The following is a 115,343-nucleotide window of genomic DNA, read 5'->3' on the forward strand; positions in this document are numbered from 1 at the left end:
TCTAATATCGCTAACGCTGAAACTCCAGGATACAAAGCAAAGAAACTTGATTTCGAAGAAGCTTTGGCCCGTGCTCTTGATACAGATGAACAATTACAAATGAGAACTACCGACTCTAAACATTTCAATGTTGGAGGCGGTGGTTTTAACAATTTACAACCAGAGATTTACGAAGACTCAAATGGAATCGTAGATCCAACTGGGAACACTGTTGACCGCGACCAGGAAATGGCCGAAATGGCAGAGAACAAAGTTATGTATGATGCCACAGTTCAGCTGATTAACAAAAAACTTGGCCTATTAAAATATGCCATTGGTTCTGGGCAGTAGTTTAGGGGGATGAATGGATTTATTAACTAGTTTAAAAATTAGCTCATCAGGATTGGCTGCCAATAAAAAAAGAATGGGAGCAATCACTTCGAACATTGCCAACGCTCAAACAACAAGAACTGCTGAAGGTGGACCTTACCAGCCAAAAGAAGTTGTTTTTGGATCAGAGCCGGCAAGAGAGAATTTTGCTGAGATTTTAGAAGGCGAGCTGGAAGAAAAAGCGCAGGCCGTTCATGCAACGGAAATCGCTAACAGCAAAAAAGCGCCAATTATGAAGTATGAACCAAACCACCCGGACGCAAACGCTGAAGGGTATGTGGCCTACCCAAACATCAACACGATGGAAGAAATGGCCAATATGATTGAAGCTTCTAGAGCATATGAAGCGAACATCAACGCTATGAACACTGCAAAGAGTATGGCGTTAAAAGACCTTGAAATCGGAAGAAACTAATTTTTTAAAATATTGAGTATTAGGAGACATGTATGTCGATTGAAAACGTAGGAAACATGAACAAGATGCTGTCAAAATACAGCACTCAGGATTGGACGAAAAGTGCGTCGATTGATCAGGCGAGCCTTCCGAACTTCAATGAATTAACGGCCGGGCAAGCTCAAGGCGCAGCAGCTCCTCAAAGCTTTTCTGAAATCATGGCCTCTTCACTTGCTGAAGTAAACAACATGCAGGTAGAAGCTAACAAGGCGATTCAGAAACTAGCTTCAGGACAAACTAAAAATATCAGCGAGACAATGCTGGCGGTAGAAAACGCGGAAATCGCTTTCAAGACAATGAACCAGGTTCGTATGAAAGTAATTGAAGCTTATAAAGAGATTATGAGAATGCAAATGTGATTTTAAATCACGGCTTCTTTGGTTACTCGGTTACAGGTTACTAGGACGATATAAGATTTCATAGGATGTGAAATTGGATTATCAGGAGGATTCCCTTGCAAGATATTTTGGAAAAGATTGTTAGAAACTTCAAAGAATTTTTTAGTGGATTAGATGCCACTAAAAAACTTGGTTTCATCATTGTTGCCTGTATGATTGCAGCTGCGATGGTGGGGATTGTTGTTTGGGCCTCTAAGACAAGATATGACACTCTTTACACTGATCTAAACAAAGAAGATGCAAGAAAGATAGCAATCATTCTTGAAGAGAAGAAAATCCCATACCAAACATCAGATGACGGTAAAACAATTTCGATCCCAGAGGATCTGGTTGGAGTATGGCGTCTGGAAATCGCGAAGCTTGGAACAAGCTTCTCTGGAACTGTAGGGTATGAAGTTTTTGATAAACAATCATTCGGAACAACAAGTTTCGTTCAGAAAGTTAATAAGCAAAGAGCTCTTGAAGGGGAGCTTGTTAAGTCAATCATGTACATCCAGGGTGTAAAGCGCGCACGCGTTCACATTTCAATCCCTGAGTCTTCTCCATTTGTAGCTGAAAAGAAAGCTCCTTCAGCTTCAGTTGTTCTTGAACTTAATAACGGTGTTTCATTAACTCCGGCAGAAATTAAAGGGATCGCATCTCTAGTAGCTTCATCTGTAGAAGAGATGAGATCTGAAAACGTAGTTATCTTAGATGACCGCGGTAAGAAACTTTCTGAAAACATCGGTGACCCGATGACGGCCACAACGGCAAATAGACTTGCTCTTGAAGCTCAACTAAACCAAAAATACGAAAGACAAATCGAAGACATCCTAAGCAAGGTTGTTGGAGACGGAAAAGTTGTAGCAAAAGTAACAGTTGACCTGGACTTTACAGAAGCAGTTTCAACAGAGACGTCCTACGATAACGAAAACGCAGCAGTTGTTTCTGAAGTAAAGAACTCTCAGAACCTAGCAGGATCACGCCCATCACCTCAAGGTGTAGTAGGAGCTCGCTCGAATCTTCCAGGTGAAGAACCACAAGCGGGTGTAGCAGAAACAAAGAACAACGTAACAAAAGAACTTACGACGAGAAACTTCAATGTTCCAACAAAAGTCACTCAGTCTAAGAAGCCAGCAGCAAACGTAAAAGCAATCTCTGCTGCGGTTATGATCGACGGTAAGAGAGTTCCAGTATTGGATGAAAACGGAGCAGCTCAACTTGATAAGCAGGGGAACCCTGTTATGAAGTATGAAAAGTGGTCTGCAGCTGATCTTGAGAACTTCCAGCAAATCGTTGCCAGCACACTTGGGACAAGTGACAAGCGCGGTGACAAGCTGATCATCAAGAATATGGAATTTGCTAGAGAAGACATGACGGTAGCTGATGCAATCTTAAAAGAGCAAGCGAACCGTGAACTTATCAGAAACATCGTAAAGTACCTGGCGGTAGGGTTAACAATCTCGTTATTCTTCTTCCTGGTAGTTCGTCCTTTCATCCAATGGGTTACGGACAACACGATCGAAACAGTGGAAGATTTCTTACCTCGTACACTTGAAGAACTTGAAAAAGTACAGGCCAACCAACGCCTACCAGGTCTTGAGGACGCTCTTCCGCAGATTGAAGAAAAACTGAACCCTGAGAAGATTGAAGGGAACATGCTTCGTGAAAAAATCATTGCTCTGGTTGAAAACAACCCAGGTAAAGCAGCTCAGATTATCCACGAGATGATTCACTCTTCTGAATCAGATAAACAAATTGCGTAATTAATCCTTATTGAGGAATAAACGATGGCAGCACTTAACGACAACCAATTAGATCCCGACACAGAGTATGGCCTTTTAAATGGCCAGGACAGAGCGGGACTTCTTTTGAGCTCACTGGGAATGAACATTACCCAGCTTATCTTTCAAAATATGAAAGATAACGATGTTAAGAGAATGATTAACGCTATGTCGAACGTTAAGCGTGCTCCAATTTGGATGGTAAAGAGAGTTCTTGAAGATTTTTACAAGCAACTAAACGAAGAGAACGATCTTCTATTCGCGGAAAACCGCGGTCGCGATTTCATCATCAACACTCTTGGTGAAGATAGAGCGAAGCAACTTCTTGGTCAGATCGTAGAAGTTGGACAATCAAATACACTTGAATCTCTTGAACTGGTAGATACAAGAACACTTTCAAACTTCCTAATCAACGAGCACCCGCAGACAATCGCGCTTATCGTTGCTCACCTTGCACCAGAAAGAAAAGTAGACGTTCTAAGACGCCTACCAGAAGGTCTGCAAGCTGAAGTTGTTCTTCGTGTGGCTAATCTTGACTACGTTTCTCCTGAGCTTATCTCTCAGCTTGACGACGTACTTAAAACTGAACTTTCGACTCTGGGTTCTATCGACACTAACCAGCTTGGTGGTGTTGAACCGATCGCTGATATGCTTAACCTTATGGATAAAAACACTGAGAAGAACATCATGTCTCGTGTTGAAGAAAAAGATCCAGAGCTTGCAGAAGAAATCAGAAAACTTATGTTTACTTTCGAAGATCTACTTTACGTGGACGACAAAGGTATCCAGAACCTTCTTCGCGAAGTGGACAACGGAAAGCTTGTTATTGCAATGAAGACGGCACCAGACGAAATCAAGCAAAAGCTTTTCAAGAACATGTCAAACCGTGCGGCTACGCTGCTTAGGGAAGACCTTGAGGCCCTTGGACCTACTAAACTTTCAGACGTTGAAAAAGCTCAAGCTGAAATGGTTGCTAAAGTTAAAGAACTTGAGGGACAAGGTAAAGCCTTTATCGCTCGCGGTTCAGACGGCGACTCTCTGGTATAGTTTTTGGTTTAATAGTTTAAATAAGGAATTTATAAAATGGTTAAAGCGACCGGCGAAATTACAGAATATAAGTTTCAGAATTTCACAGAAGTGGAAGAAGGGAATGAGTCTGTTAAATTATTCGAGTTCAAGCCACTGCTTACTGCGGCTCAGACCATTGAGAAAAGTGAGTTCCAAAGAGTTATTAAAACTGAAAGAGAGTTTGCAAAGAACTCTCAGTTTAAAGTTAACCCTATCGTTGAACAGTTCCGCGGTCTAAAAGACCAGGAAGACCGTGAATATGAACACCGTGTAGAAGAAGAAGTTAAAAGAAGAGTTGCTGAAATCCAGGACGAAGCTTTTAAGGCCGGATTTGATGAAGGTGTAAACCAAGGGCGCGAAGAGATCTTTGACCAGATGAGAAGCGCTGTTGATGAAAAGCTTGAAGATTTCTCACAAATGGTAACAGCTGTTTTAAAGACTCAGGAAGAAATTCTATTTAACCAAAAAACAGAAATGTATCAGTTACTGAGAAACCTTTCAAAGTGGATCGTCCTAAGAGAGCTTCGGGACGATGGAAAATACATCGAAAGACTGCTAGAAAGACTGCTTTTAGAAATGCAAGCAAGACATAATCTTTTAATCCAGGTGAATGCAGATGATTTTGCTTCAATGCCGGATGTCCTGAATCATGTTCAAGGTCGTTTAGGAGAAATGAAGAACGTGAGAGTGGAGATCGATTCATCGGTTACGACAAGAGGAATTGTAGTAGAGTCAGAAAACGGAATTATCAACGCGACAATGGAAGAGCAATTCAAGTCACTTGATAAACTGTTTGAAGACGTACTGGCAAAAGTCTAAAGGGGGAGTAAATGGACAAGAATCTTGATCTCTCTTCAATCCATAAAAATTACGAATACGCTTCTCCTTTCCAGAAAATCGGAAAGGTGTTTGCTAATAAAGGAATGGTTTTTGAAATTAACCTTCCAAGAGCTCCTATTGGTGCGAACGTTGAGTTCGTTACTGAATACGGGGATAAGTCTTTAGGTGAGGTCGTAGGGATTAATGGAAACCGTTGTATGGCGATGCCATACGATGAACTTTCAGGAATTAACTCAGAGACTCGCGTTTACTTAAAAGACCTGACAACAACGATTAAAATCTCACAAGGATTCCTTGGACGTGTTATCGATTTCCAGGGAAATCCTATCGATGGTAAAGGCCCGATTGAACAAACAGGTGTAGAAGCGAGAAGCATCTACGGTGTGGCCTTAAACCCACTTCAAAGACCACCAATCAGTGAGGCCCTGGATACAGGTATCCATGCTATTAACTGCTTTATGACAGCAGGAAAAGGACAGCGTTTTGCCATCATGGCCGGTTCGGGAGTTGGTAAGTCGGTAACCATGGGGATGATCGCTCAGAACTCAAGTGCAGACATCAACGTTATCGCGCTTATCGGAGAGCGTGGTCGTGAGGTTTTAGAATTCATTGAACACGACCTTGGACCTGAAGGTTTAAAGAAGTCGGTCGTTATTGTTGCAACTTCAGATTCATCAGCGTTAACGAGAATGAAAGCGGCCTACGTAGCGACAACTGTTGCTGAGTATTTCCGCGATCAAAACGCTGACGTTCTTTTGATGATGGACTCAATCACGCGTTTTGCGATGGCAAACCGTGAGATCTCTCTTTCAGCTGGTGAGCCACCTGGACAGAAAGGGTATACGCCTTCAGTATTTGCGAAACTTCCAAAACTGATGGAGCGTGCAGGAACAAAGACTGGAGCTGGGTCAATCACTGGAGTTTATACCGTTCTCGTTGAAGGGGGCGATATGGATGAGCCGATTGCCGATGCGGTAAGAGCGATTGCCGACGGACACATTGTTTTATCAAGAGAGCTTGCTTCACGAAACCAATTCCCGGCCATCGACGTTCTGGCTTCTCTATCCAGAGTTATGTCGAAGGTTGCTTCGAAGGAACATAGAATTGTTTCATCTCACTTAAGAGATTTAATGGCGTCTTATAAGGCCAATGAGGACCTGATTAACGTAGGTGCTTATGCCAAGGGATCAAACCCTAAGGTAGATAAGGCGATGCTGATTTATGACGATTTAATGACTCTTCTGAAGCAGACTCAGGGGATGACAGAGTTCTTAACAATTGATGCGCTTTTTGACCGCATGGTTGAGATCGCAAGAAAAGCTGAAAACATTAATAAGTAAAAAATAAATGCAAAAGTTTAAATTCAAACTCGATGGTCTTCTAAAGGTTCGCGAGTTTAAAGAAAAGAAAATTAAGATCGAGCTGGGAGAAATCCTGAGAGAAATCACTGCGGTTGAAGACAAGATTGCGGAAGCAAATAAAGCAATCGAAGAGACTTATGAAGCGCAGGAAACGTTCATGAAGGACCCTTCTGCAGGACAGATGCTTCAATTTTTCCCGCTGTTCATTCAAGGGAAAAAGGAAGACATCAAAAACAAAGAGAACCTATTGTGGTCTCTAAGAAAAAAATACGATAAAAAAATCGCCGAACTGGCACAGGCCCGTGGTGAGGTAAAGGTCATGGAAAACTTCAAAGAAAAAAAGAAGGACGAGTGGTCTAAAGAAAGAAATAAAAAAGAACAAGAGGCCATCGAAGAAATTCTGATGATGAGATCAAACGGATCTAAGGGCTTACTCTAGGAAATATTATGAGAACGAGAAAAATTTTATACACAACTTCAATTGTAGCGATGCTGACAGTGGCAAGCTTAGTCTATGCAGCGACAGCTAAAAAAGCTCCAGCAGCGCCTGCTGCTCCTGCAAAACGCGAATACACTGAAGAAGAATTTAAAGCAGCAGTGCTTGAAGAAGCGACAAAGTTAATGAAAAAAGCAGGAAGCGCTAACCTCGTGGATTTTTCTAAAGAGCTTTTAGAAAAAGAAGAAGCGATCAAGGTAAAAGAGCTTGCAGTTAAAAAAGAATCAGAAGAACTAGAAATGAACAAGGCCGACTTTAAGAAGAAGCTGGTGGAGTTTCAGGATTCACAAAAGAAGTTCTTAGGATGTGTTGACGAAAAAAGCGCACAGGCCGATAAAAGAGTGTCTCAGATGGTAGATGTTATTTCTGGTATGAAGCCACAAAACGCAGCCGATGTACTGACGGTTCAAGATCCCGACCTTTCAGTTAGGATATTAAGCCAACTGGATTCAGCGAAGGCTTCAAAGATCTTCAATTTGATGGATAAGGAAGTTTCTGCCCGACTTCAAAAGCAGTTTCTTCAAATGAAAAAGTAAGATAATATAACAAGAAGCGTTGAAACTTTAATTAGGATGATTAAAAGGAACGTATGCAAGGATTGCCAGTAAATTTATTAGCACAAAATGTAGCTCCAGCTACAGGGAAAACGGATGCAGCAGCATCTGTGAATGCTAATGGCAAAGTTGCTGGTATTCTTGGTCAAAATAAAGAAGGAGAGCAAAATGCATTTGCTTCTTTATTTGGAAACCTTCTTGGCAACACAGAAACTAAATCAGCAGAAGGATCAGCTCAATCACAAACTTTAAAAGGTGAAGTGGCCACAGAAACAAAAGCTTCAAACTCTGAAGCAAAAGTAGATGCTCTTCTAAAAAATAAATCACAAGAACAAGATAAGAGAGTAGAGCAGACGGCTCTTTCAACTGAACAGGCATTATCTCCTGAAATCTTAAAAAACATCGACGGACTTCTGGCAAAGAATCAAATTCCGGCAGAAGGACAAAAAGGCGCACCTGTAAAAGGTGAAGCTATCGATGGAAAAATCGCTTCGGCTTCAACAAACCTTGACCAGCTTTTAAAAACATTAAAAGGTGAAGAAGGAAACGTTCAGGAAGTAGAAGGCGAGACTCTTCCAAATACAAATTCTAAAGAAGTAAAAAACACTAAAGGAAGCGCTCTTGATTTCTTAATTAAGGAATCGAAGTCTAAGGACGTAGGAAGCTCAACAGTTGCTACTGAAAAAGTTCTGGCAACAAATCCTGAATCTGTTTCAAAACTTGGACTCTCAAGTGAAGACTTCATTAAGAATTTGACTGAAGCAAAAGCTGAAAAAGCTCCAGCTCAATTGACAGGCGACGTTGCCCAGGACTTCGATCCAAAGGCATTGATGCAAAAACAATTAAACCAGTCGATGAAAGCTTACGGTCAAAAACAAAATCTTCTAAGTGACAATGTCATCAGAAATACAAAAGACCTGGCCTTCAAAGAAACAAAGCCAAAGTCAGCAATCGATGAATTAAAAAATCCAGACTTAAAAATCGGAGCAGAAACTGCGATGGTAAAAGAGCAGTTCGTCCCTTTAATGCAGCAGAAGCAGGAAATGGGGCAGAATATGCAAGCGCAGAATTCTGGAAAGGTTTTAGACCTTTCTAAGATGAATACATCTAACACTGAAGAAATCATTAAACGCATCAGCGATTACGTTCAGCAAAACCAGGTGGCCAACCAGGATAGTATCGACTTAACTGTTAAGCATGATACTCTAGGGCAGTTTAAGATTCAGGTGACGAAACCAACGACGCCGGGAACGAACCAAATGGATATGCAGATCACGACATCAACAGCAGAAGGACATGAGTTCTTTATGAAGAACGAAACAGGTCTTCTGAAAAATCTTTCCCAAGCAGGAATCCAGCTTTCTGACTTAAGAATTGTTTCTGGTGGTGAGTCATCTAGCTTCGCTCAAAACGATTCAAGACAATCAGGAAACTCTCAATATAATCAAGCTCCAAAAGAATTTATGAGCTTTGATTCAGGTGACTCATCAAATGGTTCTCAAAGAAGAAGAGAGCTATGGCAAGAGGCCCGCGATAATCAACAAAGATACGGAGCTTAAGGTATGCCAGAAATTGGAAGACCAGTAGAGCAAAACGCATTCTCAGATATTAAAATCAATAGACAACCGTCGACTGGAAATGGCGCTGTTACAAACAGAGCAGTCGGTGATTCACTAAACCAGATCGCTGGAAATAAACCAGAGACGCGTTTTGTCGATAGAAGAAAAAAAGAAGAACTTGGTCAAGATGGTTTTATGAAACTTCTTGCTCACCAGTTAAAAAATCAAGATCCAATGAAGCCCATGGATCAAAAAGATTTCTCTGCCAACCTTGCTCAGTTCTCGCAGTTAGAGCAGTTAACAGCAATGAATAAAAAAATGGATGCTGTTAACCAAAATGCAGTTGATGATAAACGTGTTCAGGGCGCAGCCTTCTTAGGAAGAAAAGTTGTGACATCTGGAACGAGCATTGACTACAAAGGTGACGGGAAAGATGTAAGAGTTCCTTTTTTCCTTGATCAGCCAGCAAAGGCCGCAGTTATCAACATTCTTGATAACAAGAACCAGCTTGTTGCCAGAATTGAAAGAGAAAATTTACAAAAAGGAATGCAAGACGTAACGTGGGATGGAATTGGATTCGACGGACAAATTGCAGCGAAAGAAACTTATCACTTTGAAGTGATTGGTTTCGATGAAAACAACAATAAGTTTAACGGTTCGACTCGCTCAGAAGGTTTAGTACAAGGTGTACACTTCGAAGACGGTGAGACTGTATTAGATCTTGCGAATGGAAAAAAAGTTTTCCTAAAAGACGTTCAAAGTTTTTCTGTAGCGGAAAATAATGATCAGGGAAAAAATATTCCTGCATTGCAAAAGCAAGCGGCGCAAGCTTATAATCAAGTAGAGAAACAATAATTTTTTCATAAGAAAAAATATAAGGTAAAAAGAAACTAAAATGGCGAATCCTAAAATTAACAACATTCTTATTCCGAACGTCACGCAGTTGCCGTCGCAGAAGAAGACTGATGACGTTAACAAGTTAAAGCAAGGGGAGACGTCAGAGTTTAAGGGACTCTTAGACTCACAGGTAGCAGAACAGGAGCAGCAGTCTGCTTTAGCTCCTAAAAAAGGCATTCAGCTTTCGACTCACGCGATGAGAAGGCTTCAAGAAAGAAACATTTCAATTGATAAAGAAGAATACACAAAATTACAAACAGCAATGGATCGCCTGAAATTAAAAGGAGGGCAGGATTCGTTAGTTATTACGGGTAAAGCGGCGTACATAGTAGATGTTCCGAAAAACACGATTGTAACTGCGATTGATAAAGAAAGTATTGGAGAAAACGTTTTTACGAAAATTGATTCTACGATTTTAATGAATTAACAAATTAATAATAAAAGTCTTAAAGAAAACGGTTGGTCCTTTCCGGAAACCTGAGTTTAAAGCCTGTAGTGCTATAAACATCTTTAAGCGATTAGGTCTAGGAGGGACATAATGGGTATTCTACGTTCATTCACAATTGGTGTTTCTGGTTTAAATGCTTCTGGTCAAGGTATGGGTGTAATCGGTGATAACATCGCTAACGCCGGAACAAACGGATTTAAATCTTCTAGAGCTGAATTTCAAGACGTATTAGCAGTATCACTTAAAGGAATCGAAGGGGGAGACCAATTTGGTGCCGGTACAAAATTAGGTCACATTAAGCCTCTAATGACTCAAGGGGATATCTCAAGAACAGATTCAGTAACAGATCTTGCACTTTCTGGTGACGGTATGTTCACAATTGAAGCTCCAGCAGGAAGAACGTTTACTCGTGATGGATCTTTCCACTTCGATAAAGAAGGTCAGCTTACAACTATGGACGGATACAAAGTTCTTGGTTTCCAAGCTGATGAACACGGAAAAATGGTTAACAAAATCGACGCTATTAAGCTAGGGAACACAACAATCCCAGCAAAAGCAACAAAAGAAGTTATCATGTCGATGAACCTTGACTCTCGTATGAACAAGATGGAATTCAACATCGAAAACCCAGAGAAAACTTCTAACTTCTCTAACTCAATGACAATTTACGATAACATCGGTACAGCTAGAACTGTAACTGCTTACTACAACAAAGTAGATAACAACACATGGGAATACCACGTTGCTGTTGATGGAAAAGATGTAGAAGGTGGAAAGCCGGATACTATGTATGAACAAGCTTCTGGTACTCTTATATTTAATGACAAGGGACAACTTGAAGAAGAGAAAGTTGGAAAGAACTCTTTCAATTTCAACAAAGGTGCTGCTAAAGACCAAAAAATCACTCTTAACTTCGGTCAGTCGATTAAAGAAGGTGGTAACGGTCTTGATGCTTCTACTCAGTACGGATCTGATTCAGCAATGGCACGTCACACTCAAGACGGAGCTTCAGCTGCAACATTAACTTCTCTTTCATTCAACGATAAAGGGATTTTAACAGCTTCTTACGACAACGGTGAAACAAGAGATGTAGCTCAAATCGCTGTAGCAAAGTTTGAAAACAACGAAGGTCTATTCAAAATTGGTAAGAACCTTTTCAAAGAATCTAAGGCATCTGGACAAGCTGCTCTTGGAAAACCAGGTGAGTCTGGACGTGGAGAAGTTCTTTCTAAGTCAATCGAGCTTTCAAACGTTGATATCGCTAACGAATTCGTAAACCTGATGACAGCTCAAAGAAACTTCCAGGCTAACGCGAAGACGTTAACAACAGCGGACGAAATGCTACAACAAGTTCTTCAGATTAAGAGATAATTTTAGCTAGCTAAATAATAAAGGGGCCTAGGAAGGGCCCCTTTTTTTTGGGAAAAATACCGGAACAAATAATGAAGAGAAATACTTGTTTAATTATTTTAATCGCTTTTGTCCTCTCATCTTGCGCCTATTGGTCGAAGAGTTGGAGAGGGCCTTCAAGCGTAGAAACATCACTGGACCTCCTGGAAAAATCCCAGGTGATCATTGATCGAGTTGCAACAAGAGATTTTAATGTTCAAAGCTGTAGCCGTGATTTAGACCTTTTGATTGAACAATATAGTAAAGCGCCAGAGACTTTGAATATCGAAGTCATTAAAAACCAGGGACAGGAAATCCTGGACCAAAGTTTTGATGCCAGAATGGCCATTCATTCTATGTTGGATGTTCTACCGGTTAAATGTAAGGCGAAAGTTAAAGACCTTTACCTGAAAATGCGCATGGTAGAGGATTATGTTGGAGTTCATTACTACAGTGACGCCCAGATCTCTGCTGATTCAATTAAGTATCAGAAAGAACCTGTGCCGGTTTATGAAGCCGATAAATACCGTCCTTACCATGTAGGAGCGGGGATTGATCCAAAGGCTAAGTTCGAGTTTAAAAACGGCGATATCATGATCACTAAAGGGATCAGCTTTGTTTCGAGCACTATTTCGGAGCTGGCAGCACCTAAATCAGTTTTCAGCCATATTGTTTTTGTTCATGTTGATGAAAAAACAAAAGAAGTGACTACGATTGAATCTTATGTCGGAAAAGGCGTGAGCATTTTCCCGATTGAAGAGGCGCTTAAAAACGAAAACGCCCGCATCCTGGTACTAAGAGCAAAAGATCAGGCCTTGGCCTCGAAAGCGGCCAACTATATGTACAACAAGGTTCAAAAGCTTAAATCTGAAAAGAAGTACATTCCGTATGACTATGAGTTAGATTTTTCCGACAACAGCAAGATGTCATGCGAAGAAGTGGCCTACGATGCATATAAAACGGTTTCTAACGGAGCGATGATTATTCCGGAAATGGAGTCTCAGATTCTTTTAGATGACCCGAAATTCTTAAAGCGCGTCGGTGTTAAAAAGGGGCCGATGATGGTTCCGACGGATATGGAGACAGACTCACGTTTTGATGTGGTCTTAGACTGGACAGATTACCGCGTGATGCGCGATTCGTGGAGAAAGGACGCTCTATTAGGTGAGATGTTCAGATGGATTCAGGATTACGATTACCGTATTTATGAAAACATGACGAGCGTTGCTGCAAAGGTGATCTGGTCGACACGATACATCCCGGGACTTTGGGGGATGATGTCGAAAATTTCTGGAATCCCAAAAGATTTTACGAAAGATGTTCCAAGTTTAACGATTACGACGATGGCGAGCTTAAAGTCTATTGGCGGTAACTTACTTCCAGTTGTCACTAAGGCCGACCAGGAACATTTTGAGAAAACTGGCAGATGGATGACGACAGAGGAGCTGCGCTCAACACTGGATCAATATCGTCAGACAAATCCAAAAGACCTAAGAAAAGTATTCAGAGAAAAATAACCCAATTGTTCATCAGGTTTGTGCCAACACAGACTTGATGATTTCCTGACATCCACGCATCTTGTTTTCTTTTTAAATCTAAGCGAAACTCTTAAGTAATAAATAAAAATCAAGGATGATTTCAATGATGAACTTAAGACTAGGGCTTCTTGCCTTATGTATCGTCGGCCCTTCGCTGGCCTTTTCGGGCGATTTGTTTAAGGTGGCCCCTTACACGCTCAAGCACACTAATGGACAGCTTCTTTTAAATTTTCAGTTAAATGTAGATAAGAAATTAGTGATTGAGGACGGACAGAAGATTAAACGTTCTTTTGACTACAAAAAAGGAATTCATTACCAAACGGAATTGGGAAAAGAAGAGTGCGGAGTCAGCAAAGACCTGCGCATCCGCGATACCGGGACCAATGAAGTTATTTTCACAAAAAACTATGAAGGTCTCTCTTGTTCAGAAGGATCGAGTGCTCCGGATTACACATTTGGTTTTATCAGCGATACTCAGCAATATAAAGACCGCCACGAAGCTGTTGCTAAGGTTATCGCTTATCACCATTCAATTGACCCGCTTCAGTTTTTAATTAACGGCGGAGACGTGGTTCAAAATGGACAAAAAGACGAACAAGAATGGATTGAGTACTTTCTTGGTGGGAAAGCTTATTTAATGGATGTTCCGCAAATTGCGGCGATTGGAAACCACGATTACCGTGGACACAAAGTTGATTACGCTCTTCCAAAGTTTTTCCAGAAATACATGAGATGGGAAGGAAGCCCGACAAACGGAAACCTTTTCTTTGAAATGCCAGGCTTTCAATTAGTCATCTGGAACAGCAACATTGGTGATTTAAAAAGCGATGAAGAAACTCAGATGTGGAAATGGTTAGAGCAGAAAATGCAGGCTGCTCAAAAGAGCAACACTCCACTAATTTTCGCGACTCACTTTCCGGTTTATTCATCTTCATTAAACAGGTTCACAAGTTTCGCGGTCATGAAGTTAAGAAGAAAGCTCGTTCCGTTAGTTGAAAAGTACGGTGTTAAGCTGGTCTTGAGCGGACACACTCATATGTATGAACGCTCATTCAAAGACGGTGTCCATTATCTAGTCGCCGGCCCTGCTGGTGGGCGCGCTAATAAGCCAACTTTTAATAATCCATACGTACAAAAATTCGATTCAGAATCCTTAACTTTTACTAAAGTAAAATATTCTAATAGAACATTAAAGATTGAGACGTTCAACCAAGATAATACATTGATTGATCAATTATTTTTGAATCTTTAGATATCACTTCTAACAGGGCCTGTTTTCATGCAGGTCCTGTCTTTTGTACCGGTCAGTAAATCTTTTTTCAAATCTTAAGTTTAGAAAAATCCTCTCTGTCTCGATAGGAGTTCGTTGCCGAATCTTTGAGGTCTATTCTGATGTCAAAACTACTTAATTACCACAATATTTCCAGAATCAATATGATTCTACTTGCTCTTCTTTTGGGCTCGATTGGCGCCTCATTGTGGACTTCTTTTGAAATAAATCAGTTAAACGAATTCAGGCACACTTCAATGGAGGGGATCCAGGAGTTACAAAAAAGTTCTGATGATCTGGCCCGTCTTGCGCGTTTATATGTTGTGACCGGTGAAGTGAAATGGGCACAAGAGTACGATGCTATAAAATCATCTAAAAAAGAATGGTCAAAAAAGCAGGGATTCACTCGCAATGAATTAAATAAAGTAGAGCATGCAACGAAGCTTTCAAATGATTTAATGAATGCTGAAGCTGAGGCCATTCACGCTGTTCAAGGTTTTTATCACGATGTAAATGGTGGCTACAAAAATAAAGGTGTGCCGAATTTAGACCTGGCAAAGAGACTGTTGCATAATCAGATTTATCTTAATTTTTCGGCAGATTTTAGTAAGACGATAATGGATTTCAAAGAGACTCTAAGGGCCCGTCTGGATCAAGAAACAAAAAAAAATAAAGAGAGAATTTTTATTTTTCAATGTATGACGACGGCGATGGGGTTCTTGATGTTTTTATCATCAATGCTCTTAAACAAGTATTTGAGAAAGTCTCCGGTTCAAGAGGAGACTGGGTTGCATTTTAGTGAAATGATCGAGACCATGCACGCGATTAAGGAAGAAAACAGAACAATTAACGAAAGTATGTTTCAGGCCAAGCAGCTCTTTTTCAATGCCTCGGTTGAAGCCGTTAAATCCGGTGAGAATGGGAAGGATCTTTTACTGGTCATCAATGAGTTTGAAAAACTTGCCGAAGTCAGCGCCAAATCGGCGACGGAGATTTCTGGAATCCTGGATAAAACTCTGGTTAGTGCGGTTGAATTATCAGAAGGGAAAAAGGTGGCCTAAGCTTCACCGTCGTTGCCGATAGCTTCGACAGGGCAGGCTTCCATGGCGCTCAGGCATTCTTCAAGTTCTACTTGAGTTTTTGGCTGCAATTTAACAAAAGCATGGCCGTCATCATCATTCATGGTAAAAAAATTCGGGGCTTCCATAACACAAGCATCGCAAGCGATGCATTGGTCATCAACGTAGAATTTCCCCGGTACATTTAGATCCCATTTTGAGTTTTTGTCGGCCATTACTTTCTTATCTCTTAAATTACATCTGTAAAACGTTATGGTTGATTTTAACCTTTGTGTTTGCTTCAAGCTCTTTTAGGATGTTATCCATCATTTTACGAGCCAGGGCGTTTTTAAGGCCGGCTTCATCACTTGCAGTCTTCGCTTGGGCGTTTAGATCTGTAGCTTTTGCAGCCGCCGTGCTTCTTACCATAATCAGGTTTGCACCGTCATCAAAAGAATTGAACTTCGGCTTAGATAGGTCTCCAGCGAATAGTTCCTTCATGTTATCAGCAGAAACGTAAGCTCCAGTTGAAATCCCATCAATACGGTTAGCAGTTCCTTTGTTGTATTGAAGCTTGTATTTTGCAGCTAAGGCCTTAACTTCTGATTCGTTTCCAGCTTCAAGCGCTTTTCTCATACTGTTGGCGATATCTACAGTGAGTTTCTTTAGATCTTCAACTTTATCTTTTTGGATAATTTCACGAGCAAATTTTTCGCGGAAGTCAGCAAGCTTAGCTGTCATACCTTCGTTTTTCTTTTCAACAAAGATTAAGTGGTAACCGAATTGTGTTTTAACTGGAGCAGAGATTGTTCCTGGTTTTTGAGTGAAAGCGACTTGATCGAATTCAGGAACCATTCTTCCTCTCTGGAAGCTTCCAAGTTCTCCGCCTTTACCTTTTCCAGATGGGTCTTCAGTGTATTGATTAGCTTTTGCAGCGAAGTTCCCAGGAGTCACTTCTTTAGCGATTTTTTCAATTTGAGCTTTTACTGCTGCTTCATCTTTTCCTTCTGTTAAAAGCAGGATGTGACGAGCAGTGACTTCTTCTGGTTTGTTTAAGCTGTCTTTTCTTTCGTTGAACATTGATTCAACTCTTTTTTGGTTTGTTTCAACAGCAAGGAACTTTGCCAGTTCGTCTTGAGACACATCAATGAATTGAGAAAGAGAGTGTTTTGAAATCTGAACAACTTCAACATTCAGTTGATCTTCACGGAATTTTGCCATGTCGGCCATGTAGCCTTTTGACAGCGGGAAGTTTCCAGCTAGTTCTTGAACTTTTTTCATTCTGATCTGGTCGACAACATCTTGTTCGAATTCAAGTGGAGTCAGACGGTTTGCAGAGAGAATTCCTTTGTAGCGGTTAACGTCAAATTGACCGTTAGTTTGGAAGTATGGAAGCGCCTTAATTTCGGCTTTAACTTCTTCATCTGATGGAAAAGTTCCGAGATCTTTCGCGAATTTCACCATCAACTTTCTTTGGACGATGTTTTTAATCGTACTTTCTTTGATTTTCAGGCCTTCAAGTTGCTTTGCAGTCAGCTCTCCACCCATAATTTGTTTATAAAACTCAATCTGGCGATTGTATTCTTGCTGGTACTCTTCAGGCTTGATTGGCATTCCACCAACTGATCCAACTTGAGAGACAGATCCGCCGCCTTCAAATTGTTGGTAACCAGTAAACATGAAAGCAAGAATGATGAGACCGATTAAAACAGTAGCAAAAACGCCGGCTGTTTTGTTCTTTGTGAATTCAGACATAACTTTTTCCCTTTGGTTCGCGCTTTAAAAAATTTCTAACTATTGTAACGATTAAAAGTAAAGTTCGTAAAGTTTATTGGCTTTTTAAAAAAGATTACTTAAGCTTAATTATTAATTGTTTTTCCCATCAATATTTACGGAGTGAATCACTTGAGATTGTCTGATTCAGAAGAGCGCAAAACCAAGATTGTGATTAACAGCATAATCTTAGCGATTTCCCTGTATGGGATGTCGCAGCGAGACTACGTTTTCCAAAAAACATCTATTGCTGAAAGAGTCATTATCGACCTGATGGCCCCTGTCCAAAGTTTTGTGACCGGAATTCAAGAAGGGATGTCTTCGTATGTTGAACACTACGTCGCCAACCTTAATGCCAGCAAAGAAAATAAAGTTCTAAAAAATAAGATCTCTGACCTGCAAAACGAAGTTTTCAGCTACCAGGAAGCGGTTAAAGAAAGTGACCGCCTTCGCGAGCTGATTAACTACGGCGAGCAGTTAGAAAGAAAGAAAATCGTTGCCCGCGTTGTTTCGTGGGATTCAGCGGATGATTACAAGGTTATTCGTATCAACAAAGGTGTTAAGCACGGAGTGAAACTGCACTCAGTTGTCGTGAGTGCTGAAGGTCTGGTTGGGTACGTTTATCGTCTGACAGCTCACTTTGCTGACGTTATCACAATCCTTGATGCCAACAACCGCGTTGACGGGGTGGTTGAGCGCCTAAGATCTCACGGGGTGGTTGAAGGATACAGCCGTGGTCGCTGTATTATGAAATATGTTAACCGTACTGAGCCGATTATCCTGAATGACATCGTTTTAACAGCGGGCCTAGGGAATGTTTACCCAAAAGGACTTAAGATCGGATACATCTCGCGTATTGAGCGCGAAAGTTACGGGATCACTCAGCACGTAGAAATCACGCCAATCGTAAATTTCTCAAAACTTGAAGAAGTTCTGGTTCTGGTTCAAGAGCAAGAAGAAGATAAACAACTCGAGTGGAAGGCCTTAGACCAAGAGCCGGAAGCAGGCGAGATTAAACGATGAAAACAAATTTAAAAGATATTATTGTTCCACTGATTAAAACGCTCATCCTTCTTTTCTTTTTAGAAGTTATGACGACAGCAGTATTCCCGAATATTGGTCTTCTACACTATAGAATTCCGTTCAATATTCTACTGGTTTTATTCCTTGGTCTAAGACTTGAAACTCCATACCTGGCCATCATTATTATGATCGTTCAATACTTTCACGGATTTTTCTCCGTTGAAGGTTGGGAGATGGGAACAGTTACCGGAATCGTGATCTGTGTTGTCGTTTCTTACGTAAGAGAAATGATTCACTTCTCGTCTTGGACGATGACGATCTTAATTACCCAGGTCTTCCAATTGTTATGGTTTTTTGTACAATCAATTCTCATCTATATTCAGCTTGGAAGTTTGAATTATATTTTTGAAAAAGGCTGGCGCTTCCTTCCTCAGTCCGTCATTATCGCCCTTTTATCGCCGATCTTTTTCTATATCTTAAATAGAATCTGGAACGTTGATGATCGCGGTATGCTAGGAGATAAGGTCTAATGTTCGGTGAAGACGATCTGGTCAAATCCCACCAGGAAAGAGCAGATTTATTATTTAATATTATTGTTATAGCTTTTGCGATTTTGCTTGCCCGTTTGTGGTACCTGCAGATTTATCGTGGAAAGCAGTTCTTTAACTACTCTCTGGAAAACAGACTTCGTAAAGACGTTGTCCGTGCTCCACGCGGGATGATTTTCTCGCGCAATAACGTTCTTCTTACTCACAACGTTCCACGCTTTGATGCGATCGTGACGCCTCAGTATTTAGAAAGTTCAGACGAGACAATTGCTTACCTTGGTCAAATCCTGGAGATGACTCCAGATGCGATCAAAAAAATCCTAAAACGCTATCAGGGACAAGCAAAATACATCCCGGTTGTTATTAAGAAAAACATTTCAAGAAAAGAAGTAGCGATCATTGAAACTGAATCGGCAAGATTGCCGGGGGTTTCGGTTGAAACATTCATTTCCCGCGAGTACACCGACCGCGATGCCGGTGCCCACTTATTGGGATATATTTCAGAAATTTCTCAGGAAAAACTACCAAAACTGCGCGAGCGCGATAAGTACGATTACAAACAAGGTGACTTCATCGGGCAAGCGGGGATCGAACAGCAGTTTGACTTAGAAATCAGAGGACAAGACGGCTACCAGTTCATGGAAGTTGATGCCAGAGGACGCGCCAGAAGACACGTCAGCTCTGATGATCTTTACTCTGGAATTGAAAACAAAATGGCAGAGCCTGGGAAAAACGTTCGTTTAACAATCGACCGCGATGTTCAGTTAGCTGCATATCACGCGCTTGATGGAAAAGATGGAGCAGCCGTTGCTCTTGATGTTGAAACAGGTGAAGTTATCGCCATGGTTTCTCGCCCAGCTTACGACCCAGGAAACTTCTCGACAGGTCTTACTTCAAACTATTGGGGTGGACTGGTTATGGATGAGAAGAGACCTCTTCGCGACAGAACAATCCAGGAGCACTATTCTCCGGGATCAACATTTAAAACTTTAACTCACATTGCAGCTTTAGAAGAAGGAATCATCAACGAAAACACGAAAGTTGTTTGTACTGGTGGTTACAGAATGGGGGGAAGGGTTTTCCACTGTTGGAAAAAAGAAGGTCACGGTGTTGTTGACGTTATTAAGGCGCTACAAACTTCATGTGACGTTTTCTATTACACAATTGGTAACAAGATCGACATCGACGTTATTTATAAATACGCGACGATGTTTGGTATGGGACAGAGATCAGGAATCATTCTTCCTCGCGAAACTTCAGGTTTAATTCCAAATAAAGAATGGAAAAAGAAACGCACAGGGATCGAGTGGCAGAAAGGGGAGACTCTTTCATGTGTTATCGGTCAGTCATTCGTTAACGTCACTCCACTTCAGCTGGCGATGTTCTATTCAACTTTAGCAAACGAAGGGAAGTTATACCGTCCACACGTTGTTAAGGAAGTATTCTCAAACACTGGACAGGTATTAAAGAGATACGAACCAGAACTCATCAATGAGTTTAAGATTTCAAAGAAGACACTTGATCTGACAAAACGTGCACTATTTGACGTAGTAAACGTGCCAGGTGGTACAGCTTACTCACAAAAAGGAGTGGGGATTCAGATGTCTGGTAAAACCGGGACGGCCCAGGTTATCAGCTTCTCGGCAGATAAAATTTTCAGTAAGTGTGAAAACCAAGAATACAGATTCCGTCACCACGGTCTATTTACAGCTTATGCACCAAGTGTGAATCCAAAAATTGCTGTTGCGGTTGTTGTAGAGCACGGTTGTCACGGTGGTTCTGCCGCAGGTCCGGTTGCCCGTGCCATGGTTTCAGCATACATGAATAAGTATTATCCAAAATATCAGGAAAAGCTGATTGCTGAAGATAAGATGACTTTTGAAGAAGCAATCGAGGATAACAGAGTTAATCCATTCCCGATGGTTCCAGAAACTAACCCAATTGACTTCTATGATGAGCAAGGGGTTCTGGTGCGCAATTATGTATTAAATAAAGATGGCAAACGCGTGCCTCTTGCTCCTCAAGCTGAAGGAGCGGGGACGGATGGTGAATAATGATTAATTTTAGAGAAGAACTCAAGCGCTACGATTATTCGTTCTTCGGAATTTGTACTGCAATTTTCGTGATCGGTATCTTAAACCTGTACTCAGCGACTCACTCACACGGTGTTGGTCCAGAGCAAGGGATTTATAAAACTCAAATCATGTGGTTCTGCCTTTCCTGGATGGTGGGAATCGGTGTGAGTTTTATTCAACCAAAGAACTTTTATCGTTTAGCTTATCCTTCCTATCTATTATGTATCATGCTGTTGATTATGGTTCTCTTTGTCGGTCACTCGGCCCTGGGTGGGCAGCGCTGGATCGGTATCGGTGGGATTAAATTCCAGCCTTCGGAGATCGTTAAGATGTCCGTGGTTCTCGTACTGGCAAGATGGTACTCAAAGGCTTCTCCAGAGCAAGAAACTGGTTTTAGAGAGCTCATCATTCCATTTCTTATTACTTTCGTTCCAGCAATCATGGTTATTATTCAGCCCGATCTTGGGACGGGAATGTTAACGCTGCTTATTTTCTTCATGATCACTTTCTATAGAAAGTTAAAGTGGAAAACGATTGTTGTTATTGGGATGATCGGAGTTGTTTCAGCGACGGTTATGTATAACTTTGGTCTTCGCGAGTACCAAAAGAAAAGGATTATCACTTTCCTTGATCCGGAATTCGATGCGAAGGGATCAGGATACAACGCGATTCAGTCTAAAATTGCTATCGGTTCGGGACAATTTTTTGGAAAAGGATTCCGCCAGTCTTCTCAGGGGGCGCTGAACTATCTTCCAGAAAACCACACTGACTTTATTTTCGCGATCTTCAATGAAGAGCACGGGTTTGTGGGATCAGTTTTCCTGATCGCTTTATACCTGGCACTGTTCTATCGATTGTTATGGCTCGCTTCCAACGTCAATAAGATGTTCGATTCCATCGTTGTTGTCGGAGTGCTCGGGATTTTCTTTTGGCACACCATCGTCAACATGAGCATGGTTTCCGGATTGATGCCTATCGTTGGTATTCCGCTCCCACTTATGTCTTACGGGGGGTCAAACCTTCTGACATTCGGTGTGTGTTGCGGCGTCGTGACATCTATCAGCAACGCGAGAAATTTATTCTAAAGTCTGTCATTTGGAATTAGTACCGTTGTAAGACTTGACTCTCTTGGAATCTTCGTGGGAAACTATTTTAGTCTCAGTAGGGGACTATATAACCAATAACCACGGACGTTTCATGAAGAAAGTTTCGAGTATCGGAAGTTTAGTAAAAAAAATTTACAGAACTTACTCAGCAGAACTACTAGTGTCATTACAATCAAGAGGATTCACCGACCTAAGACCATCGTTCTTAGAAGTTCTTCTATTTATCTGCGAGCACGACGGACCGTCTATTAAAGAGATTGGTGCTGGTTGTGGCCTTAAGAAGCAAACAATGACTTCTCACCTTAATGAGCTTGAAAGCCGTGGCTATATCGAGCGCAGACTTAACTCTCACGACAAACGCGAACAAAATATCTTCCTTACGGAGTATGGCCTGAAATTTAAACTGAACTTGTTTGAATGCATTGGCGATATTGAGAAAAAGTACACCGACTTAATTGGTGACCTTGAACTTAACCGTGTGGAACTCATTTTAAAGAACTTTCATTCTAAGTTGTTAGTTCAACCAGGGCTCTTCGAGCACTTTTCGGACCACTGAGTTATATCAGCAAACTTCCTATTGATTATCCTCCGTACTAATAATAGTATGCGGTAAGTTAGTCTATTCAAATTTTTATTCCCGGGCTGGAATTACTGTTACCTTGTTAGGACGGTTTATGAGTTTAACTCTTGCAGATGTTCCTGTTGGAACTAAAGTCGAAGTTGTTGGTTATGAAGGCGAGAGCCTTTATGAATTCAAATTTATTTCTCTGGGGATTCTTCCCGGAGATCATGTCGAAATCAAATCTAAAAGTCTTTTCGGTGGCCCGATTGCTCTTAAGCATGGTGAGTGGAATTTTCTGGCACTAAGAAAAGATTACGCTAATAAAATTATTGTAAAGAAGTTGGGAGAATAAAATGGAAAACGTATTGCTCGTTGGTTTTCCGAACTCTGGTAAATCAACCATTTTTAATATGCTGACAGGCCAGTTGAGAAAAGTTTCCAACTACTCGGGCGTCACTGTCGATTCAGCAAACGCAGAATTAATTTCAAATTCAATCAATGATAAAAAAATAAGTGTGGTTGATCTTCCGGGTGTATACAACCTTGTTCCCACAAGTCTTGATGAGGGAGTCACAACAACTTCATTAATTAAAGACATGTCAAAGTACAAAGCGATCGCCATGATTCTGGATCTTGACCGCTTTGAAGCCTCTCTGTCGCTGCTTTTAGCGGTAAAAGAAATCCTTCCAAAGAAAAATATCATTGTTATCGTGAACAAAAATGATCACCTGCTCTTTACAGCAGAGCATGCTAAAAAACTTGAAATCAAAATTGGTTATCCAGTATTAAGTATCTCGGCGATCAATGACGATGAAAAAGAGCTGGATAATTTCATCCGCAAATTCGTGACAGATAAAAAAGAAGCAGACTCTGCTTTTGAAAAAATCAAAGTTTACCCTGAGTCGACTCAGTATATTCCTGAGTTGAAATCACAGGAGCATTTTGTAGAAGTGGCCGTAGGTGACGTTGTTAAGACAATTAAATCTCACCAGGCAGAGGCCAGAGAGATCATCAATGGAATTTATTCTCACTCTTCTTCTAAAACTAAGTTCACTGAAAAGTTAGATGCAATTATGCTTCACAAGTTTTGGGGAAGTTTAATTTTCATCGCCATCTTCTATATCATTTTCCACGCTATTTATTCTTGGGCAGGCCCAATCATGGATCTGACTGAAGCTGCTGTAGGCGCTCTAGGTGATTTCGTTGGACCACACCTTCCGGAAGGACTTATCAGAAGTGTCGTCATTGATGGTGTATTTGCCGGAGTGGGGGGAGTTATTGTTTTCCTTCCTCAGATTATGATTCTCTTTTTCTTGTTAAGTTTATTAGAGCAATCGGGCTACATTTCAAGGGCCGCTGTTTTAACTGATAAAGTCATGGGAACATTCGGACTTAATGGAAAAGCTTTCCTTCCTTATATGTCTGGTTTTGCCTGTGCCATTCCAGCGATCATGGCCGCAAGAAGTATTCCGGATCACAAAGAGAGGGCCTGCACGATCATGACGATTCCAATGATCACTTGTAGCGCCAGACTTCCGGTTTATGTTCTTTTAATCGGGACATTTATTCCAAGTGTAACTTACCTGGGCTTTTTAAATTCTCAAGCACTGGCCTTCTTCTTCCTTTATTTCCTTGGAAGCTTTATGGCCTTAATCATCGCTAAGATTTTCAGGCTGACGATTTATAAAGGTGAAACAAGTAACTTCATTATCGATCTTCCTCATTATGAAAAACCTTCTTTTAGATTTGCTGTAAGACAAGCTCTGAGAAAAGGAAAAGTTTTTCTTAAGAAGGCCGGAACAATCATTCTGGGGCTTTCGATTTTAATCTGGATTCTTTCTACTTTCCCTGGATTAAGTGAAGAGCAAACTATCAATAAAACTCCTGAAGAAGTTTCAGCATTAACTCTTGAGAACTCTTACCTTGGTCAAGCAGGGAAGCTCATGGAGCCGGTGCTTAAACCGATGGGTATGAACTGGAAAATGGGAGTTGGGGTTCTTGTAGCTTTTGGAGCACGTGAACTTTTCGTTTCGACTCTGGGAACTGTTTACGCTCTTGGTGATGTTGATGAAGAATCAAGCTCTCTTCGCGATAGACTAAAATCTGAAGTTGATCCGGTTACAGGGAAACCTGTTTTCAATACGGCAGTCGCATGGAGTCTTCTGATCTTCTTCGTCTTTGCTCTTCAGTGTATCAGTACATTGGCGATTCTAAGAAGAGAAATGGGCTCGTGGAAATACCCGGCATTCATGTTCACTTACATGGGGCTCTTGGGCTATGCCGGCGCAACGATTGCTTATCAATTACTGAAGTAAATTCTTTTAAACGGGTGCATCTTTATCAGGTGCACTCTTCTCTGATGATTTCCCAGGCCAGAATTCATAGCCCCCCGAAATATTATTGATATTAAAAAATCCTTTTTTTACCAATAACTCACAGGCCGAAATAGAACGCAGTCCGTTTTCTGAGATAACTAAGATAGGAACAGTTTTACTTGGGATTTCAGAAAAACGCACATGTAGTTCTTCAATAGGAATGTGAACCGCTTCTTCTAGTCTCGTTCCCTTAAATGACTTTGACGTTACATCTAAAACAAAAAAATCAATGTTTGGATTATTGTAGATACTCCATGCTCTTTGCGGAGAGATGTCGTTATAAGGTCTTCCCATCAGGATCATGTGGTCGTCGATTTCTTCGCCGTTTTTAACACGCACTAAATGGTTTCTTTGAAGAGTGATGGAGAAATCAAGCTTTTCATCAATTCGAGAAATGTTCTTTTCAATGTTGTTCAATCTTGAATTGATAAACTCTAGCATCTGGAAGCTTTTTAAATCCACAGTCGACTCCTTCTAGTGTGTGATCTTCCTTCCATTCTACAGGGGAAGACCACCACTGGGGGAGTCGGGCAAAAGCTTCTATGCGGGCCTTTTAACGGGCGTGAATGAGTTCCAGGATTCTCTTCTGCTGAACAGGAGAAAGGGTCTCAAAATCGCAGTGAAGGCGGTTAACCGCGTGAGATTTAGCAAATTTAGTGAAGAGGTCAGTGGCTTCATTGATATCGAAAGTGATTTTTTGGTCGCTTCCAAAAAGCTTTCTGACAACTTTCATCGGGTACTTCGAAATGCTCGTTTCATCGACATAGTACTTTGATAAACGTCCACTTGAAGAGCTTCTGATGAATTCGATATTTTCCTGTGCCAGGTAATTCAGGATTTCAGTGAGCTTCTTTTCCTGGTTATCGTTGAAAGACTCGAAGATCTTTTGTGGAACTTGATTCTTAACAACCGCTTCAGCGTATTTGTTTTTCGATTTTCTTAAAACCTTCATCAGGAATTGGTCATCGTGTTCGATATACTCTTCAATGCTCGCCGGGATGACGTACTCAGAAGGTGAAGTCCTGAAGTACTTAAAGAGCAATTGCTCTAGGCACACGGCACGGTAGTGGAAATACACCATGATGAACATGTGGTAGCGAGACAGAAGGAAATCATCGAAAGTCACCACAGCTCTTTCGTTAATCCCTAAGTAGGCCATGTCGTTTTCTACGCACACTTCAAGGTTATCCAGCATCCAATCCAGGTCGTATGAGCCGTAGCTTACCCCACAGAAATAACTATCGCGAAGCAGGTAGTCCATGCGGTCACAGTCTAGTTCACTTGAAACCAGCTGAGACAGGACAGGGAAGTAATTAATTCCATCGACTTTAAAATAATCCGGGTCACTTGTATGTCCAGTGATTAAGTCAGCAATGTGCTTTCTCTCTAGTCCGAATTTTTTTTCTACAAGTGAGAATGAACCGGCAAATGAACTGTCGACGATAGACTTGATTGTGTAGTCTTCGTGAGTCGCCTGGCGGTCATTTTTTTGATCTTTCAGCGAAAGGAAGTCTTTCGGAATGTTTAGTTCTGAAAGTTTCGGCATCACCGTTTCTGTCGAGTGAGACAGGGGAGCGTGACCGACATCGTGAAGAAGACAGGCCAGCTTAAAAGTTTCTTTTAAACGTTGGATGTTCTTGTCTTGTAAACGATGTTTGAAAAGTCTGTCGAAAGCGCTGTTGGCAATATTCATAACACCAATAGAGTGAATGAATCTGGTGTGAGTCGCTCCAGGAAATACGTATTCAGAAAAACCAAGTTGTTTGATGTTTCTTAAGCGTTGAAAAAAATCATCACGGATAATGGGAATTTCTTCATCGAGGATGTGGATAGAGCCATGAACGGGATCGCGAATTTCCATTTTTTTCCTTAAGTTGTCTTTGTCAGACGGTCAACGTTTGCTTCTAACCATGCCATGATATCTGATGACTCATGCATAGGATCTCCATCGATAAACAGGCAAGGGACCGTTTTTCTTCCCGTGATCTGGATAAGCTTTTGGAGCGCATTTAGATCTTCATAGATGTCGATCCAGTTAACTTTAATTTTGTGCTTATTAATGACATTTATAACTCTTTGGCAATAAGGACAAGAGTCGAAGTAATAAAAATCTAATTCAGGGGCTTTCATTTTTTAAGGCCTTATATAGCAAAAAGGGCTTCCGAAGAAGCCCTCTATAGTTTTAGTTTCTAGTAATCGTCATCGAACGAATCTTCATCGTCACCTGATTTCTTTCCAAGAGCGTATTGCTCATCTTCATCAAGCTCGCGGTCTAAGTCGTCATCTTCCGGCTTATCGAAAGCGTCGTTATAGCCCCATCCGTATGAATAGTTTCCTTCTGTCTGGCTATTGCCTTCATCGTCTTCAGGATCGAATTCTTCTTCAAACTTAGCTCCGCCGCCTTCGCCTTCTTCTTCATCGTCGAAGTCTTCGTCGCCCATAGCTTCGTCTACAGTCTCAGTGTCTTCATCGTCACCAAGATCAGAGTCCAGATCGAAGTCATCTTCCAATTCGTCATCGAAGTATTCATTCTGCTTGCCTTTTGTGCTAACAGGAGTAGCGATGGCGCTTTTATATTTCTTGATAGCTTCTTCTCTTGAAAGAACAGCGTCTTTTTTAGTGGCCACTGCTTTAGCAGCTGTTTTTGGTGCTGCCTTTGTAGCTGCTGCTTTTTTTGGAGCAGGAGCGGCCTTTTTAGCTACTGCTTTTTTAGCTACTGCTTTTTTCGCAGGAGCGGCCTTTTTGGTTACTGCTTTTTTAGGAGCAGGGGCTGCTTTTTTAGCTACTGCTTTTTTCGCAGGAGCGGCTTTTTTAGCTACTGCTTTTTTTGCAGGAGCGGCCTTTTTAGCTACTGCTTTTTTTGCAGGAGCGGCTTTTTTAGTAACTGCTTTTTTTGCTTTTGGGGCTGCTTTTTTGGCCATTCTGATATCCTCGTATTAGGAAGGGTTTTTTCTTCAAAACTGGAGAAGAGTATATATGGAAATTTGAACTTTTTTCAAGAATTAAAAATCAAGAAAAAAGGGGCTGTTAAGATTAGTTGTGGCATCAGATTTGACCGGGTTTTGCATTGGCAAAACAGGCAGGTCCGAGACGGGCTTTGTGTCTGATTCAAGGTACACATTGTCCTTATAGCCGCTAATAAGCTTATTTAGAGCAACAAACTTAGTTGAATAGAAGTTTCTGCGCAATGAGTAGGTCCCCGTGTCAGTAGCAACCCCAATAGGGTTTTGAGCAGTCGCATCGGCCCCGGCACCTTGGCGCATCCCTGGGTAATATGCAGTCATAGTCGTATTATTCGGCAGTGGGTTGTAGTAGCTGGTCGTATAGAATAGGTCGCCGTTAGGTTGGTTGACCTTCTTGTCAATGTACTCAATCATCAGCGATTCAAGCGGAACGATCCCGCATTGAATCTGAGATTTCGTAAAAAAATGATAAAACTTCGAGGCCATATCGCCGTGGTTACAACCTGCAGGACTAGTTGGGTCAGGGCTGGAAATTTCAGGTGGAATTGCGCTACCACCGGCCGCATTGGCATGGATACTTTGACCGGCCTGGGCACTGAGGTTAGTTGAGTTTCCTTTCCCTTGGTCAAGGCTATAAATCTTTCTGGCCACTTCAAGTAAAGCGGCCGTGTAGGCTTCAATCGCGCCTTGGTTGGCACTCATGTAAGTCATAACGATTGTTCCAACTTCAGACGATGTTTTGTAGAGAAGTTCTGGCCCAAGCAAAGGAGCAAAAAGCTGGTATTGAAATGAGTTGGGCATTCCAGTATTCGGGTCCAGCGTTTTTTTCACTCTTGGAGCAGCATTACTCTTAGCTTCACCATCGTGAGAAAAATCGGGGATCATGTAGTTGGCTGCATCGTATTTTGTCACTCTTCTGGCCGAGACAAGAGCGCGGATCAAATCAGAAGACGTCATGTTTTTACCAGTGAAATCTCCACCCAGTGCCTGTTTTAACTTTCTTACCTGGTAAGAGTTATAAAGGCCTTGTGATTCTTGAGTGCTCATAAAAGCAGAAATTCTTGGAGTGATAGTCTGAATGCGAGTGACCCCACCAGTGTTTTGAGCTGCAAGGTCGCTGTCTGTGTCGAAATCGTAAATCATATTAGGGATACCGTATGAAATCGGTGAACCCGAACCTGGAACTCCACCAACCAGAGAGTTGAGGTCATTGGCCCAGAAAGTTTCGCTTGAAGGAATTGGCATACCCGGAGCATACCCAGTCGATACCTGGATTCTAATCCCTCCGATATATGAACTACTTCTCGCGTTTTCGTCTTCTCTTGGGACAACTGATCTGTCACCATCCGTGAAGTTAAAAAGTCTTGGACCAATTCTTCCACCGTATGGTTTAGCAGCAGCATAGGCAGTCAGTTTAAATGACCCTGATTGATCGCCTTGTAAGCGAGGGAAGAAAAGCCCGGTGAACTCAGCTTCGCCTTTTACTGCATAGTAAGTCACGACGGCAGGATTTTTAACGAACCCTAAAAGGTAACCAGGAACAGGCATTGCTGATTTAGAAACAAAGCAGCTCGATTCCATTGCTACGTTTGATTCAAACTCATTTCGAGTCGTCGCAAAAGTAGAGAACATCGTAGCGTAGTTAACTGGCACGGCCTGTAGATCGAGATAGTGTTTAGTCAAAGCACTCATACTTGATTCACCTGGGTAGGTGAATGTCGTAGGGATTAAGAATCCTGAGACTGATTTCTCCGGTGCTTGAAAAGGTTGTGGAGAAATTTCTGTGAGCTTAAAAGTCGCTGCTAATTCATCTTGAGCACCACCACCAGAAGAGATGTTGTCTTTGTATTTTCCTCCACCCAGGTTCCTAAAGGCGGACATGAAGGCCTTGGTTGGTCTTTCGTTAAGTCCAATATTTTGTCCGACGGAGGCAAAGTTATTCATGTTGTTTGCAGTGATCTCAGCTACCGGAGGACGATTAACAATCATTTCCAGGTTTCTCATTCTCATTGCCAGCTCAAGAGCTTCTGGCCATGCCCCAGTCCTGTTTGTTGCAATCAGAGGTGCACCAGGAATTTCTTTTAATCCTGAACTATAGGCCCATGAAAGAGCTGCAAGGAAGTTAATCTGTGTTCTTGCCGAACAGTTGGCCCCTTTTTCTTCTACCAGTTTGTTGACGAATGCTTCGTGAATTTCTGAAATTCCTGCTACACCAATTGCTGGGAAACGAGGGATCCCCGGTAGGTTATAAAGTGTACAGATGTCGTTAGAAGAGTTGTTGTGAATACAGATCGTAGGAACGTTGTATTTATCGTAAGCGTTTCCACCTGAACCTAAGTTTGATCCTGAGACGTCGGCGTTAGGTGTTTTTAAAATATAATTTACACGAGTGTTCGATGATAGAACGTTGTCTGAAAGATTGTTGTTTACTCCCTTAACCAGACCCATCTGCCCTAGGATGTAGTATTTAAACATCCATTCTTTGTAAGTGTTTCTCATCTCCCAGTTTACGTAGGCGATGTTAGAGAGTTGGCGTGCCTGAGTTGCGGCCCCTGAGAAGGCGGCGGCGTCCACAGCATTTTGCAGGTTGATTTTGGCCTTTACGAAAAGTCCTACGTTTACGATAAACGCAAGCATCCCCATCACCAGTAATAAGGTGACTCCCATGAAGATACTGAGCTGTCCGCGGTTACTTTTAATCACTCTATAAAACTCACTATAGTGTCTTAATGCTACCGAAGGCGAAATTCATGGTCAAACAATACATTGAAATCAGGTACCCGTAGGACCAGAATGGTGGTCCTATGACTTGGCCCGATTATTGAAGTTGATAAAAACAGTTCTAGAGACCGAGTCTAGATAAAGCGGAACGTTGGTTGTATCTCGGAAATCCCTTCACTACCTTCTTCATACCGTGCACGGTGCACTCCACACAATTTCAAACACCAGAACCCGCGGGGGTTCTGGCTCGCCTTATTTTATTGCCCGACTTTCCTGGTATGGGAAAAAATGTGCCCTCTAAAAATGGCCGTCTTCATTGGGTAGAATAGGAGATGGAGGATCATGTGAGAAATCAACCAAAACCCTTAGTAGAGCGCGTATACAAATATAAAAACAAAGACCGCAATTTTTTCTGTCCGCTTTGCCGTACAGAAAGAAACGTCACTGTATCGCCTAAACTCACTAAGAAAAACCTCCTGCAAATCACCCTGACAACTATCGTTTTAGGGGCCGCTCTATACCCATTTTTTGGGGTAGAGAGCTTCGTGATCTTTTTTGCGATCTGGGGAGCTTTTGAGCTTGCCGTTCGTTCGGATTATAAAAAACAAGTCCCGTGCCCTCACTGTGGGTTTGATGCGACTTGGTATAAACGTGACGTAAAAGTCGCGCGTCAAAAAGTTGCTGAATTCTGGGCGCAAAAACAGCCGGTTAACCCGTCAGTTTCTAACAACCCAGCAAAGCCTTCTTAAGCTTTTCGCTCAATTACAAATTGTAAGACATTTCCTCTTTTGCTCCTGTAAAATTTAAAGTTTAATGGCGGTTCATTAAACACACACAATGTAGCGGTCAGTTTCATACGTTAGTATTGACCGTGAATAAAACAGGAGAGATCTCATGAGTGTTAACAAAGTAATTATCCTTGGTCGTCTAGGACAAGACCCAGAGTTGAAATACACTCCAGGCGGAATGGCAGTTTGTAACTTCACACTAGCTACAAGCGAATCATGGGCAGACAAAGCAGGACAAAAACAAGAAAGAACTGAATGGCATAGAATTGTTGTTTGGGGAAAACTTGCTGAGCTTTGCAACCAATACCTAACAAAGGGAAGACAAGCTTACGTTGAAGGATCACTTCAAACTCGTTCATGGGACGATAAGAGCGGTCAAAAACGTTATACAACTGAAATCAACGCTAAGACGATTCAGTTCATCGGTGGAGCAACTGCTGGTGCTGGTGCAAACGCTGGAGCAGGTAAAGATATGAACCAAAGCGGTCCATCTTACGACTCAAGCATGGTTAACCAAGACTACGACATTTCGACAGACACAAACTTCACGTCTGACGACATTCCGTTTTAGTCTTTAGTTTTTTTAATGAATCTAAAAAGAAGAAGGGCCTCGATTGAGGCCCTTTTTTATTTCTTGTGACTATTTAAGTAATACGACATCGTCCACTGAGTCCAGTTCGGATTGTGATCCATTTTCTCCACTGTTTGAAGAATGTAGGCAAGCATATCAGTTGTTGTCACGATACCTGTAATATCGTGTTCATCATTTTCAACAATCAGCGAAGAGATTTTTTCTCTGATCATTATTTTAGCAACGGCCTTCAAGTCTGTTTTTTCATTCACCATATAAACAGGTGAGTTCATAAAACTTGAAACTTTGCTATCCAACGGAGTCTCAATGTAGTATTCATCAAGTTTCTTAGCGACCATTGCTTTTTGAACATCACGGTCACTTAAGATTCCGATAATTCTTTTGTTTTGATCAACAACTGGAAGATGGCGAATATCTTTTTCCTTCATCAATCTATAAGCATCGATGATGGGGACGTCGTTGTGAATAGTGATCAGATCTTTGGACATAATACTTTGAGCATTCATAGTGTCTCTCCTTAATAGTGATAATCTCACTTAGGAAGATGAGCCTCTATGATCTAGCTTAGCTATTAAAATAATTTGAAACATCCTTGAAGTCGGTAAGTGACGGATATTTGACTCCCCGGCAATTTTTTCTCATTTTTTCTATTATTTTGCTCAACTTTTTATTTCAAAGCCCGACTTGTTCATTAAACAAGTGAGGTTTTTTATGAAAAAGATGATCGTTTTGATCGGCCTTTTAATGTCAATGACTGCAATGGCAGACGATATTATCAAAATGCCAGTGCAAGACTTCAATCCAACACCAGACATGGATTACATCTATGAAATAAAGACCACGAAGTTTGATAAAGTCTTACTCGATTGCCAGAGCCTTGTCACGGGAATGACTTTTTCTGATAAGGGCCAGTTAAAGAGCAATGTTTATCTGGATATGTTCATGTGTGATGAACTTGTCACTTACTTGATTGAATCCAAGAAAGAAAATCTTCCGGTGTGTATTGGGCTTGATGCTGAGTATAGTGAGCTTTATATTACGCGTGAGACTGGGGAAGAGTGTAATTAATCCGCTTTAAAGATTAAAACCGCCCCCGATTTCCCAATAGAATCATCATTCTTTTTCCCGGCCATGACATAAAGTCTCTCGGCGCTAATTCCTTTTTTAGCGAGAAGGTTTTGAACGAGCTGAGCTCTTTTAAGTCCAATTTCTTTGTATTGGGCTTCTTCAATAACCGGTTGCTCTTTAGCACCTTCAACTACAAATTCTTTTTCAGAGCAAGTTCCTAAGATTTCCAAACGAAGCTCCGGCCTTTCTTCCAAAATCCTGGTGACACTGTCAATCTTGGTTTCATCCCCGGCCTTAAAAGTAATTAGCTGATTTTCAAATTCAATCAGCTGGACTTCTTTTCCAATTCCAAAAGCATCTGCCAGAAAATCAAAAGGGGACAACGCGATATTAACAATCATATTAAAAAGCACAGTCCTGATGGCACTGCCGTAAGAGAACTTGGGAGAGTTCGTTTCCCCTTCAAGAGGAAGAATGAATTTGATCTGACCTTTGCGGTCTTTTAAAAGAGCGACGGCAAGCTTTAGAGGAAGATTGGTTGAGTTCTTACTTTCAACTTTTTCTCCTAACGTAAACTGATCTAGGCGAACTTTGTTTTTCCCTACAATCCGGTTTTTCTTTAGAGTGTAATTGACGTCAAGGAAGAGCTTGCCTTTTTTGATCTCATAACCCATGAAGTGGCCCGAGTAGGGAGTGAATGTGGTCATCTCAATATTGGCAAACTTCACATCGAGGTTTAAGTCGAGAGGTTTGATACTTTGGAAGTAATAACCTTTTGAGGTGAATTTTCCTTGGTCTTCCACCATTCCGTTAAGGGCGATATCAATTTTATTTTCTGGATTATTAGAAAGAGGGCCAATATCACCATTGAGAGTGTGAATGTGGGCGATAAACTTCGGTTTTATTTGCCAGTCGTTGTAGTCGAGCTGGCCGTTAATGAGTTTAATCTTGTTAATTTTGTAATTTAAACCAGGCTTCTTAGTTTCGGCAGTTGCAATTTCAGAAGTTGTCGGCGCAACTTGAGAGACTCGAGTTGGCTTCATCAGTTCTTTATAATTTAAAGTTCCATCTGGCTTTAGAAGAACATAACTTTTAAGTTCATCAAAGACCATCGCTTCAAGGGTAAACTTCGCTGGCGCTGTCGAATAGAAAAGCGATTGGAAATCGGCCTTCTTAATCTTTAAGATATTAGTTTGATCTTTTGTTGAAATAAGAGAGAAGTTATTAACTTGCGCATCACCTTTAATGCTAAAGACGGCTTTTTCGTAATCAATGCTTCCATTAAAATCGAGGCTGCCGTGGTTGAGGCTTAAGTAAGTCGTATTCGACATATAAGCCGTTAGGAAATTAAGTGGGAACTTCTTTGCCGTTAAGTGAATATCGGCCGAAGGAGGAGAGAGACTCACTTTTCCTTTGAGAAGTAGGCTTCCCTGGTCTCCAAGATTGATAAAAAGACTTTCTAGTGCGGATTGATTTCCAATCGTCGTGCTAACATTCGAAGCCTTTAAACTCAAAGGTCCAAGAGGAAGATTAACAGGAGTAGGATAATTAAAGTCTCTGAATTGGAAATAGTCTTTATCGAAAGAAAGCTTCTTTAAAACCAAAGTCCAGGGAGCTCCTGAGGATTCTTTTTTCTCCTCAGCTTTTTTAGGTGCATAAGATGTCCAATTGTTTTTTTGTTGTTTGTAAAAACTTAGGTAAACGTGAGCGCCCTCGAAGCTTGCTTCTTTGAAAGTGATCTCTTTAATGAAGAGAGGGAAGATTTCAAGGTTGAGATAAAGGCGATCAAAGGTCAGACGGTTTTTATCGACTCCACCAGATGTCGTGTCAGGGATAGCGAATTTTTTAACTTCTAATTCAAAAGTGTAAGGATTAAAAGAGATCTTTTCGATGTGGACTTTTTCCTTATAGCTCTCGTTGATGAATTTCTCAACTTGAGATTCCATAATGAGTGGAACGATGAAAAAACCAAAAAGGGTGTAGAGGACAATGATCCCAATAATGATATTGCGTGGAAGTTTATAAGTTAAAAACGTCAGAGCATTAAATAGTGTTTTCATTGGGAAAAAGTTTAAACTGTTTAAACCTTAAAGACTATTTTTAATCGCATCCAAAACATCTTTAATCTGACTAGTTTCGCTAATCTCGATAAAGATATCTTCCTGTCCTGCATTACCCAGAACCTCATTGATTTTCTGGAAAATTTCAAACTGAACTTCCGGGCTATCATCCATCTTGGAATGCATGTCAGAGCGTAACTCATTAGTGACTTCAGTGTATTTTGTGTTGCGGGCAACCGTCGGGTCGCCATGAACGAAAGGAAGAATTCCTTCGCCAAAGAAGTTTAGATTACTTTTAACGTTAATAGGAATGATGGTTTTATTCATCCCAACGGCATCGATTGAAACCAGGAGGTCAATAGGGCGGAAACCGTTTTTTGCTGAGTTTAATTCATTGGCCACTTCAATGGCCGTGTCTCCACCAAAGCTGTGTCCTACGAGAACGACAGGTTGATCAGGAGCGTGCTTTTTGATTTCGCCGACGATCTGGTCGTGTTCAGTCCAGTCAAAGCGTTTAGCGCCTGGAAAGTTATCAGACATTTCTTTAATGCCATCGCCATTAGAAATTCCAAATGCTGAAAAGCCCTCGATGAAAATAACAGCTGGCTTTTTAATGAAGTGAGGTGGGGCATCTGGTTTTTTATCAGAGATTTTATTTTCAATAGACTTCGTGTTTTTTGGTACAATCACTGGCATAACAGGAGCTTTCGCAATCGCTTTAGCCACTGATGCCGCTTTATCCATTGCCGATGAAGAAGGAGTTGATGGTGATGACGATGGCTGCTCTGGTGCTGTTTCAGGCGCGGGTTCTGCTGGATTTGTTGGAGTTGTCGTCTCCTGAGCTTTCAGCATTTTTGCCTGGTCAGTGATTTCTGCTTTAGGCAGACCTTCAGCAGTCTTAGCAGCTTCGGCCGGAAGCTTTCCATTTCCACGGAACGGTTTTAAATTTTGGAGATTGGAATTTTTTACGGGAGCTTTGTCTGCTACTTTCGTCATAGCCTTATTATAAAGTCCCTCTAAGTTTTAATCCTACATAGGTAAATACTCACTGGCCTTAAAAACAGACTATGATACTCAAGTAACGTTTAATCTTCCACAGTTAGAAGCCCTGAGCTTCGGCCCACCCAATAAAGCATCAGGTAGTCCGATGAAAAAGACTTCGTCGATTTATCAGAGTTGATCTGAACTGGGAAAGGGATGTCCTTCCTGTAATAAGTTGTATTCCACGTGCTTCCTTCCAAGGCTGGCGATCCCAAGGTTAAAACTGCGCTCTTCAATAGCGGTCGCATTTGGAAATATTTTAACGGCCTTTTTAATTCTCTCAATAGTCCTCGAAGGAGCATAGCTTTTGTTAAAGTGATAAAAGCAGACAACCGCAGGGACTGCCAGAACACAAAAAAAAGAAGAGTGAATGTTTAGTCCTCGACTTTAAAGTCCTTAAGTAGGTTTCCAAGTGATGATTTTAACTCTTTATTATTGCTACCTGAGGCCTTTGGGGCCGGTGGAGCTTGATGAGTTGGAGCAGGAGATGGTTTCTTGTCCTCATCTATATAATGAGTGAAACTTGGAAGCTCGCTCTTATAAACGATGCGGTCCATGTGTTTAACAAATCCACTCCAGTGACCTGTGCTTGAATCGTGTTTTTTGATTTGTTCAAGTGAGCCCATCTTTGAGTCCATTAAATCAATTAAGTGAACGAGATAAGCTTCTGATGTATTCGGGATTTTTGGAGACCCGTATTCGTATTCACCATGATGAGCAAGCAGGATGTGCTTGATGTGCATCTTCATGTTGTATGGGAAATTTTTAATTTTAGCAGCAAAGTGATCGACGATCTCAAGGCCTTTTACTAAGTGACCAACGAGCTTACCTTCCTCTGTATAATCGACAACCGGGCCTTCAGTCAGTTCATAAATTTTACAAAGATCGTGAAGGATACAACCAGCAACAACATATGAGCGGTTTACTTTATAATGAGGTGAAAGAATCACTGCGAGTTTTGTACAAGAAAGAATGTGTTCTAGAAGACCTGATTGGTAAGCGTGGTGAATGCTCTTTCCCGCTTGCCAGACCTTTAGTCGGCGAGCGATTTCCTGGTCGTGAAGAATCGAGTTTAGCAGGTCTTTTATGTAAACTTCATCGAGCGAGTCGACGATGTCTAAAAGTTCCTGGAACATTTTCTCCGGAGCACTTCCGGCCTTCTGAATATAGTCCTCGCGATTGAATTGCTCTTCCCCGAGTTTAGAAAGTTCGTTTACGATGAGCTGTAGACGCCCCTGGAATTGATTGATCTTGCCGTTGACGATGACCACATCACCTGAGCGGATTTGTCCGATAATCGTTTCGGCCCCATGCCACTTGCGGGCCTCTATTTCCCCAGACTTATCGGCCAAAATGATATTGAGATAGCTTTTTCCGTCCTTTCCTTCGGCACTATTGATGTATTTAACTAGAAAGGGAGAGAGAACTTCGTCTTTTGAACCGAGCTGGTTAATGAATTGGGTCTTATTCAAGCGGAAACTCCTAAAGGTCTGTGACATTTAAACCGAAAACCTTTAAGGAGATTTTCATGTCAAAACTAATGTATTTAATCACATTTTTATCGGTTGTTCTTTTTAATTCTGAATCTTCTTTTGGGCAAGAGCTAAAGAAAGAATTAGGTATATGTGGAAAGAGCATGAGCGCTATTTTTAAGATCGCACAAAAAGCACCACCAGTGCTCGATGGCGCTTTTATGAAGGAAGATGAATTCTGTGACAAAGGTCGCTATGAAGAGAATGCTAACTTCATCATTAGGCTTTACAACGCTGAAGATAAACTTGTTTACGACAAGCGCGTCTTCTTAAATCCAATGGTTTTTCATGAAGGCTTCACTGATAAAAAAGACCCTGGGGCAATTACGAAAACAAAGATCACTCAAGATGCAAACTCACGCATCGTAAAATTCCCGGTCTCTAAAGAAATGGGAACAATCACAAAATATAAAATTGAATCGCTTGAAGATAAAAAAACTTACGAAATACAAAAAATAAAGTGGTAGTTATGAGAAAGAATGTAAAACAAATCGTACTGACAGCTTTCGTCATGGGAATGACTCAGTCAGCTCATGCTTACAAGTATGTCATTTACACAGATGAAACAGTAACAAAAAAATCAGAAGAAGTCGCAGAGATGATTAAATCAACTTACCCTTTCAACAAGTTTGATATTGAAGTTGAAATTGTTCACGTTTCTCCTGATGAGTTGGATTGTGGAAGCACGCATGGAATTGATCGTCTTGTCTCTTGTAAAAATTCAAACAAGATACAGGCTCTTGCTGCCAAGCGCGGTGGGGATCAGGCCATGATTGTAAAGAATATAAGCAAGTGGGGTGGTTCGAGCTCTGTTGGTGGCGGTGTCCCTGTTATTACGACGGGAACAAGCTCAAAGGCGATGTTACACGAGTATATGCATACACTTGGTCTTTGCGACGAGTATGAATATAGCCCTTCTGAAGCCGAGATTTATTGTGAAAAAGAAAGAATAAGGCCTAATCTCGTCTTCATCACTCCGCTGCCTTCTTATGGTAGTGATCCTGAAGCTAAAGGATTGCACGGAGGGAGTATTCCTTGGAATAGTGACATTTTACCAACAACTCCGATCACCACTGCAGGGCAGTTGGGGACAGGGGTTGTGGATTTTAAAAAGCAAGCTCCATTAAACAACTCGACAATGGCGATGGTTCTTAGTGAACCAACAGGCCTTTATCGTGGACAAGTCTGCAACCAGGCCAAGCCACCAAGATATTCATGGCAGCCGGGGGGAAGTTCAACGGTTATGAATAATGTCTACGCTGGGCTTGGTGCTCCGCTTGAAAGAATTGTTGAAAGATTACTTATTTCCAAAGGGGTCGACAAAAAACTTCAGTTTGCTGAGAACGAACCTAACGTTTCAGATGAAAAGAAAAATGATGAAAGGGGAGGAGATATCGTTGTAGATTCGAAGCCTCAAACATCAATTAATGACACGGGCAGAGGCCTCTTCAAGTCGTTCTTCTCGTGGATCAAGGAGCTCTTTGAGTCGATTGGGCGCTCACTGTCTCGCTAAGCAAAGTAATTCAGTCAATTTCCGGGGCGAAAGCCCCGCATTATTTAAACAAATCATGCTTAATCGCCGGGAGTTGCCCGGCGCGTTTTTTAGGTCTAATTTTCCTCTCAAAAACTTCTGTCAAAACTTCCATTGACCTTTTACACTACACTCTCTACAAGTATAAAAAATTGACGAATTTTCGCTTTATACGCCTACATATTTCATGGAGTTTTTATGACTAAAATTAAAGTTGGTATTAACGGAATGGGACGCATCGGAAGAACTGTTTTACGCGAGTTCTTCAACCGTAATGAATCTGAATTCGAAATCGTTGCAGTTAACAACCCAGGTAAAGCAGAACAATACGTTCACCTTCTAAAATATGATTCTGTTCACGGGCCGTTTCAAGGTGACGTTCACCTTGAAGGTGATAGCCTAAGCATCAACGGTAAACTTCTGAAGTTTTACTCGCAAAAAGACCCATCAGAAATTCCATGGGGAGAACTTGGTGTTCAAGTTGTTATCGATTCAACTGGTGTATTCAAAGACAAAGAAGGTCTTTCAAAACACATGCACGGAACTGTTAAAAAAGTTATCATGTGTGCTCCTGGAAAAGGACTTGATGCAACTTTCGTAATGGGAGTTAACCACAACATTTACGATGCTTCTAAACACCACGTGATCTCAAACGCATCTTGTACAACAAACTGTCTTGCTCCAATCGTAAAAGTTCTTAACGAAAAATTTGGAATTGAAACTGGATTCATGACAACAGTTCACTCATACACATCAGACCAAATGCTTCTTGATGGATCACACTCTGACCCAAGAAGAGCACGTGCCGCTGCTATGTCGATTATCCCAACAACTACAGGTGCAGCTAAGACTGTAGGGGAAATCATTCCTGAACTAAAAGGGAAACTAGATGGATACTCTTTCCGCGTTCCAACTCCAAACGTTTCTTTAACTGACTTCGTAGCAACTCTTAAGAAGCCTGCTAGTGCTTCTGAAATCAATGCTGCTTTAAAAGAAGCTTCAGAAACTTCTCTTAAGGGAATTCTACGTTACGAAACAGAAGAACTAGTTTCAGTAGACTTTATGGGAATGAGACACTCTTCATGTTTAGATGCTTCTTTAACTAACGTAATTGGAAACACTGTAAAAGTTGTTTCTTGGTACGATAACGAAGCTGGATTCTCAAACCGTGTTCTTGACCTTGTTAAGTTCATCGGCTCAAAAGGACTATAATCCATGGCCTTAAAATTTATTACTGAAGAAAGTTTTAAAACACTCGCTAAGGACAAAAGAGTCCTGGCGAGATTTGATTTCAACGTCCCAATGGATAAAAAAGATCCAACGGTTATTGCTGACACGACAAGAATCGATGAAGCGATCCCGACGATCAAGGCGATCCTTGAGGCTGGAGCAAAAAAAGTTATCCTGATGAGTCACTTCGGTAGACCAAAAGGAAAGATTGATCCAACTTACTCTCTTGAACCAGTAGCAAAATGCCTGGCAGAGAAGTTAGGAATGGAAGTGACATTGACTGAAACGGCACTTGACCGTGGAATCAAAACGCTTCTTGGATTGAATGAATCAAAAATCATTCTACTTCAAAACTTACGTTTTCACCCGGAAGAAGAAAGCAATGACCGCGAATTCGCTCGTCAGCTTTCAACTTACGGAGACGTTTTTGTGTTCGACGCTTTTGGTGCCGCTCACAGAAAGCACGCTTCAACTTACGAGATCAATGCATTCTTCAAGAATAAAGCTTACGGCGGACTTCTTCTGAAGCGTGAAGTTGAATCACTTGATCGCATCGTAAAAGATCCAAAGAAACCATTCGTGGCAGTTGTTGGTGGAGCAAAAGTAAGCGACAAGATCAAAATTATCGAAGCGCTTCTTATCTCTGTTGATAAACTTCTTATTGGTGGGGCAATGGCCTACCCGTTCTTAAAAGCTCAAGGTCACACGATTGGAAAATCACTTTGTTCAGACGAAGATGTGGCACTGGCAAAAAGAATTCTTGGTATGCCATCTAAAAACAAAATCGTTCTTCCAAGTGATCACCTGTGCTCTCTAACTTTTGGTGGAGACCCGGTTGAAGTAGGACAGACAAACATTGGTGAAGACTTAATCGGTCTGGATATCGGTCCATCGACAATCGTTAACTACAATGATTACTTAAGAAACGCTAAGACTGTTCTATGGAATGGTCCAATGGGTCTTTTTGAAAACAAAGCATACGCAAAAGGAACACTAGGGATTGCAAAAACATTATCAGAACTAGATGCCTTCACTCTTGTAGGTGGTGGTGATTCAGTTAATGCTGTAAACCAGTCAGGTCTTGCGAGCAAAATGTCTCACATCTCTACAGGTGGTGGGGCCTCTCTTGAGTATATTGAAAACGGGACTCTTCCTGGCATTCAAGCTCTTAAATTCGGTATTGATTAGTCTTATTATTGCCTTTTAGCAGAATTAGTTGTTTCATATTTAGAACACAACGACATTCTGGTAAAAGGCAATGCATAGGTCCACTCCTAAAATTCTTTCACTCGGTTTATCACATCCCCAAAATAAGTTCTCTCAGAATGAAATCGCTGCTCTTATGAATGTGACGAGCGAGAAATCCAAACGCTTTTTCAAACACGAGCATATTGAAAACCGCTACCTGACATTGTCTAAAAATGATTTTGCTGAAGAGTCTGTCTTTAACCTTCGTGAGAAGTTTAAACAGAATGCCATTGAACTTATCGGTGTTGCCGTTGAAGAGGCTCTAAAACAAAAAGGTCTAAAACCTTCAGACATTGATTACATTTGTTGCGTGACTTCAACCGGCTTTCTTGTCCCAGGGCTCTCTGCGCTTATATTAGAGCCGTTAAAATTCAGAAACAATACACAGAGACTCGACATTGTCGGCATGGGCTGCAATGCCGGATTAAACGGTTTAAATGCAGTGGCAAGCTGGGCGAATAATAACCCAGAGAAAAAGGCCTTACTCGTTTGTTGCGAGCTTTGTTCGTCGATTTATACACTAGATGAAAGCGAGAGCACGGCATTGGTCAATAGCCTTTTTGGAGACGGTGTGGCCGTTGCTTTGGTTGAACAAAAAGAAGAGAGTGGAAAGGCTTCGATCTTAGGATTTGAAAGTTACTTAATCCCTGGTTCACTTTCGATGCTGCGTTTTGATTGGGATGAAGAGAAAAACCGCTACCGCTTTTTTATCGACAAAGAGACTCCAAAGTTTCTGGCCCGAGAAGTAGAAAAACCACTGAGTGCTCTTTTAGAGCGTTTTAAATTAAAAAAAGAAGACATCTCTCATTGGATTGTTCACTCAGGGGGCGCGAGTATCCTTGATGGCATCGAAGAGAAACTAGGATTTAAAAAAACAGATCTTCGTCATACGCGCACGATTCTAAAAAACTACGGCAATATTTCCAGTGGCAGTTTTCTTTTTACCTATCAGGAATTTCTGAATGAAGGGAGTGTTAAAAAAGGTGATTACGGCATCATGATCACCATGGGACCTGGGCTTACAATTGAAATGGCCCTCGTAACCTGGTGATTATGAAACACGTTTTAACTCGCCAAGAAAAAGATATTTACTTCATTACTTTAAACAATCCTGAAAAAGGGAATTGTTACGATGCTAATATGACGGAGGAAATTGCGAGTGCCTTTTCTCATGTCACATCATCGGCTAAAGCTATTCTTCTGCGCGCAGAAGGGAAAAACTTTTGCACTGGTGCCGACTTGAACTGGATGAAGCGCGCCTGTGAATTAAGTGCAGAAGAAAATTTGCAAGACATGGCCAAAGTTAAAAGCATGTATCAGCAGATTTTAAAATGCCGTGTCCCAGTTATCTGCCAGGTTCAAGGACAGGTTTCTGGTGGAGGAATGGGGCTTGTCGCCGCGAGTGACATAGTGGTATGCGATCAATTTTCTCAGTTTTCTTTGCCGGAGAAAAAATGGGGGCTTATCCCGGGAATCATCACACCTATTTTAAAAAGCAAAATAGGAGAGAGGGAATTTGAACATCTTTCAACAAACGGTGATAAAATTGATGTGGTCGAAGCTCAAAAAATAAAATTAATTCATTATTTTAGCGATGTGAAAAACATCGAAAAATATATTGGAGAGTGTTTCACTCTGGCCAGAGAAGAAAAAATTCAAAGACCAGTTTTGAGCCATGAAATGAATAAGGAGCTGGAGAAGTATTTAATACTATCAGCACAAAAAAGGCAAAGCGGAGAGTTTTGTGAAAAAGTTAAAAGACATTTTTCATAATTACTGGCTCACAGGAATTCTGTGTGTGTTTCTTGCTGCCTGGGCATGGACGAAGTCGCTGCATATCTCACAGACCTACATGGTTAACAATCCCTATTGGTATAACCTAAAAAGCCAAATGATTACGTCGAACATGATGGGCTCTACCGGCTCAGCACTTTCGCGCTCGAACATTGCGGGCAATCAATTGAATTTGAGAGCTGGTTATGGCGCTAATGAAATTAATTCAGTTCAGGCCGTTCAACTTTCTTCTTTGAGCTTTGATGCTTCAATCCCGCTGAATTCTTACCTTGATGTGATCTTTAACGTCACTGATCAGAATCTGACAGCTTTTCGTTTAAGCCGCAGTTCGCTTTTTTCTTCAATGTCTTATCACAGTAAGCGCGAAGGAGATTTTTTAACTGTTCAGGCATTTCATATTGATCTCCCTTCATCGGGAAAAATTCAAGTTAAAGTGCAAGAGAGTGAAGAAGGCATCACTCTTTTTGTCGATGGGCAAAAAGCAACAGTCATTCTCAATGACCATTTCCAGTGGGCCCAGTTTGGTTTTAAAACCGGAATGCGCGGGGCCTTTGTCTCGAATATTGAAGCATTGGATGTTTCGGGAATTAAGATTGGGACCTCCCTTGAAAACAACCGCGATTATGAAAAACATTTCATTGGTCACTTCTTCATTATTTTAGCAGGAGCTCTGATCATTGCTTTCGTTATAAAAAAGCTGAGAGACATTCAATATTCAAAGTCATTTGCTCTTTGCACGTCCTTTATGTTTCTTCTGGGTGGTCTATGGCTCGCCTTTGACTACCTTTATTTCTCAAGGCTTGAAAGTGACTGGAGTGACAAGAAGCTCGCGACTCGAAGGATTAGAGGAATATCTTTGGCTGAAGAAGATTACGATTTTGAGGTTGGACGCTACAGGGTTTTTAAGGCCTGGTATGAGGCCTGGGGGGGAAGAGTTCTGATATTCATTCCTTTGTTGCGAGGTTTGGTGAATCAAAGTTTGAGTCAAGCTACTTTTACTGTTTTAATGAAAAGTGCGGGTCAATCAAAGAACGTGGAGCGATTAAGGCCCTTGATAATGGCAAGCCCACGGTAAAAATTGGTTTAGTTGGGGCGAGTTTTAGCTATAGCAGTGGAGTCACTCATCCAGGTGATGGTTTTATGAATGTGGCTCATAAAAGAATTTATGAGTCAGTTAAGGATCGCTATAATCTTGAAAGCATCAATTTTTCAATCGATCAGTTTTCATATAGAGCAGATCGCAAGCGCATTTTAAAGAAAGTGCAGGAAGAAAAAATTAATTATCTACTTCTAACAAAAAATACAGATTTTTCAGTTATTCCAGAGCAGGACCGCGAGTTTAATAAACTTTTGAAAGAAGTCACTCCAATGGGAGTCACTCCCATTTATCTTTCACTTCAAAAGAATCCCGAGAGCTTTATGAGAACTAATAGTGAGGTAAAGCTCGATCTGCTGTTTTTTAGCAAGGCAATGGAAGAGCAGACTTCTTTAAAAGAAAAGGGAATGACTGATCGCTGGACGCGAGAGTTTGGATTAATTGTCTTAAATCCCAATCCATACCTCAATCGCGACGATCATATCAAAAATGGGAATATGTGGTGGGATAAGGCCCATTTAACATCTTATGGCTACAGGCTTTATGGCGAATGGCTCGGTGATGAAATGACGAAGATCCTAGCTCAACATAATTAGGTAAATGCATGACAAAAACTTTTTTTATTAATGTCGCCCCATCAAATGACCGTCGTGATGAAAAAGGATTTCATTCACAGTTTGATCATTATGTCGGTAAAACGAAAAAAGAATTTTTTAAGTACACTCTTATTACATTAGGTGATAAGCGTCTTGATCCATGGGTTGTGGCCCAAAGGGCAATGGAAAAAAACCCTGAATTTCATCCATTGATTGCAGTGAATCCACTTCACCAGCATCCTTTTCACATTGTGAAGAAACTTGCATCACTACAGGATTTTTATGCAAGGCCAATGGCCCTCAATATGATACCGGGGTCATTCCCGAATGAAATGAGTGCTCTTCATGATGAACTAAGTTTTACTGAACGCTTTTCTCGTCTAAAAGATTTTTCAAATGTTCTTAAAGACTTCTTTAAAGAGAAAACAACAGGCAGTTTTCAAGGCCAATATTACCAAGTTACAGATGCAAAGTTATTTCCTCCTTTAAAGGGGGATGTTGAATTGTTTTATTCTGGTGTGGCCACAACGCCAGAACTGTCCGGCAATTACGTAAAAGGTATTAAGCCCCTAAGTGAAATGAAAAAAAGTGAAGGAGAGGCTCAAGGGCTCTTGCTGGGGATTTGTGCCAAGGCAACTAATGAAGAAGCACAGGCCAGCATGCTGAAGCTTTACCCACAAGATAGAAAGGGGCAGATGCTTTTTGATATGGTCTTAGGAGGACACGAGACTTCCTGGAGCCAGTGGATGAAAGATTATCTGCAGAATAACCCGGAAGAAAGAGATGATTTTAATTTAACAGCGATGAAAAACTTCTGGACCTCGGCACCTTTTATAGTGGGAAGCTACGATGAGTGCGCAGGGCTTTTAAAGAAGTATAGCGATTACGGATACGAATTTTTTATTACAGATTTTCACCACGAAGATTTTTTGCACGTTGAAGAATGCATCAAGCGATATAAAAAACTTTAAATCCTGAAATAGACAGGTGGCAGATCATAAGTCTGAATAAGAGAGTTGTCGTCGAGCTTCCATCCGAAATAAAAGAGAACAAGGACAGCAAGGGCCACTTTGATCCACAGAGACCAGCTGGTAAAAAAATCACTTTTATTTTTCTTTTCCTGAATGAATTCAAAAACAAATAACAGACCCACGGCCGCTAAAAATAAGGACAAGTTGATGTCGTAGGCTCTCAGTTCAGGAATAAGTTCAAAAGAGCGAGTCATTCTGTGCCAGAAGTCTTTGTGTTGAAAAAGACCATTCCCAACCCATATAGAAACAGATAAGATGACTCCGATCCCAGGCAGAGACCATTTTCTCTGAGAAACGTTAAAGGCATAAATGGCCAGTCCGTTTAAGAGACCAAAGCATAACCAATTTAATCCAATCCCGTGCCACAATCCCATTAAGAGAAAAGAAAAAAGGATGATGAAATCAGGATTGATTTTTCGCCCCCATTTAAACATCGCCGGAAAAGTGACGTAGTCTCGCATCCATGTTCCCAGCGTAATGTTCCAGCGCTGCCAGAATTCATTGGGGTTTTTAGCGTAATAAAATGGTCTAAAGCTGATGGCCAGGTCAATTCCCATCGCCTTGGCACAACCTCTTCCCATTTCACTGTAGCTGCAAAATAAAACGTAAGTGATAAATGTATCGAGCAATCCCTGGTAAATAAAATTATCTATTCCACTGCTACTTAAAACTGATCTGCTATACGGATCAACAATCAGAAATTTCTTTAAGTACCCAATGCTGAAAATAAGAATACCATCGACCAGGTTATTTAATGAAAAAGGTGGGATTGTTTTTAACTGAGAAAAAAAATGCTTCCTGCGTTCAATAGGGCCGGCCATTAATACAGGGAAAAATAAAGGCATGACCATCGCAGGAAGAATATCTTCTTTTTGAATTGGTGTTTCTTCTCTCCAGTAATCAATAATCATCCCTAAAAGAATCAGCATAAAAAAGCTGGTGCCGTAAGGAGTCCTGAAACGTATGAACTCGGGAAGGACTTTCAAAAGGACAAAGATAAAAATATTTAGTCCGACTATATAAGGGAAGAATTTTTTATCAGAACGCTTTTTAATCACAAATAGTATTCCAATATTAAAAATGATAATCCCTGCAAAGATATTAAACCATAGAGCGCCCCAGTTTAAATACCAGATTATGCTCGCTAGAAAAACGCACCATAGTTTAAATCTCTTCGGAGTGTAGTAGAGGGCCAGGAGAACAAAGGCCGTATAAAAAATAAATCGGACAGTCGAATACATCATATCTTTTTGTCCTTTTTAAAACGAGAAGTGATAAAAGGCTCGCGTGTGACAAAAATCTTATGCGGGCACATAAAACTTGGCAGTTGTGTTTCACAAAATACTTTAAGTCTTTCTCTAAAATCTTGTTCATCGTAATCCGCGGCAAGTAAAAACTTGGCGACAATCACACTTCCAATAAGTGCATTTTTCTCTGCCGTCACACTGATATCTTCTGCTCCTTCAATACGTATGAGCAGGTCTTCTACTTCATAAGGGTAAAACTTCCTTCCGGCCAGATTGATCAGATCATCTGTCCGGCCAAGGATCTTGATATACCCATCGCCATCGAGCTCGGCTGCGTCGCCAGTTTTAAACCAACCCGGCGCTTGATTGACGTAATTGAGATAACCCAGCATTCTGGTTTCTGTTTTAATAAAGAGAGCATCTTCTTCAATCTTAAAGTCATTAATGTCTTGATTGAATTTAAAGCGTGCAGGATCGCTTTGATCAGTCGTAGTTGAGAGGATTCCAATCTCGCTCATTCCATAAGTATGTTTGAATTCAATATGAGGAAGAGCTTCTTTTATTGCGAGCAAATAAGATGAAAGTGCGGGCTCAGAACCATAAGCAATCTTCTTTAGCATTTTCATCTTTTCTTGACTAAAGGCCTTGGAGATCAGCATTAAGTTAAGAAAACTAGGTGTCGTTTGAAAATAATCAATCTGCTCTTTATCAATCAACTCTGAAACCTTTAACGGAGTCATTTTTTCTCTATCGCTCACCAGAATATTTTGATGAGTAATCGCTTCCATTAACGTTTCAATCCCTGCGATTGTATCAGCAGGAGAAAAGGCCATGGTTGTTTGAAAATGATTTTGAACCTGGAGATACTTTCTAACGAAAGCTTCAGCACTATGGCAGATAAATTTAAATTTATTTCCAGACGTCCCGGATGTTCTGACTAAAAAAGGAGAGAGCTTATCTTGGATAGCTTGGAGTATAATAGGATTTTTAGTCGCACTGGCATTTGAAATGTCATTAAAGCTTTCCTCTGCAGCGATATAGATAAAACTCGATTGAGTTTCATTTTCTAAAAGTATCCGGAATTCTGGATCGACAAACTGATAAGTTGCCGACATAAACACGCAGTGCTTTTCCAGCAGGCACGAAACAAACTTAACGTAGGTTTGGTAATCGTTCGAAGCTTCTAAAACAAAAAGTTGTGTATGGGCGAAGATCTTTTTCAGGTGCTCACGGCTTTTTTCCAGATCGTTGAAAAAGTCGGCGTAAGTCTTTTTCCCACTCTCGGAAATATTGAAGATTTTAGATGAATGCTTCCAGCTGTTGTATAGCTCTTCCATTTACTTTAATTTTTCCGCGAGAAACTCGCTCAGGGCCAGAGAGTTGGCAAAGGGCGGTCTGTCTCCGTTGAGAACATCGGCCGTAGTGATTTCAATTTTTTTCTTGAACTGACCTTCAATGAAGTTTTCCAGCAGGAAAACAAAACTTACTAAATTGAGCGAATCCAGCACTGCGCCGGGTGGCCCATACAGTGGAGTCGTGTCGTTGAAGCTTTTGAAGTTGAGATTGGGAATTTCGCGCTCAGCTTTTGCAATCGCGGGCAAAACAATCTGCTTGTGGATTTCTTCTGCTGTCATGGCTAAAATTATCCGATTAATAAATTTGCTTTGTCTAGTTTTTTGGTACTATTTGGGTTATCACTTAGAATTACATTATTACTTAGGAATTATCTATGAAGAAGCGCGAAATTCACATTGTCGGCAACTGGAAAAGTTGACCGAAAAAACAGTCCTGTGGACTGTTTTTATTTCGTCTGTAATGAGTAAACATATAACTTAGTATTTAAGAGTTTGGACAACAAGGAAACTATTTATGAAATCAAGACCCATTCACATCGTCGGTAACTGGAAAATGAACCAAACTCTGCACGAGATCAGCGAGTTTTTTATTCAGATGACTGCAATGAAAATGGAGCTTAAGTGCAAGGCGTGGATTGCTCCTCAGTCTCTGCATATTCCTATTTTAAAAGAAATCGCTTTTACAACTGGTGCGATTCAAGTTGGAGCACAAAACTGCTCACATGCTGATTCAGGCGCATTCACAGGTGAGATTTCTCCGGCCGCTCTAGCTGATATGGGTGTGGAGTTTGTAATCATTGGTCACTCTGAAAGACGCACTATTTTTAAAGAAGACAATGAAATCTTAAATCAAAAAGTATTGGCTGCTTTGAAACACAACTTAAAAGTTATTTACTGTGTTGGTGAAACACTGGAAGAGCGCGAATCAAATACAACGTTCAAAGTGATCGAAGAGCAACTTGCTGTTGGATTAAAAAATGTCCCGGCAGATAAAGCGCACTTACTCTTAATTGCTTATGAGCCAGTGTGGGCCATCGGTACTGGAAAAGTAGCGACAGCTGAACAGGCCGAAGAAGTTCACGCTTTCATCAGAGGAAAACTCACTCAAAACTCTGAGCAGACCATAATCCTTTACGGGGGGTCAGTGAAGCCAGATAATATTGACTCGTTGCTAAGGAATGAGAATATTGATGGTGCGCTTGTTGGCGGGGCGAGTCTAAAGGCGAAGGATTTCAAGCAACTGTGTACAAGTGCTAGCGTAATCTAGCCAAAACTCTTAAAATAATTGGAAAAACACGGCAATTTTGTTATCTATTTAGGACATTTATTTTTTTAAGGACAAAAGTTCATGACTACAGCATTAATGGTACTTCAAGCAATTATCTCAGTTCTACTTATCATCACTGTTTTACTTCAATTCGGTAAAGGTGCTGAAGCTGGATTAATGACTGCTGCTGGTTCTGAATCAATCATGTCGAGTTCAACTCGCGGAAACATCATGACAAAAATCACTGGTGTTCTAGCTTTCTTATTCCTTGCTAACTCAATCTACCTCGCTCGTCTTCAGGATTCAAAATTCCAAAAATCAATCCTGGATTCTGAGGCTCCAGTTTCTCGTCCATTAAACTCTGATGCTACAACAGCTCCAGCGCCAACAACAACGGCACCAGCAGCACCAGAAACAACGGCGCCAGCAACTACGCCTGCGACGAAGTAAGAAAGGGCGGCATCATGGACGCGGCCACCAGAAACTTAATCGATCAAGAGTACGCACATTTAAAGACACTTTATTTTAACTCGGCCTATTTCGGGCCTAGTCCTATTCGTGCGAAAGAAACCATCACGAAAGCGATGAACCGCGAATTAGATCCGTCGTTCTATGCTTACGATGATTGGATGAGTATTTCAGAAAAACTTCGCGTGAAGTTTGCTGAACTTATTCAAGTCTCTCCGGACATGATCACTCACTCAACATCTTCGTCTGATGTTATCAATATTATCGCGAATGGATTTATCTTCGAAAATGGAGACAGAGTCGCAGCGATTAATAAGGATTATCCTTCTAACATCCTTCCGTGGATGCTGGCCCAAAGGCATAATAAATTCACTTTCGATATGATTGACCTGGGAAGCGAAGTGGTTCCCACTCCTGATTGGCTGGAGAGAAACCTTAAGCCTCAGACGAGAATCTTCAACATGTCATACGTGACGTTTGATACCGGTAAAAAAATGGACCTGGTATCAATTGGAAAATTCCTAAAATCAAAAGACATTCTTTTTGTTGTTGATGCCACTCAGGCCCTTGGGGGAATGGAAATTACGGCAGAAGAACTCTCATACATTGATGTCCTGACAGTCTCTTCATATAAGTGGATGCTTGGGCCTTACGGGCATGCGTTTGCTTATTTCAGCCAGAGAGCACAGGATTCAATTTACCATCTAAATGCTAACTGGATTCTAAGCCCGAACTCAAAACAAGTTTACAACCTGCTGGACTATACAACTGAAACACTTCCGGGTGCTCGTCAGTACGATAGAGGACAGGCGGCCAATCTTCTTTGTTCTGGGTGCCTGGAAGGAAGTCTAAGTTTCCTTCAGGAAATTGGCCTTTCGAACATCAGAAAGTACAATGCTGAAATCAGAGATTACTTTTTAGCGAACTACCCGAAGAAGAAATACAACCTAGTTACTCCTCTTGATCACATGGGAAATATTGTGTGTATGAAGTCGGTGAGTGGAGACAGTATTGCGCTTGAAAAAGAATTCAAAGAACGCAATATCGACGTGTCTGTTCGTCAGGGGAACATTCGTCTATCGTTCCACGTTTTCAATACAAAATTACAAGTTGAAGAGTTGATTAAGGGAATGGATATTTAGGGAATGCTTGTGCATTCTATCCGACTTTCTTTTTGATTTTTCCAAACGACTGGGGCTTATCTCCAGCACCGAATCCTTCTACCTTATATCCTCTTGGGTTTCTAAAAGGTAAGACGTTTTGCGGCTGACATGGATCGAAGTCTTCAGGAAGCTCTTTATTTAATTTTCCATTGAACACTAACTGCTTCACACTTTTTGTGAATACTTCAAAAAGTTGTGGGTCAAGTTTTTTCCCAACAGTTTTGGCCATAACCGTGATGGCGTCTTCTGTGGAAAGCACTTCGTGGTAAGTTCTCTTCGTCGTAATGGCATCGAAGAAGTCAGCAATCGCTGTTACGCGGGCAAGCAGGTGAATGTCTGCTCCAGAGAGTTTTCTCGGATAACCACTGCCGTTGAAATTTTCGTGGTGTTCGTACACAACACGCTTAATGATGTTGAAGTCGACACCTTCGCAGTCACATGGATTTTCTGCCAGAAGCTCAAACCCGAAGGCCGGGTGAGTTTTTATGATATTAAATTCTTCGTCTGAAAGTTTCTCTGGTTTATTAATGATGTCGGTAGAAATTTTAATTTTACCAATGTCATGAAGAAGACCGCCAAGACCGGCCATAACAATTTCATCTTTTGTCGCATTTGGTTTTGCCGCTCTATAAAGAGAGATGCAATACATCGAGACGTTAATCGAGTGATCGTAAGTATAAAAGTCGTGGAAGCTTAAAGAAGCAATCAGCCCTTGAAGCTTTGAGACGTCGTAGTCTTTAATCACGTCAACCATTGATTCAACCGCCACTTTACACTCAGAAATAGTTTCTGAAAGAAGCTCTGTAGTAAACTCTTTATCTTTATCAAAGAGTTTATCGAGATAATGAATCGCTGATGATTTAATAACTTCAGTTTTAGTCGTATCAGCGACACCGCTGATTTGAATTAAACTCTTTAAATAGTCTTCGCGCTGGAATTCATGCACGTAGAGCTGAAAGTACTTTTTCTTAAATAGCTTCAGGTCCTCTAAACTTAATAAGTCGTTTTTTGGATAGATGCGAACGAAGCGTTCACGTTCTGAAGAGGCCGAAGAGTTGACGTAAAGGTCATAGGGAATCGATTTATCCAATAAAATCAGATCAAAAGAAACTGAAAAAAAGTTATTCCCCATTTTACTCATGCTAGTCGTATCGGCGTAAGGGTGGCTTATGTTAAAAATTGTACTGGATCAAAAGCCTTGGCTAATATACAGTATAGCAAATTCTCATGGAGCCTGCTAAGTAGGCGGAAATACTCATATGAATACCCCGATTCTAACCAAAAAAGACCCATACGCGGCACTCAGATACCCCGATTACCGATTCTACATATTAACCAGGATCTTCCTGGCGATAGCCCTTCAGATTGAGGTGGTTAGTATTGGCTGGCACGTTTATGAGATCACCAAGGACCCGATGTCTCTGGGGATGATTGGCCTGGTGGAAATCCTGCCAAACTTTGCGGTGACTTTGTTTGCCGGCCACTATGCCGACATTTACGACCGAAAGAAAATTGTTATCTCATGTCTCTTTGTCGTGATGTTAAGTGGTATTGGCCTTTACACCATCACTCACATGGTACCTGATAACAATCAACAGCTCTCACTCTTTTATGTAGTGATTGCGATAACCGGCCTTGCCCGCGGAACACTTTCTCCTTCCATGTTCTCTATTCTAACTGAATGTGTACCGAGAGAAATTTATGTCAACTCAACTTCATGGAGTTCAACTATCTGGCAAATTGCTTATATGCTAGGAGCAGGAGTGAGTGGATTTTTATTCGCTTATATTCGTTACGACGCTTACCTGGTAGTGAGTGCATTGGTTCTTTGTGGAATCATTTCATTTAGTTTTATTTCGCCGAAACCGCATTTAATGACAAAAGAAAAACGCGCACCAATGCTTGATTCAATTAAAGAGGGGATCTCTTACGTCTTTAAGAATCAGGTTTTTTTAGGTGCTCTTTCTTTGGATCTCTTTGCTGTTTTATTTGGTGGAGCTGTCGCTCTTCTTCCAATCTTTGCTAACGACATTTTAAAAGTGGGTCCTCAAGGTCTGGGCTTTTTAAAAGCAGCACCAAGTGCGGGGTCGTTTATTATGGCCGCCATTAATATCTACTGGCCTCCCGTGAAAAATACTGGAAAGAAACTGCTGCTTGCTGTGTTTGGTTTTGGTGTGTGCATGATTATTTTTGCACTCTCAAAGAACTTCTACCTTTCAGTCTTCATTCTCGCTTTGAGTGGTGCTTGCGATAACATCTCTGTCGTTGTCCGTGGAACGATTATGCAGACTCTTGTGCCTCCTGATATGAAAGGAAAAGTCTCTGCTGTTAACTCTGTGTTTATTGGTTCTTCTAATGAGATTGGTGCATTTGAGTCAGGGACCGCTGCGAAGATTATGGGGGTCGTACCTTCGGTGATTTTCGGTGGCACAATGACACTCCTTGTGGTGATTTTTACAACATTTAGGGCCCCAAAACTTAAAAATCTAAACTTTGAGTAAATATCAGCGACATTTTTTTGACATCAATTTTTTATAAGATATAGTCGCCTTCGCTTATTTAAGAGCAAGGGGAACTTATGAAATATTCAGCATCATTACTTCTGTCTTTGGCGCTACTTGCATCATGTGCACCGAAGAATTCTAATCAATCATCACTGGATTTAATCGCCAGCAAATATTTCAGCATGAGACAACAGACTCCAACACAATATGTGGGGATCGTTCAATTATCTCATCCTGCACTTTTAGCTGAAGCGCAAACAGTTGATGGTAAACCTGTTATCGATGAAGAGCTAAAAAAAGCAATTCTTGATGAACAAGAAGAAGTTATCTCAAAACTAAAAGATATTTCACCAGATATTAAAATCGTGGCGACATATAAGATGGTTCTAAACGCGGTAGCTTTCGTAGCTCCTAGTGAAGTGGCCGGCCAAATTGAAGGGATCGAAGGCGTTAATAAACTTATCCAAAACACAAACTTCGCTAGACCACAAACTGTAGGTCTTGAAAAGAAAGTAACGGCTGCAATTGAAAGCCTGAAAGATAAAAACTCTGTATCGTTCATCGGTGCTGATAAAGCTCATAAGATGGGGATCTCTGGTCAGAAGATGAGAGTAGGGGTTATCGATACAGGTATCGACTACACTCACGCTATGCTTGGTGGGACTGGTAAAAAAGAAACTTACGATTCAATCGATCCTTCAGCACCAAATGATTTTTTCCCGAACGCGAAAGTTGTTGGTGGAGCTGACTTCGTAGGATCAAAATATTCTGCAGGTGGAGCTTCTCTTGAACAACAAGTTCCAGTTCGCGATGAAAACCCAATTGATGAAAGTGGACACGGTTCACACGTTGCCGGCTCAGTTGCTGGTATCGGTGACAACATTGTTTCATACTCAGGTGTAGCTCCAGAAGCTGCTCTGTACGCTCTAAAAGTTTTCGGTAAAGAAGGAAGCACGTCTGATATCGCCGTTATCCAGGCCTTAGAATACGCAGCTGACCCAAGCGAGAAAATCGAACCAACAAACCGTCTTGATGTCGTTAACCTTTCTCTTGGTGGTGGATTCGGTAAACCAAAAATCCTTTATACTGAAGCAATCAAGAACCTGACAAAAGCAGGAACTATCGTAGTAGCTTCAGCTGGTAACTCAGGAGACAACCCATATATCACAGGTGCTCCGGCAACTTCTGATGAGGCAATCTCTGTTGCAGCTTCTATCGATTACATGCCACAAAACATCGCTGTTCCAGCTGTTGAAGTGTCAATCGAAGGATCATCAAAACTAGTTGAGAAAGTAGAAGGAAACGGAACGATCCCAGCTGATTCAAGCAAAGTAAGTGGTGCTCTTATTCACATCGGAACAGGTGTTGAAGCGATTTCTGAAGAAGTTAAAACTCAGGTTAAAGGGCGCATCGCTCTTATGGACCGTGGAGCAATTTCATTCGAACAAAAATTCCAGGTAGCTAAAGCTCTTGGTGCTTCTGGTGTTGTTATGGTTAACAACGTTGATGGGGCTCCAATCGCGATGGGATCTGAAGGGAAATACGATTTCCCAGCTGTCATGGTTACAAAATCTCTAGGGGACGCGATTAAAGCTGCTCTAGCTAAAAAATCAGAAGTAGTATTTAACTTCTCTCCAGGACAAATCATTAACCGTGACGACCTGATCGATACGATGACTAACTTCTCGTCTCGCGGTCCTCGTTCAATCGACTCTTTAATTAAACCAGAAATTTCTGGTCCAGGGGCAAACGTTATCTCGGCCGCTTTTGGTACAGGTACTGAATCAGTTCAGTTCTCAGGAACATCTATGTCAGGACCACACCTTGCTGGTGTTATGGCCCTTATGAGACAAGCTTTCCCGAAAGCTTCAGTTCAAGAACTTAAAGCAAGAATCTTAAACACAGCTAAAATCATGATGGCAAACGGTGCTCACGTAGCTGTTTCTCGTCAAGGTGCTGGACGTGTTCAAGTTGAAGAAGCTCTTAAAGCGAAGGTTTTAGCAATGCCAGCAACTCTTTCTCTTGGAGAAGTTCCAGTAGCTTCTACAAAGACAGTGGCGAAAAAAGTAACGTTAACAAACTCATCTGATAAAGATGTTCTATTCTCAACAAGAGCGATCAACAGTAAGAACATTAAAGTGTCTCTGCAAAGCGCTCTGAAAGTTAAGGCAAAGACTTCTCTTACTTTCACTGTAAGCTTCACTCTTGCTCGTGAAAACGCTGCTCAAAACAACATTGAAGCAGACGGATTCGTGATCTTAACAAACGCAGATGATGGATCAAAAGTTTCTCTTCCATTCCTTGCGGTTCTTAACAAAGTAAGTGACATCAAAGCTTCAGACCTTGTGACTCAAACTGACTCGAAAGTAGATAAAAACGGATCAGAAGTAAAAGTAACGCTGACAAATTCAGCTAAGTCTTCTGGTGATGCTCTTATCTTCAACCTTCTGGGAACAGATGAGAGAAAAACAGTATTAAATCCAAACAACATGTCAGCTTCAACTCTATGTGACCTTGAAGCAGCAGGGATTCGTATCATCGAAAAAACTGACAAAGGACAAACAACTAAGGTTCTTCAAGTTGGGGTGAAGTTATACGATGCTATGACATTCTGGCAGCCATGTGACATCTCTCTTCAGATCGACGCTAACAACGATGGAATTGCTGACCAGGAACTTCTGGCGATCAAAGCTAACTATGTAAGTGGGATCACAGCTGATATCTTCGCTTCTCTTCTTCTAGATGCAGAGATGGCAAGAAACCTTCGTATGGCGTTTGAAATGGACCCAGCGAACACTCAAGAAAACTACCTTCCGGCCATCCTTGATGCCCGTGAAATGAAATTCTACAACCACTCAAACGTTGCTGTTGTAGAAGCAGATCTTTCGAAGATCGCTAAAGGTAAAAATGGAAAAGTAGGAATCAAGCTTTCAGTCACTCACTTAGAAGCTGATTCAAAAGGTGATGACTTCTTAGCTAACCATGGTGAAAAGTGGCAATCTCTAAACCTTTCTGAAAATTCTCTGGCCTTCTACGATATGCCAGAAGTGGTAACAGTAGGTGCAAACGATCTTGAGCACGTGTCGATGAGAAGAGGTCTAGGGAACATGAGAGCTCTAATCCTTTACCCGCACAACTCGCCAGCGGCGCTTAAAGACCAACAGTCACAGATTCTAGTAGAAAAACTTCTTAAATAAAAAAAGGGCCCTCGAAAGAGGGCCTTTTTATTGCCCACACCTACATAGATTCAACATCTTTACTCACTGCGAACACGGGCAAAAGCAAATACAAATTCTTGACGGTTTTTGTCGCTTAGGGTAATTCTAACTATTCGAATTTTATTACTTATTTCAAACATGGGGTACAGCAATGTTCAGTAGCACACTGATCAATTCTCCGATCTACGTTGGGGTTTTTGGTTTATTAATCGCCGCGTTTTTTTACTTCCGAGTAAAATCACAGCCAGGTGGAAACGAAACAATGGAAAGAATCGCTTCTTACGTACGTGAAGGATCAATGGCCTTCCTAGTTCGTGAGTACAAAGTTCTAGCAATCTACTGTGTGGTAGTTGCAGCGGCTCTTTATTTTGGTCTTGGAGCAGTTTCATCTGTTTCATTCATCGTTGGAGCTTTCCTTTCTCTTCTAGCAGGTTTTGCTGGGATGAAAGCAGCGACATACGCTAACGTTCGTACAACTCAGGCAGCTTCAACTGGATCAAAAGCAGCAGCACTTCTAGTTGCTCTTGATGGTGGTGCGGTTATGGGTCTTGCTGTAGCTTCTCTTGGACTTGTTGGTCTAGGAGTTATCTACGTTGTATTCAAAGACTCTGCTGATCTTTCAACAATCCTTCACGCTTTCGCAGTAGGGGCTTCATCGATCGCGCTATTTGCTCGTATCGGTGGTGGTATCTATACAAAAGCTGCTGACGTTGGTGCTGATATCGCAGGTAAAGTAGTAGAAAACATTCCTGAAGATGATCCACGTAACCCAGGTGTAATCGCTGATAACGTTGGTGACAACGTTGGTGACGTAGCAGGTATGGGAGCTGATATTTATGAATCTATGGTTGCAGCAATCGTTGCAGCAATGGCAATCGCTCTTACAATCCCGGCTGCAAGTTTAACAAATCTTGTATCAACTGCTGATGAAGTAGCCGCTCGCATGGCGGGTGTTGCTCTTCCTCTTCTTCTTTCAGCTCTAGGAATGGTTATCTCTATCGCGGTAATCTTCCTTGCGCGTATGTTTAAAAACTCAAAGCCAGCAACGGTTTTAAGAAACGCTCTAATTGTCCCACCAATCATTTTAACAATTGCTTCATACGTACTTGTTCCAATGTTTGGAATTTCTCAAGGTGTAACTGTAGCTCTAGCGGCTGGTGCATTCTCGGGTATGTTCATCGGTCTGATCACTGAGTACTACACTGCTGGTAAACCAATTCGTCTTACAGCTGAAGCTGCTAAAACTGGAGCTGGTACAGGTGTTATCCGTGGTCTTGCTGTTGGTATGGAATCAACTGCTATCCCAATGCTTCTTGTCGTAGCTGCTGCGTACATCGCTGACAGATACTTAGGTCTATACGGTATTGCTCTTTCTGCTGTTGGTATGCTTGCAGGTACAGCTGTTGTAATGACAGTTGATGCTTACGGGCCAATCGCTGACAACGCTGGTGGTATTTCTGAAATGTCAGGTCTTGGAAAAGCAACTCGTGATATTACAGACGAACTAGATGCTGTAGGTAACACTACTGCTGCTATCGGAAAAGGATTCGCTATCGGATCTGCTATCCTAACAGTTCTTGCACTTTTCTCTGCTTTCACAATGGAAGTAAACCACGTAAGAGAAACTGCTGGTCTTGCTAAGATGTCACTAGAGTTAACTTCTTCTGGAGTTCTTCTTGGTATCCTTATCGGATCAATCCTTCCATTCCTAGTTGGTTCAACAACTATGACTGCTGTAGGTAAGGCTGCTCAGGCGATCGTAGTAGAAATCGCTCGTCAGTTCAAAGAAATCCCAGGTCTTCGTGAAGGTAAAGCTGAACCTCAACCAGCAAAAATCGTAGATATCGCAACTCTTGCAGCTCTAAAAGAAATGATTCTTCCAGGTATCATCGCTGTTCTAGCTCCAGTTGTTGTTGGTTTCGCAATGGGACCGCAAGCTCTAACTGGTATGCTTGCAGGATCTCTAGCTGTAGGTGCTACAATGTCTCTATTCATGGCAAACGCTGGTGGAGCATGGGATAACGCTAAGAAGTTCATCGAAAAAGGTGGAATTCCAGGTCACCCAAAAGGATCTGACACGCACAAAGCTGCTGTTGTTGGTGATACAGTTGGTGACCCATTCAAAGATACATCTGGACCAGGTGTAGCGATCCTAATTAAAGTTATGTCAGTAGTATCTCTTCTAATCGCTTCTTTAATTGCAACGATTGGATAGTCTTTCTACGAAAACTAGTTTTTAATAAAAGGGCCCTCGTAAGAGGGCCTTTTTTTTGGAGGCTTGATGAAGGTCATTTCCATTACAGCATTTGTCGCTTTTATGGCATTCGCCATTTATCTTCTTCTGCATGAAAAAGAATTCATGGGAGAGAGTAAGCCCCGCAAACTTCAGCCCGTTTCAAAATCTAAAATTATCGGTCAAAGACAAGAGCGAGAGCTTCAACCTTTTGAGCTTCAGCGACAACGTATTAACAATGAGGCCATCTTTAAGTTTGAAAACTCTGACACTAAAGAGACGTATGAGTTTCGCGAAGATGATATGGCCGAGTTTGACAGTGCTTTAAAAACCTTGAAAGAAGTTAAGCGAGAGATCAAAGGGGATACGACTGATCCCAATGTCATTAACAACACCAAGGTGATTAAAGAGTACTACGAAGTCGACTAGTCTTTCTTTTAATCTTTTTTCGCGGCCATCTTTAAAGGCATGATAAATTTGTTTCCAAATTTGGCCTTTAAAGAACGGTAGTCGTAGGACTGAAGTTTTTTCACTAGGCAGTTCTTTACATTTTCATCCAGCTTGTTGACTTCATCGGCTACATCGACAAAATCCAGTTTTGACTTTGAATTGATTCCTACTGCCAGACAGGCATAGTTGTCTTTAAGTCCTTGCGAGCAACTTAGAAGATCTTTTTCTTTTTCCAGGAAGAAATCGACGGTGTGAGTTTGTAATTGATTATGTTCATAAAGAGTGATTTTCTTTTCGCGAGCTTCATCTCTTTTGTTGATATATTCGTAGGCCTTAGGAGAACAGTTCTTCTTATCATGAAAGGTCATTGGTTTTGCAGTTGGTTCAGGTGTTGGAGTAAAGAGAGAGCAACCAGCAAACAGGGTCAACGCCATTAGCATAAGTGATGTTTTAATAAGAACTCCTTGGATATGAATCTAGAAGTGAAACAGATCGACAGAATTTGTATAAGCTTTAGTTAAAACGTCATCCAGAGCGATGCCTTTTACTTCGGCAATCTTCTCTGCAATAAAAGGCAGGTAATAAGGGGCATTTTCTACTCCACGGTAAGGATCGGGAGTCAGGAAAGGGGAGTCTGTTTCCAGGAGCACTCTTTCAATGGGAGTGATTCTTAGAGCGTCTCTGACATTTTCAGCATTCTTAAAAGTGATGATGCCGTTAAAGCCGATATAAAAGCCTTCATCCAGGCAGAACTGTGCCAGTCCCAGGCCGGAAGTAAAACTATGAATAACGCCTTTTCTTTTGAGTGTTGTGGAGAAATTTTTTAAGACAGCAATCGTGTCTTCATCAGCGTCTCTGGTATGGATAACAACTGGAAGGTTGAAATCGACAGCAATCTGCATTTGCTCTTCAAAGGCCTTGATCTGTTCATCACGAGGAGATTTTGAATAGTAGTAATCAAGACCAATCTCACCGACCGCAACGATTTTTTTATTCTCAGGATTTTTTAGATTGGCGATAACGTGAGCTTTGACTTCATCATTCCATTCTTTTCCTTCGTGTGGGTGAAGGCCTTGCGTGCAGTAAATTTGCGGGAACGTTTTAGAGATGGCGATCACTTCGTCCAGGTTGTTGGGAGAAGTGGAGATGGTGATCATCTTTTCAATTTTATGAGCTTCGGTTTTAAGGACAATATCTTCGCGCGAAGCTGTTTTTAACATATCCAAATGGAAATGGGTTTCGATGATAGGGTATGCTGGAATAGGAATTTCGCGACGACTTTTACTCATGGAAGTTATAGTAGCACAGTTGATATAGGCTTTAAACCCCTAGGGTTCGACCGATTTTATCGAGGAATATATTGTAGGTAAAAGGTTTGACAATAATATTGCTAATTCCCATTGAGATAGCGGACTTCACATTATCAGCGTCAATAGTTCCCGAGATAATCAAAATAGGAATGTCTTTATACTTCTTTCGTGCCTTGAGTTCTTTAATGAGCTGCAGACCGCTCATCCTGGGCATCACGATATCGACAATAATAAGACCAAAATCCTGGTTCTGAATTTTAGATAGAGCTTCCTTACCGTCAGAGGCGGTGACAATGCGGTCTTCTTCAATTCGCGATTTAATAAGATAATTAGACATTAACTGCTTAATCTCTTCTTCATCATCGATTAAAAGAATCGCTTTATTATTTAAGAACTTTTCAACAAGTTCATATATAAGGTTAGCTTTACTATCTATTCTATCCATATCCATACTCATTCCATCTTTAGGTTTTATTATAACTCTATGTTCAAGATCCGCTAAATTGGAGAAAGTTAAGTGCAAAAAACTGTGTGATATCCTAAGCAAATGGTGGAGATTATAAGAGAATTAAGAATGTGCATTTTCTCTCTAGACACGATTAATCTGCCAACTTTTTGAGCTGAAAATTCACCAAAAAAAAGAAGGCCTGCCTTTAAAATGAGCTTTTATTTAGACGCTTTAACTCCTTAGATACGCGTTCATTCTTTATATAAAGAGTCGTCCTGATCAGTATTTGTTCAAGAGGCCTTATAATGCTGACATGACAACAAATACTTTTAAAACAGCGGCTATGTTAGTAACCCTGGCGATGATTTCGCTTCCAGTTTTTGCTCACAACAATAACGATAATAATGATTATGCTTATTATATCGTTAGCCCAAAGAGCTGGAACAATAAGAAGGATGAATCGTGGCTTCGCATGACGAGTAAGTCAGGTGAAGTGAGTAACGTAACCTTTAATGGTTCGGTGCAAATTCCGGATTCAATTAAGGTGAACGCTGGTTTATTAAGAGAAGGACCTTCAACTGTTTATTTAGTATTTGATAATGTTCAGTGTAAATACGAAACAAAAGTCACAAGATTCTTTTTTAATTTCACTTACCCTTTTGTTGCTTGTTCTGATGGATCTCGCGCTAAAGAAGACATTCGTGTAAATTCAAAAATCTCTTTATACCTTAAAGAGACAAAAGGTTTTCCAGCGACAGCGTATGCTTCGGTTAAGGTTCTAGAAAAATACGTCAAAGGTATTACTCTTCCTCAATTAGATTCTGAAAAAGGACAAATACTTCGATTCGATGGTGAGCTTTGGGTGCCGACTGATTACATTCCAGATGGACAGGCCGCAGGTGATGTCCTGGTTTGGGATGGAACAGGTTGGACAGCTTCGAAGTTGACCTCAGGTGGAGCAGGATCAAAAGGAGAAAAGGGAGATAAAGGTGACAAAGGTGATAAGGGAGATCAGGGGGAAAGGGGTCTAACTGGTATGGTTGGTCCGGCCGGTCCTCAAGGGCCTGCAGGAGCAGCGGGTGCAACTGGTGTTGCTGGTGCCAAAGGTGATAAGGGTGATAAAGGAGACAAGGGAGATAAAGGTGATGTGGGTGCTGTTGGTCCAAAAGGAGCAACTGGTGCGACTGGCCCTGTTGGCCCACAAGGTCCTGCAGGCGCTGTTGGGCCAGCGGGTGCAACAGGTCCACAAGGTCCAGTAGGTGCTGTTGGTCCGCAAGGTCCAAAAGGTGACACTGGTGCAGCCGGAGCAGTAGGTGCTCAAGGTCCAAAAGGTGATAAGGGTGATACTGGTGCAACAGGTCCTCAAGGTCCAGTGGGTCCTTCTGGTGCAATCGGTGATGCCGGTGCCGTAGGTGCTCAAGGTCCAAAAGGAGATAAAGGTGAAACAGGAGCAGTAGGTCCACAAGGACCACAGGGTCCTGTTGGTCCAGCTGGTGAGCGCGGTGAAACTGGTGCTGTTGGTGCGACTGGACCTCAAGGTCCACAAGGTAACAATGGTGCTGACGGAGCTGTTGGACCGCAAGGGCCGCAAGGGCCTGCAGGAGTGGCCGGGGCCCAAGGTGAAAAGGGAGACAAGGGTGAAAAAGGTGAAAAAGGTGACCCAGGTCTTGTCAGCCTAACTGCAGGTGCAGGTATTTTAGGTGGAACAATTTCTGGCAATGGTGGAACGATTGCCGTGAATGTTGGTACAGCTGCCGGGCAAATTCCGGTGATTGGGTCCAATGGAAGACTTCCAGCTTCAATTGTTCCAGATGCAGTTTCAAAAGTTGCTTTTATTAAAGACGTTAAAACAAATGGTACTAACGGAGGATCTTGCGATTCATCTAAAGGGTGGGAGCAGGTTCGCGATTTAAATAATATTAGCGGAGACACATCATTTGTTTCTCTTGCTTCAAATCAATTCACGCTACAAGCAGGTACATATGTGATTGAAGCCGAAGCTCCAGCTTACTTAGATGGTTTCCATAAAGCAGTCCTGGTTAATGCAGGAACTGGTGAGATGGTTATCTTAGGATCAAATGCCAGAAGCCATAACGTGGCCGGAGGTATGGAGCCTTCAAAAATCCTGGGATCAGTGACGATTACTGAAGCGACGACTTATGCTATTAAACACAGATGTGCCAGCACGATGGCCACTGTTGGTTTTGGTAGCCCGGTGAGCTTCGGAGTAGATGAAGTTTATACTCAGGTAAAAATTACTAAAGCGAAGTAAAATTAAATTTGGGTTAACATGTATGTATGAAATGCATGTTAATCCTTTTTCTTTTGTCTCCCTCAGCTTTTGCTATCGACTCAGGTGATGGATCTGATGGTGTTTGCAATATTTCTGGCGGGGCCGACACACAGATCACATCTGCAAGAAGTACCTATCAATGTAAATCATTAAACATCGATGCCACTTTAACTGCTTTTAGCGGCAGTGGAGGAGCTTTCAATGGTGATCCTTTAATTATTAAAGTTCAGGAAGATGTAACTATCCAGGCAGGTGTAACCGTTGATATGAGCGGAGCCAATGGCAGTAACGGCTCAATTGGTTCTGTATCAAATGGCGGACGCGCAGGTGCTGGTGGATTTGCTGGTGGAAATTCAACGATCTCTATTGGCAGCAATGGAAACGGAAGCGGGGCCGGAACCGGCGGACAATATGGAACGGGCTCAGGGATCACTGATTCGTATGGTGGCGGTGGCGGTGGTGGAAGTTATAAGACGACTTCTGCGACTCAGCCTTCAGCTGGAAACGACAACGACAACAGTGTAACGATTCCTGCAGGCGCCAACGGAACAACATACGGACCCGAAAGCGCGTTTGATACAAGCTTTGTTGGAGGCTCGGGTGGAGCGGCCGGTGGAGCAGGTTTAGCATCTGGTTCAACGATATGGTTTGGAAGTTCAGGTGGCGGTGGCGGCGGAGCGATCCGTATTATTGCCGGTGGTGATATTACAGTGGATGGGGCTATTATTTCTAACGGCGGAAACGGTGGTGGGAATGGCTCGACGACAAGTAGTGGAGGCGGAGGAGCGGGCTCAGGTGGAGCTGTTTGGCTTCAGGCCGGAGGAACTCTGACTGTCAGTGCATCAGGATCAATCAATGCCACTGGAGGAACGGGGGGAACTAACGATTCACTCTTCTCTGATGGATTTGGCGGAGATGGTGGAGACGGACGCATTCGTCTCGATGATGCTGATGGTGTCGTCACTATTGCCAATCCAGCTTCTGTATCACCAACTCCTTATAGCACTTCCTTTACTCCAACACCGATTTCATCAGGAACATCGGGAGTCTCGAGACAATACAGTAGTTCTGTTTCTTGTGCGAAAGTTGCACTGGATGAATCAGGGCCTTCTTTTGTCATTAATATGTTGGTTGGTTTTTTAGCAGCGGCACTTCTTCATTATTCAATATCTAGAAAATCAAAAGTGTAATTGAACATCAGACCAAAACTCATGAATGAGTGTTTGTTTTCTTCTTTGGTGAAAGAGACATTCTCTACGAAGACCCCAGCTCCATAATGAGACTTGATTTTCACCATGGCATCAGCATGAAGAGAAAGCAGTTTCCCAAAACCTGCTTCAGCATTTAAATCGAAAGCTCCTAACTTTGTACTAATGAAAGCTCCAGCAAGGGGGGAAGAAAAACCTTCATCGGTGATTTTTAAATTAGACTCTACATAAATTGTCTTTTTGACAAAGGCGATCATTGGCCCCCATGAAAAGCTATCGGACTTTCTGATCATCTTGAGATTTAAGTCCATGTCCATGAAAGTGATCTCTTTAAAAACTTTTCCTCGGGAAAAAGAAAAAGCAGGGGAGATCAATTGAAAGTATTTCATTCCTATTGGTTTTTGATAAAGAACAGACCAGCTATTTAGAACTGTTCCACTGACTTCAGCAGAGTATTGGTCTGCTTTATTTTCATAACTCAATTGATGAGGCTTAAAAGCAAGTCTTAAATAGTGTTCATTTTCTTTTTTGACAATAGGAGCGACTTCGTTCTTAACTTCAATAACAGGAAGCTTTTCTTCAACGACAACTGGTGGTTCTATTTTTTTCGTAGCACAGCCAATTTGAAGCATGCGGCGTTTAGACGTATTGTCTCCTGCTTCTACTTTCCAAAAATATTCACCTTCGCGGTTATCAAACATCTTGCAGTTGATTTTAAAGTCAGTCGCATTAACCTTTTTTGAAAGTAGAACTTGAGTGAATTCCAAATCTCGCGAGATGGAGATTTGATAAGTTTTAGTCTCAGCAATAGCTTCCCAGCTTAAGAGAGCTGAGTCCTCTTCTTCCGGCATAACTGCAGCACGATGCCTTGGTAAAAGAAGTTGAATCTCAACAGGCTCAGGTTTTAAAAGCTCAGGATTCACTTCAGCTTCTAAAGTTGAAATACGCGAGAATTCAGTTTTTCGCCCCCAAAAATCTACATAAGAAACACGCCAGTAAAAAACACCCGGAGTGGCATTTTTCCAAATAACATGGGGGGCTTCAGTTTCAATTCTAGTAATCAGAGTTTTTAGATCACTATCTTTGTAAATTTCGACGATATAGCTTTTTGCTCGAGAATTGGCCGGTAGATCCCATTCAGCGACAGCGACTGGCCCTTCAGCGTGAGCTCTGCCGATAAAAAGATCAAAAATATTAAATGACGTTGACTCTTCTAAATACTTCAGCTTGATTTTTAAGCTTGGAGTGATTTCCGGACGAGAAAGTGGAGGAGATGGTTTAATCTCAACACTCACCGGGCTTGAGTACTCTACATTTTCACCTTTTTTCACCTTGACTCGCCAGAAGTATCTTCCAGTATTGGCCAGGCTGGTTGAGGCATTGTTCGTGTCTACATCTTTAGCGACAATAATTTTCTTAAAGCCAGGGTCATCAGAGAGCTCAAACTGATAAACTGAAGAGGCTTCAACTTTGTCCCACTTAAAAGACACAAGCTGGTCTGGTTTTTCAAGCTCAATGACTGCGCCTTCGCTTGGCATTTGAGCTAAACGAAGGGGAGATTTGATAACAATTTTTCCGGCAATCTTATTTGACGTCACTCCAGAAAGTGTTTCTCCTTGAACTTCCCAACTGTATTCGCCTTTATCTTTTAAGTTAATAGGCAGTGATGTTTGCTCAGTTTCAAAATCTTGAACAATGTCGTCTTTAATTAAGCGGACTTTATAATGAACAGATGAAGGGCCAGTCCATGAAAGAACCTGAGAGGTCTGTTGATCGTTGTAATTTACTTTTTCTAAGAGTGCTGGAGTGATCGCCGTAATACTCACCGGACGCGCTTCCATCACACTCAGTGAAAGAGGGGAGCTCCAAAGTGCAAGCGGCCTTTCGGGAGAGTCGATTCTGACTGAAACTTGATAAGTCCCAATTTCAGAAGGAGTGAATTCATAATTGTTTTTAGAAAGCTTAATCTCTTCAGTCTTTTTATCAGGAGATTCAAGTCTTAAAAGAAAGTTCGCAATATTATTTTTGGGCCAGCTGATAAAGGCCTTATCTGTAAGTTTGGGCCCTTTATAGAGAATACTTTCGCGGGCATTAACGGCTACTGGGATTTCTTCAATTAAGGTAAAAGTCTTAATTGGGCCAGATAACTGGTCTTGTCCCGTGAGTCTCCAGAAATAAGTACCTGCTTCAGAAAAACTCAGAGTTTTTTGGTTCGCATCTATTTCTTCAGAGTAAAAAATCTTTTTGAAGTTGGCATCTTTGGCAATGGTTAAAGTGGCCGGTGTATCGTCAACGACAGATTTCCAAGAGAATTCAAGTGCGGTGTCTTTTACGAAGTAACGTCGCAAGTTGTGAGCAGGAGATTCAGGGATAAATGGTATCATTTTGACTTTGATATTTCCCGTTCTAAGGTCCTGGATAACAACCTGATTGGGTAATATTTCCTGATCTTTCAGGCGGGCCTTTCCATCGAGCAGAAGAAATTTATTTTCACCAGTGCCTTGTTCGATTTGGATGTTGGCATTATCCGACTTAAATGAATATTTTTTCCCGCCTAATTCAATATCCAGGTTAGGGGAGTCCTTGTTAAGTTTAGCAATCAGGTTTCCCTTGTCCAAGCTGAAGGTGTTAGTCTTATTTACGGTCTTAATTCTAAGAAGTGAGTTTTCAAAAAGACTGATTTCCGGGCCATTAATAAAATTAATCTTCGCTGAAGATTGTCCGTGGGTGTAGATTTCATCATTTGGGGATAGGGAGTCGCCGGGTTTTACATCGGTCCATCCCTGATAAAAATCGCGTTTTCGTTTTACGGTTTTGAGTTGTTCTACAATTGAGGCGACTTTCATTTCATCGCCGTTTCCCTGAGATTTAGGCGCGTAGAGCACATAGAGACTCATAAGCGCCAGCGCACTCATAAAGACGAGTAAAAAATTGTCAAAAGTCTTAAGTCTCAAAAATTTGCCGCATATTGGGTTTCTTCTAAGTTATTGTAACATTAAGCTACAAAAACTTTTTAGCTAGGAAGAATAATCTTGATTAGAAAAGTCAAATTTTCTTTGAAATACAAATTCGTTGCGGCGATCTCAGTATTGCTACTGTTGACGATGGGATTTTATCTTTCCTATGCTTTAAACATATTTAAGGAAGATAAGGCCGCTGATGTTTATTCAATCGCACTTACAAATTCCATTTCCGTAGCAGAAAGAACAAAACTTTTAATTAACGAAGACACCAATCTTTTAAACTCGCTTAAAGACAGTGAGAGTGGTGATGATATCGGTCAGAAGATGCAGACTATGGCCTCAACCCACGATGAGATCCTGGGCGTTGAGTGTCTGGTGAATAATGAAAATTACTTAAGTGCTAAGAACAATAAAAAATTAGCAGAGCTTACAGGTAATGATGAAGAAAAAATTCTCGATCAGGGGCACGGTGCTTTTGAGTGGATGAAGTCTATTCCAACCGGGACGACGAGAGTGGAGATGGACAGAGTTCCGGGTTTTCCTTCGCATTTCACTATCATTAAAGCATTGGAGCAAAACTTAAAATGTGCTCTGCATATTTCCTATGAAAAGTTGATGCCTCTCATGAACGAGACACTTAATTACGGGACTTACATCCTGACAGGAAGTGGAAAGGTTTTCTTTAAACTCAACAATATTAATGTTCCAAAAGATTTAAAGAAGATTGTGACGGACCAGACAGTAGTCGATATCGAGCAAGGTGTAAAAAAATTCAATGATAATGGTGTTGCCGTCATCAGGGCCTTCTCGAAGGTTCCGGGGTTAGAGCTTATTTCAATTACTGAGATTGAAGAGAGTAAAGCTTTCCTTGCTTCGAGTTTGTTAATTCAAAAATCCCTTTTCTTTGGAGTCCTGATCCTGTCGGTCGCCGTCATTGTCGGTATTCTTTTTACCAAGAGAATGACTAAAAATGTGCAGACACTTTTTGAAGCGACAACTCAAATGTCCCAAGGGAATTTCGATGTAAATCCTTCTGCTGAAGGAAATGACGAGATCGGCGCCCTGACAGACTCATTTATCGACATGAAAGATAAGATTCTTATGTTCATGGATGAAATGAAAGAGAAGGCGAGAATTGAAAGTGAGTTAAAAGTAGCTCAACTAGTTCAGAATTCTTTTTTTCCAAAGCACGCTATGGTGAAGTCGACTTTCAGTTTTGATGGTAGATATATGCCGGCATCAGAGTGTAGTGGTGACTGGTGGGGGTATTTTGAGCAAGGGCCTATCGTGACTATGATCGTCTGTGATGCCACTGGGCATGGAGTTCCTGCGGCCTTGATTACAGCGGCGGCCCACAGTTGCATTTCTACACTTAGAATTGATTCAGAGAAAACTTATATCTCACCAAAAGTTGTTTTGGAGAAACTTAATAAAGTTGTTTGCTCAATGAATTCCGAAATCCTGATGACAGCTTTTGTTCTGGAAATCAATGAAGAGAAAGGCGAAATTAAGTATTCAAATGCCTCTCATATGAATCCTTTTTTAATTCATAAAATCAACGGTGAGTACACCAAAGAAGGAGTTGATCCGTTAATTGGAAATAACGGGGCAAGAGTTGGTGAAAAGATCACATCGTCTTATGAAGAAACGTCAATGGCGATTGCTAAAGGCGATCGCATTATTATGTTCTCAGACGGTTTAACAGAGATGGAAGTTGAAGGGAAGGCCTGGGGACAGAGAAATTTCTTAAAAAGTGTTCTAAAGGGATGCCATCGTGAAGCGAGTGGACTTCTGAACGCTATTTTGGAAGATTTTGGAGAACATAGAAAAAATGCTCCATTGCAAGATGATATCACGCTTATTACGGTGAGTTTTGAAGGTCAGCGCGTGATTATTGAAGACAAGAATTCAAAGACCGATGACTCTTTATATGCCATTTCTAAATTAACAAATCAGGAAAACCTGGAGTTTTTAGCTGGCAGTAAGATTAACCATCTTATTGGACATAATACGCTGGACTTGAATCGTGAGATTCGCTTAGTGGAAGTACTGGAGTCCAAAAAAGAATTCTACCTTCCAGACTATATAGATGATGGTTATAAAAAACAGAGTTGGAATCTCGTTAGCAATTTTAGAATTCCTGCCGTTTTAAAGGAAATGGGGCAGAAGTTTAACGATGATTTTACAGAAGCGATTAAAGCCGATGTTTTAAAACTCGTGGCCGAAGAGCTTTTATCCAATGCCTTTTATCATTCAAACGGCGACCAGGCGGTAAGAGGAAAAGAAATTCTTTTTACACCGGATAGAGAAGTGGAGTTCTTATTTGCAGTTAGCAATGAAAACGTCATCGTATCTGTGAAGGGACCAAGTGGCTTTTCTTCGAGAGAAAAATTAATCACTAGTATTTGCCGCGCCTATAAGGAAAAAGCCCCATTGGATGGTAATGGGGGGGCCGGACTTGGGCTCTATATGGTCTATGAAAAGAGTAACCAGTTTTGGGTGATCAACGGTGGGCCAAACGCCGGGCAAATTATCTGTGTTTTTGAAAAATTTAATCGTTATAAAAAGGCTAAAGAGCGAGTGACATCGTTTCATTATATGGCCAAGGAGATCCGATCATGAGCGAAAAACTAACTATCACAACTCGAATTACAGATGTTACAGCGAATGTTGCACTAGAAGGAGTGATTGATGAGGACGCAAACTTCGATAAGATTAAGTCTCTGGGGATGAATCAGTTTATTTTTGACTTTAACAACGTCAGCATGATTAATTCATGTGGGATTAGAGAGTGGATCAAGTACTTAGACGGGCTGGGATCAGCAAGTATCACTTATATTAATTGTCCACAGATTATTATCGAGCAAGTAAATATGGTTCATGGCTTTATCCGTAAAGGTGTGGCAGTAGAATCTTTTTATGCTCCCTATTTTTGCACAAATTGCGACACGGGAAAGAAGATTCTTTTAAAGAGTTCGGAAGTTTTAGGGACCAAGCCACCTCTCAAACATTGCAACACTTGTAAAACAGAACTGGAATTTGATGCGATTGAAAAACAGTATTTTAGTTTTTTAAGCCAAGGGAAATAAGATGGATGCTTTTGAGTACCTAGACGATTTATTTGAGCCGGTAGTAGTAACAGAGCTTGATGGCTCCATTGCTTATTACAATGCCAGTTTTTTGTCTTTTTTTAAGACGACACCAAGGCTTATGCAAAAACAGAAAAACCTGGTGGAGTATCTAGGAATCATTATTCCAGACTTCAAAGAGTTTTTTACAAACGTCACTTCGCAAGGGCAGGCGATCACTCCGGAGTTAAATTTCTTCTTTGAAGGGCAGATGAATACCCTGATTGTCAAAGGAGCAAAAAAGGAACTCGATTATGTCTTATTTGTTTTTAAAGATGTAACAGTTGAAAAGCAGCTCAACGATAAGTACCGCGCTCAAATGGAAGAGCTAAAGAACACTTACGCTCAGGTGCTTCAATTTGACAAGCTGAAGGTTATTGGGGAAATGACAGCAAATATTTCTCATGAAATTAATAACCCGCTTACGGTAGCAGTGGGGAACGCAGAACTTATTTCTTTTTGTCTGGAAACGGCTGATTTGAATAATCAAAAAGACAATATTGAAAAATACAACAATAATGTCAATCACTCACTGGAGAGAATCAATAAGATCATATCTAATATGAAAGAGTTCTTACACAAGAGTGAAGATAAGAAAGAATACAGTGATGCCAAAGAGATCATTGAAAAATCGATTGCCCTTACAGCACCTTCATTAAAAGACACGGCAATCAAGGTCAATTTAAACATTCAGGGAACAGCACCAATTCTTCTAGTTAATAAAATTAAAGTTGAACAAGTTTTTGTTAATTTGATTCAAAATGCCATTGATTCATTAAAAGAATCTAATGTAAAGGACCCGGCCGTATCCATTGAGTTGACGACAGAAAAGAGTGGAAACTTTATTCGCATCGACGTCAAAGACAATGGAGCTGGAATCACGGACGAAAACCGCGAAAAGATCTTTAATGCTTTTTTTACAACTAAAGATATTGGAAAGGGGACAGGACTCGGGTTGTCTATTTCTCAGCAGATTATTCAGTCTCATCAAGGGAAGCTAGACTTGATTAAATCTGATAAAGGGGCCCATTTCAGGATCATTCTTCCGGCCATTGGTATTGCCGGTTTAGTTAATGGAAATTGGGAAAAACTGATCAACGAAGGGGATAAGGTTGTCCGTGTTTTAGTTGTTGATAACGAAATTAACATTCTGAACTTATGTATGAATTTTTTGTCTGAGAGCCGTTACGCTTTCCTCGGGGCTTCAAGTGCAACAGAAGCGTTAAGAGAAGTAGAGCGTACGCCTGTGCATATTATTATTACTGATTTTAAAATGCCGGAAATGGATGGAGAGAGTTTTATCAGGGAGCTTAGAAAACGCAATATCGAAGTTCCTGTCCTGTTTATGACTTCGAAAGACTTTGTTGAGAAATACAAGAAAATGAAAGATGAACTGGATTTAAAAGGGATCATCTTGAAACCATTTACCAGAGAAGAATTGGTTGGGGCCATTGGTGCAGTTGTAGATGAGTAGTGCAAAAAGAAAATATGCTATTTTAGTGGTCGACGACGACCCCAAGATCAGAGAGCTGGTGCAGGCCTTTTTTTCTTTGCGAAGTGATGAGGTGACCTGTGTAACGGCCGCTGATGTTCAACAGGCTGGGTTAAAGCTGTCTAATCAAGACTTCGATATGATTTTGATCGACAATATTATGCCTGTGAAAACTGGAATTGATTACGCTCTTTTTCTTCGCCGTTCGATCAAGTATGCTCGCACACCAATTGTTTTAATGTCCGGGGCCTTGTCTCAAGAGGATGTTTTTAAGGCGATTGAAGGCGGTATTAAAGATATTCTGGTGAAGCCATTTACTCTAAAGCAGTTGAGCGAAAAAATCACACCGTATGTAAAAAAAGCTTTAACGAGTGAACTTGGGTAAAAAAAAAGCGGCAGGATGACTGCCGCTTTGAGTGATAAATCTTATTTTCCACCACGTTTAATGATTTCATCCATGATTGCAAAAAGCTGATCTGGAGGAAGAACACCTTCGATTTTAACTCCGTTTAGAAGGAATGTCGGAGTCGATCTGATGTTGAATGGAGTCGCGGCATTGATAATGCTGACAACTTTTGCTTTTGTCGCCGGATCGGCAACACACTTTGCCACATTGTTTTTCTTGATAGCTTCGTCCAGAAAATCCGGAAGTCTTTCCTGATTGTGGAAGATTTCATCGTGAAGAGTGCCAAATTTTTCAGCAGGCATACAAGTTGCGTAATAAGCTGCACGACAAGCTTGTTGGTGAAGAGGTCTCTCCATTGACGGGTTACAATTGTGATCTAATGGATAGAAAAAATACTGAATATTAATTTTCCCACCGTAACGTAGAAGAAGCTGAGGCATAACTTCAGAAAGGGCCTTACAAGCAGGGCATTCGAAGTCAGAAAAAATCTGCATCTGGATCGGAGCATTTTCAGCAGTCGCGATCTTGTATTCCGATGGAGGATTAGGTTCGCCCAGTTTTGGAAGTGCGTAGTACTGTCTGATCAGGTCGTTGGCAACTGCAGAAATGTTTTCAGTTTTTTTATCAACAGTTGATTTTGTAATGAAGGCCGCAACCAGGATAACTGCAGCAAAACCACCAAGAATTGCAAAGTTTGGTTTGTAGTCTTCGCTGTCTTTATAGAACATCCAAAGAGTGATTCCTGAAACCACATAATAAAGAGAGCAGAATGGGCATAGGCCACCTAGGACAAAAAGCGAGTAGAAAAATAGCACCACACACCCAAGCATGTTAATCATCAGGGCGAAGTACATTGTTTTTTCATAAGCTTCATTCTTAATGAAGAGTCCAAGCATTACCAGAGCACCTACCACAATTCCAAAAACAGAGATTGGAACACCCGCGATATTTGACATTGGTGAAAGAGTTGTCTTGTCACAGTTAAAATAACTGTTCAGGTTACATAGTGAGCCTGATTCTAAACCAGTTGGGAATTTAAGTTCAAAGTAGTGGCCGGTTAAGTAGATTGAAAAACCGATCATGAGAGCGCTCAGTACAAATAGAGCGATGGTCGTATTCATCGAGCTATTGTACACAGATCTTTTTGTCATAAGGTACTCCGTTTTTATTCAGGAAAATAAATATTCCAGTTTCGACTTGCTGTTTGATTTCTTCTGTAACTGTGAAATTTAGGATCGGCAAAAGTGCAAAGACCACAATCTTCTATTACTATATCGGGGTAAGCGCTTTTTAGTTGCGCCTTTGAGACAAAAGAAAGATCAAAATAAATCTTTCCATCGATGGTCTTAAAAGCTTCCTGGTGAAGAGGGAAATTGGCCAGAAAATCCTTTTGAACCTCGTAATTGCCCTGGCGGATGTGAGGGCCGATAAAAGCAAAGACAGGGTTGATATCTTTAACCAGCTTATTGGTTAAAATATTCTGTGCTAGTCCTCTCCAGCCGGCATGGATGACAACGTGATGGTCTTTGCCAATTAAAACAAGAGGCACACAGTCGGCAGTTAAAATCGCTTTGGGGGTTGTGCTCTCGCCGACGATCCCGTCGCCAATTTGTTCCGGGCCACATTGCCCTTCAGCAAGAACGATATCCGAATGAGTCTGCTTAACTTTCAAGAAGTCCAGGTCAGGCCTTTCGTTAAACACAATGAAGCGTCCTCTTAAAAGGGGAGTTTCATAAGTGATGGCTTCGTTCATTGAGCAGCGTCCTCACTTTTCTTTTTCGAGTACTCCAGTACTTTTTGGAAAAGCGGTGGAGGTGGAACTTCAAAACGAAGCTTTTCTTTGGTGATTGGATGAACCAAACCCAGAACTTTGGCATGCAGGAATGGATAAGGGTAACCGTCAATGATTTCCTTATAGTCTGCACCCAGTTTCATCATCTGCTCATTTGGTGATCCATAAGTTGAATCGCCAATAATCGGCATGCGCAGAATTTCAGAAGTGTGCACGCGGATCTGGTGCGTGCGTCCGGTCTCAAGTTTGAATTCCATGTGAACATGTTTATCAAAGAGCTCCAGGACTTTATAGTTAGTGATTGCCGGTTTTCCACGAGTGGTTCCGGTTTTCATTTTTAAGCGGTTGTTTGGATCGCGGCCGATATTGCTTTCAATAGTGCCGTAAGATTGACACTTGTATCTCATAACTAAGGCTTCATAGTATCGCTCAATATCATGAGTAGAGAAAAGCAGAACCAGACCTTCGTGGCAGGCCTGCGTTTTAGCAATAACCATGACTCCGCTTGTGCCTTTATCCAGGCGGTGGACAATCCCCGGGCGCTTTTGATCGCCGATACCTTGAATGTCTTTGCAGTGATAAAGAATAGCGTTGACTAATGTTCCAGTGTAATTTCCTGGAGCGGGGTGAGTGACAAGTCCCGCTGGTTTATTAACAAACACCAGGTGCTCGTCTTCATAAAGGATTTCCAGCGGAATGTTTTCCGGAAGTGCCGTTGAAGGCAATAGCGGTGGAACTTCAACCTGAACAATAGCACCGGCCGGAGGCATTTTCTTTAATTCGATTTTTGCCTGAACCGGAGAATCTTCACTGAGAGTGATTTGGTCTTTTAAAAAAAGATTTTTTAAAAAAGTACGGGAATAGCCTTCGACTTTTTCAGCTAAATACTGATCAAAGCGCTTATAGGTTTCCCTATCTTCATTCGTAATCGTGAAAGTTAAAAATTGTTCTGAGTCTTCTGCTGATGAATCGATTTGATCTTTTTCTAAGTCATTCATTATGGTTTCAGTTTTTTCATCCTTGCTACATAAGAGTTAGCAACGACTTCAGGTTTTAGCTTTAAGCATTTAGCGTATTGGAAAACAAACCCACGAACATAAACAGGTGCGGGAAGTTTACCAAAATCTTCCATCTCAATTCCTTGAAGGTAGAGACGAGAAACTTTAGTCATATCGCTTAAGCGGTCAAGATCAAGATTTTTATATTCGCGGATCTTGCGCAGGAAATCTCCCGTGAACTCAGTCGCTTCTTCGATTTCTTTTTCAAAGTCAGCATTGATCACGTAATCAAGAGCAAATCTTTTTTGAGTCACAAGTTTATTTACGTTAGTTGCCGTAGATGAAGCGCTGTCTGAACCAGTTGATTGCGAGTTCAGGGTAAAATCTGCACTTGGAAGCACAGAAGAGGCACTACTCACCTGATGAGTCGGCATCACTTCACGTTCAATTCTTAAAGGGGCCACACGGTCTGAAAGAGAATTGTAGTTAAGTGAGCTGAAGTCGCGGTTAAGTCCACGGGCTTCATCGTAACGTTTTCTTTTTGTAGGGTCAGAAAGAATTGAATAGGCCTCTTCCACCATTTCCAGGACGTTTCTGCATTCTTCCGGGCTCATCAGCGAGTAAAGAGCAATTGAGTCCGAAGAATAAGCTGCTTTTGCTCTCTGGTAGCTGTGATAGATTTCTTCCGAACGGGCATTGGCCGGGATTTCTAAAACTTCATAATAATTTTTTAAATCAGACGTCGGATTATTCATAAAACTCTTTTGGGCTAAAAAAATAAATAATTAGATTAATTAATGTTTAATAAACGATGAATGATACGATCAAAGTTATTAACCAGAGTAGAGTTAGGGAACTCCATCAGAAGAGGTTTTCTCTTCTTCACACTCTGCCAAACTGTCGCATCGTAATCAAGGTAACCAACATAATCTAAGTTGATACCGAAATATTTTTTACTAATCAGCTTCATCGAGAAACCGATATCAATATCAGACTGAGTTCTTACCTGGTTAATGATCAGCTTTGGTTGAAGACGATTGATCTCCGAGCGTAGCTTCTGACCGACAACCGGATTGATTTCAATCACACGGTTAATTAAATCAGCAGGTGTAGAGTTTTGAGAAAGTTTTGCGTTCATTGCCTGGTCAATCAGTGGCCCGATTTCCAGTAGCTCTTCGGCCATCTTTAACTTTCTATGGTAAACCGTTTTAATGAAACGGTATGAGTTCTCAATTGATGTCGGCTCAGGAAGAGTGGTAATGATTCCCTGATCGGCCGAGATAAAGAAGTCGATTGTGTTAAAAGTTGTCCCCGCACCAAGGTCTAATAAAACGTAATCCACAGGCAGTTCGCTGAACTGGGCCAGAAGTTTCGCTTTATGCATTTGTTTTAGGTTGGCGATTCCCAAATCATCCTGAGCACCAGAAATAATGAAGAGGTTGTTGATCGCTGTAGGGGTTAAAAGTTCAGTTAAGGTCCTGACTTTTTTAGAAAGATAGTCAGATAAGGTCTTTTCAGGTATAGGTACGCCCAAGCAAGTGTGGAGATTCGCTCCACCTAAGTCCAAATCAATAGCAGCTACTTTATGTCCCATCAAGGCCAAGCAGATCGCTAAATTGGCCGTCACAAGGCTCTTTCCAACCCCACCTTTACCACCACCGATGGCCCAGATTTTTTGTTGCCCTTGGGGCGACAAATGTGTTTGAAATTCGCTACTTAGACTACTTTGGTCGTTATTATTAAACACTAGATTCCATCCTAAATTATCTACGGCAATAACATTCAATTGTATTTGCAATAGATATTATAGGGATAAAAATATCGGATTGGTAAGCGAAAAAATAGCAAAGTGGTTGATTACATTATTGTTGTAATTAATGCAGGGAGATTTACTCTTGTCACGTCTTAAGTTAGTCTTAAAAACGATAAATTAGATACTTGAAAGGAATAGGCGACTTGCATGCTAGGTTTTTGTAAGCGGCCTCTGACTTAGGAGCCTTAAATGGGTCAAGTGAATATGTCACAATTTAGAATCACATCGCCACTGCGTTTAAGAACTGATCTGCACTTAACTCGCAAAATTTGGCACATCTCTACAGGACTTGCAGGTCTAGTTGCGTATAAGAAATCAGGCATTTCTGTAGATAATGTGGCTTACATTCTCTTGGCCTTTGCCGTTACTGCTTTCTTGTTCGAGTTTTTGCGTTTAAGAAATCCAAAGGTGAACCAAGTGGCCATGCTTCTTATGAAGCCAGTAATGAGGGAATCGGAGAGGAACTCAGTAAGTGGGTTACCTTTTTATGCTCTAGGTGTCTCTCTTGCGCTTTTCTTCTTCCCTGAACGCATTGCTATTCTTGCTATCTTATTCTTAATCTTTGCTGATCCAATCGCCTCATTCTTTGGAATCCTTTACGGAAGAGACAAGATCCTTCCAAATAAGTCACTTCAAGGAACGATTGCAGCATTCTCAGTTTGTTACTTAGCAACTATCGTGTACGGATTGATTTATGTGGGGCCAAGCACACACCTTTTAGTGTTTGCTATCTTGGCCGGAATCATCGGTGCGATTTCTGAGATGTGTTCTCAATTTGTCGACGACAACCTATGTATTCCAGTTGTGTCTGGACTAGGTCTTTACCTGGTGAACTTCATCGTTCCCCTGTTCTAAAAAATTAAATAGCATTTTTAATATCAGTATCAGGTTCGAGGCGTTCAAAGTTTTTGATCGCCTCGCTCATGGCCGTGTCTTCTATCTCCGGGGCTTTTCCACGAAGAAGAGCGTCCATCATGCGAATGCGCTCAGAGAGTGAAACACTCGTCAGGAAGATTTCTTTAAGCTCCACATCTTTTAAAACCAAGAGACAAAGGTTGTTGATGAGCCTGGTGGGCGAGTTCATTTCTTTTAAAAAGCGCTCGCGCTCTTTGGTGCTGGTGATGTGGCGGTTGAGCCAGTTTTCTAAAATCACATGCAGGCGTCCAACTGAGTCGTCGAGAATGACGGCCTGGTCTTGGACGTCGAAGTAGTCTTCGACTTGGAAAATAGGAAAAGGAAGATGCTGTTCTTGAGTTAGAAGTCTCACGCGCGCAAGCCCCTGTACAAGTACAGTCATGCTTTTATCGTCGTTGTGCTCTAAAAGCAGAATGCGCCCGACCGTTCCAATCTTATTGGCCCGCAGGCTCGGGTGATAGAAGGCCAGGTGCTGACCTTGTTCATAACACTCCAAAAGAACCTCTTTTGAGATTCCATCATTCACCGTCAACGGGATCACCGTCTGAGGGAAAAAGACGTTATTGAAGAGGTAAAGGGTTGGAAAAGAGTGCTTCATTTGGCCATTTTAGCAGAGGGTCCTAAAACCCTGTAATTCGTGCTTACACCCTTGAAATCTCATGCCCCCCCTGAGAGAATATCGCCAATTCTTAGAGGATTTATGATTTATTATTTAACTCCCTCTGCCCATAGAACAATTTGGGGGGGAAAACATTTAGAAAGTTTAAAAAATCTCCCGGTAGAAAAAGGGGCAGACCCCTATGGTGAAACATGGGAAATTTCAGTTCATCCTCAAGGGCCAAGTTTTTGTAACGGAAAAAAATTAGAAGTTTCTTCTCACGCTGAACTTCCATACTTGGTTAAAATTCTCGATACAGCAAAAAATCTTTCTGTTCAGGTTCACCCTGACGATGAGTACGCGCGCCTCCATGAAAATAGCAGTGGTAAAGCTGAATGTTATGTCATCATCGCGTGTGAAAGAAAGGCGATTTTATATTTAGGAATGAAGCCTGGTGTGACCAAAGAATCATTTCTAAAAGGCCTGGAAAATAAGAAAAACATGAGCGAGTATATGAATGCTTTCGAGGTCAAACCTGGAGACTTTTTCTTTACTCCTCCTGGATCAATTCACGCTATCGGCGCTGGTATTACCATGGCCGAAGTTCAGCAGAGTTCAGGGATCACTTACCGTGTTTGGGACTGGGACCGCCTTGATTCCCAAGGTAAACCAAGACAACTTCACGTGGAGAAATCTCTCGATGTGATTAACTTTGATCCGAGTGCAAATACAAAAGAATTTTTTAAATTCACTGAAAATATTTTTAGTCATGATGGGGCAAGGGTTTTAGCTGAGCATCCGGATTTTAAATTAACATTGGTGAATTTGAAAAAAGGACAAAAGATTTCGCTTCCATTATCTCAATCCAAAAGACTACCTTCGATTCTAAATCTGCAGGGGAAGTTGTCTGTGAATAATCATCTGGTCGAGGCTTATAATTCTGTTTTGCTTAAAGGTGAGACGGAGTTAAATGTTGTCGGAGTAGATGGGACTTCGTTTCTTTTCATTCAGTAAGAAAAAAGCCTGCTGCCAAAAAAATGCGAGAGCATTTTTACTTGTTACATAAATGTAGCGAGATGGATTTCTTTTTTTGAGTTTTGGCAGCCATTGGAAGTAGGGAGAAAGAAAAAAGAAAAAAGCCTTGCCTCATTGGGGGAAAAGACAAGGCTTTGATACCGCTTTTCGATGGGGGGGGGATAAGCGGTGTTAAATTATTTTTTCTCGCAAGTTAATGGATACGTCACTTCGTGACCAGTTCTCGATTTGATAATGATGTAGTCATTAACATCAGAAAAACTGTTCGTATTTGCAATGTGGATTGTGTGTTTTTGGTTTTCGAAATCCACAATTTTAGTAAGTCCTAATTCATTAGACTTTGTTCTTCCTACTACAGAAGCTAATTCTCTTTTTGCATGAGAATCAAATTCATTGAAGAAAGTTACTTTTTTATCACTTACTTCAAAAATTTTATTCATACGTGGAGTATGGCAAAGGATGCTTGCTTCTACTTCAGTGTTGAATGTTAGTAAGGCTAAAAATGTAAAAACTAATGCTTTCATAACGTACTCTCTTTTGAGGTTTGTTACCTACACATAGAGCAAGGGGAATGCCAATTTTGATGTTGTGTATTTTAGGGGTTAGAAAGGCGAGGGTGTCTAAAGATTTACGACTGTCTAAAAAGTTGTCACTTTTTTAGACAGTCAGTATAAAAATTACTACTTAGAAGGAATAAGTTCAAACGCCATAAAAAGCGTTCTTTGGGTCTTTCCGAAGTTGTTGTCACTTACGACTACTAATGACCTGTTTCCGTTGGCCAGAACCGGCCCAAAGGCGATTCCTTCGATATTATCCAGCTCTTTTATAGTCATTTGTGGGATGAAGTCATCCAGGTCAGCGACCAGTTCTTTTTCTACGGCTACAAAACTCTGGTCTTTGAGAGACTCCATCTTAGAGATGTCTGTCGTTTTGTCAGTGATCGTACATTTAAAGATGCGGATGACGTTCTTATTAATGAAAGGAATCCAGCTGCGCTCCATTGAATAGAAAGTTTTATCATCAATGGCCGCGATATCAACCAGACCGTTTTCTGCTGTTGATAGATCGGCCTTCTCGTCAGATTTTTCTGCAGAAGGTGCGGCCTTGATTGCTTCTACCTTATCTAGTTGGTAAGCAATTTCAGTTGTTGGTTTTAAGTCTTTATAAAGAATAATGCGCGTGTGTGAGCTATAAGAAATCGTTGTGATTTGCCCATCTTGGAATAAGGCCTCTTCACTTCCCATGTAAGTTGTCTTTCCATCAAGGCTCGTTGAAAGAGCTTCAAAGGAGTGGTTGTCGCGTGAGCCATATAGTTTATCGGTGTGCTCTTTTCTTGGAAGCAGGAATTTTTCAGGAATAGAAACCATTCCCTGGAAATCTCCCATGCGGTTAAAGCGGTAAAGTTCAGGAGGTGCGGGTTTCGTGCGGTTGATGGCGCCTTCTGAGCTGATTAAAACATCATTTCCGTAAAGAGCGATTCCTTCAAAATCGGCTTCGCCTTTCTTGAAAAAATTACCGGACTTATTTTTTAATCTGACAACGACGGCAGGTTTAACTGAAAAAGATTTTTCAGTTAAGGAGATATCGAATTCGTAAAAGCGCGTCTCATTAACGAGAGATTTATCGTCGCTTACAACTAGCATGCGCTTCTTATTTTTGTCGTAGGCGATACCAGAAAGACCACCTATTTCAGTTTTAGCGAACATCTCTCCAGTGGGAAAAGTCACGTCTCCGATAAAGCGAAGTTTGTCGGCAGCATAGGAGTAGTTGAGAGTTGTAATAAGAGAAAACGCCAGGAGAGTTCTAACTGTTTTAGTCACATTATGTCCTTGTGGTAAGCCCTAATATAGCGGTAAAATATTAACCACAAATACCTTCTACGACAAAGAGTTTATATGCGAAAAATCACTCTCAAATCTTCATTAATTTTATGTTTTTTATTTATTAGCAAAAACACTCATGCAGGTGCTCAGGAAGATTTTCAGAAAATCATTAAGAAACATCACTTCGCTGAGTCAACTCTCGGTATATATGTCGAAGATGATGGAAAGAAAGTTGTCGATATTAACGCTGGAAAGTTGATGGTTCCAGCTTCGCTGACAAAAGTTGTAACGGGAGGAGCGATTCTTACTAAGCTCCCACTCAATATTAAATTTGTCACAGAGTTATGGAGCAAAGCACCCATTGATGGAGAGAGCTTAAAAGGGGCCCTTTGTATTAAAGGCGGAGGAGACCCTTCGTTTGTTTCGGAAAAAATGTGGTATCTGGTCAATGAGTTCACCCGCAGTGGAGTAAAAACAATTGAAGGAGACATCCTAGTTGATGCCAGTCGTTTTGATTCAGAGCTCTTTGATGCTGGAAGAGATTCTGTGCGCGTTGACCGCGCTTACGATGCACCGGTGTCTCCGATTTCTTTTAACTGGAACAGTGTAAATGTATATATCCGTCCGGGACTAAAAGAAAACGAGCCGGCCAGAGTTTTTCTTGATCCGATTAATGACTACCTCGAATTAGAAAATAAAACAAAAACTGTCGCTAAGAGTGGTGTAAAGACAATTGATGTCTCACGCGTAAAGATGGGCTTAAGAGACAAGATCATTGTCTCTGGAAGCATTTCTCAAAATGCAGGTGAAGCAGTTGTTTATAAGAGTATTTCCAATCCAACATTATGGACAGGACATCACTTAAAGCAGTTCCTGCTACAGCGTGGAATTATCGTTAAAGGAAATATCAAAGAAGGCCAGTGTGAAAGCGATTCAAAAATTCTGGCAAAAGTGGATTCAAAATACCTTAACGAAATGACCAGCGATATGCTGAAATTCTCAAATAACTTCGTCGCGGAGATGCTAGCTAAAAACCTGGCGGCCGAAGAAATCACTAAAGGAAAAGGCGCTTCAATGAAAGATGGCATTGAAAGCATCAAGTCTTATTTAGACAAGCTGGGTCTGAATAGAAAAGATTATGTGTTGGAAAATGTCTCAGGCCTAACTCGCGATAATCGTTTTACAGCTAAACAGCTGGCCTTAGTTTTAACGAGTATTAAAAACGACTTCCTGATCTTCCCTGAATTCCTTTCAGGACTTCCTATTGCTGGAGTCGATGGCACGATGAAAAACCGTCTTAAGACGCAGGACTTTAGTTTAGTGCGTGCGAAGACCGGTTATCTTGACGGAGTGGTCGGACTTGCAGGATATGTAGGAAGAAAAGATAATTCTCCGTTGATCTTTGTTTTTATGTTTAATGGTGGATTCGATCAAGGCCTGGCGGCCAGACCGCTCTTTGATGCCCTCATTTCTGAGCTTTTTAAATTATAGGTAAATACGTATGTCATTAGCACAAAAAAGAACGCAGACACTCTCGCGTGAAGAATTAAAAAATGTTTTAGCTGTTGCTCGTGGAGAGCAGGCGGCGGATTTAATTATTAAGAATGTAAAAATTCTCGACCTGATCAATGGATCAACGTTTGAGTCAGCGATTGCCATTGTGGGAAAAACGATTGCAGGTATCGGGTTAGAGTATTTAGATAATGATGTCCCAAAAGCGAAACGTTATTTAGATGCAGAAGGGGCAGTGGCCGTTCCTGGCTTTATTGATGGTCACTTGCATATTGAATCTTCAATGATGAATCCATTTGAATTTGAGCGCATGACTCTTCCGATTGGAACGACGACTGCCATCTGTGACCCACACGAAATCACCAACGTTATGGGTGACAAAGGTTACTCGTGGTTTTTGCGTTCATCAGAACTAATGCACCAGAATCTTTTCGTGCAAACCTCTTCATGCGTTCCGGCCCTTCCGGGGTTTGAGAGTAATGGGGGAGAGTTTAAACTTGAAGAGATGCTCAAATACAAACAGCACCCTAACGTTTTAGGTCTTGCTGAGATGATGAACTTCCCTGGCGTCATCAATGCCAACGATGCTGTTCTTGATAAGATTGAAGCTTATTCAGACTACAATCTCGATGGGCACTCGCCACTTGTTCGCGGGAAAGCGCTGAACGCCTATATCGCAGCAGGGATTCAAAACTGTCACGAGACAGTGACAAAAGAAGAAGGTTTTGAAAAACTACAAAAGGGAATGGCGCTGATTATTCGCGAAGGCTCTGTTGCTAAAAACATCAAAACTCTTGCACCTCTAGTAAGTGAATTCAATTCGACTCAATGTCTTCTGTGCACCGACGACAGAAACCCATACGAAATCCTTGAAGAAGGACACATCAACTACCTGATCAAAAAAATGATCAACGAGATGAAGATGGAGCCGCATATTGCTTATCGCCTGTCTTCTTATTCAGCGGCAAAGCACTTTGGATTAAAAAGACTGGGGTTAATCGCTCCGGGAAAACAGGCCGATATCGTTTTATTAAATGATGTCCGCTCAGTTGATATTAAGGACGTACTAATTGCTGGAAAGAGAGTGGCGGAGTTAAAGCTCGACGATTCAATCAATGAGAAGTTAACCAAGTCTCTTCCACCTTTAGAAAATACGATTAAGAGAAAGCCGCTTAAAGAAAGCGATTTTGATTTCAATTTAAAGGTCGGTAAATATAACGTGATTGAAATTGTTAAAGACGAAATTATCACGAATCACTTAGTCGTAAACTACGATGGAAAGAAATTCGATCAAGACGACATTCTTTTTATGGCCAACATCGAACGCTACGGCTCTGAGCTAAAACCAGCCCTAGGTCTAGTGAAAGGGACGGGACTAAAAAGAGGAGCGATTGCTGCTTCTGTCGCTCACGACTCACACAACTTAATGGTGATTGGTGCTTCTCTGGAAGATATGGTGACAGCAGTTAACGCTCTTATCGCTTCAGGTGGAGGATTGTGTGTGGCCCTGGATAAAAAGGTCACAGGGATTTTAGAACTTCCGCTTGCTGGCCTTTTGAGTTTAAAAACAGGTGGAGAACTCTTCCATGATATTAAAAAGCTAAAGAGTGCCTACAAAGAGTGTGGAGTGATCCTGGATGAACCATTTATCCAAATGGCCTTCCTTGCTCTGCCGGTCATCCCAAAACTAAAACTAACTGACCGCGGTTTATTTGATGTCACGACATTCTCGTATATTTCGCTCGAGGCTAAATGAACTGGTACGTCTACGTCATCTTGACCACTAAAGGAAAACTCTACACGGGAATTTCCACTGATCCGGAAAGGCGCTTTGTGGAACATCTTTGCGATGTGAAAAAAGGCGCCAAGTACTTCAGGACTGATTCACCAGTTATGATTGTGCACCTCGAAGAATTTGACACAATGTCAGAAGCATTAAAAAGAGAAATCGCTATCAAAAAATGGCCTGCAAGCAAGAAGCGTGGCCTAATCCCATCAGAGATTAACTAATATCACGAAATAAAAAATTCCCATTATATTTTTTATCTATAAACTCTTTAGGTAATAATATGAAAGGGATTTTTTATGATTATCTTTAAAAAGACAATTCTCGCTCTTACCGGACTTTTCATCTGCATTTTCTTAATTGCTCATCTCGGAGCAAATTTCCTTCTTCTTTTGCCAGCAGAGCAGGCACGTGTGATGTATAACAATTACTCTGCGGCCTTAAGAGGAAATGTTTTCATTACAGTGATTGCATATATTAATTATGCCTGCATTTTATTTCATATCGTTTATGCCATTGCAGTCACTCGTAAAAATAAACTCGCCAGAAACGACCGCTACTTGATCAATCATGCTTCTGAAAATTCTAGCTGGACGTCTCAGAACATGATGCTTCTTGGGGCCATTATTTTTTGTTTCATTGTGATTCACATGGCGAACTTTTGGTTTAAGGTAAAAATCCAAGGGCATCATGAGGACCTTTATCAAATGGTTGTCGATCTATTTAAAGATCCTCTTTACCTCGTTATTTATGTCGTAGCTTCTTTGCCGCTTGGACTGCATCTTTCTCACGGTGTTCAAAGTGCTTTTAAAACACTTGGGCTTTATCATAAAAAATATATCGGCTGGATGGCCCGTGTTTCTGTCACGTACGCACTGATTGTCGGCTGTGGTTTTGGCATCATTCCCATCATTCTTTATTTTAGGTAGGTGTTTTATGAAATTAAATGCAAAAGTTCCAACTGGTGACTTAAAAGATAAATGGAAAAATTATCAATCTCATTGCCGCTTAATTAATCCTGCCAACAAGAGAAAGCTGGATGTTATTGTTGTAGGCTCTGGACTTGCCGGTGCCGGTGCAGCCGCAACACTGGCCGAGGGTGGTTACAACGTCAAATGTTTTTGCTTCCAGGACACACCAAGAAGAGCGCATTCTATTGCCGCTCAAGGCGGAATTAACGCTGCTAAAAATTATCAAAATGATGGGGACAATACTTGGAGAATGTTTTACGACACTTTAAAAGGTGGAGACTTTCGTTCCCGCGAAGCCAATGTTTATCGTTTGGCAGAGCTTTCAGCTCCTTTGATTGACCACTTTACACAACAAGGTGTTCCTTTTGCCCGTGAATATGGTGGAGTCCTGGCCAATCGCAGTTTTGGTGGTGTTCAGGTGCAAAGAACATTCTATGCACGCGGACAAACAGGGCAGCAGTTGCTTCTGGCAAGTTACTCACAGCTATCGAGACAAATTGCTGCTAAAAAAGTTCAGATGTTTTCTCGCCACGAGATACAAGAAATAGTAGTCATTGATGGGAAGGCCCGTGGAGTGATCGTTCGCGATTTAGTCACCGGTGAGTTAAGTCGCCATAGTGCCCATGCAGTTGTGTTGGCCACAGGTGGTTATTCAAAAGTCTTTTTTCTTTCTACGTTGGCCATGAATTGCAATGGCAGTGCTATCTGGAAGGCCCATAAAAAGGGGGCCTTGTTTGCTTCTCCAAGTTTTACTCAAATTCACCCGACAGCTCTGCCTCAAGGAAGTGAGACTCAATCAAAATTAACTTTAATGAGTGAGTCGCTTAGAAATGATGGTCGCATTTGGGTTCCAAAAAATAAAGATGAGAAGAGGGCGCCTAATGAAATTCCAGAAGAGGAAAGAGACTATTACCTGGAAAGAAGATACCCGGCCTTTGGCAATCTTGCTCCAAGAGATATCTCTTCGCGGGCAGCGAAAGAAAGAATTGATGCTGGTCATGGAGTCGGTCCTCTAAAAAATGCTGTTTACCTGGATTTTAAACATTCTATTGCCCGTTTAGGAAAAGAGACCATTAAAAGTCGTTACGGCAATTTGTTTGAGATGTATTTGAAGATAACTGGTATCGATGCTTATGCCGAACCAATGAAAATCTCTCCGGCACCTCACTTTTCGATGGGTGGTCTTTGGGTAGATTATGAATTGCAGACAACGCTTCCTGGTTTATTTGCCATTGGCGAATGCAATTTTGCCGACCATGGGGCTAATCGCCTGGGGGCCAACTCATTATTGCAGGCAAGTGTTGATGGTTATTTTATTCTTCCTCTGACCATTGGAAATTATCTTGCTGATGACCTGAAGACTGGAAAAATTTCTACAGACCATGCTGCCTTTAATGAAGCGGAAGCTTCCGTTAAAAATAAATTTGAAAAAATTATTAAGAATAACGGTTCTAAAACGGTTGATTCACTTCACCGAAGATTAGGGAAAATTATGTGGCAGGAATGTGCCATGAGTAGAACTAAAGAAGGTTTAGAAAAAGCGATTAAAGAGATTAAGGAATTAAGAGAAGAGTTCTACAAAGAAGTTAAGGTCACTGGCGTTGCCCAAGAGTTTAATCAGGAGCTGGATAAAGCTTCACGTCTGGTGGATTTTCTGGAGATGGCCGAGCTTATGTGTGTGGATGCTCTTGAGAGAAATGAATCTTGTGGAGCGCACTTTCGTGAAGAGTACCAGACTCCAGATGGTGAGGCCCTTAGAAATGATGAGTCTTACTCGTATGTTTCAGCATGGGAGTTTAAAGATGTAGGGAATTTTGCTCTTCATAAAGAAGAATTAAAATTTGAATTTGTTCAACCTTCAGTCAGAAGTTACAAGTAGGTAGAAAATGAAAATTAATTTCAAGATTTGGCGCCAGAATAACAGCAAAACCAAAGGTGATTTTAAAAATTACTCGATTGAAAATATCACTCCCGATATGTCTCTCTTGGAAGCTTTAGATCTATTAAATGAAGAGCTGGTTGAAAAAGGAGAAAGCACAGTTGCTTTCGACCACGATTGCCGCGAAGGAATTTGCGGTCAGTGCGGAATTTTTATTAATGGACGAGCTCATGGGCCTCATGACAATCAGACAACTTGCCAGGTGCACATGAGGAGCTTTAAAGACCAATCGACAGTTGTCCTTGAGCCTTTTAGGGCCAATGCTTTTCCTATTGTTAAAGACCTGGTAGTGAATCGTTCAAGCTTTGACCGCATTATTCAGAAAGGCGGATTTATTTCGGCCAACACCGGTGGAGCACCTGAATCCAATTCAATTCCTATCGGGAAAGAGCGCGCTGATTATGCTATGGACATGGCCGCTTGTATTGGGTGTGGCGCCTGTGTGGCCACTTGTAAAAATGCTTCGGCAGCTCTTTTTACTTCGGCAAAAATAAATCATTTAAATGCACTACCTCAGGGACAGGAAGAATCATTGAGCAGGACTTATAACCTGGTTGCGCAAATGCAGGAAGAAGGGTTTGGGCATTGCTCTTTTACCGGCGCCTGCGAAGTTGAATGCCCTGAACATATCCCTTTAACTTCTATCGCTAAAATGAATTTCGACTATATGAAAGCTGTGGCCTTAAAAAAGTAGACTTCGCTTTTTCAGGCCATATACTTTTTGACATGGAAGAGTTTGAAAAGAAATTTGCAGAAAAGATCAACGATGTTTTAGGGACAATGGATCCCGCCCATGACCTGGCCCACGTTCAGCGTGTGGTGACGATGGCCAGGCGTTTAGCTAAAGAAGAAAATGCTGACGAAAATATTGTTATCCCTGCGGCCTGGTTACACGACCTGGTGAACCTTCCTAAAAATCATCCTGACAGAAAAAAGGCCTCAACTCTTGCGGCCGATGAAGCCCTGATTTTTCTAGAAAGTGTGAACTACCCAAAAAAATATTTCCAAGGTATTCATCACGCGATTTGCGCCCATAGTTTTTCTGCGTCGATTAGGCCTGAGACAATCGAAGCCCAGATTGTACAAGATGCAGACCGTTTAGATGCTTTAGGGGCCATTGGAATCGGAAGACTTTTTTCGGTTATTACTCAGTTGCAAAGACCATTTTACGATTTAGCAGACCCTTTTGCTGAGAATCGTCCATTTGATGATAAGTTATACGGAATTGATCATATACATATCAAATTGAAGTCCATTGCCAATACAATGAATACTGAATCTGCCAAGAAAGAAGGCAAAAGAAGAATGATGTATATTGATGAGTTTTTAAATCAATTAAAGTCAGAAGTTCTTTTTTAACGCTCCGACATTTCCTTTGTGTTTTTTTTTGCAGTAGAATTTGCTCATGAAAAAGCAAAAGCTCACCATTGCGATTGCTGGCGCCTCTGGTTTTATCGGTCAACGACTGATAGAGCATCTTTTAAAAAATACTGATCATGACCTGGTTGGTTTTAGTCGTTTTAGCAGAAAAAGTGATAACCCTCGCCTGGAGTGGAGAGAGTGCGATTTATTTTCATTGCTTGAAGTCGAACGCGCCTTAATAAATGTTGATGTTGCCTTTTATCTGGTCCACTCAATGCTGCCTTCAGCGAATCTGGATCAGGGAAGTTTTGTTGACTATGATTTGTTACTGGCCGATAACTTTGCCCGTTCGGCCAATTTAAATCAGGTAAAGCAAGTGATTTATCTTGGGGGACTTTTGCCTTCCAATCTTGAAGAGCTGTCTAAACATTTAGAGAGCCGCCTGGAAGTTGAACAGGTTTTTAGAGAGAAAAAATTTGCGCTGACAACTTTTCGCGCAGGTTTAATTATAGGACCAAATGGATCCTCATTTAAAATCATGTATAAACTGGTCAAGCGCCTACCAGTAATGATCTGTCCTCAATGGGTGAATAACCCGATGACTCCAATCGGTGTAGATGATGTGACCAAGTGCCTGGCAACAGTGGTAGATGATGATCGTTATTTCAATAAGACTTTTGATCTTTCTGGGGGCGGGCAATACACTTACCTGGATCTGATGCGCATAATTGGCGAAAAATTAAAATTAAAAAGATACTACCTTAAAGTTCCAGTGCACTTCGTAGGATTTTCAAAACTCTGGGTGAGATTGATTACTCAGGAAAATAAAGAATTGGTTTATCCTTTACTCGATTCTATTCGCCATCCGATGATTTGCAATCCAGAACGCAAGTTTAAATTAGAGAATTATCGCTTTAAGAATTTTGAGGAATGCCTGGAAGAAGCTCTGGTTGCGAGCGATGTGAATGACAGGAAGCCTTTCGTAAAAAAAAATCATCGCTTTGTTCGTTCAGTCCAGCGTCTGCCCGTTCCTACATTTATGAATGCGCGAGATGCGGCCTTGGAGTATATGCAGTGGCTTCCTAAGGTTTTTTCTCCACTTATAAAAGTGCAGGTCGAAGATGATGTGGTCGACTTCTCACTTTTTCATCATCAAGTTGTTCTCCTAAAACTCAAATACTCCAAAGAAAGAAGCACAATGAATCGCGCTTTGTTTTATATTGTGGGCGGAAACCTGGTTCGCTTCAATGAAAAGAGCCGACTTGAATTCAGAGAGACGATGCCGGTAAAAAATAAGCGTTACATTATTACGGCCATACACGACTTTGAGCCGGCACTTCCCTGGCATATTTATGTCATCACCCAGGCCCTGGTGCACTTGGAAGTGATGCGCGCCTTTGGAAGGCACCTCGAAAGAAAGTCGCAAAATGCGCAGAATATGACTAAAATTTAGTATTGCGCTACTTGTAAAGGACAGGTCTATCCGGAAGTCTCTTGACTATAACTTCTCATGCGAGTTTTATATTAGCATTAACGTAAAGAGGTTTTAGACAATGAGAAAGGCAGATAACTGGCAAGATGCATTTAAACTTTTAGTTGAAGGTAACCGTGCTTTCTATGAAGGACAAACGACTCACCCGGAAAGAGGAAGAGAAGTTATGTTCTCTCAGTATCTTGGTCAACAACCCTTTGCTGCCATTTTAAGCTGTGCCGATTCCCGCGTTGTACCTGAACTGGTATTTGACGTTGGTATTGGTGATTTATTTACATGTAGAATCGCTGGAACTGTTTTATCTGACGCCGTTATCGGCAGTATTGAGATGGCCGTTGAAGTTCTTGGGGTCACTCTAATTGTTGTTATGGGACATGAAAACTGCGGCGCTTTCCGCGCATGTATGAACCCGGAAAAACACCCGAACATCAAAGGGATTTCTTGGCAGCTCATTCCAATTATTGAAGAACTTCGCCCGGTTCACGGACACAATCCTACAGACCACTTGTATTATTCAATCATCGCCAACGCTAGAAAAGTAGCTCAACAACTACAGACCGTTGGACCTGTATTAAGTCCTGGGATCAAGTCTGGAAAATTAAAAATTATTCCAGCTTATCACTCACTGACAACTGGTAAGGTGACGTTCTTCGAACCGATTAATTAATCGAGAAACTCACTTAAATTTTGTGCACCCATGACGACGGCAGCAATTCCCTGTCCAGGGTATTGTGTGTCTCCTAACATGTAAAAGTTTGGCAATGGTGATTTGGCAATGAGGAAATCCAGTGGATTTCTCTTAAGGGAATGGGGGATTCCCCCGACTAACCCATTATATCGATGGGTGTATTTGATAAAAGTCTTAGGTGATCCGCTAAAAATATTTTTTAGATCTTCATCTTTCAAAGAAAATTTTTCTTTTAAGCTCTCCAGGATAAACTGAGCGCATTCATTTTTTTTCTTTTGGTAATCTTCCTTGCTTAAATTCATCCATTGACTGGTTTTTGTGTGAGTCGAAACTGTGACCACCTGTCTTCCATTAACTGATCTGAGATGATCATCTGGATGCGAAAGAGAAACAAAGAAAGAGCGTGTCCCACAGTGTGGAATAGGAGCAGTGTGGATTTGATAATACAATCCTTCACGATTTTTATTCAGTGGGATTGTCAGATAAACCATAAAAGCTGACCAGCATTCAGAGGGATCTGGTGCAGGATAACGACGAAAGAAGTTTTTAATTTTCTCTTCTTCAAAAAGATCTAAATGGTTCCAGAGAGGGATGGTAGAGACGACGTTTTTACCCTTAAAGGTTTCTTTATTGGTTACCACCTCAAAACTAGATTGCTTGGACTTAGGAGGAATAATTTTTTTGACTAATTGACGATAAAATAAATGAGAGCATTTAGCTGCCAGTGCTTCGGAGAAAGCTTTCATTCCTCCGGTTGCATAGTAAGTGTCATCGGGATACGAAAGTCCCATTGCACCCATTAAAAGAGGCGTATCATCCAGGTGATTTTGAGCTGTAATAAAAAGAAGTTCATCGAGCATCGAGAGATACTCAGGATCATCTATTTTTAATGAACGAAGCTCGCTTCCCACACTGGTTAAAAGTGCTGGCAGTGATGAAAGGGCCTTAACTGTATCGAGCTTGAGAAAACCATTTATGCTTCCGATTGACCTAAGCGGAATGTTTTTAAAGGAGCGCGACAGATGCCATCCTTTTTCCTCTACATCACTTAATTTCTCCCAGAGTTTTTTGTGATCAATGGCAGGGAATTTTTTTTCTAATTCGCTTCTCCATTTCTGTGGATTTTTAAAACGCGATACTGTTTTATTTGGCAGGATAGAAGTAAGCCCAGGATCAACTGGCTTGAGACTTAATTTTAAATCCAGTTGTTTTATCAGATTATAGAGTGGACGATTTTCTTTGAGTCCAGAAAGAGTTGTGGCCCCGGCATCAAAGATGTAGTCTTCGCGCTCAAAATACGAAGAGCATCCACCCGGAAGCGAGTGGGCCTCAAGCACAGCAACTTTAAATCCTTTTTTCTCCATTAGTGCAGCAAAGGTAAGTCCTGAACTGCCGGCACCAATGACAATATAGTCGAATTCCATAGGTTGATTTTATATCTCAAATAGGGCGAATGGAATGGTGTCTAAGGAATGGTTAGATGTTAATCGTCGTCTTCTTCGTTGTCGTACGAATAATCGTCTTCCCACGAGTCATTAAACTCCGCAGGAACGTTTGGATCGGCCTTATCCTTGTATCCGTAAGGGCAGTTAAGACAACCGCTCTGACAGCAATGTCCGCGCTTTAAAAGATAGTGAGCAGTGAAGACCAGGTTGCCGTCCTCGTTGATTGTGTAGTCGATGTTTTCAATGAGAGTAGGAGTGTTCATTTAGCTCAAATAAAAACGGCTCCCGAAGGAGCCGCCGTATATGGATAGTCTTTTAAAAAGATTATTCTCTTCTTCCGCGTCCGCCGCCGAATCCACCACGTCCACCGCCATCACGGTTTCCGCCACCGAATCCACCGCGTGATCCACCACCAAATCCACCACCAGTTCTTTCTGGTTGAGGTTTAGCTTCAGAAACTCTTAGTGAACGTCCTTCGAACTCTTGACCATCAAGTTGTGATACAGCGTTTTGAGCTCCATCATCTGAATCCATTTCTACGAATCCGAAACCTTTTGATCTACCAGTTTCGCGATCGATGATGATTTTCACAGATGCAACTGATCCAGCTGAAGAGAAGTGCTCTTTTAGCGATTCTTCTTTTGCTGAGTAAGGAAGGTTTCCAACATACAATTTAGTAGCCATACAAAAAACTCCAAAAAAATGGTCAAAGACAGGTAATTGCTTAGGACCATAGTAACTATTAGACCTCAGGTATAACACGATTCATATTCTGTTCAAACATAAAATTAAAGAAATTTGCTTCACAGCACTTTGCGTAATCTTACATTGTCTATTAAACTTTTATGGAACACTTTTTCGAGGGGATTTTATGGAGAAAATTTGGCTTAAAAACTATCAGTCTGGCGTTCCTGCGACCATCGAAGATCAGATGCAAAAGTACCATTCCTTAGGTGACTTAATGGATGAGAGTTTTAGTAAATACTCTCAAGTAGAATCCTTTAATTGCATGGGTAAAGGCCTTACTTATCAAGAGGTTGATCACCTAAGCCGCCAATTTGCCAGCTACCTTCAAAACGATCTTAAGCTACAAAAAGGGGACCGTGTGGCCCTAATGATGCCCAATATTCTGCAATATCCAGTGGCCTTATTTGGTATCTTAAGGGGTGGATTCGTCGCAGTAAACGTCAACCCACTTTACACGGCACGTGAACTTCAGCACCAGCTCAAGGACTCGGGAGCTAAGGCCATCGTTATTTTCGAAAATGCCTGCCACACCCTTCAGGGGGTCCTGGATAAGACCGACTGTAAGCATGTTTTGACAACAAATATTGGCGATATGCTTGGTTTCCCAAAATCGCTGATCGTGAACTTCGTTATCAAGAAGATTAAGAAAATGGTTCCGGCGTGGAGTATTCCAAGTGCGAAGAGCTTTATGTCTGAACTGCGCATGGCCGATGCAAGTAAATTTAGAAAGCCAAGTATGAGTCAATCAGATATCGCTTTTTTACAATACACTGGTGGAACAACTGGTGTCGCAAAAGGTGCTATTCTCACTCATCAAAATATGGTGGCGAATTTGTGCCAGGCGCGCGCGTGGCTCTATCCTGCAATTGGCGGACAGACAGAAATTCTTATTTCACCTCTTCCGCTTTATCACATTTTCTCACTGACGGTTTCAATGGTGTTTGTTTCGATTGGAGCGACCAACGTTCTCATTACAAACCCAAGAGACATGAAAGCTTTCATTGGTGAATTAAGAAAATGGAAGTTTACAGTCCTTCCAGGTGTAAACACTCTTTTTAACGGTTTGTTAAACCAGCCAGATTTTAAAACGTTGGATTTCTCTTCTATGAAAATCGCCCTCGGTGGAGGGATGGCTGTGCAAAAAGCCGTTGCTGAAAAATGGAAGAGTGTCACTGGAAAAGTTTTACTTGAAGCTTATGGGTTAACGGAAACATCGCCGGCAGCATGTATTAACCCGATTAATATTAAAGCCTACAATGGTTTTATTGGTTTGCCGATTCCTTCGACTGACGTTGTGATTAAAGACGATAATGATAAAAATCTAGGCATCGATGAAGTTGGTGAGATTTGTATTAAAGGACCTCAAGTTATGCCGGGATACTGGAATCGCGACGATGAAACGGCTAAAGTTATGACGTCGGATGGATACTTTAAGACAGGTGATATCGGAACGATGAATAGTGATGGTTTTGTCAAAATCGTCGACCGCAAAAAAGACATGATCCTGGTGTCTGGATTTAACGTTTACCCAAATGAGATTGAAGATGTCGTGGCCACTCACCCGAAGGTTTTTGAAGTGGCGGCCATCGGTGTTCCTGATGAGAAGACAACAGAAGCCATTAAACTTTTCATTGTGAAAAAAGATGAGAGTTTAACAGCGGAAGAAGTCATTGCTTTTTGCCGCAAAGAACTGACTGGCTACAAAGTCCCTAAACTGGTTGAGTTTAGAACTGAACTTCCTAAGAGTAATGTAGGGAAGATTTTAAGAAAAGACCTAAGAAACTAAAATAAAAAGGCCCCAGATGGGGCCTTTTTTATTGTCCTGTTAATTCATCGATATGAACTTCAATAACACTTGAGTGAGAATCAGAAATTTTTTCTTCTTCTTTTTTAGTGCGGTCAAGTTGCTGTTCGTGAGCACCATTGGTCTGAACCCCTTGAACATCATTGGTCTCAACGGCCCTTGCGCCATTGACGTCGACACTTTCTGATTGGTCAGTGACTTCTTCTACACGAGCAGATCCTGGATCAGTATGGCTAGGGTTATTTTGTATCCAGAAATATCTTTCAATACCAATTCCGGCAACGGCCACAGTACCACCGGTAATCGCCGCCTGCTTAGGCGTGATGCTGGTGATTTTGGCATAAATACGTTTTAAAATTCCTACTTTTTCTTCATCCGTTTGGTTTTTAATCGCACGGTTTTTAATGTAGGCGTTTACAACTTCCTTTACCTTTAAGAGTGGAGTCTCAACGAATTTTTTGTAGGCCACATCGGCCTTAGTAAGAGAGGCAAGCTCTCTGATAAAGACTTTATTAGTGATGCGGTAAACTCCATACGTCGTCGGTTGGAATTCTGATTTTTGAATCATGGCCGTAATGCGCTCAAGTTCTTTTTGCAATTCAGGGTTTGGTGCCTTGGTATTTTTAATCCCGTATTCAAATTCTCTTTGAACAATCGTTAACATATCAGTCAGCATCGCTTGTCTGATAATTCGGTCTTTGATTTTCCCGTTTTTTAGAAGAGTTCCATCAAGGGCCTTGATCTCTTCTTTAAATCTTTTCACCTGGTAATCCAGGTCTTTTTCATTTTTTCTCAACGTCAGGATTTCTTCGACCATGACACCATTGCGTTTCATAGTCACTTTAATATCGCGAACTTCATCTTTTTTAAGTTTTAATTTTTTTAGCAGAGAAAGATTATATTGAAGAGAAATACGCTCTTCTAATAAATTGTCGACATCCTTTTGATAAGATTCAAAAGACTTCATCCATCCTTCAACTGTTGCCATATTTTTTGTTGCAGCAGGATTAACGGCAACGTCAGGACTTACGATGCTATCAATCGTCTGAAAATATCTTTTAGCTTCAGTGACAACTTCTTCGTCGCTGAAAATATAAAAAGCCGGATACTTGTTGTTGTTCCAGTTTTTAATCGATTTATTTAGAGAGATACGTGCTTTGTTGAGCCAGTTAAGTTTCGGATGCTCAACTGTAACGAACTTACTAGAGAAGGTGATAAGTTTTTTATCGACTAAGGCCTTCTGTAAATCAGGTTCGTAATTCTCTTTTAAGAATAGACTTTGTGCCAGCTCTTGGCATGAGCCTTTTGCTTCTGCAGGCTCACGCACAGACACTCTTTCTTCCGGCATGTGTGAGCAGGAAGCAAGCAGAACGAAAGAAGAAATAAGGAGTGACTTTTTCATAATCATACCGATCTTGTCGGCTATTTCTTTAAATAAGTTTAATCTTTATTTTAAGGCCTAAGTCTCTGAAATCTGAATTTTAACTAAAGTAATACCCGACAAGACCGATAAGAGATTGATCTTTAATGCTGTGGAGTAACTATGAAGTGGTTAAATTCTAGTGTTCTTATTTTGTGCCTTATTCTTCAGTCGTGTTCGCTGAATTTCAGTGATTGGGGAAGGAAGCCGGCATCAGCTGCGAACTTTGATGATTTCGTCAATAAGATGAAAAGTTTCAAGACTCGCTTGATTGGTACAGAACAGGATGCGAATTGTTCTAAAGAGCAAATGGACGCTGACTTTAAGAAGCTTATGGCCTCTGTTAAACGCGATTCGTGTTCGGTAGATAATTACAGTCTCGACCGGGAAGAGTTCAATCAAAAGGCCTGTCCAAAAGTTAAAGTCGAAGGATATTTTGATAAAGTAGTTAAAGCGACGATTCAAGAAGAGAAATCAAAAAAGAAACAATTAACATATTTTCAGAATAAAATTGATCCGAAGTTTGTGGCCTTTACAACTGAGGCCCAAGGTTATTTAAAAGCACTTGGACCTATTCTTCACAATGAAAATTACTCTCATGCAGACCGCGCGGAGCTACTGGCGACTTACGTTGAAAACGTTCTTCTTCCTGTAAGAGATGTGGTCGTGATCATGCGTTCCTATCTTCCAAAAGAAGATGACGGAAAGATTTTTTACCTTGGCCTTCAACCTTATATGACTCCTGCCTTCGTTAAAGGGCTTGATCAAAGTGAGCTTGGACTTATCACTCAGGGACCAAACCCTGCTTCAAGTCCATTCTATTTAGAAATTCAACCAGCAGAAAATGGAATCTATCGTTTAAGTTTCTCAGCGACTGATATTATCAGACGTGATGTTATCACTTTATTAAAAGCGCCATCATCGAAGAACTACGTTATGGCCTTAAAGTGGATGACTCTGCATATGATGCTTTCTCAGGTGTATCTTTACGATACCATTTTGGGAAGTCGTGCTGATTTAGCAATTCCTAATTCATGTCAAACACACTTTAACGGAAACCTTCCTTCGAAATTCAAATTCACTTACGAAGAAGGTGTTGGTGAACAGTTCCTGGAAAACATTCTGGCGAGTCATGGTCTGACATATAAAGAAGACGATAGTTCTTATCTTGATTACTACATCGATAACGTTAACAAAGACCCGACCAAAGAAGGTTATAGTGGTCTTGTTCCTTTCGAAAACTATAAAAACGCTCTAAGAAGTGCTGAAGGCTCTGGACCTCAGGCCCTTGAACCACACTTTGATGACGTGGCCCACTTTCAGACGATCATGTCTTATAAGTTAGGTGAGGCACAGAGTGCATTCAGGGGAAAAGTAAAAGGCCAGAACGTCACGTATGCAGGATTTGATATCTTCCAAAAAATGTTAGGGGATTTTCCTGCAGATGATATTGCCGAAGTGACATTAAAGAGTGGTGAAGTGAAACAACTCTACCCGGGGAAACAAAACTTATCTCCTTATCTGTTGGAATTAATGCAACAAAACGGTTTTGTGGATTACAGTGATTTAATCACAGAGCGTATGAAGAAAAAATTTGTTGGGAGAAAAGTTAATGTTGATTTTCCATCAATGTACTCTTCACCGGTCTGGAGAGACTGGAGCTTAAGATACCTGGCGGACACTCTTTATCAACAAAGAAGCGCGCCAACAAACTCAGCTCTTTATAAAGTCGTACAGAATGCTTGTATGATGGGAAGCCGCAGGTCTCCAGAGCTTAACAAAATCTGTTTCGAAGGAAATAACATCCTGGCAAACCTTGCAGACTTTATGTCTGAATTCCGCACTGGGGAAAAATACGTTCCAACCAGAAGACTGGAGGAAACAAAATTCAAAGAACTTTATCCATTCCTGGGATTCATCTGGACCAACATGAGAGACAATTTAGCTCTTCTTCCAGAAGCAAAACCATTTGAGCTAAACTTCCTTTTAGATCAGATGGCCGCAGGAAACCCATGGGCGAGATTGAAATTTAGTTACATGGTTGCCCTGGATCAGCTGGAGTATCAACAGGAAGGTATTCTACCTCAGTACGATACTAAAAATTATTTCTCAAAGGCCAACGATCAAGTTATGTGTAAGATCAATAACGTGAGCGTTCAGTATAATACTCTTCAAAAAGCGGGGAAAGTACTGGGACTAAACATGGCGCTTAGTTACAACCATGCCGGAAGACTGCTTAACTCAGGAGAGAAGAAGCAGATCTGGAGAAACATCCTCGATGATATTCAGCAAAGAAACGCACAGCTATTCAGTGTAAAGAGAAACAATCAAGCCTATTACTCAATTGCTGAAAATATTTCTTATAAGACGATTCTATCTGAACAAGCTGCACTTGGAACAGGGACAACTCTAAGCCAGAAAGCGGTTTCAGAAATTAAAAATGTTTCTAAGAAGACAGAAGCGCAGTTAGGGAATTTTTTCTTGAAGTTGTACAACCTGCGCGACCCAGCTAAGCAGCAAGCGTTGTTTGAAGAGTTCTCAAAAGTAAACGGTATCGACAACACGTTTAGTTTAAAACTTAATTTCCTTGCTCTGGATGATGCCTATAAGAAACCGATTTATAAAGACATCTTAAAACAAGCGGCCCAGACAAGAAAACTGCAAATCCTACAGGAGCTGGACCGTTTCTGTAAGATGGATATTAATGATGAAACTCAATTCAAAAACATTTTCTACTCGACAACTAAAGCACAAAACGACTTGAACCAGATGGCCGGTCTTCCGGCCGTGCCAGAAGAAGTTTTAAGCAAGATCAATGAAATGAGTTCAAGCGAATGGCGTGATATGTGGTGGGGGATTGGTTCCGGTGTAGCCGGAGTCGCAGCGATCATCGTCGGTGGTGCGTGTACCACTTTAACCGGTGGTATCTGTGCTCCGCTTGGTGGCGCGATGGCGGTTGCTGGTTTAGCTTCTCTGGGAATTCAGATCAAGTTAACAGGAAACGAGCTGGAGAGAAAAGCTGAGGCCGATGTTTCAGAGGCCCAGATTAAAGTGATGGAAGATTTAGGTTTTGCCAACACAGGTAGTGCGGATGAAGTTCACCGCTCATACGCTTGGGCTGCCTTTGAGGCCATCAGTATTTTCCCGCTGATTGGTGTCGCGACCAGGTCTCTTGCCCTTGGACCTAAGCTTGTTTTTGTCTCAACTCAGTCGATGATGAGACAAACAGGTAAAGCTTCTTTTAAAGCGGCAGCTAAGTCAGTGACTCAGGAAGAAGAGGTAAGAGCAGCGCACTTCTTATTAGGGTTCTCGAATACAGCGAAGAACGTAGGTGTAGATGCTAAGACTCTACAAAATGCGACGACTAAAATCTCAAAAATAAGAAAGCTTTATACATCTGGCGAAATCAGCATGGAGCAGATGATGTCGCGAATTGGAGCTGTTCTCGATCCAATCAAGCGTGCTAAACTTGCTGTGGCCAAAACAGTAAAAGCTGAAATTGGTAAAGTGACGATTAAAGAATCAAAAGAGCAAATCGACCGTCAGGCCGCGACGATGATGGCCAACTACTTTGGGGATAACCCTAAAGAGATGCTTCGCTTGGTTCAAGGTTACTCAGGTGAGCGTTTAAATAAAGCTGTTCGTATCATGGGAGAAATCAACTCGACGGATAGAATTGGAAGACGTATCCCAATTTATAGTGGAGTGAAAGACTGGTTCCTGCGTATGAGAAACGAATCGTTAGCAAAAAACGCAGCGAAAATCCTGCGCATTGAAAAAGAACTCAATGCGATGGGAAGTAGACCTGGGCAGCTCAATGCTTATATCAATAAGAACATTGAAGACCTGACAGATATCTTTATCGATATCCCAATGAGAAAACGCGAAATCCCATATTTCGTTTTTGTTCAGGGGATGCCGGAGTTTAACTTCATCAAAGGAAGAAAGATTCCGCTTCTGAGTATGATGTCTGAAGGTCAAACACTGCGCAGGCTTGTTACGGCAAGAGCGCGCTTGGTACATGAGACTTATAAGTCACAGGCGAGATTAACGCTTAAGTTAAAGCGATACGTAAAATCTGAGACGGCCTATGATGCTTTTAAGTCATTCCAGCTTTCAGTTGCTGAAATGGCCAACCGTAAGACGGCAGCAGAGTCAGTTAAGGTTATGTCTCAATACCGTGCGGTTGAAGAGGCGATGACGAGAAAACTTTATGTAAGCTATTCTAAGAGTGGTCAGAAGATGGAGTACAAGGCCTTTAAGGAATTGATCCTGAATCCAGCGACACTAAAAGATAAAGCAACAGCTGAGGTTATCTGGGAATCTGTTCCTGCTGACGAGCTTCTTGGAATGAAAGAAGTAGGTGAGTTCGCTCACAAAGCAGTGCAAGAACTGGCGAAGTATTCGGACATAGATTCATTCGAGCGATACTTAAATGCACTGAAAGTTTTAACGATCAACCGCAACGCCGCTGTTCTTGAAGTTATGTAATTACTTTTTGTTCAGGTGGTTTTTAAGATTAAGGGCGACATTTTCAAGATGTTTGAAATTGTCCCCTTGTCTTAATTTCAACTCTCTTTGATCCCCATTGAGTAAATCTTCAACGTACTTCTCAAAAGCGTAGAGAGGGCCTGCTGTTCTTTGTGACAGGAGGAGTCCTGCAATAAAAGAAACGGCAGTAAAAAGCAGAGTGATGGCCAGATAGCTGATCGCAAAACCAATCACTGTGGATTTACTGTGAACGTTAATTGATTGAAGAGTCAGAGTTAAGTAAGAAAGAGAGAAGAGTCCCAAGACAAGACAAGTGCATAGTGAAATAGTGGCAAACTTCAGGGCAAACTTCATTTGCTCTTTTAGATTGACCAGTCCAAAACCTCTTTGATTCTCCGGATACCAGATGATCTTTTCTTTAGTGATAAGTTTTATGACAATAATGGCAGCACCAATCCATTGGAATACATCCGCCGGGTTAAAGACAATAGGAGGGAGCCCCGGGAGTTGCATCGGCAGGAAGTCCAGTGTCCCACCATGAATAGCACGGTCAACCACATTTCCTAAAACTCCTCCGGCAAGAAGTCCCAGCCCTGCTTTTAAAAGCAGAAGTTCTGCAGGAAGGAGAATGATCATCATGACATAAAAGAAAACTAAAAGCCCACCCATCGAGCAGAGAGTGACTAACGTCAAACTGGCCGGTAGGTCTTGAAGAGTGCCAAAAATAAATCCGCGGTTGATATGGGCCGACTCCCCCGTCATCATTTGAGCTTTCCAGACAAAATCGATGACGAGGACAAGGGCGAATAAGCAAAGAGAAATCAGAATACCTTTTTTAAACATCATTTACCTGAGAGATTTTTCCAAATTGTAATCTGGCCTTCGATTTCTGCGGCGTTGGAATTACAATCGCTCCAGCAGTTGTGTCTATTTGTTTTAAGTTTTGTAGAGATTTTTGAGCTTCCAATATTGGTAAAATTCACCAGTCCACTTTCCACTACATTCGTGTGAGCTGTCGTTACGTTAGAGTGTGAGTGTAGAGGAGGCTGACTTTCGCCATGGCAGTTCACACAACGAGCGCGAAGAACCGGCCAGAGAGTCTGTTTAAATCCATCGACAGATGAAATCTTCGTTACTGGAGTTGTCGGTGTTGTTCCCGTACCAGTTGTCGGAGTGGTCGTCGGCGCCTCTGATGTCCCGATGTGATCAAAAGCAAATGAAAGTTTGTCGCTGTCTAATCCTTTATCTTTTAAAAGAATCATTGAGTAATTTGAAAGGACTCCATCGGCCGCTGAAACTTTTTTATTCACAACTGTGTAAGTCGCGTGCTGTGGATTGTATGAGCCGTTCACCAAAACTTTTAACGATTTAACGTAAATATCCTGTGTCGTCCTGATTCTTGGATTAGTCAGCTTGTAGCTGTACATGTCGTATTCTTCAATATCAATATCTAGTATTGACCCACTCACGCCAGAAAGAGAAGAAATAGGCATGCTGATTGTTGACTTCAGGGCCTTTGTTGCATTTGGATTGAACATCGGGTCATTAGTGATCGTGATTTTTGAAATTTTTAACCCGTCATCGCGTTGGCGAAGTTCAACTCCAAAGTTAGACCCTCCGGCGATATAAAAAGGAGAATCCTGGTATGAAGTGGTGTTGGTCACTTCACGCCATTCAAAACCTTTTGTCAGCGTTCTGATATGCCACTCTTTTGTATCTGAACCTGCCACTTTTACATAAACAGAGTCAGAGTTGGCATCTGGTGCATTAACGAGCATGTGCACTTTGTAGAAGTCTGAGTTTGTCAGCTTGAAATTAACATAGGCCAAACCAGCATCAGCACTCGTCAGGTTTTTTGTCCCTGTTCCTTCCGGTGCCCAGATATAACTTGTTCCATTATCTGTCGCTTTAACCATTGGTGTGCGCAGCGATCCACTTTCGGCCATCAAGGTAATTGTTCCCTGATCAATCAGGTTTTCCGGGCTTAGGATTTCTGCGATTGTTTTTGTTTCTGATGTTGTGTGAGTTGAAACGTTTGATGAATCCGTAGCATCCGGTGCTTTTTCATCAATAATGCGTTTCCATTCAGTGATCTCTTCCTGCATTTCATTAGCATTGGCCGTACAGTCGCCCCAACAATTGTGGCGTTCGTTTTTAAGCTTTAAGACCATGCGAGAGCTAGGAATGTTATTGAAATCAATTTTAAAGTTATCAACCAAAACATTGTGAGCTGTTTCTAAGTTAGAAGAAGCATGCAGTGGCGTTTGAGTTGTCCCGTGACAAGAAACACAACGGGCGCGGGTGATAGGGTAGACTGTCGTCTTAAAGGCCTCAATTGAAATCGCCCTTACTTCTGCAGATGAAAGGGTATTTGAATTATTTGGTGCTTGCCCTGTCCCTGATCCATTACCATCAGCTGAAAACTTCATTGCCGATTTATTTGTCGCTTGCATCGGATTGATACACTGGTTGTATCCAATAAGGACTAGACCCAGGCATAAAAAAGATGTCAGTTTGTACTTGGTTGATCTCTTCAAAGTTTAGTCCTTATTTAATCGGGTTAAAAAATAAATAACTGTTCATGCTTGATCCAAACGGATTGTCCCCAACTACATCAGCAAGTTTTGACTCTTGTCCTGAAAGTGACAAGTAGTTGGCCACGACTGCTTTTGAAAGGTTAGTTACGCTGTTACTTACCATTGTTGCATTAGTATCAACGGCACCATTGTCTTTAAAAGCTCCAATTTGTCTCTTATCAGCTGTTCTTAATGTCGCCTTACCAGCATGACGGTAGAGAAGCATAAAGCTTGATGAACGTTGAGAGCTGTCTCCTGTCCAAGGAATTTTTCCGCGTCCACCTGTTGAGTCGTCTGTCGCACCACTGGCAGAAACACCACCGTCAGTAAAGACGTAGATAAGAATGTCTTTTTGTTTTAATGAAGCAAGCTCCATCACCCGGCCGATCATTTCACCAATTTCAGAGTCGCGCGTTTCACCGCTTGAGCGAGTGTTATCGTGGTAGTCGTATCCACCTTTTTCTACAGTTCCGACTCCAACATATCCATCGAGGATAAGTTTTGCCATAGTGGCTGTTCTTCTTTGATCGTTGTTGTTGGCGATATTAGGGAAGACCTGTCTTACCATTGCATCCTGAGTTGGATCAACAGCAGTCGCTGAGAAGCGGTTTAATAAATCCTGAGATTGAATGTATCCACAGTTCACCAGGTCTTTGATTTGATCAGGAAGGGCCTTGGCATTGAATTGTTTTAATTTCTGCGCACTCAGGTTTTCAATAGTCTTTAAAACTTTTTGCGCCTTCTCTTTGCCATAAAGTGAGCCCAGGCGGCCGATATTAACTAAACTCAGTGCATCTTGTGGCGAGTTTAAGGTAACAGGTTTAAGAGTAGGGATGAGTGAACTTTGTGGCGCCATCGAGTTTCCACCCGATTCGCTGTTAATTGTCCCGGCAATCGGAGCAAGCTCTCCGACAACTCCGGCCTTTGTCAGCCAGTACATCGGGTTGTGTGGATTGTTTTGAGTGTCGTCGTTAGAAGCTGCACAGAAAACTCCGCCTTCAACTTTTGCTCTGGTTGTAACAGCTGTCGTGTTTCTGATCCCGCGAAGAATCGCTGAATCGTTATGGAAAACAAGTCCTAGTTCATTGTTGGTTTGCCCGGCATTTTTCGGGTGCATCGCTGTTGGAAGACCCAGAGATTCATAGTTAGTAATGAAATCCATCTGACCTCCGGCCTTACCAACCATAACATTTGATCCCACTAAGTTCGCCCCACCAGAAAGATCGAAGATCATAACTGGGATGCGGGTGATGGCCTCTTGGTTTCCAAAACCACACTCAAGAGCGTGGGCCGAATTCATCTTCAAAAGAGGAAGAAGACCTGGGAGCATGGTGAAACTCATCCCGGTTAGAAAACCTTGTGAAAGGAAATCTCTTCTGCTTTGAAGAGTATGGTTTTCATGTTTTAAAGGAGCGTCTTGATTTTGATCTTTATTTTTGTTCGTCATCTTATCGTTCCTTAAAGTAGGGTTGAGTGCGCACTTGCCAGAGTGGAAATGCACATCGCCTTCACTAGTTTTCTTGTCGTTACACTTGAAGACAGGTTTTCACCTGTTAAAAGCTCATCAAAAAGTTTTGTCAGTTCGCTCACCGTCGATGTCTTTGTTTGTGTATCAAGCGGTGGAAGAAAACGATCGATGGCCTGGTTGATGATTAACTGCTTATTGGCAGCAGAAAAAACCTGAGTTGGAGTCTGGCTAAAGTTAATGGTGGGCCAGATGACTGCTCTTAATGTTCCATTTTCTACCAGCTGCTCACAGAATTCAGCAGCAAGTTTCGTAATGGCCACCTGATTAGCTGGAAGAAAGCTCTTTACGTTGTTATCGGTCGGAAGTTGAACAACAATTTCTTTATAGAGGTTTTGAACGTTGGTATTTGTCGCGGGAACACCCGTTACTGCAACCATTGATTGGAAAACTTGTTCAAAGTTCTTAACCCCAACATCAACTTGATCGAGTTCTGTTTCTGTCGTCGGGTTGTTCATTGGCGGCATGACCAGTCCATCAGGAAGTTCTGCATCACTGTCGATATCTCCCGCATCACCAGTTGCCGTAGAAGGAGCAGTTGACTTCGAAGCGGTGCTTCTCTTGTTTGCTTTCATAGGTTCGAAAGTACACTGGTTAAAGGCGATAAGCACTGAGGCCAGAGTTCCGATGGCGATAGCAATGCGAACGCCGTTAGGTATAGTAGATTGTTTTTCGTTGTTTTCTGTATTCATTGTTATTCGCCCATGCAAAGAATAGATGTCTCTGCAAAAAGATTTTTCATACTAAAATTGTCGTTTGCCTGGAAAAGATCAGCGAGACGTTTGATTTCTTTTTTCTCACTGTCGATTTTAGGCTTTCTCACACAAACAAGTTCAAACACTCGCGTAGACATACACTCAGCAAAAGCGCGTGATCTTGAAATCATCATTCCTAATTCTCGGGCACCTTTTCCTGATGTTTTATCCGGCCACCCTAAACTGGCGTTTTGGCCATCCGCCCACAGGTTGATCCATTCATCATTAGTAGTGACGTACCCGTCTTTATAAAGAACGTTTTTATTGATTTTTGTAACGACTGTTCCCGGAGTGTATTTGATTTCATTGTCGACAAAATCAAAGTAGGCCCAAGCTCCACCCAGTCCATCTTGTCCGGCATGACATCCCACACATTGGTTGCGGTATGTGCGGCTGTCTCCACCTGGGTTTCTTTCAACGTCACGTCTTACGTGATAGTCGGTGATGTTGATGTCGTGAACCGCTTCGAAATCGCGGCAAAGGAAATTCATGAAAGTAAAACGAGTCATTCTTCTGTTGGTTCCAGCAGAGAAGAAGGCACTGGCCGCAGCTCTGGTTGTAAGAACTCCCGCAGTGTCTTTAACGCCGGTTACTTCAGATTGATTCACTCTCATTAAATTGTCTTTTAATGAGACGAATTTATTTTCCAGTTCAATGTACTGGTTGTTGTCTTTTTTGTTGTAAGCAGGAATCGTTACCGGAGTGGTCGGTGCTGCGATATAAAGGTGGTCCCCATAAAGAACCTGATCAAAAGGTATATTGTCACGAACTATCCCGATAACTGTCGCTACATAATCATTCAGAGGAACGCGAGGAGAATTATCGACGTTCGTCCAACGTTTTACCCAGTTTTTTAAAGTGATGTTATAGAAGTTTTGATCGTCCATCGCCTTAAGAGCAGCATCTTTAGCATTGCCGTTCTTAATGTATGTCTCCATTTGGTTTAAGACCTCTTTCGTGGGAGGGACACTCGCCAGACGATTATGCAAACGATACGCCTGGTCTCTAGCTTCACCGAAAGCTGAATTTAGTGACAGGGAGACAAAAGAAATCACGATGAATTCTTTTTTAAAAAATTGATGTAGTTTAATGGAACTCCCCCTTATAAATAAATTCACTCAAATTATCGTAACATAAGGATGATCAATTACTGCGGACGTGCAAATAGTTCCGATGACCGAGTGTTTCTCTCTGAAAAAGGGGTTAAATTGTTAATGTTATTGTTGAAATTATAGTTTAGGATTAAGTGATATTTTTAGTTTTATTTAGAGAAATCATGCTGAAAACAATTTCATTATTCTTTGGCCTTTGTGCTCTGATGATCTCAAAAGTACAGGCTTATCCCAATTTTATCGGACATGGATACAACTCATGTATTACTTGTCATTATAACCCTTTTGGAAACGGACCCATCAATGATTACGGTCGAGCTGTTTCGGCCACGGCCATTGGAAGCAGAGGCTTTTATAGTGATAGCAAACCAGAAGACTTAATTGGTCAGGAATCAGGTTTCTTTTTTAAACAGCCTGAGAACAAACACTTTAGACCTTTTGCCAGCTACCGCGGTCTTTTACTAAAGAGAAACTTTGGTGAAGAGAGCGAGAAAACAGAATATATCCATATGCAGGCAGACCTGAATATGGTGGTTAAGTTTGGTGAAAACGATAAATACATGGGAAGTTTCAGCTTTGGTTATGCTCCCATCCCAAGGTCACTGCAAAACACCAAAGCCGCCGACAGTGTAAAAGAATATCGCACGCGCGAGCACTATGTGGGTTACCGCCCGAGTCCGAGCTGGGGAGTGTATGCAGGATTAATGGACAAGACTTACGGAATCAGAATTGTAGAACACACTTCTTATGCCCGCACGACTCCACAGGTGACGATGGACGATCAGTCTCACGGTGTGATTCTTCATTATAACAATCCGGCCTTTGAAGCAGGTGTAAACGTCTTTGTTGGAAACCTCACCCAAGACGCTGATCTTCGCATGAAAGGATTTGCGGGAACGTTTGAGTACACCTTGCTGGAAAAAAACCGCATTGGTCTTTCAGCAATGAGTGAAGGAAACGATTACATGGACCTTACGGCCTTTGCTGCTCACATCCGTTCAGGAATCGGCAATGGAAGCAGCTTGATGTTTGAAATCGGTAAGGTTGATAAGAAACCAAAACTAGTAAGTGGTGATAAGACTGAGTACTACGCAAACTTTCAAAACCACATCAAGGCCACTCGTGGTGTTTATCTTTTAAACTCTGTTGAGTATTACAAAAACGATGCGGATAAAAGTTACCGCGTAAGATTTGGGCCGAGTATTCAATACTTCCCGATGTCTAAAGTAGAACTACGTGCTGATCTATATAACACTAGAAACTTTAATCAGCAGATCAGTACAAAAGATAGATGGGATTTGATGGCCCAGATTCATTTATGGTTATAACGATGAAGATGACAAAACTAACATTCTTAGCTTTCGGACTCTCATCATTTGCCATGGGAGCTGATAATACAGTTGAAAACGTAAAGCTGATGCAGCTTTACTTAGACAAAAATCAGCCGGAAAAAGTTGAAGACTTATACGATGACCAGGAAGACAGTCTGGTAAAAAGCTGGATGGCCCTTGAGCGCTTGGCCATTAGTTTTGAGCGCAGAGAGAAGTATAAAGAAGCAATTGAGGTCTACCGCAAGATCATCATCAACTTTAATAAGACGGCCCACGAAAAAATCCTGGCAACTCCACCTTCAGCGATGGAGAGCTCGTATTATGAAAGAACCAAGCTTCCACTTTATTATTACAAATTGGCCTTCTTAAACACTCAACTCTTTAGCAGCACCAATGATTACACACCGGAAAACGAGCGTGGTAAGTATAAAAAGAATGCAGAAGGCTTTATCGGTCTTGCCCGCAAAGTAAAAGTTGAAGAATCCGATTTAAAACTTCTTGAAGATCTTCTCCAGGAAAAAGTCACTCGTGATGAAAACCTGGAATACAAACCTGGCTGGTACGCGACTCTGGAAATTTTAAGCTGGCAGGATAGAGTGATCCTGGTTAATAAAAGTACTAACGTGAAAAATAATCTTCTAAGTACAGCTATCGGCTCATGTGTCGGTGGGGGGAAGAAGTGGGAAAACGTTAAATACGAATTCGATCTGGAAGGCTGTTTTGCCGTAGCATCAGCTACAATAAGTTCTGAAAACAGAACGATTAATTACCAGCAATCATCTGTTTCAGTAAAAGGTCTTTTTGTTGGACCGGGAATGTACTTTAAAACAATTTCCGACAACGTTTTATTAGGATTTCAAATTCCGGTGAAGTACCGCACGGGAGATTGGACGAATCCAGATGAAGCTACGTACCGCTTTGAAAGGGATACGGCCCTGGAGGCCGGTTACTTTCTTCAGTCAAAAATTAAAATTAAAAATGTATCTCTCAGAACCCGCTTAGGAAAAGTGTTTCCTAACCCAGGAAGTCTGTGGTCAATAGGCGCAGTTTACGATTTTTAGGAGTCTTATATGAAAAAAATGATCGCTCTTTGTTCAGGTGTTCTTATGATGGGTTCAGTCATGGCCCATGAAGTGACTGTGAAAGTTTCACTTTCTCCAGCGGGAAGTTTTGAAGCGAAGTCAGCAAAAGTAAAAGGTGATGTAAAAAAAGACGGGAACAAGTTCACAGCAGAAAATCTATGGGTAAAAGTTGAAGAACTTAAAACAGGAATCACTCTTCGCGATGAGCATTTCCATAAGCATTTAAATTTTGAAAAATCACCTAAGATCACGTTCACTCAAGTGAGTGCAGTTGATGGAAAGGGGACTGGTACACTGACAGTTAATGATGTAAAGAAGCCAGTAGATTTCACTTACAAACAAGTGAACCCAAATAAGATTGAAGCGACTTTTAAAGTTAAGCCTTCTGACCTAAAACTAAAGCCAGCTGAATACATGGGCGTTGGTGTAACGGATGAAGTGGAAGTTGTAGCGGTTATCGACGTTTAATTATGATGAAAAAGATCCTGACTTTAACATTTACGATGCTTGTCCTTTTTGGCTGCGGCCAGGATTACAACAGCAATTCTGGAGATGGTGGACAGTATTCACCAATTGAAGGAATTGATTCATCAACAGCAGATGGAGCTAGACTTCTGGCCGCTTATAGAGTGGCGCAAACGAAATGCTTTCAGTGCCACCAGTGGTCGTCTTATAAAACGTCGGCAGCGTGGGTGAGTGCAGGACTTGTAGTGGCAGGGAATTCTGATGGATCTGAAATGTGGACCATCTTAAAAAATAACGGTGGAAACATGCCTCCGGACCCAATTGCCCAGCTGACTCAAGAGGAGCTGGATGCTATCAAGACCTGGATTGATAATATGTAAAAATAAAAAGGCCCTCTTGCGAGGGCCTTTTTTATTTTTAGAATGTCTTTAATTCTATCTGAAGAAACATCTCTTCGCTTTAAGAGTCTCATACTGCTTAGTAAGGTACTCGTTTCCAGAAGCTTTATCTTTTAGTGTACGATAGAAAGCTTCTTCAGCAGAGATATTATCTTTTTGAGCACGTGTAGCTACTTCATCAAGAGTTCTCGTCCATCCGGCCATGTCTTGAGCAGACATATCGTCAGCTAGAACCTTCCAGAACTTGTGTGGGTTCTTTGGGTCGATGATGTTTGTTTTACCATTCTTTGTAGAAAGTTTTTTGATTGAAGAGATAAGTGCTTTTTGCTCAGCTGATCCAGACTCTGCAAGACCAAGAAATAGAGCAAGTGATTTTTCATCTTCAGGAGCAACCAGGTCTGGAGTGACTTTTGAATAGTCTCCCATTCCAAGTCTCTTCATACGTCCAGAGATGAATGTGTTAAGTTGAGCTGGGTTCTTTGGAATAACATCGTTAAGAAGTTTTGAAGCAGAAGCGTTTTTAATAGCTTCAACTGTAAACTTGAAACCATCGCGAGCAAGGTTTTCGTTCACACACTCAGCACATGTAATGATAACTGATTTACCGTGACGGTTAGCCAGGTAGATGATGTTGTTGATTGCGTTTACGACATCTTTCTTCTGAATTTTATCAGCAGGAGTGTCTAGTAACATTTGCAGACCCTTTCTTACGTTAGCGTCTTGTCCTGTTACTGGCAGTTTGCTTAAAACATCCAGAAGTTCTTGCTTAGAAAGAGTAGACCCTTTCGAGCTTAGAGCTGCTAATGATGAAGCGACATAACTTTGTACTTGCTTAGCATCGTTTCCTTTAATTCCATGCTTTGCCAGGATTTCGGCAATTCCAGATCCACTTACCATGTAATCAACTAACTTCACCGCCGAGGCGTATGAAACGTTAATTGTTAAACATAAAATCAATAAATACTTATACATAGATATTTCCTCGCTTTAGTCTTAGCAACTTGAGCTAACTATCGGCATTGTGAGTCAAAAACTTTAGCCGTGTTGTCTTTACACACCTTCATTTTTTTTCTGTTAAGAACAGGGTATCAGCTACTTAGGAAGAAATCTTCCCACGGCAAAAGTTGAAGATCAGTTGATTAAGTTGGTAATCTAATGGCCAGTATTAGTTGATCTTTATAGTTGGAGTCCTGTTTGAAGGAATTACTACTTTCTATACTAGTCCTTTTCGCTTTCACACTGAAGGCCCAAGATGCTGTGCCTAAGGTCTCCAAGTCGCTAGAAGACGACGCTCAAAAAATCGCTGAGTATCAAGAGCGTTGTGAAACGATCAAGATGCTGATCGTGAATGAAGAGTACAAAGTTGGGTGTTACACCAACTACAATCAATACGGACCATCATCAAAAGCACAAAGAGCGACCGGCTCTCTAAAAATTGCCAACTACAATCTTCTTCACCCAGGGACATCAAAGGCCCTTTTTAAAGATTATGCTCTAGTGGCAAAAATCATGAATCAATATGACATCGTTTCAGGACTAGAGCTTTTAGCGACAGTGGGTCGCGATGAACAAAGCAACAAAGCTGTCGTTTCTTTTCTTCAAGATTCACCAAACATTTTAAAGAAGTACCAAGACCAAAGAAGTAAGTTGAAAGACGCGGCAAAGATTAAAGAGCTCGACGCTAAAATCGCCAAACTTAAAAGTGATACATACAGAGCTTACGATCTCTATAGAGCTCCAGGTTATTTGAGAGTTCTTCAAGAGTTAAAAAAATTAGACCCAAGCTGGTCATTGCTTCTTTCTCCTCGTGGAGACTCGGCACTGATTGGATCAGTTGAGGAGTTAGTAGGGTTCTATTACCGTGCAAACTCGGCAACTCCAGTGATCAATCCTCACTGTCAGGAATATGCTCAGGAAGGAGCTGGTTCGCCAGTTGCTTGTTTCATTACTTTAACAGAAGACTTCATGGGAAGAGACCTGGTTCAGCACTTTGCAAGACGTCCCTTTATGGCGAGCTTCAAAGCGGGAAACACTGCTTTTACATTAGTCGCTTCACACATGGTGTTTACTTATTCGGGTGATGAGGACGCTGAAAAAGACCTGATGAAAAAAACGTTTGGAGTTGAAAGCCACAAAGAGCTTGGAACAGGAATCAACTCTGCAAACTTCGCCCGTTACGCTGAAGTAAAAAACACACTTGAGTTTATGGATCGTTATAGAAAAAAATATAAAGATACAAAGATCATGCTGATGGCCGATATGAACCTTGTTTCAAATAACGCTTTTTGGCCGGAAGTTCTTAAGGCCTTCCCTGGTGGAGAGTTGCTTATCAGTGAGGCGACGACCGTTTCTCCAACTCGTTACAATTCTAAAAAAGAAGAAACTAATGGTGTGGCCAATGACTACGACCATTTTATCTTAGATAAAAAGGCCTTCTCTGCCTGCGATGAAGGGAAGGTTTACAACTACTATAATGAAAAGATCTACAAGGATATCGAGTCTCGTTATGTGATTAGAAAAGAAGTTGTAGGGCTTTCAAACAAGAGTTTTGAGTCTCCTGTTGTTGAAGCTTATCTAGGGCTGGATCAAATCGACGTTCTTAATACAGAAGAAAACCCGATCCTTGATGGCGATATCCCACCAGTGGATGATCCTGCCACAATCAAGCTTGAATACCCGCTGACACCGGCAGGGCAAAGTAAAATGGATAAGTTTGTTGCTCAGTTTGGAAAGTACTTAACAGGTCTTGAAACCGTTAAGAAAAACGAAATTGTAGCAGATGATTTCCAGATCGATGAGAGACTTGAAGGGATGAAGAGAAGAGTGTTTTTAAGACAGTTGACGAAACCGTATTACTTTAGGTTTATTCAAGAAGTTTTATCTGATCACTTCCCGGTTGTTCTTAACTGCAAGTTTTAATTGCCGACAAAACTCTTAAAAGCAAAATGAATCTCATTATATTTTCATAAAAAGTAAAAATGCTCCACTGGAGCATTTTTTTTATCGGCTATTCAAGAAGTTTTATCTGATCACTTCCCGGTTGTTCTTAACTGCAAGTTTTAATTTAAAACTAAAAAAAAGCAGCCCGCGAGCTGCTTTTTTTATTTCTATCCTAAGGCCGCTTTAACCAGCTCATTTGCAAGTTTACTATCAAATTGCCCTTTAATTTTAGGACTCAATTCCTTCATAACTAGACCAGCATTCACACCTGGGTTCGCAGTGATAATATCTTTGATGTAACCCTTCACTGTTGCTTCATCTAATTGCTTTGGCATGTACTCAGCAAGGACACTGATTTCAACTTCAGTCTTCTTTCTGATTTCGTTTTCTGGTGGGAAATTCTCCAGAGAGTCTTTAAGTTTTTTGACGTGTTTAATAAGGACGTCCATCTCAGCAATTGGTGCTTTAGACGTTTTATTTTCAATCAGCATCGCCTTAAAGTAGCGTAGAGCATCCAGACGCTCTTTATCTTTGGCGAACATTGCTTTTTTGATATCTTCAGTGATTTGTTCCAACATAATAGCCTCCCTATAGGAGGCTATTATTGATTAAGAAGAGAGGGAATACAATAGAGAAAGCTATGCGTGGTAACGAACAACTTTGTTGTCAAAGTCAGTCACTTCCCAGCCGGCCCCTTTACCGCCTTCAATAACAGGAATGATGTCTTTTACGTCGCCTTTAATAGCGACTGATAACATAACTTTACGGATGGCCACTTTTGCATCCATAACGGCCTGAGCTCTACGCAAATCTCCATCGCGCTCATTTCTCTTGTACTTTTGTAAAAGAAGGTTGAGGCCTTCCTCTACCAGTGCCAATTGTTCTTCGTCCATAGTCCACCGTTGTCGTTAATATTCGCTATCCCAACATTCTAATCTCTTTTTCTATGATCGACGTAGAAGGTTGATTTCTTTATATGAAAAGACAGTATTTTTAGTCTGTTAAAGATCATGAAGGAGAATAAATCTACTTCTGTCATCAAACGAATTTTAGTTTTTTTAGGTCAAAAAAGTGCGTCTTTTTAGAGGCAATAGAGAAGGAGCGGTACTGGCCTTTAAGAGGCAGTACCGCGCTAAATAAAATTAAGATTCTTTTGGTTC

Annotated in this window: 107 protein-coding genes (2 of these 107 running past the window's edge); 66 read left to right on the plus strand and 41 right to left on the minus strand. The window is 41.4% G+C overall.

Annotated features, from left to right (window positions below; all coding sequences use genetic code 11):
* From flgB to ACN20O_RS10715, 16 genes are all read left to right on the plus strand, one after another.
* Positions 1-330, plus strand: partial view of a flagellar basal body rod protein FlgB gene (gene flgB / locus ACN20O_RS10640; RefSeq protein ID WP_491633923.1) — the 3' portion only. It extends 78 nt beyond the left edge of the window; 330 of the gene's 408 nt are visible here — the last part of the coding sequence; the start codon falls outside the window, past its left edge; it ends in the stop codon at positions 328-330.
* A 13-nt stretch (positions 331-343) separates the two neighbouring features.
* The gene (flgC, locus tag ACN20O_RS10645; RefSeq protein ID WP_491633924.1) at positions 344-784 is read left to right on the plus strand and encodes a flagellar basal body rod protein FlgC; all 441 of its coding nucleotides are present in this window, start codon (positions 344-346) and stop codon (positions 782-784) included.
* Between the two features lie 32 nt (positions 785-816).
* On the plus strand, positions 817-1,182 hold the full coding sequence (gene fliE / locus ACN20O_RS10650; RefSeq protein WP_491633925.1) for a flagellar hook-basal body complex protein FliE: 366 nt from the start codon (positions 817-819) through the stop codon (positions 1,180-1,182).
* 95 nt (positions 1,183-1,277) lie between these two features.
* Positions 1,278-2,966 (plus strand): flagellar basal-body MS-ring/collar protein FliF, encoded by a 1,689-nt coding sequence (fliF, locus tag ACN20O_RS10655; protein ID WP_491633926.1) that lies wholly within the window; start codon positions 1,278-1,280, stop codon positions 2,964-2,966.
* A 24-nt stretch (positions 2,967-2,990) separates the two neighbouring features.
* Positions 2,991-4,031 (plus strand): flagellar motor switch protein FliG, encoded by a 1,041-nt coding sequence (fliG, locus tag ACN20O_RS10660; RefSeq protein ID WP_243733581.1) that lies wholly within the window; start codon positions 2,991-2,993, stop codon positions 4,029-4,031.
* Between the two features lie 36 nt (positions 4,032-4,067).
* Positions 4,068-4,871 carry a FliH/SctL family protein gene (locus tag ACN20O_RS10665; protein WP_491633927.1) on the plus strand — a complete coding sequence of 268 codons (804 nt, stop codon included), beginning with the start codon at positions 4,068-4,070 and terminating at the stop codon, positions 4,869-4,871.
* An 11-nt stretch (positions 4,872-4,882) separates the two neighbouring features.
* Positions 4,883-6,232 (plus strand): FliI/YscN family ATPase, encoded by a 1,350-nt coding sequence (locus tag ACN20O_RS10670; protein ID WP_491633928.1) that lies wholly within the window; start codon positions 4,883-4,885, stop codon positions 6,230-6,232.
* A 7-nt stretch (positions 6,233-6,239) separates the two neighbouring features.
* Positions 6,240-6,692, plus strand: coding sequence for a flagellar export protein FliJ (gene fliJ / locus ACN20O_RS10675; protein ID WP_102242278.1), 453 nt, complete (start codon positions 6,240-6,242; stop codon positions 6,690-6,692).
* Between the two features lie 8 nt (positions 6,693-6,700).
* Entirely contained in the window at positions 6,701-7,285 is a 585-nt protein-coding gene (locus tag ACN20O_RS10680; protein ID WP_491633929.1) for a MotE family protein, read from the plus strand.
* A gap of 53 nt (positions 7,286-7,338) precedes the next feature.
* Positions 7,339-8,862: a hypothetical protein gene (locus ACN20O_RS10685; RefSeq protein ID WP_491633930.1), complete on the plus strand. Its 1,524-nt coding sequence runs from the start codon at positions 7,339-7,341 to the stop codon at positions 8,860-8,862.
* 3 nt (positions 8,863-8,865) lie between these two features.
* Positions 8,866-9,717 (plus strand): flagellar hook assembly protein FlgD, encoded by an 852-nt coding sequence (locus ACN20O_RS10690; protein ID WP_491633931.1) that lies wholly within the window; start codon positions 8,866-8,868, stop codon positions 9,715-9,717.
* Positions 9,718-9,757: 40 nt separating this feature from the next.
* A complete protein-coding gene (locus tag ACN20O_RS10695; RefSeq protein WP_491633932.1) occupies positions 9,758-10,186 on the plus strand; it encodes a TIGR02530 family flagellar biosynthesis protein in 429 nt (142 codons plus the stop codon).
* A gap of 111 nt (positions 10,187-10,297) precedes the next feature.
* The gene (locus tag ACN20O_RS10700) at positions 10,298-11,578 is read left to right on the plus strand and encodes a flagellar hook protein FlgE (RefSeq protein WP_491633933.1); all 1,281 of its coding nucleotides are present in this window, start codon (positions 10,298-10,300) and stop codon (positions 11,576-11,578) included.
* A 71-nt stretch (positions 11,579-11,649) separates the two neighbouring features.
* Positions 11,650-13,113: a hypothetical protein gene (locus ACN20O_RS10705; protein ID WP_491633934.1), complete on the plus strand. Its 1,464-nt coding sequence runs from the start codon at positions 11,650-11,652 to the stop codon at positions 13,111-13,113.
* 124 nt (positions 13,114-13,237) lie between these two features.
* A complete protein-coding gene (locus ACN20O_RS10710; RefSeq protein ID WP_491633935.1) occupies positions 13,238-14,386 on the plus strand; it encodes a metallophosphoesterase family protein in 1,149 nt (382 codons plus the stop codon).
* A gap of 140 nt (positions 14,387-14,526) precedes the next feature.
* Positions 14,527-15,465, plus strand: a complete 939-nt coding sequence (locus ACN20O_RS10715) for a methyl-accepting chemotaxis protein (protein WP_491633936.1) — start codon at positions 14,527-14,529, stop codon at positions 15,463-15,465.
* Here the strand turns inward: ACN20O_RS10715 and ACN20O_RS10720 are convergent.
* Together ACN20O_RS10720 and ACN20O_RS10725 are read right to left on the minus strand one after the other, a co-directional pair.
* Complete coding sequence (locus ACN20O_RS10720) at positions 15,462-15,698, minus strand: ferredoxin (RefSeq protein ID WP_491633937.1); 237 nt, start codon at positions 15,696-15,698, stop codon at positions 15,462-15,464. The genes ACN20O_RS10715 and ACN20O_RS10720 overlap by 4 nt on opposite strands.
* Before the next feature lie 19 nt (positions 15,699-15,717).
* Positions 15,718-17,217, minus strand: coding sequence for a peptidylprolyl isomerase (locus ACN20O_RS10725; RefSeq protein WP_491633938.1), 1,500 nt, complete (start codon positions 17,215-17,217; stop codon positions 15,718-15,720).
* Positions 17,218-17,367: 150 nt separating this feature from the next.
* Between ACN20O_RS10725 and mreC the strand changes: the two genes are divergently transcribed.
* The 7 genes from mreC to feoB all read left to right on the plus strand — a co-directional run bounded on the left by mreC (position 17,368) and on the right by feoB (position 24,864).
* Positions 17,368-18,258 carry a rod shape-determining protein MreC gene (gene mreC, locus ACN20O_RS10730; protein WP_158649535.1) on the plus strand — a complete coding sequence of 297 codons (891 nt, stop codon included), beginning with the start codon at positions 17,368-17,370 and terminating at the stop codon, positions 18,256-18,258.
* Positions 18,255-18,788 carry a hypothetical protein gene (locus ACN20O_RS10735; protein ID WP_102242290.1) on the plus strand — a complete coding sequence of 178 codons (534 nt, stop codon included), beginning with the start codon at positions 18,255-18,257 and terminating at the stop codon, positions 18,786-18,788. Before mreC ends, ACN20O_RS10735 begins: the two co-directional genes overlap by 4 nt.
* Positions 18,788-20,860: a penicillin-binding protein 2 gene (mrdA, locus tag ACN20O_RS10740; RefSeq protein ID WP_491633939.1), complete on the plus strand. Its 2,073-nt coding sequence runs from the start codon at positions 18,788-18,790 to the stop codon at positions 20,858-20,860. The genes ACN20O_RS10735 and mrdA overlap by 1 nt, the downstream gene beginning before the upstream one ends.
* The gene (gene rodA / locus ACN20O_RS10745; RefSeq protein ID WP_491633940.1) at positions 20,860-21,966 is read left to right on the plus strand and encodes a rod shape-determining protein RodA; all 1,107 of its coding nucleotides are present in this window, start codon (positions 20,860-20,862) and stop codon (positions 21,964-21,966) included. The genes mrdA and rodA overlap by 1 nt, the downstream gene beginning before the upstream one ends.
* 112 nt (positions 21,967-22,078) lie before the next feature.
* A complete protein-coding gene (locus tag ACN20O_RS10750; protein ID WP_491633941.1) occupies positions 22,079-22,543 on the plus strand; it encodes a MarR family winged helix-turn-helix transcriptional regulator in 465 nt (154 codons plus the stop codon).
* A gap of 118 nt (positions 22,544-22,661) precedes the next feature.
* Positions 22,662-22,901, plus strand: a complete 240-nt coding sequence (locus tag ACN20O_RS10755; RefSeq protein ID WP_102242294.1) for a FeoA family protein — start codon at positions 22,662-22,664, stop codon at positions 22,899-22,901.
* 1 nt (position 22,902) lies between these two features.
* The gene (gene feoB, locus ACN20O_RS10760) at positions 22,903-24,864 is read left to right on the plus strand and encodes a ferrous iron transport protein B (protein ID WP_491633942.1); all 1,962 of its coding nucleotides are present in this window, start codon (positions 22,903-22,905) and stop codon (positions 24,862-24,864) included.
* A 6-nt stretch (positions 24,865-24,870) separates the two neighbouring features.
* Here feoB and ACN20O_RS10765 read toward each other — a convergent pair whose 3' ends face one another.
* The 5 genes from ACN20O_RS10765 to ACN20O_RS10785 all read right to left on the minus strand — a co-directional run bounded on the left by ACN20O_RS10765 (position 24,871) and on the right by ACN20O_RS10785 (position 30,590).
* Positions 24,871-25,386 carry a rhodanese-like domain-containing protein gene (locus tag ACN20O_RS10765; RefSeq protein WP_491633943.1) on the minus strand — a complete coding sequence of 172 codons (516 nt, stop codon included), beginning with the start codon at positions 25,384-25,386 and terminating at the stop codon, positions 24,871-24,873.
* 91 nt (positions 25,387-25,477) lie between these two features.
* A complete protein-coding gene (locus ACN20O_RS10770; RefSeq protein WP_491633944.1) occupies positions 25,478-26,785 on the minus strand; it encodes an HD domain-containing protein in 1,308 nt (435 codons plus the stop codon).
* An 8-nt stretch (positions 26,786-26,793) separates the two neighbouring features.
* The gene (locus ACN20O_RS10775) at positions 26,794-27,054 is read right to left on the minus strand and encodes a glutaredoxin family protein (protein WP_102242298.1); all 261 of its coding nucleotides are present in this window, start codon (positions 27,052-27,054) and stop codon (positions 26,794-26,796) included.
* A gap of 59 nt (positions 27,055-27,113) precedes the next feature.
* Positions 27,114-27,845, minus strand: a complete 732-nt coding sequence (locus ACN20O_RS10780) for a histone protein (RefSeq protein WP_491633945.1) — start codon at positions 27,843-27,845, stop codon at positions 27,114-27,116.
* An 81-nt stretch (positions 27,846-27,926) separates the two neighbouring features.
* On the minus strand, positions 27,927-30,590 hold the full coding sequence (locus ACN20O_RS10785; RefSeq protein ID WP_491633946.1) for a Tad domain-containing protein: 2,664 nt from the start codon (positions 30,588-30,590) through the stop codon (positions 27,927-27,929).
* Positions 30,591-30,952: 362 nt separating this feature from the next.
* Here ACN20O_RS10785 and ACN20O_RS10790 point away from each other — a divergent pair, with 362 nt between their 5' ends.
* Together ACN20O_RS10790 and ACN20O_RS10795 are read left to right on the plus strand one after the other, a co-directional pair.
* The gene (locus tag ACN20O_RS10790; RefSeq protein ID WP_491633947.1) at positions 30,953-31,357 is read left to right on the plus strand and encodes a hypothetical protein; all 405 of its coding nucleotides are present in this window, start codon (positions 30,953-30,955) and stop codon (positions 31,355-31,357) included.
* Positions 31,358-31,502: 145 nt separating this feature from the next.
* The gene (locus ACN20O_RS10795) at positions 31,503-31,967 is read left to right on the plus strand and encodes a single-stranded DNA-binding protein (protein ID WP_133566684.1); all 465 of its coding nucleotides are present in this window, start codon (positions 31,503-31,505) and stop codon (positions 31,965-31,967) included.
* A 56-nt stretch (positions 31,968-32,023) separates the two neighbouring features.
* Here ACN20O_RS10795 and ACN20O_RS10800 read toward each other — a convergent pair whose 3' ends face one another.
* Positions 32,024-32,494, minus strand: coding sequence for a CBS domain-containing protein (locus ACN20O_RS10800; protein ID WP_491633948.1), 471 nt, complete (start codon positions 32,492-32,494; stop codon positions 32,024-32,026).
* Between the two features lie 205 nt (positions 32,495-32,699).
* Here ACN20O_RS10800 and ACN20O_RS10805 point away from each other — a divergent pair, with 205 nt between their 5' ends.
* A complete protein-coding gene (locus ACN20O_RS10805) occupies positions 32,700-33,056 on the plus strand; it encodes a hypothetical protein (protein WP_491633949.1) in 357 nt (118 codons plus the stop codon).
* Here ACN20O_RS10805 and ACN20O_RS10810 read toward each other — a convergent pair.
* The 4 genes from ACN20O_RS10810 to ACN20O_RS10825 all read right to left on the minus strand — a co-directional run bounded on the left by ACN20O_RS10810 (position 33,053) and on the right by ACN20O_RS10825 (position 37,629).
* Positions 33,053-35,116 carry a DUF748 domain-containing protein gene (locus ACN20O_RS10810; protein ID WP_491633950.1) on the minus strand — a complete coding sequence of 688 codons (2,064 nt, stop codon included), beginning with the start codon at positions 35,114-35,116 and terminating at the stop codon, positions 33,053-33,055. The genes ACN20O_RS10805 and ACN20O_RS10810 overlap by 4 nt on opposite strands.
* 27 nt (positions 35,117-35,143) lie before the next feature.
* The gene (locus ACN20O_RS10815; protein WP_491633951.1) at positions 35,144-36,112 is read right to left on the minus strand and encodes a thioesterase domain-containing protein; all 969 of its coding nucleotides are present in this window, start codon (positions 36,110-36,112) and stop codon (positions 35,144-35,146) included.
* An 89-nt stretch (positions 36,113-36,201) separates the two neighbouring features.
* On the minus strand, positions 36,202-36,405 hold the full coding sequence (locus ACN20O_RS10820) for a hypothetical protein (RefSeq protein ID WP_491633952.1): 204 nt from the start codon (positions 36,403-36,405) through the stop codon (positions 36,202-36,204).
* A gap of 126 nt (positions 36,406-36,531) precedes the next feature.
* A complete protein-coding gene (locus ACN20O_RS10825; protein ID WP_491633953.1) occupies positions 36,532-37,629 on the minus strand; it encodes a 3'-5' exoribonuclease YhaM family protein in 1,098 nt (365 codons plus the stop codon).
* 56 nt (positions 37,630-37,685) lie between these two features.
* Between ACN20O_RS10825 and ACN20O_RS10830 the strand changes: the two genes are divergently transcribed.
* From ACN20O_RS10830 to ACN20O_RS10870, 9 genes are all read left to right on the plus strand, one after another.
* Positions 37,686-38,156, plus strand: coding sequence for a hypothetical protein (locus ACN20O_RS10830; protein ID WP_491633954.1), 471 nt, complete (start codon positions 37,686-37,688; stop codon positions 38,154-38,156).
* Between the two features lie 2 nt (positions 38,157-38,158).
* The gene (locus ACN20O_RS10835; protein WP_491633955.1) at positions 38,159-39,202 is read left to right on the plus strand and encodes a hypothetical protein; all 1,044 of its coding nucleotides are present in this window, start codon (positions 38,159-38,161) and stop codon (positions 39,200-39,202) included.
* A 216-nt stretch (positions 39,203-39,418) separates the two neighbouring features.
* A complete protein-coding gene (gap, locus tag ACN20O_RS10840; protein ID WP_491633956.1) occupies positions 39,419-40,432 on the plus strand; it encodes a type I glyceraldehyde-3-phosphate dehydrogenase in 1,014 nt (337 codons plus the stop codon).
* Between the two features lie 3 nt (positions 40,433-40,435).
* Entirely contained in the window at positions 40,436-41,638 is a 1,203-nt protein-coding gene (locus tag ACN20O_RS10845) for a phosphoglycerate kinase (protein WP_491633957.1), read from the plus strand.
* 70 nt (positions 41,639-41,708) lie between these two features.
* Positions 41,709-42,749, plus strand: coding sequence for a type III polyketide synthase (locus tag ACN20O_RS10850; protein ID WP_491633958.1), 1,041 nt, complete (start codon positions 41,709-41,711; stop codon positions 42,747-42,749).
* 2 nt (positions 42,750-42,751) lie between these two features.
* A complete protein-coding gene (locus ACN20O_RS10855) occupies positions 42,752-43,471 on the plus strand; it encodes an enoyl-CoA hydratase-related protein (protein WP_491633959.1) in 720 nt (239 codons plus the stop codon).
* Positions 43,443-44,567, plus strand: coding sequence for a hypothetical protein (locus ACN20O_RS10860; RefSeq protein ID WP_491633960.1), 1,125 nt, complete (start codon positions 43,443-43,445; stop codon positions 44,565-44,567). The genes ACN20O_RS10855 and ACN20O_RS10860 overlap by 29 nt, the downstream gene beginning before the upstream one ends.
* A gap of 65 nt (positions 44,568-44,632) precedes the next feature.
* Positions 44,633-45,184: a hypothetical protein gene (locus tag ACN20O_RS10865; protein ID WP_491633961.1), complete on the plus strand. Its 552-nt coding sequence runs from the start codon at positions 44,633-44,635 to the stop codon at positions 45,182-45,184.
* A gap of 8 nt (positions 45,185-45,192) precedes the next feature.
* Complete coding sequence (locus tag ACN20O_RS10870; protein WP_491633962.1) at positions 45,193-46,155, plus strand: LLM class flavin-dependent oxidoreductase; 963 nt, start codon at positions 45,193-45,195, stop codon at positions 46,153-46,155.
* Here the strand turns inward: ACN20O_RS10870 and ACN20O_RS10875 are convergent.
* Genes ACN20O_RS10875 through ACN20O_RS10885 form a run of 3 tightly spaced genes read right to left on the minus strand, consistent with a single transcriptional unit; the run spans position 46,152 to position 49,096 of the window.
* Positions 46,152-47,459 (minus strand): MBOAT family O-acyltransferase, encoded by a 1,308-nt coding sequence (locus ACN20O_RS10875; RefSeq protein WP_491633963.1) that lies wholly within the window; start codon positions 47,457-47,459, stop codon positions 46,152-46,154. The two genes, ACN20O_RS10870 and ACN20O_RS10875, sit on opposite strands and share 4 nt — an antisense overlap.
* Positions 47,456-48,799, minus strand: a complete 1,344-nt coding sequence (locus ACN20O_RS10880) for an AMP-binding protein (RefSeq protein ID WP_491633964.1) — start codon at positions 48,797-48,799, stop codon at positions 47,456-47,458. The genes ACN20O_RS10875 and ACN20O_RS10880 overlap by 4 nt, the downstream gene beginning before the upstream one ends.
* The gene (locus ACN20O_RS10885) at positions 48,800-49,096 is read right to left on the minus strand and encodes a hypothetical protein (RefSeq protein WP_102242319.1); all 297 of its coding nucleotides are present in this window, start codon (positions 49,094-49,096) and stop codon (positions 48,800-48,802) included.
* Between the two features lie 235 nt (positions 49,097-49,331).
* Between ACN20O_RS10885 and tpiA the strand changes: the two genes are divergently transcribed.
* The 3 genes from tpiA (at position 49,332) to ACN20O_RS10900 (ending at position 51,694) form a co-directional block, all read left to right on the plus strand.
* Positions 49,332-50,084, plus strand: coding sequence for a triose-phosphate isomerase (tpiA, locus tag ACN20O_RS10890; RefSeq protein ID WP_491633965.1), 753 nt, complete (start codon positions 49,332-49,334; stop codon positions 50,082-50,084).
* A gap of 81 nt (positions 50,085-50,165) precedes the next feature.
* Positions 50,166-50,534 (plus strand): preprotein translocase subunit SecG, encoded by a 369-nt coding sequence (secG, locus tag ACN20O_RS10895; protein ID WP_102242321.1) that lies wholly within the window; start codon positions 50,166-50,168, stop codon positions 50,532-50,534.
* A gap of 14 nt (positions 50,535-50,548) precedes the next feature.
* Positions 50,549-51,694 (plus strand): aminotransferase class V-fold PLP-dependent enzyme, encoded by a 1,146-nt coding sequence (locus ACN20O_RS10900; RefSeq protein WP_491633966.1) that lies wholly within the window; start codon positions 50,549-50,551, stop codon positions 51,692-51,694.
* Positions 51,695-51,710: 16 nt separating this feature from the next.
* Here ACN20O_RS10900 and ACN20O_RS10905 read toward each other — a convergent pair whose 3' ends face one another.
* Positions 51,711-52,856 carry an HD-GYP domain-containing protein gene (locus ACN20O_RS10905; protein ID WP_491633967.1) on the minus strand — a complete coding sequence of 382 codons (1,146 nt, stop codon included), beginning with the start codon at positions 52,854-52,856 and terminating at the stop codon, positions 51,711-51,713.
* A 118-nt stretch (positions 52,857-52,974) separates the two neighbouring features.
* Here ACN20O_RS10905 and ACN20O_RS10910 point away from each other — a divergent pair, with 118 nt between their 5' ends.
* From ACN20O_RS10910 to ACN20O_RS10925, 4 genes are all read left to right on the plus strand, one after another.
* Positions 52,975-54,216 carry an MFS transporter gene (locus tag ACN20O_RS10910; RefSeq protein ID WP_491633968.1) on the plus strand — a complete coding sequence of 414 codons (1,242 nt, stop codon included), beginning with the start codon at positions 52,975-52,977 and terminating at the stop codon, positions 54,214-54,216.
* Between the two features lie 77 nt (positions 54,217-54,293).
* Positions 54,294-57,416 (plus strand): S8 family serine peptidase, encoded by a 3,123-nt coding sequence (locus ACN20O_RS10915; RefSeq protein ID WP_491633969.1) that lies wholly within the window; start codon positions 54,294-54,296, stop codon positions 57,414-57,416.
* Between the two features lie 172 nt (positions 57,417-57,588).
* Entirely contained in the window at positions 57,589-59,652 is a 2,064-nt protein-coding gene (locus ACN20O_RS10920; RefSeq protein ID WP_102242325.1) for a sodium-translocating pyrophosphatase, read from the plus strand.
* Between the two features lie 66 nt (positions 59,653-59,718).
* On the plus strand, positions 59,719-60,099 hold the full coding sequence (locus tag ACN20O_RS10925) for a hypothetical protein (protein WP_491633970.1): 381 nt from the start codon (positions 59,719-59,721) through the stop codon (positions 60,097-60,099).
* 8 nt (positions 60,100-60,107) lie between these two features.
* Here ACN20O_RS10925 and ACN20O_RS10930 read toward each other — a convergent pair whose 3' ends face one another.
* Genes ACN20O_RS10930 through ACN20O_RS10940 form a run of 3 tightly spaced genes read right to left on the minus strand, consistent with a single transcriptional unit; the run spans position 60,108 to position 61,875 of the window.
* Entirely contained in the window at positions 60,108-60,560 is a 453-nt protein-coding gene (locus ACN20O_RS10930; protein ID WP_491633971.1) for a hypothetical protein, read from the minus strand.
* Positions 60,561-60,596: 36 nt separating this feature from the next.
* On the minus strand, positions 60,597-61,409 hold the full coding sequence (locus ACN20O_RS10935) for a TatD family hydrolase (RefSeq protein WP_491633972.1): 813 nt from the start codon (positions 61,407-61,409) through the stop codon (positions 60,597-60,599).
* A gap of 31 nt (positions 61,410-61,440) precedes the next feature.
* Positions 61,441-61,875, minus strand: coding sequence for a response regulator (locus ACN20O_RS10940; RefSeq protein WP_158649537.1), 435 nt, complete (start codon positions 61,873-61,875; stop codon positions 61,441-61,443).
* Between the two features lie 316 nt (positions 61,876-62,191).
* Between ACN20O_RS10940 and ACN20O_RS10945 the strand changes: the two genes are divergently transcribed.
* Positions 62,192-64,150 carry a hypothetical protein gene (locus ACN20O_RS10945; protein WP_491633973.1) on the plus strand — a complete coding sequence of 653 codons (1,959 nt, stop codon included), beginning with the start codon at positions 62,192-62,194 and terminating at the stop codon, positions 64,148-64,150.
* A 26-nt stretch (positions 64,151-64,176) separates the two neighbouring features.
* Positions 64,177-65,361: a hypothetical protein gene (locus tag ACN20O_RS10950; protein ID WP_491633974.1), complete on the plus strand. Its 1,185-nt coding sequence runs from the start codon at positions 64,177-64,179 to the stop codon at positions 65,359-65,361.
* Here the strand turns inward: ACN20O_RS10950 and ACN20O_RS10955 are convergent.
* Positions 65,331-68,294, minus strand: a complete 2,964-nt coding sequence (locus ACN20O_RS10955) for a hypothetical protein (protein WP_491633975.1) — start codon at positions 68,292-68,294, stop codon at positions 65,331-65,333. The two genes, ACN20O_RS10950 and ACN20O_RS10955, sit on opposite strands and share 31 nt — an antisense overlap.
* Before the next feature lie 117 nt (positions 68,295-68,411).
* On the opposite strand from ACN20O_RS10955, the gene ACN20O_RS10960 reads away from it, so the two are divergent.
* The 4 genes from ACN20O_RS10960 to ACN20O_RS10975 are packed head-to-tail and all read left to right on the plus strand — an operon-like array spanning position 68,412 to position 73,347.
* Positions 68,412-70,964, plus strand: a complete 2,553-nt coding sequence (locus ACN20O_RS10960; RefSeq protein ID WP_491633976.1) for a SpoIIE family protein phosphatase — start codon at positions 68,412-68,414, stop codon at positions 70,962-70,964.
* The gene (locus ACN20O_RS10965; protein WP_491633977.1) at positions 70,961-71,431 is read left to right on the plus strand and encodes a hypothetical protein; all 471 of its coding nucleotides are present in this window, start codon (positions 70,961-70,963) and stop codon (positions 71,429-71,431) included. Before ACN20O_RS10960 ends, ACN20O_RS10965 begins: the two co-directional genes overlap by 4 nt.
* A 1-nt stretch (position 71,432) precedes the next feature.
* Positions 71,433-72,944, plus strand: coding sequence for a hybrid sensor histidine kinase/response regulator (locus ACN20O_RS10970; RefSeq protein ID WP_491633978.1), 1,512 nt, complete (start codon positions 71,433-71,435; stop codon positions 72,942-72,944).
* Positions 72,937-73,347, plus strand: a complete 411-nt coding sequence (locus tag ACN20O_RS10975) for a response regulator (RefSeq protein ID WP_491633979.1) — start codon at positions 72,937-72,939, stop codon at positions 73,345-73,347. The genes ACN20O_RS10970 and ACN20O_RS10975 overlap by 8 nt, the downstream gene beginning before the upstream one ends.
* Positions 73,348-73,388: 41 nt before the next feature.
* Here the strand turns inward: ACN20O_RS10975 and ACN20O_RS10980 are convergent, their stop codons facing one another.
* From ACN20O_RS10980 to ACN20O_RS11000, 5 genes are read right to left on the minus strand one after another with little or no spacing between them, the layout of a single operon-like run.
* Entirely contained in the window at positions 73,389-74,519 is a 1,131-nt protein-coding gene (locus tag ACN20O_RS10980; protein WP_491633980.1) for a vitamin K epoxide reductase/DsbA family protein, read from the minus strand.
* Between the two features lie 14 nt (positions 74,520-74,533).
* A complete protein-coding gene (locus tag ACN20O_RS10985) occupies positions 74,534-75,121 on the minus strand; it encodes a purine nucleoside phosphorylase YfiH/LACC1 family protein (protein WP_491633981.1) in 588 nt (195 codons plus the stop codon).
* A complete protein-coding gene (locus ACN20O_RS10990; protein WP_491633982.1) occupies positions 75,118-76,158 on the minus strand; it encodes an RluA family pseudouridine synthase in 1,041 nt (346 codons plus the stop codon). Before ACN20O_RS10990 ends, ACN20O_RS10985 begins: the two co-directional genes overlap by 4 nt.
* Positions 76,158-76,913: a helix-turn-helix domain-containing protein gene (locus tag ACN20O_RS10995; RefSeq protein WP_491633983.1), complete on the minus strand. Its 756-nt coding sequence runs from the start codon at positions 76,911-76,913 to the stop codon at positions 76,158-76,160. Before ACN20O_RS10995 ends, ACN20O_RS10990 begins: the two co-directional genes overlap by 1 nt.
* Before the next feature lie 35 nt (positions 76,914-76,948).
* Positions 76,949-77,905, minus strand: a complete 957-nt coding sequence (locus tag ACN20O_RS11000; protein WP_158649538.1) for a P-loop NTPase — start codon at positions 77,903-77,905, stop codon at positions 76,949-76,951.
* A gap of 255 nt (positions 77,906-78,160) precedes the next feature.
* Here ACN20O_RS11000 and ACN20O_RS11005 point away from each other — a divergent pair, with 255 nt between their 5' ends.
* A complete protein-coding gene (locus ACN20O_RS11005) occupies positions 78,161-78,826 on the plus strand; it encodes a diacylglycerol/polyprenol kinase family protein (protein ID WP_491633984.1) in 666 nt (221 codons plus the stop codon).
* 4 nt (positions 78,827-78,830) lie between these two features.
* On the opposite strand, the gene ACN20O_RS11010 is transcribed toward ACN20O_RS11005, so the two are convergent.
* Positions 78,831-79,484, minus strand: a complete 654-nt coding sequence (locus ACN20O_RS11010) for an LON peptidase substrate-binding domain-containing protein (protein ID WP_491633985.1) — start codon at positions 79,482-79,484, stop codon at positions 78,831-78,833.
* A 102-nt stretch (positions 79,485-79,586) separates the two neighbouring features.
* Here ACN20O_RS11010 and ACN20O_RS11015 point away from each other — a divergent pair, with 102 nt between their 5' ends.
* Positions 79,587-80,498: a type I phosphomannose isomerase catalytic subunit gene (locus ACN20O_RS11015; protein ID WP_491633986.1), complete on the plus strand. Its 912-nt coding sequence runs from the start codon at positions 79,587-79,589 to the stop codon at positions 80,496-80,498.
* A gap of 197 nt (positions 80,499-80,695) precedes the next feature.
* Here the strand turns inward: ACN20O_RS11015 and ACN20O_RS11020 are convergent, their stop codons facing one another.
* Both ACN20O_RS11020 and ACN20O_RS11025 read right to left on the minus strand, forming a co-directional pair.
* Entirely contained in the window at positions 80,696-81,043 is a 348-nt protein-coding gene (locus tag ACN20O_RS11020) for a hypothetical protein (RefSeq protein ID WP_491633987.1), read from the minus strand.
* A gap of 156 nt (positions 81,044-81,199) precedes the next feature.
* On the minus strand, positions 81,200-82,339 hold the full coding sequence (locus ACN20O_RS11025; RefSeq protein ID WP_491633988.1) for an esterase-like activity of phytase family protein: 1,140 nt from the start codon (positions 82,337-82,339) through the stop codon (positions 81,200-81,202).
* Positions 82,340-82,414: 75 nt separating this feature from the next.
* Here ACN20O_RS11025 and dacB point away from each other — a divergent pair, with 75 nt between their 5' ends.
* From dacB to ACN20O_RS11070, 9 genes are all read left to right on the plus strand, one after another.
* Positions 82,415-83,833 carry a D-alanyl-D-alanine carboxypeptidase/D-alanyl-D-alanine endopeptidase gene (dacB, locus tag ACN20O_RS11030; protein ID WP_491633989.1) on the plus strand — a complete coding sequence of 473 codons (1,419 nt, stop codon included), beginning with the start codon at positions 82,415-82,417 and terminating at the stop codon, positions 83,831-83,833.
* A 10-nt stretch (positions 83,834-83,843) separates the two neighbouring features.
* On the plus strand, positions 83,844-85,610 hold the full coding sequence (gene adeD, locus ACN20O_RS11035; protein WP_491633990.1) for an adenine deaminase: 1,767 nt from the start codon (positions 83,844-83,846) through the stop codon (positions 85,608-85,610).
* Positions 85,607-85,864, plus strand: a complete 258-nt coding sequence (locus ACN20O_RS11040) for a GIY-YIG nuclease family protein (RefSeq protein WP_491633991.1) — start codon at positions 85,607-85,609, stop codon at positions 85,862-85,864. Before adeD ends, ACN20O_RS11040 begins: the two co-directional genes overlap by 4 nt.
* 75 nt (positions 85,865-85,939) lie before the next feature.
* Entirely contained in the window at positions 85,940-86,569 is a 630-nt protein-coding gene (locus ACN20O_RS11045; RefSeq protein ID WP_491633992.1) for a succinate dehydrogenase cytochrome b subunit, read from the plus strand.
* A gap of 7 nt (positions 86,570-86,576) precedes the next feature.
* Entirely contained in the window at positions 86,577-88,490 is a 1,914-nt protein-coding gene (locus tag ACN20O_RS11050) for a fumarate reductase/succinate dehydrogenase flavoprotein subunit (protein WP_491633993.1), read from the plus strand.
* Positions 88,491-88,497: 7 nt separating this feature from the next.
* Positions 88,498-89,244 carry a succinate dehydrogenase/fumarate reductase iron-sulfur subunit gene (locus ACN20O_RS11055; RefSeq protein ID WP_491633994.1) on the plus strand — a complete coding sequence of 249 codons (747 nt, stop codon included), beginning with the start codon at positions 88,498-88,500 and terminating at the stop codon, positions 89,242-89,244.
* A gap of 32 nt (positions 89,245-89,276) precedes the next feature.
* Positions 89,277-89,909, plus strand: a complete 633-nt coding sequence (locus tag ACN20O_RS11060; protein WP_491633995.1) for an HD domain-containing protein — start codon at positions 89,277-89,279, stop codon at positions 89,907-89,909.
* Positions 89,910-89,955: 46 nt separating this feature from the next.
* The gene (locus ACN20O_RS11065; RefSeq protein WP_491633996.1) at positions 89,956-91,365 is read left to right on the plus strand and encodes an NAD-dependent epimerase/dehydratase family protein; all 1,410 of its coding nucleotides are present in this window, start codon (positions 89,956-89,958) and stop codon (positions 91,363-91,365) included.
* Between the two features lie 100 nt (positions 91,366-91,465).
* Positions 91,466-92,071: a carbonic anhydrase gene (locus tag ACN20O_RS11070; RefSeq protein ID WP_102242355.1), complete on the plus strand. Its 606-nt coding sequence runs from the start codon at positions 91,466-91,468 to the stop codon at positions 92,069-92,071.
* On the opposite strand, the gene ACN20O_RS11075 is transcribed toward ACN20O_RS11070, so the two are convergent.
* From ACN20O_RS11075 to rbp, 3 genes are all read right to left on the minus strand, one after another.
* A complete protein-coding gene (locus ACN20O_RS11075; RefSeq protein ID WP_491633997.1) occupies positions 92,068-93,516 on the minus strand; it encodes a phytoene desaturase family protein in 1,449 nt (482 codons plus the stop codon). The genes ACN20O_RS11070 and ACN20O_RS11075 overlap by 4 nt on opposite strands.
* A gap of 59 nt (positions 93,517-93,575) precedes the next feature.
* The gene (locus tag ACN20O_RS11080) at positions 93,576-93,800 is read right to left on the minus strand and encodes a C1orf53 family protein (RefSeq protein ID WP_491633998.1); all 225 of its coding nucleotides are present in this window, start codon (positions 93,798-93,800) and stop codon (positions 93,576-93,578) included.
* 61 nt (positions 93,801-93,861) lie between these two features.
* Complete coding sequence (gene rbp / locus ACN20O_RS11085) at positions 93,862-94,221, minus strand: RNA-binding regulator (RefSeq protein WP_491633999.1); 360 nt, start codon at positions 94,219-94,221, stop codon at positions 93,862-93,864.
* 187 nt (positions 94,222-94,408) lie between these two features.
* On the opposite strand from rbp, the gene ACN20O_RS11090 reads away from it, so the two are divergent.
* A complete protein-coding gene (locus tag ACN20O_RS11090) occupies positions 94,409-96,070 on the plus strand; it encodes an AMP-binding protein (RefSeq protein ID WP_491634000.1) in 1,662 nt (553 codons plus the stop codon).
* A gap of 28 nt (positions 96,071-96,098) precedes the next feature.
* Here ACN20O_RS11090 and ACN20O_RS11095 read toward each other — a convergent pair whose 3' ends face one another.
* Positions 96,099-97,490: a hypothetical protein gene (locus ACN20O_RS11095; RefSeq protein WP_491634001.1), complete on the minus strand. Its 1,392-nt coding sequence runs from the start codon at positions 97,488-97,490 to the stop codon at positions 96,099-96,101.
* Between the two features lie 141 nt (positions 97,491-97,631).
* Here ACN20O_RS11095 and ACN20O_RS11100 point away from each other — a divergent pair, with 141 nt between their 5' ends.
* Positions 97,632-101,999 carry a hypothetical protein gene (locus tag ACN20O_RS11100; protein ID WP_491634002.1) on the plus strand — a complete coding sequence of 1,456 codons (4,368 nt, stop codon included), beginning with the start codon at positions 97,632-97,634 and terminating at the stop codon, positions 101,997-101,999.
* Here the strand turns inward: ACN20O_RS11100 and ACN20O_RS11105 are convergent, their stop codons facing one another.
* The 5 genes from ACN20O_RS11105 to ACN20O_RS11125 are packed head-to-tail and all read right to left on the minus strand — an operon-like array spanning position 102,000 to position 107,910.
* Positions 102,000-102,845, minus strand: a complete 846-nt coding sequence (locus ACN20O_RS11105; protein ID WP_491634003.1) for a signal peptidase II — start codon at positions 102,843-102,845, stop codon at positions 102,000-102,002. It lies immediately after the preceding gene.
* Positions 102,842-104,536 carry a hypothetical protein gene (locus tag ACN20O_RS11110; RefSeq protein WP_491634004.1) on the minus strand — a complete coding sequence of 565 codons (1,695 nt, stop codon included), beginning with the start codon at positions 104,534-104,536 and terminating at the stop codon, positions 102,842-102,844. Before ACN20O_RS11110 ends, ACN20O_RS11105 begins: the two co-directional genes overlap by 4 nt.
* Positions 104,537-104,546: 10 nt before the next feature.
* A complete protein-coding gene (locus ACN20O_RS11115; protein ID WP_491634005.1) occupies positions 104,547-106,022 on the minus strand; it encodes a hypothetical protein in 1,476 nt (491 codons plus the stop codon).
* A gap of 11 nt (positions 106,023-106,033) precedes the next feature.
* Positions 106,034-106,792, minus strand: coding sequence for a hypothetical protein (locus ACN20O_RS11120; RefSeq protein WP_491634006.1), 759 nt, complete (start codon positions 106,790-106,792; stop codon positions 106,034-106,036).
* Between the two features lie 2 nt (positions 106,793-106,794).
* Positions 106,795-107,910, minus strand: a complete 1,116-nt coding sequence (locus ACN20O_RS11125; protein ID WP_491634007.1) for a hypothetical protein — start codon at positions 107,908-107,910, stop codon at positions 106,795-106,797.
* Between the two features lie 221 nt (positions 107,911-108,131).
* Here ACN20O_RS11125 and ACN20O_RS11130 point away from each other — a divergent pair, with 221 nt between their 5' ends.
* Genes ACN20O_RS11130 through ACN20O_RS11145 form a run of 4 tightly spaced genes read left to right on the plus strand, consistent with a single transcriptional unit; the run spans position 108,132 to position 111,225 of the window.
* The gene (locus ACN20O_RS11130; RefSeq protein ID WP_491634008.1) at positions 108,132-109,295 is read left to right on the plus strand and encodes a hypothetical protein; all 1,164 of its coding nucleotides are present in this window, start codon (positions 108,132-108,134) and stop codon (positions 109,293-109,295) included.
* Positions 109,296-109,303: 8 nt separating this feature from the next.
* Positions 109,304-110,359 (plus strand): tetratricopeptide repeat protein, encoded by a 1,056-nt coding sequence (locus ACN20O_RS11135; protein ID WP_491634009.1) that lies wholly within the window; start codon positions 109,304-109,306, stop codon positions 110,357-110,359.
* Between the two features lie 9 nt (positions 110,360-110,368).
* Complete coding sequence (locus ACN20O_RS11140; RefSeq protein ID WP_491634010.1) at positions 110,369-110,848, plus strand: YceI family protein; 480 nt, start codon at positions 110,369-110,371, stop codon at positions 110,846-110,848.
* 2 nt (positions 110,849-110,850) lie between these two features.
* Complete coding sequence (locus ACN20O_RS11145) at positions 110,851-111,225, plus strand: hypothetical protein (protein ID WP_491634011.1); 375 nt, start codon at positions 110,851-110,853, stop codon at positions 111,223-111,225.
* A 54-nt stretch (positions 111,226-111,279) separates the two neighbouring features.
* On the opposite strand, the gene ACN20O_RS11150 is transcribed toward ACN20O_RS11145, so the two are convergent.
* Entirely contained in the window at positions 111,280-112,215 is a 936-nt protein-coding gene (locus ACN20O_RS11150) for a hypothetical protein (RefSeq protein WP_491634012.1), read from the minus strand.
* Between the two features lie 222 nt (positions 112,216-112,437).
* On the opposite strand from ACN20O_RS11150, the gene ACN20O_RS11155 reads away from it, so the two are divergent.
* The gene (locus ACN20O_RS11155; protein WP_491634013.1) at positions 112,438-114,162 is read left to right on the plus strand and encodes an exonuclease/endonuclease/phosphatase family protein; all 1,725 of its coding nucleotides are present in this window, start codon (positions 112,438-112,440) and stop codon (positions 114,160-114,162) included.
* A 188-nt stretch (positions 114,163-114,350) separates the two neighbouring features.
* Here the strand turns inward: ACN20O_RS11155 and ACN20O_RS11160 are convergent, their stop codons facing one another.
* The 3 genes from ACN20O_RS11160 to metG form a co-directional block, all read right to left on the minus strand.
* On the minus strand, positions 114,351-114,761 hold the full coding sequence (locus tag ACN20O_RS11160; RefSeq protein WP_491634014.1) for a GatB/YqeY domain-containing protein: 411 nt from the start codon (positions 114,759-114,761) through the stop codon (positions 114,351-114,353).
* A gap of 60 nt (positions 114,762-114,821) precedes the next feature.
* A complete protein-coding gene (locus ACN20O_RS11165) occupies positions 114,822-115,076 on the minus strand; it encodes a hypothetical protein (RefSeq protein ID WP_491634015.1) in 255 nt (84 codons plus the stop codon).
* Positions 115,077-115,325: 249 nt separating this feature from the next.
* Positions 115,326-115,343: the end of a methionine--tRNA ligase gene (gene metG / locus ACN20O_RS11170; RefSeq protein WP_491634016.1), read on the minus strand. Its footprint extends 1,536 nt past the window's final position; the window shows 18 of its 1,554 coding nt (coding positions 1,537-1,554); its start codon lies off the right edge, out of view — the gene reads right to left on this strand; it ends in the stop codon at positions 115,326-115,328.

The sequence above is a fragment of the Bacteriovorax sp. As-1 genome, from assembly GCF_058446905.1.

What these genes read in the sequence shown, in the direction of transcription:
- flgC (WP_491633924.1), top strand. Translation starts at nt 344, where the DNA reads ATGGATTTATTAACTAGTTTAAAAATTAGCTCATCAGGATTGGCTGCC.
- fliE (WP_491633925.1), top strand. Translation starts at nt 817, where the DNA reads ATGTCGATTGAAAACGTAGGAAACATGAACAAGATGCTGTCAAAATAC.
- fliG (WP_243733581.1), top strand. Translation starts at nt 2,991, where the DNA reads ATGGCAGCACTTAACGACAACCAATTAGATCCCGACACAGAGTATGGC.
- ACN20O_RS10665 (WP_491633927.1), top strand. Translation starts at nt 4,068, where the DNA reads ATGGTTAAAGCGACCGGCGAAATTACAGAATATAAGTTTCAGAATTTC.
- ACN20O_RS10670 (WP_491633928.1), top strand. Translation starts at nt 4,883, where the DNA reads ATGGACAAGAATCTTGATCTCTCTTCAATCCATAAAAATTACGAATAC.
- fliJ (WP_102242278.1), top strand. Translation starts at nt 6,240, where the DNA reads ATGCAAAAGTTTAAATTCAAACTCGATGGTCTTCTAAAGGTTCGCGAG.
- ACN20O_RS10680 (WP_491633929.1), top strand. Translation starts at nt 6,701, where the DNA reads ATGAGAACGAGAAAAATTTTATACACAACTTCAATTGTAGCGATGCTG.
- ACN20O_RS10685 (WP_491633930.1), top strand. Translation starts at nt 7,339, where the DNA reads ATGCAAGGATTGCCAGTAAATTTATTAGCACAAAATGTAGCTCCAGCT.
- ACN20O_RS10690 (WP_491633931.1), top strand. Translation starts at nt 8,866, where the DNA reads ATGCCAGAAATTGGAAGACCAGTAGAGCAAAACGCATTCTCAGATATT.
- ACN20O_RS10695 (WP_491633932.1), top strand. Translation starts at nt 9,758, where the DNA reads ATGGCGAATCCTAAAATTAACAACATTCTTATTCCGAACGTCACGCAG.
- ACN20O_RS10700 (WP_491633933.1), top strand. Translation starts at nt 10,298, where the DNA reads ATGGGTATTCTACGTTCATTCACAATTGGTGTTTCTGGTTTAAATGCT.
- ACN20O_RS10705 (WP_491633934.1), top strand. Translation starts at nt 11,650, where the DNA reads ATGAAGAGAAATACTTGTTTAATTATTTTAATCGCTTTTGTCCTCTCA.
- ACN20O_RS10710 (WP_491633935.1), top strand. Translation starts at nt 13,238, where the DNA reads ATGATGAACTTAAGACTAGGGCTTCTTGCCTTATGTATCGTCGGCCCT.
- ACN20O_RS10715 (WP_491633936.1), top strand. Translation starts at nt 14,527, where the DNA reads ATGTCAAAACTACTTAATTACCACAATATTTCCAGAATCAATATGATT.
- ACN20O_RS10720 (WP_491633937.1), bottom strand. Translation starts at nt 15,698, where the DNA reads ATGGCCGACAAAAACTCAAAATGGGATCTAAATGTACCGGGGAAATTC.
- ACN20O_RS10725 (WP_491633938.1), bottom strand. Translation starts at nt 17,217, where the DNA reads ATGTCTGAATTCACAAAGAACAAAACAGCCGGCGTTTTTGCTACTGTT.
- ACN20O_RS10735 (WP_102242290.1), top strand. Translation starts at nt 18,255, where the DNA reads ATGAAAACAAATTTAAAAGATATTATTGTTCCACTGATTAAAACGCTC.
- mrdA (WP_491633939.1), top strand. Translation starts at nt 18,788, where the DNA reads ATGTTCGGTGAAGACGATCTGGTCAAATCCCACCAGGAAAGAGCAGAT.
- rodA (WP_491633940.1), top strand. Translation starts at nt 20,860, where the DNA reads ATGATTAATTTTAGAGAAGAACTCAAGCGCTACGATTATTCGTTCTTC.
- ACN20O_RS10750 (WP_491633941.1), top strand. Translation starts at nt 22,079, where the DNA reads ATGAAGAAAGTTTCGAGTATCGGAAGTTTAGTAAAAAAAATTTACAGA.
- ACN20O_RS10755 (WP_102242294.1), top strand. Translation starts at nt 22,662, where the DNA reads ATGAGTTTAACTCTTGCAGATGTTCCTGTTGGAACTAAAGTCGAAGTT.
- feoB (WP_491633942.1), top strand. Translation starts at nt 22,903, where the DNA reads ATGGAAAACGTATTGCTCGTTGGTTTTCCGAACTCTGGTAAATCAACC.
- ACN20O_RS10770 (WP_491633944.1), bottom strand. Translation starts at nt 26,785, where the DNA reads ATGGAAATTCGCGATCCCGTTCATGGCTCTATCCACATCCTCGATGAA.
- ACN20O_RS10775 (WP_102242298.1), bottom strand. Translation starts at nt 27,054, where the DNA reads ATGAAAGCCCCTGAATTAGATTTTTATTACTTCGACTCTTGTCCTTAT.
- ACN20O_RS10780 (WP_491633945.1), bottom strand. Translation starts at nt 27,845, where the DNA reads ATGGCCAAAAAAGCAGCCCCAAAAGCAAAAAAAGCAGTTACTAAAAAA.
- ACN20O_RS10795 (WP_133566684.1), top strand. Translation starts at nt 31,503, where the DNA reads ATGAGTGTTAACAAAGTAATTATCCTTGGTCGTCTAGGACAAGACCCA.
- ACN20O_RS10800 (WP_491633948.1), bottom strand. Translation starts at nt 32,494, where the DNA reads ATGAATGCTCAAAGTATTATGTCCAAAGATCTGATCACTATTCACAAC.
- ACN20O_RS10805 (WP_491633949.1), top strand. Translation starts at nt 32,700, where the DNA reads ATGAAAAAGATGATCGTTTTGATCGGCCTTTTAATGTCAATGACTGCA.
- ACN20O_RS10810 (WP_491633950.1), bottom strand. Translation starts at nt 35,116, where the DNA reads ATGAAAACACTATTTAATGCTCTGACGTTTTTAACTTATAAACTTCCA.
- ACN20O_RS10815 (WP_491633951.1), bottom strand. Translation starts at nt 36,112, where the DNA reads ATGACGAAAGTAGCAGACAAAGCTCCCGTAAAAAATTCCAATCTCCAA.
- ACN20O_RS10820 (WP_491633952.1), bottom strand. Translation starts at nt 36,405, where the DNA reads ATGCGACCGCTATTGAAGAGCGCAGTTTTAACCTTGGGATCGCCAGCC.
- ACN20O_RS10830 (WP_491633954.1), top strand. Translation starts at nt 37,686, where the DNA reads ATGTCAAAACTAATGTATTTAATCACATTTTTATCGGTTGTTCTTTTT.
- ACN20O_RS10835 (WP_491633955.1), top strand. Translation starts at nt 38,159, where the DNA reads ATGAGAAAGAATGTAAAACAAATCGTACTGACAGCTTTCGTCATGGGA.
- gap (WP_491633956.1), top strand. Translation starts at nt 39,419, where the DNA reads ATGACTAAAATTAAAGTTGGTATTAACGGAATGGGACGCATCGGAAGA.
- ACN20O_RS10845 (WP_491633957.1), top strand. Translation starts at nt 40,436, where the DNA reads ATGGCCTTAAAATTTATTACTGAAGAAAGTTTTAAAACACTCGCTAAG.
- ACN20O_RS10850 (WP_491633958.1), top strand. Translation starts at nt 41,709, where the DNA reads ATGCATAGGTCCACTCCTAAAATTCTTTCACTCGGTTTATCACATCCC.
- ACN20O_RS10855 (WP_491633959.1), top strand. Translation starts at nt 42,752, where the DNA reads ATGAAACACGTTTTAACTCGCCAAGAAAAAGATATTTACTTCATTACT.
- ACN20O_RS10865 (WP_491633961.1), top strand. Translation starts at nt 44,633, where the DNA reads ATGAATGTGGCTCATAAAAGAATTTATGAGTCAGTTAAGGATCGCTAT.
- ACN20O_RS10870 (WP_491633962.1), top strand. Translation starts at nt 45,193, where the DNA reads ATGACAAAAACTTTTTTTATTAATGTCGCCCCATCAAATGACCGTCGT.
- ACN20O_RS10875 (WP_491633963.1), bottom strand. Translation starts at nt 47,459, where the DNA reads ATGATGTATTCGACTGTCCGATTTATTTTTTATACGGCCTTTGTTCTC.
- ACN20O_RS10880 (WP_491633964.1), bottom strand. Translation starts at nt 48,799, where the DNA reads ATGGAAGAGCTATACAACAGCTGGAAGCATTCATCTAAAATCTTCAAT.
- ACN20O_RS10885 (WP_102242319.1), bottom strand. Translation starts at nt 49,096, where the DNA reads ATGACAGCAGAAGAAATCCACAAGCAGATTGTTTTGCCCGCGATTGCA.
- tpiA (WP_491633965.1), top strand. Translation starts at nt 49,332, where the DNA reads ATGAAATCAAGACCCATTCACATCGTCGGTAACTGGAAAATGAACCAA.
- secG (WP_102242321.1), top strand. Translation starts at nt 50,166, where the DNA reads ATGACTACAGCATTAATGGTACTTCAAGCAATTATCTCAGTTCTACTT.
- ACN20O_RS10900 (WP_491633966.1), top strand. Translation starts at nt 50,549, where the DNA reads ATGGACGCGGCCACCAGAAACTTAATCGATCAAGAGTACGCACATTTA.
- ACN20O_RS10905 (WP_491633967.1), bottom strand. Translation starts at nt 52,856, where the DNA reads ATGAGTAAAATGGGGAATAACTTTTTTTCAGTTTCTTTTGATCTGATT.
- ACN20O_RS10910 (WP_491633968.1), top strand. Translation starts at nt 52,975, where the DNA reads ATGAATACCCCGATTCTAACCAAAAAAGACCCATACGCGGCACTCAGA.
- ACN20O_RS10915 (WP_491633969.1), top strand. Translation starts at nt 54,294, where the DNA reads ATGAAATATTCAGCATCATTACTTCTGTCTTTGGCGCTACTTGCATCA.
- ACN20O_RS10920 (WP_102242325.1), top strand. Translation starts at nt 57,589, where the DNA reads ATGTTCAGTAGCACACTGATCAATTCTCCGATCTACGTTGGGGTTTTT.
- ACN20O_RS10925 (WP_491633970.1), top strand. Translation starts at nt 59,719, where the DNA reads ATGAAGGTCATTTCCATTACAGCATTTGTCGCTTTTATGGCATTCGCC.
- ACN20O_RS10930 (WP_491633971.1), bottom strand. Translation starts at nt 60,560, where the DNA reads ATGCTAATGGCGTTGACCCTGTTTGCTGGTTGCTCTCTCTTTACTCCA.
- ACN20O_RS10935 (WP_491633972.1), bottom strand. Translation starts at nt 61,409, where the DNA reads ATGAGTAAAAGTCGTCGCGAAATTCCTATTCCAGCATACCCTATCATC.
- ACN20O_RS10940 (WP_158649537.1), bottom strand. Translation starts at nt 61,875, where the DNA reads ATGGATAGAATAGATAGTAAAGCTAACCTTATATATGAACTTGTTGAA.
- ACN20O_RS10945 (WP_491633973.1), top strand. Translation starts at nt 62,192, where the DNA reads ATGACAACAAATACTTTTAAAACAGCGGCTATGTTAGTAACCCTGGCG.
- ACN20O_RS10950 (WP_491633974.1), top strand. Translation starts at nt 64,177, where the DNA reads ATGAAATGCATGTTAATCCTTTTTCTTTTGTCTCCCTCAGCTTTTGCT.
- ACN20O_RS10955 (WP_491633975.1), bottom strand. Translation starts at nt 68,294, where the DNA reads ATGAGTGCGCTGGCGCTTATGAGTCTCTATGTGCTCTACGCGCCTAAA.
- ACN20O_RS10965 (WP_491633977.1), top strand. Translation starts at nt 70,961, where the DNA reads ATGAGCGAAAAACTAACTATCACAACTCGAATTACAGATGTTACAGCG.
- ACN20O_RS10970 (WP_491633978.1), top strand. Translation starts at nt 71,433, where the DNA reads ATGGATGCTTTTGAGTACCTAGACGATTTATTTGAGCCGGTAGTAGTA.
- ACN20O_RS10975 (WP_491633979.1), top strand. Translation starts at nt 72,937, where the DNA reads ATGAGTAGTGCAAAAAGAAAATATGCTATTTTAGTGGTCGACGACGAC.
- ACN20O_RS10980 (WP_491633980.1), bottom strand. Translation starts at nt 74,519, where the DNA reads ATGACAAAAAGATCTGTGTACAATAGCTCGATGAATACGACCATCGCT.
- ACN20O_RS10985 (WP_491633981.1), bottom strand. Translation starts at nt 75,121, where the DNA reads ATGAACGAAGCCATCACTTATGAAACTCCCCTTTTAAGAGGACGCTTC.
- ACN20O_RS10990 (WP_491633982.1), bottom strand. Translation starts at nt 76,158, where the DNA reads ATGAATGACTTAGAAAAAGATCAAATCGATTCATCAGCAGAAGACTCA.
- ACN20O_RS10995 (WP_491633983.1), bottom strand. Translation starts at nt 76,913, where the DNA reads ATGAATAATCCGACGTCTGATTTAAAAAATTATTATGAAGTTTTAGAA.
- ACN20O_RS11005 (WP_491633984.1), top strand. Translation starts at nt 78,161, where the DNA reads ATGGGTCAAGTGAATATGTCACAATTTAGAATCACATCGCCACTGCGT.
- ACN20O_RS11010 (WP_491633985.1), bottom strand. Translation starts at nt 79,484, where the DNA reads ATGAAGCACTCTTTTCCAACCCTTTACCTCTTCAATAACGTCTTTTTC.
- ACN20O_RS11015 (WP_491633986.1), top strand. Translation starts at nt 79,587, where the DNA reads ATGATTTATTATTTAACTCCCTCTGCCCATAGAACAATTTGGGGGGGA.
- ACN20O_RS11020 (WP_491633987.1), bottom strand. Translation starts at nt 81,043, where the DNA reads ATGAAAGCATTAGTTTTTACATTTTTAGCCTTACTAACATTCAACACT.
- dacB (WP_491633989.1), top strand. Translation starts at nt 82,415, where the DNA reads ATGCGAAAAATCACTCTCAAATCTTCATTAATTTTATGTTTTTTATTT.
- adeD (WP_491633990.1), top strand. Translation starts at nt 83,844, where the DNA reads ATGTCATTAGCACAAAAAAGAACGCAGACACTCTCGCGTGAAGAATTA.
- ACN20O_RS11040 (WP_491633991.1), top strand. Translation starts at nt 85,607, where the DNA reads ATGAACTGGTACGTCTACGTCATCTTGACCACTAAAGGAAAACTCTAC.
- ACN20O_RS11045 (WP_491633992.1), top strand. Translation starts at nt 85,940, where the DNA reads ATGATTATCTTTAAAAAGACAATTCTCGCTCTTACCGGACTTTTCATC.
- ACN20O_RS11050 (WP_491633993.1), top strand. Translation starts at nt 86,577, where the DNA reads ATGAAATTAAATGCAAAAGTTCCAACTGGTGACTTAAAAGATAAATGG.
- ACN20O_RS11055 (WP_491633994.1), top strand. Translation starts at nt 88,498, where the DNA reads ATGAAAATTAATTTCAAGATTTGGCGCCAGAATAACAGCAAAACCAAA.
- ACN20O_RS11060 (WP_491633995.1), top strand. Translation starts at nt 89,277, where the DNA reads ATGGAAGAGTTTGAAAAGAAATTTGCAGAAAAGATCAACGATGTTTTA.
- ACN20O_RS11065 (WP_491633996.1), top strand. Translation starts at nt 89,956, where the DNA reads ATGAAAAAGCAAAAGCTCACCATTGCGATTGCTGGCGCCTCTGGTTTT.
- ACN20O_RS11070 (WP_102242355.1), top strand. Translation starts at nt 91,466, where the DNA reads ATGAGAAAGGCAGATAACTGGCAAGATGCATTTAAACTTTTAGTTGAA.
- ACN20O_RS11075 (WP_491633997.1), bottom strand. Translation starts at nt 93,516, where the DNA reads ATGGAATTCGACTATATTGTCATTGGTGCCGGCAGTTCAGGACTTACC.
- ACN20O_RS11080 (WP_491633998.1), bottom strand. Translation starts at nt 93,800, where the DNA reads ATGAACACTCCTACTCTCATTGAAAACATCGACTACACAATCAACGAG.
- rbp (WP_491633999.1), bottom strand. Translation starts at nt 94,221, where the DNA reads ATGGCTACTAAATTGTATGTTGGAAACCTTCCTTACTCAGCAAAAGAA.
- ACN20O_RS11090 (WP_491634000.1), top strand. Translation starts at nt 94,409, where the DNA reads ATGGAGAAAATTTGGCTTAAAAACTATCAGTCTGGCGTTCCTGCGACC.
- ACN20O_RS11095 (WP_491634001.1), bottom strand. Translation starts at nt 97,490, where the DNA reads ATGAAAAAGTCACTCCTTATTTCTTCTTTCGTTCTGCTTGCTTCCTGC.
- ACN20O_RS11100 (WP_491634002.1), top strand. Translation starts at nt 97,632, where the DNA reads ATGAAGTGGTTAAATTCTAGTGTTCTTATTTTGTGCCTTATTCTTCAG.
- ACN20O_RS11105 (WP_491634003.1), bottom strand. Translation starts at nt 102,845, where the DNA reads ATGATGTTTAAAAAAGGTATTCTGATTTCTCTTTGCTTATTCGCCCTT.
- ACN20O_RS11115 (WP_491634005.1), bottom strand. Translation starts at nt 106,022, where the DNA reads ATGACGAACAAAAATAAAGATCAAAATCAAGACGCTCCTTTAAAACAT.
- ACN20O_RS11120 (WP_491634006.1), bottom strand. Translation starts at nt 106,792, where the DNA reads ATGAATACAGAAAACAACGAAAAACAATCTACTATACCTAACGGCGTT.
- ACN20O_RS11130 (WP_491634008.1), top strand. Translation starts at nt 108,132, where the DNA reads ATGCTGAAAACAATTTCATTATTCTTTGGCCTTTGTGCTCTGATGATC.
- ACN20O_RS11135 (WP_491634009.1), top strand. Translation starts at nt 109,304, where the DNA reads ATGACAAAACTAACATTCTTAGCTTTCGGACTCTCATCATTTGCCATG.
- ACN20O_RS11140 (WP_491634010.1), top strand. Translation starts at nt 110,369, where the DNA reads ATGAAAAAAATGATCGCTCTTTGTTCAGGTGTTCTTATGATGGGTTCA.
- ACN20O_RS11145 (WP_491634011.1), top strand. Translation starts at nt 110,851, where the DNA reads ATGATGAAAAAGATCCTGACTTTAACATTTACGATGCTTGTCCTTTTT.
- ACN20O_RS11150 (WP_491634012.1), bottom strand. Translation starts at nt 112,215, where the DNA reads ATGTATAAGTATTTATTGATTTTATGTTTAACAATTAACGTTTCATAC.
- ACN20O_RS11160 (WP_491634014.1), bottom strand. Translation starts at nt 114,761, where the DNA reads ATGTTGGAACAAATCACTGAAGATATCAAAAAAGCAATGTTCGCCAAA.
- ACN20O_RS11165 (WP_491634015.1), bottom strand. Translation starts at nt 115,076, where the DNA reads ATGGACGAAGAACAATTGGCACTGGTAGAGGAAGGCCTCAACCTTCTT.